The 115,343-nt window shown below is 31.0% G+C and carries 120 protein-coding genes, 1 other RNA gene and 1 pseudogene (2 of these 122 cut by a window edge); 73 read left to right on the top strand and 49 right to left on the bottom strand.

The annotated features are described in order from the left end of the window. On the top strand, positions 1 to 520 hold the 3' portion of the coding sequence (locus DIS18_RS14175; RefSeq protein WP_109353740.1) for a class I SAM-dependent methyltransferase. Its footprint begins 179 nt before the window's first position; only the last 520 of its 699 coding nucleotides appear in the window; the start codon falls outside the window, past its left edge; its stop codon occupies positions 518 to 520. On the opposite strand, the gene DIS18_RS14170 is transcribed toward DIS18_RS14175, so the two are convergent. The 3 genes from DIS18_RS14170 to DIS18_RS14160 all read right to left on the bottom strand — a co-directional run bounded on the left by DIS18_RS14170 (position 496) and on the right by DIS18_RS14160 (position 6,033). After that, complete coding sequence (locus DIS18_RS14170) at positions 496 to 1,143, bottom strand: hypothetical protein (RefSeq protein WP_146191838.1); 648 nt, start codon at positions 1,141 to 1,143, stop codon at positions 496 to 498. The two genes, DIS18_RS14175 and DIS18_RS14170, sit on opposite strands and share 25 nt — an antisense overlap. Positions 1,144 to 1,156: 13 nt before the next feature. Further along, a complete protein-coding gene (locus DIS18_RS14165) occupies positions 1,157 to 2,884 on the bottom strand; it encodes a porin family protein (protein WP_109353738.1) in 1,728 nt (575 codons plus the stop codon). A gap of 128 nt (positions 2,885 to 3,012) precedes the next feature. Next, positions 3,013 to 6,033: a tetratricopeptide repeat protein gene (locus DIS18_RS14160; protein WP_109353737.1), complete on the bottom strand. Its 3,021-nt coding sequence runs from the start codon at positions 6,031 to 6,033 to the stop codon at positions 3,013 to 3,015. 197 nt (positions 6,034 to 6,230) lie between these two features. Between DIS18_RS14160 and DIS18_RS14155 the strand changes: the two genes are divergently transcribed. Genes DIS18_RS14155 through DIS18_RS14145 form a run of 3 tightly spaced genes read left to right on the top strand, consistent with a single transcriptional unit; the run spans position 6,231 to position 8,558 of the window. Then, a complete protein-coding gene (locus DIS18_RS14155) occupies positions 6,231 to 6,914 on the top strand; it encodes a cell division ATP-binding protein FtsE (RefSeq protein WP_109353736.1) in 684 nt (227 codons plus the stop codon). Then, complete coding sequence (locus tag DIS18_RS14150) at positions 6,889 to 7,656, top strand: class I SAM-dependent methyltransferase (RefSeq protein ID WP_245925720.1); 768 nt, start codon at positions 6,889 to 6,891, stop codon at positions 7,654 to 7,656. Before DIS18_RS14155 ends, DIS18_RS14150 begins: the two co-directional genes overlap by 26 nt. Before the next feature lie 8 nt (positions 7,657 to 7,664). Then, positions 7,665 to 8,558 (top strand): hypothetical protein, encoded by an 894-nt coding sequence (locus DIS18_RS14145; RefSeq protein ID WP_109353734.1) that lies wholly within the window; start codon positions 7,665 to 7,667, stop codon positions 8,556 to 8,558. On the opposite strand, the gene DIS18_RS14140 is transcribed toward DIS18_RS14145, so the two are convergent. Next, positions 8,555 to 9,379 carry a 2OG-Fe(II) oxygenase gene (locus tag DIS18_RS14140; protein ID WP_109353733.1) on the bottom strand — a complete coding sequence of 275 codons (825 nt, stop codon included), beginning with the start codon at positions 9,377 to 9,379 and terminating at the stop codon, positions 8,555 to 8,557. The two genes, DIS18_RS14145 and DIS18_RS14140, sit on opposite strands and share 4 nt — an antisense overlap. A gap of 107 nt (positions 9,380 to 9,486) precedes the next feature. Here DIS18_RS14140 and DIS18_RS14135 point away from each other — a divergent pair, with 107 nt between their 5' ends. Then, positions 9,487 to 10,377, top strand: coding sequence for a glycosyltransferase family 2 protein (locus DIS18_RS14135; RefSeq protein ID WP_109353732.1), 891 nt, complete (start codon positions 9,487 to 9,489; stop codon positions 10,375 to 10,377). Then, positions 10,377 to 11,312 (top strand): glycosyltransferase family 2 protein, encoded by a 936-nt coding sequence (locus tag DIS18_RS14130; RefSeq protein WP_109353731.1) that lies wholly within the window; start codon positions 10,377 to 10,379, stop codon positions 11,310 to 11,312. The genes DIS18_RS14135 and DIS18_RS14130 overlap by 1 nt, the downstream gene beginning before the upstream one ends. Before the next feature lie 16 nt (positions 11,313 to 11,328). Here DIS18_RS14130 and DIS18_RS14125 read toward each other — a convergent pair whose 3' ends face one another. The 8 genes from DIS18_RS14125 to typA all read right to left on the bottom strand — a co-directional run bounded on the left by DIS18_RS14125 (position 11,329) and on the right by typA (position 21,175). Then, on the bottom strand, positions 11,329 to 12,447 hold the full coding sequence (locus DIS18_RS14125; RefSeq protein WP_245925718.1) for a glycosyltransferase family 2 protein: 1,119 nt from the start codon (positions 12,445 to 12,447) through the stop codon (positions 11,329 to 11,331). Continuing rightward, positions 12,437 to 13,723: a hypothetical protein gene (locus DIS18_RS14120; RefSeq protein ID WP_109353730.1), complete on the bottom strand. Its 1,287-nt coding sequence runs from the start codon at positions 13,721 to 13,723 to the stop codon at positions 12,437 to 12,439. Before DIS18_RS14120 ends, DIS18_RS14125 begins: the two co-directional genes overlap by 11 nt. 96 nt (positions 13,724 to 13,819) lie before the next feature. After that, positions 13,820 to 15,226, bottom strand: coding sequence for a phosphoethanolamine transferase (locus DIS18_RS14115; RefSeq protein ID WP_181364059.1), 1,407 nt, complete (start codon positions 15,224 to 15,226; stop codon positions 13,820 to 13,822). 188 nt (positions 15,227 to 15,414) lie between these two features. Continuing rightward, complete coding sequence (locus tag DIS18_RS14110) at positions 15,415 to 16,251, bottom strand: glycosyltransferase family 2 protein (protein WP_109353728.1); 837 nt, start codon at positions 16,249 to 16,251, stop codon at positions 15,415 to 15,417. A 10-nt stretch (positions 16,252 to 16,261) separates the two neighbouring features. Beyond that, a complete protein-coding gene (locus tag DIS18_RS14105) occupies positions 16,262 to 17,554 on the bottom strand; it encodes an O-antigen translocase (protein ID WP_109353727.1) in 1,293 nt (430 codons plus the stop codon). A 99-nt stretch (positions 17,555 to 17,653) separates the two neighbouring features. Further along, positions 17,654 to 18,955: an O-antigen translocase gene (locus tag DIS18_RS14100; RefSeq protein ID WP_109353726.1), complete on the bottom strand. Its 1,302-nt coding sequence runs from the start codon at positions 18,953 to 18,955 to the stop codon at positions 17,654 to 17,656. A gap of 185 nt (positions 18,956 to 19,140) precedes the next feature. Beyond that, positions 19,141 to 19,374 (bottom strand): uroporphyrinogen decarboxylase, encoded by a 234-nt coding sequence (locus DIS18_RS14095; RefSeq protein WP_109353725.1) that lies wholly within the window; start codon positions 19,372 to 19,374, stop codon positions 19,141 to 19,143. Position 19,375: 1 nt separating this feature from the next. After that, entirely contained in the window at positions 19,376 to 21,175 is a 1,800-nt protein-coding gene (gene typA, locus DIS18_RS14090) for a translational GTPase TypA (protein ID WP_109353724.1), read from the bottom strand. Between the two features lie 390 nt (positions 21,176 to 21,565). On the opposite strand from typA, the gene kdsA reads away from it, so the two are divergent. The 3 genes from kdsA to DIS18_RS14075 all read left to right on the top strand — a co-directional run bounded on the left by kdsA (position 21,566) and on the right by DIS18_RS14075 (position 23,687). Continuing rightward, entirely contained in the window at positions 21,566 to 22,384 is an 819-nt protein-coding gene (gene kdsA, locus DIS18_RS14085; RefSeq protein WP_109353723.1) for a 3-deoxy-8-phosphooctulonate synthase, read from the top strand. Positions 22,385 to 22,413: 29 nt separating this feature from the next. After that, complete coding sequence (locus DIS18_RS14080; RefSeq protein ID WP_109353722.1) at positions 22,414 to 23,313, top strand: sugar phosphate isomerase/epimerase family protein; 900 nt, start codon at positions 22,414 to 22,416, stop codon at positions 23,311 to 23,313. Positions 23,314 to 23,453: 140 nt separating this feature from the next. Then, a complete protein-coding gene (locus DIS18_RS14075) occupies positions 23,454 to 23,687 on the top strand; it encodes a CDGSH iron-sulfur domain-containing protein (RefSeq protein WP_109353773.1) in 234 nt (77 codons plus the stop codon). 8 nt (positions 23,688 to 23,695) lie between these two features. Here the strand turns inward: DIS18_RS14075 and DIS18_RS14070 are convergent, their stop codons facing one another. After that, positions 23,696 to 24,064 carry a DUF1801 domain-containing protein gene (locus tag DIS18_RS14070; RefSeq protein WP_109353721.1) on the bottom strand — a complete coding sequence of 123 codons (369 nt, stop codon included), beginning with the start codon at positions 24,062 to 24,064 and terminating at the stop codon, positions 23,696 to 23,698. Positions 24,065 to 24,154: 90 nt separating this feature from the next. Here DIS18_RS14070 and DIS18_RS14065 point away from each other — a divergent pair, with 90 nt between their 5' ends. The 9 genes from DIS18_RS14065 to DIS18_RS14025 all read left to right on the top strand — a co-directional run bounded on the left by DIS18_RS14065 (position 24,155) and on the right by DIS18_RS14025 (position 29,893). Continuing rightward, a complete protein-coding gene (locus DIS18_RS14065) occupies positions 24,155 to 24,763 on the top strand; it encodes a hypothetical protein (RefSeq protein WP_109353720.1) in 609 nt (202 codons plus the stop codon). A 116-nt stretch (positions 24,764 to 24,879) separates the two neighbouring features. Then, complete coding sequence (locus DIS18_RS14060; protein ID WP_109353719.1) at positions 24,880 to 25,173, top strand: winged helix-turn-helix domain-containing protein; 294 nt, start codon at positions 24,880 to 24,882, stop codon at positions 25,171 to 25,173. Between the two features lie 84 nt (positions 25,174 to 25,257). Continuing rightward, positions 25,258 to 25,755: a Coq4 family protein gene (locus DIS18_RS14055; protein WP_109353718.1), complete on the top strand. Its 498-nt coding sequence runs from the start codon at positions 25,258 to 25,260 to the stop codon at positions 25,753 to 25,755. An 11-nt stretch (positions 25,756 to 25,766) separates the two neighbouring features. Beyond that, complete coding sequence (locus DIS18_RS14050; protein WP_109353717.1) at positions 25,767 to 27,146, top strand: DUF4153 domain-containing protein; 1,380 nt, start codon at positions 25,767 to 25,769, stop codon at positions 27,144 to 27,146. 6 nt (positions 27,147 to 27,152) lie between these two features. Then, positions 27,153 to 27,536 (top strand): hypothetical protein, encoded by a 384-nt coding sequence (locus tag DIS18_RS14045; RefSeq protein ID WP_109353716.1) that lies wholly within the window; start codon positions 27,153 to 27,155, stop codon positions 27,534 to 27,536. After that, entirely contained in the window at positions 27,533 to 28,162 is a 630-nt protein-coding gene (locus DIS18_RS14040; protein WP_109353715.1) for a SanA/YdcF family protein, read from the top strand. Before DIS18_RS14045 ends, DIS18_RS14040 begins: the two co-directional genes overlap by 4 nt. 2 nt (positions 28,163 to 28,164) lie before the next feature. Next, a complete protein-coding gene (locus DIS18_RS14035; RefSeq protein WP_109353714.1) occupies positions 28,165 to 28,869 on the top strand; it encodes a hypothetical protein in 705 nt (234 codons plus the stop codon). Continuing rightward, entirely contained in the window at positions 28,869 to 29,252 is a 384-nt protein-coding gene (locus DIS18_RS14030; protein WP_181364058.1) for a ribosomal maturation YjgA family protein, read from the top strand. Before DIS18_RS14035 ends, DIS18_RS14030 begins: the two co-directional genes overlap by 1 nt. Beyond that, complete coding sequence (locus tag DIS18_RS14025) at positions 29,240 to 29,893, top strand: DUF1361 domain-containing protein (RefSeq protein WP_109353712.1); 654 nt, start codon at positions 29,240 to 29,242, stop codon at positions 29,891 to 29,893. The genes DIS18_RS14030 and DIS18_RS14025 overlap by 13 nt, the downstream gene beginning before the upstream one ends. A 9-nt stretch (positions 29,894 to 29,902) precedes the next feature. Here DIS18_RS14025 and DIS18_RS14020 read toward each other — a convergent pair whose 3' ends face one another. Next, the gene (locus DIS18_RS14020) at positions 29,903 to 32,332 is read right to left on the bottom strand and encodes a T9SS type B sorting domain-containing protein (protein WP_109353711.1); all 2,430 of its coding nucleotides are present in this window, start codon (positions 32,330 to 32,332) and stop codon (positions 29,903 to 29,905) included. A gap of 265 nt (positions 32,333 to 32,597) precedes the next feature. Continuing rightward, a complete protein-coding gene (locus tag DIS18_RS14015) occupies positions 32,598 to 33,803 on the bottom strand; it encodes an NAD(P)-dependent oxidoreductase (RefSeq protein ID WP_109353710.1) in 1,206 nt (401 codons plus the stop codon). A 210-nt stretch (positions 33,804 to 34,013) separates the two neighbouring features. Here DIS18_RS14015 and ssrA point away from each other — a divergent pair. Both ssrA and DIS18_RS14005 read left to right on the top strand, forming a co-directional pair. Further along, positions 34,014 to 34,408, top strand: a transfer-messenger RNA (tmRNA) gene (gene ssrA / locus DIS18_RS14010). A 115-nt stretch (positions 34,409 to 34,523) separates the two neighbouring features. Then, positions 34,524 to 37,766, top strand: a complete 3,243-nt coding sequence (locus tag DIS18_RS14005; RefSeq protein ID WP_109353709.1) for a VPS10 domain-containing protein — start codon at positions 34,524 to 34,526, stop codon at positions 37,764 to 37,766. Positions 37,767 to 37,810: 44 nt separating this feature from the next. Here DIS18_RS14005 and DIS18_RS14000 read toward each other — a convergent pair whose 3' ends face one another. The 8 genes from DIS18_RS14000 to DIS18_RS13970 all read right to left on the bottom strand — a co-directional run bounded on the left by DIS18_RS14000 (position 37,811) and on the right by DIS18_RS13970 (position 42,221). Further along, a complete protein-coding gene (locus DIS18_RS14000; RefSeq protein ID WP_109353708.1) occupies positions 37,811 to 38,410 on the bottom strand; it encodes a nucleotidyltransferase family protein in 600 nt (199 codons plus the stop codon). Then, positions 38,410 to 39,441 (bottom strand): XdhC family protein, encoded by a 1,032-nt coding sequence (locus tag DIS18_RS13995; protein WP_109353707.1) that lies wholly within the window; start codon positions 39,439 to 39,441, stop codon positions 38,410 to 38,412. The genes DIS18_RS14000 and DIS18_RS13995 overlap by 1 nt, the downstream gene beginning before the upstream one ends. Positions 39,442 to 39,466: 25 nt before the next feature. Next, positions 39,467 to 39,592 (bottom strand): hypothetical protein, encoded by a 126-nt coding sequence (locus DIS18_RS15110; RefSeq protein ID WP_281261090.1) that lies wholly within the window; start codon positions 39,590 to 39,592, stop codon positions 39,467 to 39,469. 139 nt (positions 39,593 to 39,731) lie between these two features. Next, positions 39,732 to 40,001, bottom strand: coding sequence for a hypothetical protein (locus DIS18_RS13990; protein WP_146191837.1), 270 nt, complete (start codon positions 39,999 to 40,001; stop codon positions 39,732 to 39,734). Positions 40,002 to 40,201: 200 nt separating this feature from the next. Next, positions 40,202 to 40,597, bottom strand: a complete 396-nt coding sequence (locus DIS18_RS13985; RefSeq protein WP_109353705.1) for a rhodanese-like domain-containing protein — start codon at positions 40,595 to 40,597, stop codon at positions 40,202 to 40,204. Next, positions 40,598 to 40,915 carry a rhodanese-like domain-containing protein gene (locus DIS18_RS13980; protein WP_109353704.1) on the bottom strand — a complete coding sequence of 106 codons (318 nt, stop codon included), beginning with the start codon at positions 40,913 to 40,915 and terminating at the stop codon, positions 40,598 to 40,600. A 109-nt stretch (positions 40,916 to 41,024) separates the two neighbouring features. Next, a complete protein-coding gene (locus DIS18_RS13975) occupies positions 41,025 to 41,666 on the bottom strand; it encodes a thioredoxin family protein (RefSeq protein ID WP_109353703.1) in 642 nt (213 codons plus the stop codon). Positions 41,667 to 41,672: 6 nt separating this feature from the next. After that, positions 41,673 to 42,221, bottom strand: a complete 549-nt coding sequence (locus DIS18_RS13970; protein ID WP_109353772.1) for a TlpA disulfide reductase family protein — start codon at positions 42,219 to 42,221, stop codon at positions 41,673 to 41,675. Positions 42,222 to 42,484: 263 nt separating this feature from the next. On the opposite strand from DIS18_RS13970, the gene DIS18_RS13965 reads away from it, so the two are divergent. From DIS18_RS13965 to DIS18_RS13930, 9 genes and pseudogenes are all read left to right on the top strand, one after another. Further along, positions 42,485 to 43,891: an anthranilate synthase component I family protein gene (locus tag DIS18_RS13965; protein ID WP_109353702.1), complete on the top strand. Its 1,407-nt coding sequence runs from the start codon at positions 42,485 to 42,487 to the stop codon at positions 43,889 to 43,891. Position 43,892: 1 nt separating this feature from the next. Next, positions 43,893 to 44,459 carry an anthranilate synthase component II gene (locus DIS18_RS13960; RefSeq protein ID WP_109353701.1) on the top strand — a complete coding sequence of 189 codons (567 nt, stop codon included), beginning with the start codon at positions 43,893 to 43,895 and terminating at the stop codon, positions 44,457 to 44,459. A 12-nt stretch (positions 44,460 to 44,471) separates the two neighbouring features. Continuing rightward, complete coding sequence (gene trpD / locus DIS18_RS13955) at positions 44,472 to 45,464, top strand: anthranilate phosphoribosyltransferase (RefSeq protein ID WP_109353700.1); 993 nt, start codon at positions 44,472 to 44,474, stop codon at positions 45,462 to 45,464. Further along, positions 45,464 to 46,249 (top strand): indole-3-glycerol phosphate synthase TrpC, encoded by a 786-nt coding sequence (trpC, locus tag DIS18_RS13950; protein ID WP_109353699.1) that lies wholly within the window; start codon positions 45,464 to 45,466, stop codon positions 46,247 to 46,249. The genes trpD and trpC overlap by 1 nt, the downstream gene beginning before the upstream one ends. Next, a pseudogene (locus DIS18_RS15140) lies at positions 46,246 to 46,869 on the top strand (phosphoribosylanthranilate isomerase); the annotation flags it as partial. The gene trpC and the pseudogene DIS18_RS15140, both read left to right, overlap by 4 nt. Positions 46,870 to 46,920: 51 nt before the next feature. Next, complete coding sequence (trpB, locus tag DIS18_RS15135) at positions 46,921 to 48,102, top strand: tryptophan synthase subunit beta (protein ID WP_342752177.1); 1,182 nt, start codon at positions 46,921 to 46,923, stop codon at positions 48,100 to 48,102. A 121-nt stretch (positions 48,103 to 48,223) separates the two neighbouring features. Beyond that, positions 48,224 to 48,988, top strand: a complete 765-nt coding sequence (trpA, locus tag DIS18_RS13940; protein WP_109353697.1) for a tryptophan synthase subunit alpha — start codon at positions 48,224 to 48,226, stop codon at positions 48,986 to 48,988. After that, positions 48,988 to 49,437, top strand: a complete 450-nt coding sequence (locus DIS18_RS13935; protein ID WP_109353696.1) for a tRNA (cytidine(34)-2'-O)-methyltransferase — start codon at positions 48,988 to 48,990, stop codon at positions 49,435 to 49,437. Before trpA ends, DIS18_RS13935 begins: the two co-directional genes overlap by 1 nt. A 39-nt stretch (positions 49,438 to 49,476) precedes the next feature. Continuing rightward, positions 49,477 to 50,427, top strand: a complete 951-nt coding sequence (locus DIS18_RS13930) for a sugar phosphate isomerase/epimerase family protein (RefSeq protein ID WP_109353695.1) — start codon at positions 49,477 to 49,479, stop codon at positions 50,425 to 50,427. A gap of 3 nt (positions 50,428 to 50,430) precedes the next feature. On the opposite strand, the gene DIS18_RS13925 is transcribed toward DIS18_RS13930, so the two are convergent. From DIS18_RS13925 to DIS18_RS13905, 5 genes are all read right to left on the bottom strand, one after another. After that, the gene (locus DIS18_RS13925; protein ID WP_109353694.1) at positions 50,431 to 50,655 is read right to left on the bottom strand and encodes a VF530 family protein; all 225 of its coding nucleotides are present in this window, start codon (positions 50,653 to 50,655) and stop codon (positions 50,431 to 50,433) included. After that, positions 50,655 to 50,870, bottom strand: a complete 216-nt coding sequence (locus DIS18_RS13920) for a DUF6500 family protein (protein WP_109353693.1) — start codon at positions 50,868 to 50,870, stop codon at positions 50,655 to 50,657. Before DIS18_RS13920 ends, DIS18_RS13925 begins: the two co-directional genes overlap by 1 nt. Before the next feature lie 5 nt (positions 50,871 to 50,875). Continuing rightward, positions 50,876 to 52,162: a DEAD/DEAH box helicase gene (locus DIS18_RS13915; protein WP_109353692.1), complete on the bottom strand. Its 1,287-nt coding sequence runs from the start codon at positions 52,160 to 52,162 to the stop codon at positions 50,876 to 50,878. A gap of 200 nt (positions 52,163 to 52,362) precedes the next feature. After that, positions 52,363 to 52,785: a hypothetical protein gene (locus DIS18_RS13910; protein ID WP_146191836.1), complete on the bottom strand. Its 423-nt coding sequence runs from the start codon at positions 52,783 to 52,785 to the stop codon at positions 52,363 to 52,365. A gap of 102 nt (positions 52,786 to 52,887) precedes the next feature. Then, complete coding sequence (locus DIS18_RS13905) at positions 52,888 to 53,568, bottom strand: uracil-DNA glycosylase family protein (RefSeq protein ID WP_109353771.1); 681 nt, start codon at positions 53,566 to 53,568, stop codon at positions 52,888 to 52,890. Between the two features lie 82 nt (positions 53,569 to 53,650). Here DIS18_RS13905 and DIS18_RS13900 point away from each other — a divergent pair, with 82 nt between their 5' ends. Beyond that, a complete protein-coding gene (locus tag DIS18_RS13900) occupies positions 53,651 to 53,785 on the top strand; it encodes a 30S ribosomal protein THX (protein ID WP_109353690.1) in 135 nt (44 codons plus the stop codon). A 53-nt stretch (positions 53,786 to 53,838) separates the two neighbouring features. Here the strand turns inward: DIS18_RS13900 and DIS18_RS13895 are convergent, their stop codons facing one another. The 4 genes from DIS18_RS13895 to DIS18_RS13880 all read right to left on the bottom strand — a co-directional run bounded on the left by DIS18_RS13895 (position 53,839) and on the right by DIS18_RS13880 (position 57,470). After that, positions 53,839 to 54,564 (bottom strand): hypothetical protein, encoded by a 726-nt coding sequence (locus DIS18_RS13895; protein ID WP_109353689.1) that lies wholly within the window; start codon positions 54,562 to 54,564, stop codon positions 53,839 to 53,841. Positions 54,565 to 54,614: 50 nt separating this feature from the next. After that, entirely contained in the window at positions 54,615 to 55,373 is a 759-nt protein-coding gene (yaaA, locus tag DIS18_RS13890; protein WP_109353688.1) for a peroxide stress protein YaaA, read from the bottom strand. Between the two features lie 501 nt (positions 55,374 to 55,874). Continuing rightward, positions 55,875 to 56,909: an RluA family pseudouridine synthase gene (locus DIS18_RS13885; protein WP_109353687.1), complete on the bottom strand. Its 1,035-nt coding sequence runs from the start codon at positions 56,907 to 56,909 to the stop codon at positions 55,875 to 55,877. Positions 56,910 to 56,912: 3 nt separating this feature from the next. Next, on the bottom strand, positions 56,913 to 57,470 hold the full coding sequence (locus DIS18_RS13880; protein WP_109353686.1) for a PASTA domain-containing protein: 558 nt from the start codon (positions 57,468 to 57,470) through the stop codon (positions 56,913 to 56,915). A 139-nt stretch (positions 57,471 to 57,609) separates the two neighbouring features. Here DIS18_RS13880 and DIS18_RS13875 point away from each other — a divergent pair, with 139 nt between their 5' ends. The 7 genes from DIS18_RS13875 (at position 57,610) to DIS18_RS13845 (ending at position 63,853) form a co-directional block, all read left to right on the top strand. Then, positions 57,610 to 58,584: a D-alanine--D-alanine ligase gene (locus DIS18_RS13875; RefSeq protein ID WP_109353685.1), complete on the top strand. Its 975-nt coding sequence runs from the start codon at positions 57,610 to 57,612 to the stop codon at positions 58,582 to 58,584. 53 nt (positions 58,585 to 58,637) lie between these two features. Then, positions 58,638 to 59,243: a zinc ribbon domain-containing protein gene (locus DIS18_RS13870; RefSeq protein WP_109353684.1), complete on the top strand. Its 606-nt coding sequence runs from the start codon at positions 58,638 to 58,640 to the stop codon at positions 59,241 to 59,243. A 42-nt stretch (positions 59,244 to 59,285) separates the two neighbouring features. Further along, positions 59,286 to 59,744: a pantetheine-phosphate adenylyltransferase gene (coaD, locus tag DIS18_RS13865; protein ID WP_109353683.1), complete on the top strand. Its 459-nt coding sequence runs from the start codon at positions 59,286 to 59,288 to the stop codon at positions 59,742 to 59,744. A 134-nt stretch (positions 59,745 to 59,878) separates the two neighbouring features. After that, complete coding sequence (locus DIS18_RS13860; protein ID WP_245925715.1) at positions 59,879 to 61,291, top strand: phospholipase D family protein; 1,413 nt, start codon at positions 59,879 to 59,881, stop codon at positions 61,289 to 61,291. 24 nt (positions 61,292 to 61,315) lie between these two features. Continuing rightward, positions 61,316 to 61,678 carry a VOC family protein gene (locus DIS18_RS13855; protein WP_109353681.1) on the top strand — a complete coding sequence of 121 codons (363 nt, stop codon included), beginning with the start codon at positions 61,316 to 61,318 and terminating at the stop codon, positions 61,676 to 61,678. A 77-nt stretch (positions 61,679 to 61,755) separates the two neighbouring features. After that, positions 61,756 to 62,202, top strand: a complete 447-nt coding sequence (locus DIS18_RS13850; RefSeq protein ID WP_109353680.1) for a HEAT repeat domain-containing protein — start codon at positions 61,756 to 61,758, stop codon at positions 62,200 to 62,202. 259 nt (positions 62,203 to 62,461) lie between these two features. Continuing rightward, positions 62,462 to 63,853, top strand: a complete 1,392-nt coding sequence (locus DIS18_RS13845) for a hypothetical protein (RefSeq protein ID WP_146191835.1) — start codon at positions 62,462 to 62,464, stop codon at positions 63,851 to 63,853. Between the two features lie 421 nt (positions 63,854 to 64,274). Here DIS18_RS13845 and DIS18_RS13840 read toward each other — a convergent pair whose 3' ends face one another. Together DIS18_RS13840 and DIS18_RS13835 are read right to left on the bottom strand one after the other, a co-directional pair. After that, the gene (locus DIS18_RS13840) at positions 64,275 to 65,888 is read right to left on the bottom strand and encodes a SulP family inorganic anion transporter (RefSeq protein ID WP_109353678.1); all 1,614 of its coding nucleotides are present in this window, start codon (positions 65,886 to 65,888) and stop codon (positions 64,275 to 64,277) included. Between the two features lie 96 nt (positions 65,889 to 65,984). Then, positions 65,985 to 66,362, bottom strand: a complete 378-nt coding sequence (locus tag DIS18_RS13835; protein WP_219930765.1) for a hypothetical protein — start codon at positions 66,360 to 66,362, stop codon at positions 65,985 to 65,987. 162 nt (positions 66,363 to 66,524) lie between these two features. Here DIS18_RS13835 and DIS18_RS13830 point away from each other — a divergent pair, with 162 nt between their 5' ends. After that, entirely contained in the window at positions 66,525 to 68,261 is a 1,737-nt protein-coding gene (locus DIS18_RS13830; RefSeq protein WP_109353677.1) for a M14 family metallopeptidase, read from the top strand. A gap of 1 nt (position 68,262) precedes the next feature. Here the strand turns inward: DIS18_RS13830 and DIS18_RS13825 are convergent, their stop codons facing one another. Further along, a complete protein-coding gene (locus DIS18_RS13825) occupies positions 68,263 to 68,844 on the bottom strand; it encodes an NUDIX hydrolase (protein ID WP_109353676.1) in 582 nt (193 codons plus the stop codon). 134 nt (positions 68,845 to 68,978) lie between these two features. On the opposite strand from DIS18_RS13825, the gene pyrE reads away from it, so the two are divergent. Both pyrE and DIS18_RS13815 read left to right on the top strand, forming a co-directional pair. Continuing rightward, entirely contained in the window at positions 68,979 to 69,623 is a 645-nt protein-coding gene (gene pyrE, locus DIS18_RS13820) for an orotate phosphoribosyltransferase (RefSeq protein WP_109353769.1), read from the top strand. 27 nt (positions 69,624 to 69,650) lie between these two features. After that, positions 69,651 to 70,046 carry an SRPBCC family protein gene (locus DIS18_RS13815; RefSeq protein WP_109353675.1) on the top strand — a complete coding sequence of 132 codons (396 nt, stop codon included), beginning with the start codon at positions 69,651 to 69,653 and terminating at the stop codon, positions 70,044 to 70,046. Here DIS18_RS13815 and DIS18_RS13810 read toward each other — a convergent pair. Further along, positions 70,043 to 70,771 carry a biotin--[acetyl-CoA-carboxylase] ligase gene (locus DIS18_RS13810; RefSeq protein WP_109353674.1) on the bottom strand — a complete coding sequence of 243 codons (729 nt, stop codon included), beginning with the start codon at positions 70,769 to 70,771 and terminating at the stop codon, positions 70,043 to 70,045. The two genes, DIS18_RS13815 and DIS18_RS13810, sit on opposite strands and share 4 nt — an antisense overlap. A gap of 92 nt (positions 70,772 to 70,863) precedes the next feature. Between DIS18_RS13810 and rsfS the strand changes: the two genes are divergently transcribed. The 6 genes from rsfS to DIS18_RS13780 all read left to right on the top strand — a co-directional run bounded on the left by rsfS (position 70,864) and on the right by DIS18_RS13780 (position 75,668). Next, complete coding sequence (gene rsfS / locus DIS18_RS13805; RefSeq protein WP_109353673.1) at positions 70,864 to 71,235, top strand: ribosome silencing factor; 372 nt, start codon at positions 70,864 to 70,866, stop codon at positions 71,233 to 71,235. 9 nt (positions 71,236 to 71,244) lie between these two features. After that, the gene (ftsH, locus tag DIS18_RS13800) at positions 71,245 to 73,209 is read left to right on the top strand and encodes an ATP-dependent zinc metalloprotease FtsH (protein WP_109353672.1); all 1,965 of its coding nucleotides are present in this window, start codon (positions 71,245 to 71,247) and stop codon (positions 73,207 to 73,209) included. Positions 73,210 to 73,330: 121 nt separating this feature from the next. Then, complete coding sequence (locus DIS18_RS13795) at positions 73,331 to 73,939, top strand: LUD domain-containing protein (protein ID WP_109353671.1); 609 nt, start codon at positions 73,331 to 73,333, stop codon at positions 73,937 to 73,939. 1 nt (position 73,940) lies between these two features. Next, positions 73,941 to 74,762 (top strand): phosphatidate cytidylyltransferase, encoded by an 822-nt coding sequence (locus DIS18_RS13790; protein ID WP_109353670.1) that lies wholly within the window; start codon positions 73,941 to 73,943, stop codon positions 74,760 to 74,762. Beyond that, positions 74,752 to 75,402: a phosphatidylserine decarboxylase family protein gene (locus tag DIS18_RS13785; protein ID WP_109353669.1), complete on the top strand. Its 651-nt coding sequence runs from the start codon at positions 74,752 to 74,754 to the stop codon at positions 75,400 to 75,402. Before DIS18_RS13790 ends, DIS18_RS13785 begins: the two co-directional genes overlap by 11 nt. Then, positions 75,402 to 75,668 (top strand): acyl-CoA-binding protein, encoded by a 267-nt coding sequence (locus DIS18_RS13780; RefSeq protein ID WP_109353668.1) that lies wholly within the window; start codon positions 75,402 to 75,404, stop codon positions 75,666 to 75,668. Before DIS18_RS13785 ends, DIS18_RS13780 begins: the two co-directional genes overlap by 1 nt. 78 nt (positions 75,669 to 75,746) lie before the next feature. Here DIS18_RS13780 and DIS18_RS13775 read toward each other — a convergent pair whose 3' ends face one another. Next, entirely contained in the window at positions 75,747 to 78,380 is a 2,634-nt protein-coding gene (locus DIS18_RS13775; protein ID WP_109353667.1) for a valine--tRNA ligase, read from the bottom strand. 297 nt (positions 78,381 to 78,677) lie between these two features. Between DIS18_RS13775 and DIS18_RS13770 the strand changes: the two genes are divergently transcribed. Then, entirely contained in the window at positions 78,678 to 79,094 is a 417-nt protein-coding gene (locus tag DIS18_RS13770; protein WP_109353666.1) for a DUF1573 domain-containing protein, read from the top strand. A 57-nt stretch (positions 79,095 to 79,151) separates the two neighbouring features. Here DIS18_RS13770 and DIS18_RS13765 read toward each other — a convergent pair whose 3' ends face one another. Further along, positions 79,152 to 80,474: a PDZ domain-containing protein gene (locus tag DIS18_RS13765; RefSeq protein WP_109353665.1), complete on the bottom strand. Its 1,323-nt coding sequence runs from the start codon at positions 80,472 to 80,474 to the stop codon at positions 79,152 to 79,154. A gap of 123 nt (positions 80,475 to 80,597) precedes the next feature. Here DIS18_RS13765 and DIS18_RS13760 point away from each other — a divergent pair, with 123 nt between their 5' ends. The 4 genes from DIS18_RS13760 to DIS18_RS13745 all read left to right on the top strand — a co-directional run bounded on the left by DIS18_RS13760 (position 80,598) and on the right by DIS18_RS13745 (position 84,199). Then, positions 80,598 to 81,788: a pyridoxal phosphate-dependent aminotransferase gene (locus DIS18_RS13760; RefSeq protein ID WP_109353664.1), complete on the top strand. Its 1,191-nt coding sequence runs from the start codon at positions 80,598 to 80,600 to the stop codon at positions 81,786 to 81,788. Next, positions 81,788 to 82,801 carry a UDP-N-acetylmuramate dehydrogenase gene (murB, locus tag DIS18_RS13755; protein WP_109353663.1) on the top strand — a complete coding sequence of 338 codons (1,014 nt, stop codon included), beginning with the start codon at positions 81,788 to 81,790 and terminating at the stop codon, positions 82,799 to 82,801. Before DIS18_RS13760 ends, murB begins: the two co-directional genes overlap by 1 nt. A 67-nt stretch (positions 82,802 to 82,868) precedes the next feature. Then, positions 82,869 to 83,402 carry an RNA polymerase sigma factor gene (locus DIS18_RS13750; RefSeq protein ID WP_109353662.1) on the top strand — a complete coding sequence of 178 codons (534 nt, stop codon included), beginning with the start codon at positions 82,869 to 82,871 and terminating at the stop codon, positions 83,400 to 83,402. 8 nt (positions 83,403 to 83,410) lie between these two features. Then, positions 83,411 to 84,199: an anti-sigma factor gene (locus DIS18_RS13745; RefSeq protein WP_109353661.1), complete on the top strand. Its 789-nt coding sequence runs from the start codon at positions 83,411 to 83,413 to the stop codon at positions 84,197 to 84,199. A gap of 78 nt (positions 84,200 to 84,277) precedes the next feature. Here the strand turns inward: DIS18_RS13745 and aqpZ are convergent, their stop codons facing one another. Beyond that, positions 84,278 to 84,964: an aquaporin Z gene (gene aqpZ, locus DIS18_RS13740; protein WP_109353660.1), complete on the bottom strand. Its 687-nt coding sequence runs from the start codon at positions 84,962 to 84,964 to the stop codon at positions 84,278 to 84,280. 154 nt (positions 84,965 to 85,118) lie between these two features. Between aqpZ and DIS18_RS13735 the strand changes: the two genes are divergently transcribed. The 7 genes from DIS18_RS13735 to DIS18_RS13705 all read left to right on the top strand — a co-directional run bounded on the left by DIS18_RS13735 (position 85,119) and on the right by DIS18_RS13705 (position 92,591). Then, positions 85,119 to 85,322 (top strand): membrane or secreted protein, encoded by a 204-nt coding sequence (locus DIS18_RS13735; RefSeq protein ID WP_109353659.1) that lies wholly within the window; start codon positions 85,119 to 85,121, stop codon positions 85,320 to 85,322. 6 nt (positions 85,323 to 85,328) lie between these two features. Next, positions 85,329 to 86,441, top strand: a complete 1,113-nt coding sequence (locus tag DIS18_RS13730) for a glycosyltransferase (protein ID WP_109353658.1) — start codon at positions 85,329 to 85,331, stop codon at positions 86,439 to 86,441. Next, positions 86,432 to 86,977 (top strand): RNA polymerase sigma factor, encoded by a 546-nt coding sequence (locus tag DIS18_RS13725; protein WP_109353657.1) that lies wholly within the window; start codon positions 86,432 to 86,434, stop codon positions 86,975 to 86,977. Before DIS18_RS13730 ends, DIS18_RS13725 begins: the two co-directional genes overlap by 10 nt. Beyond that, positions 86,978 to 88,228, top strand: a complete 1,251-nt coding sequence (locus DIS18_RS13720) for an NRAMP family divalent metal transporter (protein ID WP_109353656.1) — start codon at positions 86,978 to 86,980, stop codon at positions 88,226 to 88,228. It begins immediately after the preceding gene. Between the two features lie 199 nt (positions 88,229 to 88,427). Continuing rightward, a complete protein-coding gene (lipA, locus tag DIS18_RS13715; RefSeq protein WP_109353655.1) occupies positions 88,428 to 89,306 on the top strand; it encodes a lipoyl synthase in 879 nt (292 codons plus the stop codon). A 2-nt stretch (positions 89,307 to 89,308) separates the two neighbouring features. Further along, complete coding sequence (gene gap, locus DIS18_RS13710) at positions 89,309 to 90,325, top strand: type I glyceraldehyde-3-phosphate dehydrogenase (protein WP_109353654.1); 1,017 nt, start codon at positions 89,309 to 89,311, stop codon at positions 90,323 to 90,325. A 28-nt stretch (positions 90,326 to 90,353) separates the two neighbouring features. After that, entirely contained in the window at positions 90,354 to 92,591 is a 2,238-nt protein-coding gene (locus DIS18_RS13705) for an ATP-binding response regulator (RefSeq protein WP_109353653.1), read from the top strand. On the opposite strand, the gene lpxK is transcribed toward DIS18_RS13705, so the two are convergent. Continuing rightward, positions 92,581 to 93,579, bottom strand: coding sequence for a tetraacyldisaccharide 4'-kinase (lpxK, locus tag DIS18_RS13700; protein WP_109353652.1), 999 nt, complete (start codon positions 93,577 to 93,579; stop codon positions 92,581 to 92,583). The two genes, DIS18_RS13705 and lpxK, sit on opposite strands and share 11 nt — an antisense overlap. 47 nt (positions 93,580 to 93,626) lie before the next feature. Between lpxK and DIS18_RS13695 the strand changes: the two genes are divergently transcribed. The 3 genes from DIS18_RS13695 to msrA all read left to right on the top strand — a co-directional run bounded on the left by DIS18_RS13695 (position 93,627) and on the right by msrA (position 96,294). Then, the gene (locus DIS18_RS13695; RefSeq protein ID WP_109353651.1) at positions 93,627 to 94,721 is read left to right on the top strand and encodes a Nif3-like dinuclear metal center hexameric protein; all 1,095 of its coding nucleotides are present in this window, start codon (positions 93,627 to 93,629) and stop codon (positions 94,719 to 94,721) included. A gap of 3 nt (positions 94,722 to 94,724) precedes the next feature. Next, complete coding sequence (locus DIS18_RS13690; RefSeq protein WP_109353650.1) at positions 94,725 to 95,504, top strand: zinc ribbon domain-containing protein; 780 nt, start codon at positions 94,725 to 94,727, stop codon at positions 95,502 to 95,504. A gap of 127 nt (positions 95,505 to 95,631) precedes the next feature. Beyond that, positions 95,632 to 96,294: a peptide-methionine (S)-S-oxide reductase MsrA gene (gene msrA, locus DIS18_RS13685; protein ID WP_109353649.1), complete on the top strand. Its 663-nt coding sequence runs from the start codon at positions 95,632 to 95,634 to the stop codon at positions 96,292 to 96,294. A 51-nt stretch (positions 96,295 to 96,345) separates the two neighbouring features. On the opposite strand, the gene DIS18_RS13680 is transcribed toward msrA, so the two are convergent. Beyond that, positions 96,346 to 97,146 (bottom strand): class I SAM-dependent methyltransferase, encoded by an 801-nt coding sequence (locus DIS18_RS13680; RefSeq protein WP_109353648.1) that lies wholly within the window; start codon positions 97,144 to 97,146, stop codon positions 96,346 to 96,348. A 33-nt stretch (positions 97,147 to 97,179) separates the two neighbouring features. On the opposite strand from DIS18_RS13680, the gene DIS18_RS13675 reads away from it, so the two are divergent. After that, positions 97,180 to 97,827, top strand: a complete 648-nt coding sequence (locus DIS18_RS13675) for a hypothetical protein (protein ID WP_109353647.1) — start codon at positions 97,180 to 97,182, stop codon at positions 97,825 to 97,827. Positions 97,828 to 97,976: 149 nt separating this feature from the next. On the opposite strand, the gene DIS18_RS13670 is transcribed toward DIS18_RS13675, so the two are convergent. After that, positions 97,977 to 98,396 carry a (4Fe-4S)-binding protein gene (locus tag DIS18_RS13670; protein WP_109353646.1) on the bottom strand — a complete coding sequence of 140 codons (420 nt, stop codon included), beginning with the start codon at positions 98,394 to 98,396 and terminating at the stop codon, positions 97,977 to 97,979. A gap of 117 nt (positions 98,397 to 98,513) precedes the next feature. Between DIS18_RS13670 and kynU the strand changes: the two genes are divergently transcribed. From kynU to DIS18_RS13615, 11 genes are all read left to right on the top strand, one after another. Beyond that, on the top strand, positions 98,514 to 99,785 hold the full coding sequence (kynU, locus tag DIS18_RS13665) for a kynureninase (protein WP_109353768.1): 1,272 nt from the start codon (positions 98,514 to 98,516) through the stop codon (positions 99,783 to 99,785). Further along, positions 99,778 to 101,178, top strand: a complete 1,401-nt coding sequence (locus tag DIS18_RS13660; RefSeq protein ID WP_109353645.1) for an FAD-dependent oxidoreductase — start codon at positions 99,778 to 99,780, stop codon at positions 101,176 to 101,178. Before kynU ends, DIS18_RS13660 begins: the two co-directional genes overlap by 8 nt. Positions 101,179 to 101,180: 2 nt before the next feature. Further along, entirely contained in the window at positions 101,181 to 101,582 is a 402-nt protein-coding gene (locus DIS18_RS13655) for a RidA family protein (RefSeq protein WP_181364057.1), read from the top strand. Positions 101,583 to 101,625: 43 nt separating this feature from the next. Further along, on the top strand, positions 101,626 to 101,946 hold the full coding sequence (locus DIS18_RS13650) for a GIY-YIG nuclease family protein (protein WP_109353643.1): 321 nt from the start codon (positions 101,626 to 101,628) through the stop codon (positions 101,944 to 101,946). Positions 101,947 to 102,011: 65 nt separating this feature from the next. Then, positions 102,012 to 103,451, top strand: coding sequence for an aldehyde dehydrogenase (locus DIS18_RS13645; RefSeq protein ID WP_109353642.1), 1,440 nt, complete (start codon positions 102,012 to 102,014; stop codon positions 103,449 to 103,451). Positions 103,452 to 103,455: 4 nt separating this feature from the next. After that, positions 103,456 to 103,896, top strand: coding sequence for a GNAT family N-acetyltransferase (locus DIS18_RS13640; protein ID WP_109353641.1), 441 nt, complete (start codon positions 103,456 to 103,458; stop codon positions 103,894 to 103,896). A 1-nt stretch (position 103,897) separates the two neighbouring features. Further along, positions 103,898 to 104,680: an SDR family oxidoreductase gene (locus DIS18_RS13635; protein ID WP_109353640.1), complete on the top strand. Its 783-nt coding sequence runs from the start codon at positions 103,898 to 103,900 to the stop codon at positions 104,678 to 104,680. A 161-nt stretch (positions 104,681 to 104,841) separates the two neighbouring features. Beyond that, complete coding sequence (locus DIS18_RS13630; protein WP_109353639.1) at positions 104,842 to 105,375, top strand: 3-hydroxyanthranilate 3,4-dioxygenase; 534 nt, start codon at positions 104,842 to 104,844, stop codon at positions 105,373 to 105,375. Positions 105,376 to 105,453: 78 nt separating this feature from the next. Then, complete coding sequence (locus tag DIS18_RS13625; protein WP_109353638.1) at positions 105,454 to 106,542, top strand: amidohydrolase family protein; 1,089 nt, start codon at positions 105,454 to 105,456, stop codon at positions 106,540 to 106,542. Positions 106,543 to 106,590: 48 nt separating this feature from the next. After that, positions 106,591 to 106,788 carry a hypothetical protein gene (locus tag DIS18_RS13620; protein WP_109353637.1) on the top strand — a complete coding sequence of 66 codons (198 nt, stop codon included), beginning with the start codon at positions 106,591 to 106,593 and terminating at the stop codon, positions 106,786 to 106,788. Positions 106,789 to 106,802: 14 nt separating this feature from the next. Beyond that, positions 106,803 to 107,447, top strand: coding sequence for an O-methyltransferase (locus DIS18_RS13615; RefSeq protein WP_109353636.1), 645 nt, complete (start codon positions 106,803 to 106,805; stop codon positions 107,445 to 107,447). Here DIS18_RS13615 and DIS18_RS13610 read toward each other — a convergent pair. The 7 genes from DIS18_RS13610 to DIS18_RS13580 form a co-directional block, all read right to left on the bottom strand. Then, entirely contained in the window at positions 107,444 to 107,731 is a 288-nt protein-coding gene (locus DIS18_RS13610; RefSeq protein ID WP_109353635.1) for a Sec-independent protein translocase subunit TatA/TatB, read from the bottom strand. The two genes, DIS18_RS13615 and DIS18_RS13610, sit on opposite strands and share 4 nt — an antisense overlap. Before the next feature lie 101 nt (positions 107,732 to 107,832). Next, on the bottom strand, positions 107,833 to 110,127 hold the full coding sequence (locus DIS18_RS13605) for a M1 family metallopeptidase (RefSeq protein ID WP_109353634.1): 2,295 nt from the start codon (positions 110,125 to 110,127) through the stop codon (positions 107,833 to 107,835). Between the two features lie 34 nt (positions 110,128 to 110,161). Beyond that, positions 110,162 to 112,420 carry a M1 family metallopeptidase gene (locus DIS18_RS13600; RefSeq protein ID WP_109353633.1) on the bottom strand — a complete coding sequence of 753 codons (2,259 nt, stop codon included), beginning with the start codon at positions 112,418 to 112,420 and terminating at the stop codon, positions 110,162 to 110,164. A 110-nt stretch (positions 112,421 to 112,530) separates the two neighbouring features. Further along, positions 112,531 to 113,034, bottom strand: coding sequence for a DUF6702 family protein (locus DIS18_RS13595; RefSeq protein ID WP_109353632.1), 504 nt, complete (start codon positions 113,032 to 113,034; stop codon positions 112,531 to 112,533). Between the two features lie 60 nt (positions 113,035 to 113,094). Further along, positions 113,095 to 113,895, bottom strand: coding sequence for a carboxypeptidase-like regulatory domain-containing protein (locus tag DIS18_RS13590; RefSeq protein ID WP_109353631.1), 801 nt, complete (start codon positions 113,893 to 113,895; stop codon positions 113,095 to 113,097). Further along, complete coding sequence (locus DIS18_RS13585; RefSeq protein WP_181364056.1) at positions 113,882 to 114,691, bottom strand: carboxypeptidase-like regulatory domain-containing protein; 810 nt, start codon at positions 114,689 to 114,691, stop codon at positions 113,882 to 113,884. The genes DIS18_RS13590 and DIS18_RS13585 overlap by 14 nt, the downstream gene beginning before the upstream one ends. Positions 114,692 to 114,785: 94 nt before the next feature. Beyond that, positions 114,786 to 115,343, bottom strand: partial view of a carboxypeptidase-like regulatory domain-containing protein gene (locus DIS18_RS13580; RefSeq protein ID WP_109353629.1) — the 3' portion only. The gene runs 243 nt beyond the window's last position; only the last 558 of its 801 coding nucleotides appear in the window; its start codon lies beyond the right edge, outside the window — the gene reads right to left on this strand; the stop codon is at positions 114,786 to 114,788.

The following is a 115,343-nucleotide window of genomic DNA, read 5'->3' as shown; positions in this document are numbered from 1 at the left end:
ATTAGATGTTGGTTGCGGTTCTGGAAGTCATAGTTTGTATCTGCAGAAAAAAGGTTTTGATGTTAAAGCTATTGACATCTCTAAAGGTGCTGTTAAAGTTGCGAAACTTAGAGATCTTAATAATGTTGAAGTAAAATCGCTTTTGGATGAAACGGATACTTATGATACTGTTTTACTTTTAATGAATGGCACTGGTATTTTTCAAGAAATCACTCAAGTTTCAAAATATTTATCGCATTTAAAAAGTCTTTTGAAATCCGGTGGGCAGATATTAATAGATTCATCTGATATTAAATATATGTATGAAGATGAAGATGGTGGCTATTGGATGGATATGAATGCTGGCTATTATGGAGAACTTGATTACTTTATATCTTATAAAGGTAAAAAAGAAGCACCTATGAAATGGTTGTATTTAGATTTTGAGACTTTAAAACTAGCTTGTGAATCTGTTGGGTTACAATGTAAGTTGGTTTTAGAAGGTGAGCATTTTGATTATTTGGCGCAGTTATCATTATAATAATTAACTATAAGTTCTAAATCGTCCTTTTTAAGTTCTTCACTCTCAATTTTAGATATTAAACTTGGGCAATCATAAAAGTATTCAATTGTTCTTTTCTTAAAAGATTTAAGTTTATATGCATAATTAATTGGAATAGCACTTTCATTTTCTCGGATTAATAATATTTCCTCAGTATAATTACGTGCAACTCCAGCACCAGATATCTTTTTCTTAGCCAATTTAATTTTTCCATCAATAATTAGTTCAGCAAACCCCGTTTTAGTTTTATTTAAACTTTTATATATAGGAATAAAAATCGCCTTTCTTTTTATCCTTTTTTCTTTCTTTTTGTAATCTAAATCAAAAATAACTTTCTTTACTTCTTCTGTATCAAACTTAGTACTTCTTCTTTCATTACCTTCCAAAAATCGTAAGTATTCTTTATTTCCAACTCTTATTGAAAATGAAGTTAATCTCTTTTCATCAGGATGTTCTGTTCTATTCATCGACATTGATAGTCTTGCTCTTCCAATTAAAACTTCTCCTGTTTGCAAAAATACTTCAGCTGGTTTCCAATCATTATATTGAGCATTTATCACAATCGAAAATAAAAAAAAGATAATAGTTATAATTTGTTTCATTAAAATATTGATATTAAAAATCAAACTTATAAGTAGCTCCAGCTAAAAACTGAATACTTTGCACCGGGAAATTTTGCCATTTTTGGTAAGCATCATTGGCTATATTGTTGGCTTTTGCAAATACTGAAAGCTGGTTGTTTACATGATACCCTAAATGCGCATTAGCATCAAAATAACTATCTAAAACAACAGTAAAAGGTGATGCAGCCGTTATACCATCATTTAAGAAAAATTGATCTTTACGTTCTCCAATAAAATATAAATTTGCGCCTGCAAACCAATGTTCGTCTATCTGATAATCTAAAAACAATGAGCCTTTTACATCTGGTAAATTCCAAGCTTCGTTTTGATTATCCGTATTATAAGTAAAATACTCTGCCTTTATACCTAATTTAAAGTTTCTATTAACATCTACATTAATTTCTCCAGCAACTCCAAAAGTATCAACATCATCGTAAACCATTCCAAAAGAGTTTCCATAAGTATAATTCTCATTTGTTAGTGTTATTTCATTATTTCTAAATAATGCTTTGTTTCTATCTGCTATATAACGACCGCTAATATTATAACTCATATTACTCGATAGCTTCCCTTTTAATCCAACGTATGCGTTATAAATTTGGTCCGTTGGTGCAATAATTAAAGTTGGTGATACAAACGGGTTTTCTGAAGCAAAACCATGATAAGAATTCTGAATCAAATCTCCTTTAATGCCTCCATAAGCAATTAAAACATCGTTAACTAATCGATATGTTGCACTAATATTTGGGTACACATACAAGTTGTTTTCTCCAGACTCTTTATCATTTGAATAAAACAAAGAAACTCCTAAGTCCACTGTTAAATCGTCTTGCTTTAATTGATATGTAGGTGATAAACCTATTTGGAAATTCCCATAGTTTAATTCATCTGTTGTTGCATAATTCCTATCAAAAGTACCTCCTAAATAATCTATTTTAAAGTCTGTTGAGATTTCAACATCGTTAATAGGAATATCTACTTTTGCTTTTGCAATAAATCTATTTTCTCCAGAACCTTGATTATCCCCAAAGCGTCTAAAAAAGAAACTTCCAGAGTTAATATACGTGTCTTCAAAAGCAATATCTCCTCCAAAATGAGCATCAAAAAAAGCATGATCTACTTCAATATCATTAGATTGCGCCTGAGTAATTTGTGATTGAGGTACACCATACCAATTGAACATTTGATGTTGAAAACCTGCCTCAACATTCCATGCTAAATCTCTTAACCTACTAGAATAATTCAAGTTGATTTTTGAGTTAGAAAAATTATCATTAAATGATACACCTTCTATTCCGCCAGCTGAAGAGTGATGACTAATGTAACCGCCAACACTTTCATTTCTACTTATAGCATGGTTTAAATATACTTCGCCCAAAATAGTAGTGTAGGTTCCAACACCTAAAGTGGCATAATTATCAAATAATTTTACAGGCGCTCGTTTTTCAACAACAGCTGCTTTTCCTTTTGCCGGTGTGAAAGTAGATGCCACTGGGAAAGAAAATATATTATACTTAATTTCTTTTTTAGTTTCGGTAGTTTCATCGTCTAAAGATGGCACTTCTTTCACTTTAAAAGCATCTGATATTGTTGGTGTGTATGGCTTAACAACATCTATTACACCTGTATTTATAGTATCATTTCCTGTTCTTTGAGCAAAACTTAGTGTTATGCTTAATAATAGAACTCCTGTTAATATAAATTTGATTTGCTTAAGCATGTTTTTCGATTTTTGATTTACGATTGACGATTTTGATTTTGAGATGCTTCATGAAGCTTCGCTTCGGTACTTACAATAAAAATATATTTTTATTTTAGTAATGCTCAGCATGACATAATAACTTTAAATTAATCTTCTTGTACTATTGATGAGTTGGTTTTAGCCTCTTCCCTTTTAATTTTACGGAGCTCTGTTTTTGCTTCTGAAACGACATCATCAAATTCAGGGAAATTCTGAATAACACTTTCTAAAATATATGTTGCTTGAAAGGCATCATTTAAAGCGTAATAGTTTTTTGCCATTAACACTAACCCCTTAGCACTGTAATATTTATATCCTGAAAAATCTTTAGCTAATCTTTGGACTGATTTATTTGATGCTTCATGCTTCCCTTCTTTATTTTTAAAATAAGCATTAAAGTATAAGGCCTCTGCAGCTGTTTCCCCAGTCGCAACGCGCTCAACATTTGCATAAGCAGATTTAGCTTTAGTTTCATCTCCTGTTTTCATTGCAGAACGTGCAATAATAATATGTGCGTCACTCTTTATTTTATTATCAATTTTAGAGCTACCTAAAACCTTTTCAGCATAAGCTACAGCATTGTCGAAATTTTCTAATTGATAATTTGCCTTCATTAAATTAGATTGGGCAAAAACAATATTTTGAGGATAATTGGCTTCTTCCTCTAAACGTTTTAAAATAGGTATTGCTTTATTCCAACTTTTACTTTCCAAATAAAACTGAGATAAACGTGATAAAGCTTCCTCTGTAAATTCACTTTGACTTGCCTCCACAACATATTTATAATGTGGTGCTGCATTTTCCAACAAATCTTTCTTATAATACATTTGCGCTAAATAAAAATGCGATTGTAAGGCATGAATACCATTTGGAAATTGATTTAAATAGCCATTAAATAATCTAATCGCTTTATCAGTATTGTTTTCTAAATATTGTTTTTCTGCTGATTCATATGTGGTGTTATCTAAATCTACATCAGTTACTTCAACATAATCCAATTGTTTTACCCAATTAGCATACTCATCTACTCTACCTAAATCAATATAAATTAAACGTGCTGTAGAAACAGCTTGAACTGCTTCTGGTGTTCCAGGATAATCTCCAGCTACTTTTTTAAACTTGGTTAATGCACGTTCGTTTTCGCTTCCATTGTAATACACTAAACCTTGACGCAATAATGCTCTAGGCACAAACGAGCTCATTCTATACTCAGTACTCAACTGATTGTAAGCTTTCATTGCTCTATCAGTTTCATTAGCTTTTACTAACGAATTCCCTAGTTCGTATAACGCATCATCTCTTAATTTAGATTTCGCATATTGGCTAATAAATTGTTCTAGTTCTTTTATTTTCTTTGAAGAATTTCCTGCATAACCTACACTAATTGCCTTTTGAAACGCTGGGTAATCTGATTCTATTTCATTTAACTTAATAGCTTTATCGTAAGCAGAAATTGCACTTTGATATTGACTTGACACAAAATGACCATCTCCTAAACGCAAATAAGCATCATTTAATCTTACCTTATCAACTCTCTTATTGGAAATAAATTGATTGAAGTACTCAGTAGCCTTTCCATAGTTTTTAAGTTTGAAATAGGTGTAAGCCAAATTGTAATCTATATTTTCAATTTCTGATGTTGATGATGCTCCCGCTTGTTGCTGAAACTGCTTAAAGCCTATTAAAGCATCATCATAATTTGTTAAGTTATAATCTGCTTCAGCCTTCCAAAATGTTGCTCTTGCTGTATAATTTGATTCTAAAGATTCTTTTAATGAGGCATCAAAAAGATCTTCTGCTTCTTGATAATTACTTTCATTGTACAATTCTAAACCTCTGTAAAATGCTACTTTCTGATATGCTGCTTTATTTTCAAAACTCTTTTTACTTTCTAAGAGTTTTAAAGCTTCTTTATAGTTTTTAGAGGTTATGTAAGAGTCTATTAAAAGTGTTTCTATCTCTTCTTTATAAGGTGTTTCAGGATACTTTTCTAAATAACCAGCTAAAACTTGTGGTGCAGATTGATATGGATTACCAATTTCATAACTAATTTTTGCATAATTTAACCATGAGTCTTCTTGAATCTTCAAATCGAAATCCATTTGCGATGCATTTCTAAACGCATTTAAAGCTTCCTGTTTCTTCCCTAAATTGATATAACTTTCTCCTAAATGATAGTATGCATTTTGAGCTATAGAATTGTTACCGCCTACTATTTTATTAAATTCCGAAATAGCATTTTCATAATCTTTTTGCTTATGATATGCATATCCTAATTGATAAAAATCTGTATTATTCCATTTTTTCCTTTTGCCCTTGTATGCTTTTAAATACGGAATAGCTTCAGCATATTTTTCCAAATTGAAATAACTTTCACCTATAATTTTTGAAAGCTCTGAAACTTCTGCTTCATCGCTTGAGTCTAATCTTTCTTTAGCAAGTTCAATAGCTTTTTCAAACTTTCCTAATTTGAAGTTTAAATCGGCTTGATAATAAGATAACTTTTCTTTGTAACGTTCTTGGTCGCTAACTTGTTCAAAATATTCATTTGCGCTATCATAATCATCACCTTCATAAGCCATAAAACCTATGTAATATTTAGCTTGAGAGCCAAATTCAGAAGAATTCTCAACTCGACTTAAATATTTTTTAGCTGTTTTATAGTTCTTGGTTGTAAAAGCCGTATAACCATAGTTGAAATTATATTTTTCTCGTTCCTTTCTTGCCAATGCATTTTCATCAACCTTCTTATACCATTTACTCGCGTATGCATATTTAGAGTTTTCAAAATAGTAATCGGCAACATCTACAAAAGCAGTATTCCTTTTAGTACTAGTTGGATATTCTTTTACAAAATCTTCAACCAATTGGTCAGCATTTTGCTGGTTTAATCGTACAGCACAATTGGCTATATAATATGCACAATTAGACTGTAGAATTTCTTCTTCAGCAGTCTTTTTTACATTACTAAACATAGATTGTGCAGCTCTATATTGTTGATTATTATAAAGCGATAATGCCTTTTGATAATCGACTAAACCACTTGTATATGTTGCAGATTGCTGCGCTAGGATTTGAAAACTAAAACTTATAGCAACTATTAATGAAAGGATACTTCTCTTAGTCATTTAGGATTAATTTTTAAATTTAAAATCAAAGATAATTTAATATGAATCTTATAACGTAATAATCGTGCCATAATTATAAACTGAGTTATTAAATGTTAAATTTGTGTTGAAAATAAAGTAAAGTTTTAATCGTTAATTTTTAAGATTTAACTTTTTAGTAATACATTTACAACACGTTATAAAACTCCATTCATTTAATGTCTAATCCAATTTTACAATTAAAAGACGCCTCAATTTTTCAAGGTGATAGTTTAGTGCTTTCCAACGTTAATGTAGAAATTAACGAAGGAGACTTTGTATACTTAATTGGTAAAACAGGTACAGGAAAAAGTAGTTTTATGAAAACGCTATATGGTGATTTACCTTTAAATGAAGGTGAGGGTCATATTGTTGATTTTGATTTGAAAAATTTGAAAGAAAAAGATATTCCTTTTTTAAGACGAAAACTAGGGGTCGTTTTTCAAGATTTTAAATTACTAACTGATAGAACCATTAATGATAATTTACTTTTTGTTTTAAAAGCCACTGGATGGAAAGAAAAAGACAAAATGAACACACGTGTTGAAGAAGTTCTAACCAAAGTAGATATGAAAACGAAAGGTTTTAAATTTCCACATGAACTTTCAGGAGGAGAACAACAACGTGTTGCCATTGCAAGAGCTTTATTAAATGATCCTGAACTGATTCTTGCTGATGAGCCTACAGGGAATCTAGATCCTCAAACTAGTGTTGAAGTTATGGAAGTTTTACAAGACATTAATAAAAACGGAAACACTATTTTAATGGCTACACATGATTATGCATTGCTCCTTAAATACCCAAGTAAAACTTTAAAATGTGATGAGAATCAGGTTTATGAAGTTGTACAGCGTAAAGGATAGATTTATGTACAACTTTATAAAAAAGACTCTTAAATCTCTTATTCCTAGACAGTTTCTTTTCAAAAACGAATTGTTTTTTAGGTATTTTTATGCAGTATTCTATATTGGAAACACCCATCAATGTAATATTTGCGATAAAAAATTAAGAGTATTTATTAAAATAGAAAACGAAGACTTATTATGCCCTTTTTGTGGAAGTTTATCAAGAAACCGTAGACTTTGGGGAATACTTAAAGAAGATAACACTCTAAAAGGAAATGTACTTCATTTTTCTCCTTCTAGAAATCTTTATAGAAAATTAAAAAAGAATAAACATATTAATTACTCTAGCTCTGATTTTGAAAATGAATTTCTAGCAGATTATAAATTTGACATTACAGATATTAATCAAAAAGATGAAACTTTTGATACTATTATCTGTTATCATATCTTAGAGCATATTACAGATGATCAAAAAGCTATGTCTGAACTCTATCGTATTTTAAAACCAAATGGTACAATTTACATTCAAACCCCATTTAAAAAAGGTGATATTTATGAAGATGATTCAATAACTTCACCGGAAAAGCGTTTAGAACATTTTGGACAAGAAGATCATGTGAGGGTATATTCTGTAGATGGATTGAAAGTTAGGTTGAAAAAAAATGGATTTAAAGTTTCGGTTAAAAGATTTAATAACTCATTAAATTCTATTTATAACGGATTTAAACCTTCAGAAATAGTTTTAATAGTTAATAAATAATATAATTAATGACTTACTTTTTAAAGAGACTTTCTGAAAAGAGAATATGGAATAAAATATTTGTACAAAGGTTATCTGAACCTTTACATCTAAATTTTATTTCAATATTTATATTCCTTTTTGGCTCTTTTAGGAAAAAAGTAGCTTATGATTTAGTTTTGAGGCCTCAGCATGCATATAGTATTTTAGAAGCTGCAGATCAAGCAAAAGAGAGAGGTTTAAAAACAATATCTGTTCTAGAATTTGGTGTAGCTAATGGCGCAGGATTAATGAATATTATTAAAATTGCAAAAAAAGTTACAAAAGTAACCGGTATTAATATAGAAATTTTTGGTTTTGATACAGGAAAAGGCATGCCAGCTCCGTTAGATTTCAGAGATCATCCTGAATATTACACCACTGGTGACTTCCCTATGAATAGGGATTTATTAGAACAAAATACAAAAAACAATGCCACTTTAATTTATGGTACAGTTAAAGACACCATAAATGATTTTAAAAAGACAATTTCTCCTGAGGCTCCAATTGGATTTATATCTGTCGATGTTGACTATTATAGCTCTACTAAAGAAGTTTTTGAATTACTAGATAGTAAACCAGAGCATTTTTTACCATTAACTTATATTTATTTTGATGATATAACTTTACCTCATCATAATGATAAATGTGGCGAGCTATTGGCTATAAAAGAGTTTAACAATACGCATCAATATAGAAATATTAGTTATCATCCTTTTTTTGCAAATCGTAGAATTTTTAAAAATGCAGATTGGGTAAAACAAATCTATTATTTTCACGTATTAGATCATAAATATAGATTTGAATTAGAAAGAAACAGGGAAACAAATGTCTTAGACAACCCTTACTTAAATTTTGAGGGAAACAAAAAACAATTCAACTAACTATCATTTTTTTTATATCTGTGGGGATTTTTTCTAATACCTTTCTTAAAAACTCTTCTCAAAATCATTCTTAAATTAGCATCAAAATCTAATATTATATTTTTAATAGTATCATTAGGTCTTCCTCTGAATTTAGTAACATGAAATTTATCCGTTTCTCTTAAGGCATTTTTACTAAAGTAATAATTAGAAATACAGCATCTATTTTTATTAACATTTACCTTATTAACAGAATGCCAAGAATAGGCATGAGTAGCCATAACAACCAATCTATTAAATTTACTTTCAATAACTATAGGCTCTTTTTTAGGTCCATTAGGCCATAATTCTAAATGCCCTCCATTATCAATTTCCCAATCTGGAGTTACATAATAGAGTAAATTTAAAACTCGCCAACGTTCTCGATTGGCATCATGAGAATTATCTAAATGTGGGTTTAAAAAATTATTTTCAGCCATCAATGACAATCCTCCTGCATACAAAGACTTATCTGGCTCCAACAAATTAATATCACAAATTTCTCCAATTAAACTAACCACTTTCTCATCTTGAAAAGCATACAAAACCTTCTCTAAAATAGAATTATGCTTATCCATTTGAGCGGAGACAAATTTGTACTCTCTTATACTTTTCAAACGACGCATTTCTGAGGGGCTAGGAAAATTATCAAAACATGTATTTGCTATTTCTTCAGGTAGCAAGTCATCTAAAAAAAAATAACCTATATTGCTTTTTGAAGAATTATAAGATTCAGATAGCTTTTCGAAATTACTCTTAATTTTATTATATATTAATTCAGAGATTTCACTAGATTTAACCATAATAATAGAATGGGTATTATTTCTTAATGCAATTTAGATTTTTTTTATGAAAAAATATTCAATCACTTAAAAAATGTATTTTAAAATTTGATAGCTAATAAATATTAATGATATCAGTATTAATTCCAACTTATAACTATAACATATACCCATTAGTATGTAATCTTTCTAAACAATTAGAAAAAACAAGTATCGTATTTGAAATTATTTGTTCAGATGATGGTTCTAATTCTACAATAAACACAGAAAACATCAAAATTAATACACTAAAAAATTCAAAATTTCATTCTCAAAAAGAAAATGTTGGCTTGAGTAATAACCGAAATATATTAGCAGAATTAGCTCAATATAAATACTTATTATTTATTGATGGAGATTCATTATTACCAGACGATAAATTCATTAATAAATATATAGACTCTGCAAAACTAGATATAGATGTTATTTATGGAGGAAGAATACACCCAAAAAACGTAGAACCCAGTAGAAGGTTACGATGGAAATATGGCGTTTTCCGAGAAGACTCTGATGTTACTAAACGCAATAAAAATATTTATAAAAGTGTGTTATTTAATAATACATTAATTAAAAAAAACGTTTTTAATAAAATAGGTTTTGAGAAACAAATAACCCAATATGGTCATGAGGATACCGTATTTGCATATAAGTTAAGTGAATTAAATGCATCTATAAAACATATACCAAACCCTGTAATACATGGAGATGTAGATTACAATGACGTGTTTTTTTATAAAATGCATAAATCGATAAAAAATCTAGATAGCATATATAAAACGAAACTAATAGACCCCAATTTTATAACTTTTTTAAAAGTTTTTACATCTCTAAAAAAAATGAAGTTAAATTACTTATTCGCTTTAACTCATAAGTTGTTTTATAAGCTATTTGTAGCTAATTTAACTTCAAAAAAGCCATCTTTACACATATTTGATTTATTTAGATTAAGCTACTTTTGTCATATTAATTTAAAAAAATAATGGCTTTTTTTTCAGTTGTAATACCGCTTTATAATAAAGAGCTTTTTATTGAGCAAACTATTTCTAGTTTGTTAAAACAATCTTTTACAGATTTTGATGTAATTATTGTAAATGATGGTTCAACAGATTCTAGTTTAGAAAAATTAAAGCCTTTAGTTGACAAACGATTCAAAATTATTAATCAAAAAAATAAGGGCGCATCATATACAAGAAATTTAGGTATTAATGAATCTACAGGAAACTATATAGCTTTATTGGATGCTGATGATTATTGGTATCCTAATCATTTATCAGAACTCAAAAAACTAATTGAGATATTCCCAAATGCTGGGATGTTTTGTAATAATTATCAGGTTTATTATTCTGATAATGTTGTTCGTTCTGCTAAATTGAATTTTGATTACGGTAACGATTGTTTAATTGTCAATGATTTTTTTAAAGCAAGTATAACCAATTCTGTAGCTTGGACATCAGCAGTAGCCTTCAAAAAAAATGTGTTTAGTTTGGTAGGCGGATTTAATACTAAATTGAAAACAGCACAAGATTTAGATTTATGGATAAAAATGGCTTTAAAATATGATATAGCATTTAATCCAACTATCACCATGTCTTATAAATTTCATGTTGAGAACAGCTTATCTAAAAGTAATTATAATGAAATTAGATATGAGTTTATTAATAATTTTTCTAATGAAGAGAAAAAACATCCTTCATTAAAACTATATCTAGATGTTAATAGGTTTGCAGTTGCTCTAAGATGCAAACTGAATGATGAGAAAAAATTATTTAAGAAACTAAAGTCAGAAATTGATTTGAATAATTTAAATTTTAAACAAAAGCTACTTCTTAATTCTCCTAAGATAATTGTAAAAATATTAAAATATATACATAGAATTTTGGTTAAAAATGGTCTCTATTTTTCAGCAAATATTTAAACACTATTAACACTAATTATTTCTCCTCCTTTAACCCTAAAATACTAAAGAAGAAACTAAAGAGTATAATTTGTATACCTAATACCGCAATTACTATAGATGGAATAATTATTTTAAGCATATTCTCCATACTTTCAATGCCTTTTTCAAATCCTAAATAATATAAAAAACCTCCAAACAGAGTAAAAAGAAAACCTAATATCAAACCTCTTTCTAAAGTGAAATAAACAAACAATTTATTATAACTTTTTCTTCTAGGAATGAGTCCATGGTTTGTTGCATAAATTTTAGTTAACGCATAAAAAACAACAAATTGAAAACTAATTAAAAATAAACCTGAGAATAACGGAATCCATTTTAAATTTGTTGAATCAGAACCAAACAAAATATAGAGTGCACCAATCATTCCAATAAGCATACAAATAAAACCCGGAATTAAGAATAACCATTTAGGGCTATATAATAACAAAAACCTTAAATGCCTCCAGCCATCAGGAAAAGTTCTTAAGTGCGCTTTTCTATTTCTGCCAGATGGAAAAACAGTGGTTGGTACTTCAGTTATTTTTAAGTTAAATAATGATGCCTTTACAATTATTTCTGAAGCAAACTCCATACCTGGAGTAGATAAGTCCATTTTATTATATGCTTCTCTTGTAAACCCCCTTAAACCACAATGGAAATCGCCTAAATTAGTTCTGAAAAATAAATTACCAATAAACGTTAGAATAGGGTTTCCAACATAACGATGTAAAAAAGGCATTGAATCTTTTTTGTTTTCGCCTTTAAAACGGTTTCCCATAACTAAATCAAAACCACTTCTTAAATTTTCTATAAAAAGTTTAAGATTTAATATATCATGACTATCATCAGTATCCGCAGTAATAATATATTTTCCTTTTGAAGCTTCAATAGCACCTCTGGAAGCATTACCATAGCCTTTCTTTTTTACATTAACCACAATGGCTCCAAGTTTTCTTGCAATCACTTGAGAACCATCAGTACTTCCATTGTCTCCTATTACAACTTCACCTTCAATATTATTTTCAAGCATAAAAGTTTGAGCCTTTTCTATGCAAGCTGCAATAGTTTCTGCTTCATTTAAGCATGGCATTACTATAGATAATTCAAGACTCACGTTGCTGCTGGTATTTAAATATTTTGTTTAATAATATGATGAATGTTGCAAAAACAACCCAATCAAAATAAAATATATAACGTTTTATAGAATGAATAACTAAGGCTATAAGCGTATTATTTGCAAACATAAATAAGATGGTTAATACTAAAAACTTATATATATTTTTATTCGATTTAATTAAATTAATTAATCCATATAATAGTAAAACCAAATAGAAAAGTATTTGCTTTGAAGAGCCAAATGAATTCTTCAAGTTCTTAATAAAAAGCTTAATCCAAACCTTAAAATTTTGTTTTATTAATGGAAATACCATTCTTGAGCAAAGCGCATTTAATGCTATATTTTGCTCAATAAAATTAAGGCCTTTAGCTTCATAAGAATTTAATCCTAGATCATAAATTCTTCTATTACATATTTCAGGAAAGTTATGTTGAAAAAACAAATAATCGTCTTTATCTAAGCTTAAATTTTGGTTTCGGGTTAACTCAGCGTCTTTTAAACTTTTATAAATCATATTAAAATAAACGCTTTCATCTTCTTCTGTAAAAAGACTAACGTCTGTTTCATTAGCAATGTAAAATGGAGAAGCTATAATATGAACATAATTCATAGCATTATTAACAAAATGCCCAAAGATTACTTTATTATAAACTCTTTCACTTATTGTAGTTATAATAGGAATAATAGCCAAAAGAATTATAAAATAGTAATGCTTTTTAAAAGATTTGGTTTTATAAATAACATAACCTACTATCAATATTAAAACTGGAATTAATGCTAGAAACTGACCTCTTGTTAGTATTAATATAGACAGCAAAACACAAATTTTATATAGGTATCTGAGGTTCTCTTCAACAAACAACTTTAAACTGAATGCAAATATTAATAGAAAAATAGGATACGTTAAAGCTTCGCTTAAAATAGCACTTCCTAAATTATGTAAATAAATACATGGTGCTAAACATATTAACTGAATTATTATAACACCAAAAGCGTGAATATTAAAAACCTTTTTTAAGATTTTTACAAAAAAATCGATGCCAAATACTATAATTAAGTACTGAATTATAACTAGTGGTATTTCAAAGTAATCACCGAAAACACTGGTTATAACTTTTAAAAAAAAACAATAAAACGGACTATGATTAAAGGCCATGTCCAAAAACGTGTAACTATCTGGAAAATAAATAGCACCTCTATTTAAAACTAAAACACCTACTATAATATAAATAGCTAAGTGAATTAGGTTTTGACTGGTTATGGTGTTTTTCAAAAATTTTAATATTTGTTTGAGATTTTACTCTAAACCGTTATTATTACAAACATAATAGAATAACATGAAATACTAGCTTATAAATTACAGATTACGTTATTTGAAAAAAGTATCGTAATTAATTGTATCCTTTATAATTCTTTTTCTTTCATTAAATCCTTTATTAAAAATGCTCCTTGTAGTATCTACTTCTTTTGCAGAAATACTAAGTAAATCTGCTAAAGAATGGAACATATCATCTATCATATATTTTCTGTTCGATTTATATAGCAAATGGCTTTCTTTTTGCATTTTTTGTGATTGCCACAAGAAAAAAGGTACTTCAAACATTTGCTGAGAATAAATATCTTCATTATGGCCAGCCATATCTAAAGTTGAATACATTTCTTCTCCATGGTCTGAAAAATATAAAGCAAAGGTTTTAGCATTTAAACCATCTAACTTTTCAATGACTTCAGAAATAATAAAATCATTATAGAGAATTGCATTATCATAATGATTTATTTTCTCGAAACTATCATTAGATCTAAATTTAGTTTTGGGTTCATCATTAAATTTATTAAAAGACTCGGGGTACCTGTTTTCATAATGATGATGCGTTCCCATCATATGAATAAAAATAACTTTTTTATCTATTTCATTATTGATGATATCATCATAAGCTTCTAATAGTTTTCCATCTAGTACAGTACTATTGCCTGCAACCGTAGTGGTTAAAAATTGATGATTTTTGGATGATAAACTAATTTTCGTAATCATACTCTCAAAAGGGCCTATGGGTCTTTGATTAGATATCCAATACGTCTCAAAACCAGCAGCATTTATTAACTGAATTATTGATCCTTTTGATATTAAACCTGGGTTCTCATAATTGCCCAAAGTCAATATCTTAGTTAAAGCTCCAACAGAATAAGCATGTGGGCTTATAACATCATTATATATCAATAATTCATTTTTAATTGTATTAAGGTTTGGTGTTGTATTTCTATAATAATTATAAATACCTAAATGTGAACGAGAAGTAGATTCTCCAATAATTATAACATAAACTTCTTTTTCTTTTGAGTTAGATTCTCTCAAAACATTTGTAAAATCTCCTAATTTATTATTTTTATAATCTCCTAAATTTTCAGATTCTTTATAATATTCGATACCAGATTTTAAAATTAAATATGGAAGGTTAAAGCGAATAAGAGTTGACTGTCTTATAAATATAATGATTCCTAAAAACAAAAAAACCATTTTTAGTTTATTTGATTTTGAAAAAATTGGTATGGATTCATAATCCTTTTTGCTTTTAATCAGTACTAAAATTACAATTGCTATTAAAATAATACTAAAAATTATAACTGGAGTATCTACATAAAAACTTAAAAACTCTTTACTTTCATCTGCGTTGGAATCTAAAGCAACAAAAATTGCAGACGGACTAAAAAACGTCTCAAATAAATAATAATATATAGTTTCTAAGAAAAGGCAAACTGAGTAAAAGATGTATGACAACAAAAAGTAATAACGCTTATATTTAAAATTATCAAAAAAATAAAGTGGGCAAACAAGCGCAACAGCAAAAAAGATATTCTCTAATAAATTGAATAATACAAATAGAGTAAGGGTATTGAAAAAGATTTCAAACAAAAAAGCAAATACTATTAAAGGAACGTATTTTAAAAAAAACTTTATAAAAATTTTCATATTGTTTTGATAAGTTTTCTACATTCATTTATTGCATTAACACCTATTCGAAACTTAGCGATAACATCTTTATAACCTATTAATTTATGCTTTAATAAATAAAGTATATACTTAACTAAAAGTAAATAACTAAAATTTTTGAAATCAAAGTAATTAAGTGCAGAAATGGTTTTTATATAATTATTGCTACTAACATCACTTGTTGATCTTTCTAAAGAGTGCTTAACAATGGTTTTGTTTTCAAAATAAACATTTAAGTTTTGCTTTAAAACATCTTTTAAAAATAAATATTCTTCCCCAGAAGTAAAATAACCACCTAACCCAAATAGAGTATTAAATGCAATACCATGGTCTACTATATGCGCTCTTTTAAATGTCATTTCTATTGAAGATGCTGGTTTGACATTATTTCTTGTAATTAATTGCTTAGATTTTTTAGGATATAGTTTATAGTTTTCTCCTGTAAATGTACCAATCTTAAATAATATTACTGATGCATTACTTATTCGCTGATATGCTTCTTTAACAATATCTTGAAAACCCTCTACATATTCAACATCATCATCAGCTATAAAACATATATCTCCTGTGGCATTTTCAAGAGCTAAATTTCTACTTTTTGAAAGTCCCATCTCATATGAATTAATAACTTTAATATTATCAAACTTAGAAATACATTCATTCCCTTTCTTAGTTTGATTTATAATTAAAAGGTTTAAATTTTCTAATTTATTATTGGGAAACATTTTCTCAACAAAGGACAAAGATGTCCTATCCATAGTTGAAATTAACACTTCAAAAGTTATGGAATTATTTGATAAAGTTTTACTCATTTCTTTAACATTAAATCACTCTTTTTTTTCCAATAAAATTATGCCTCAAAATAAAAAGCACAACTATAAAAAATATAATATATCTTATAAAATGGGCTAACACTACGCCGTCTGTTCCGTAAATATCTATAAAGTAAACTGAAAACCCATAAAACAATAAAACAGATAACACTTCAGTGAAAATAAAATATCCAATTTGTTTTTTTGCTATAAATTGATAAGATAAAACGATAGCTATAAACTTAATTAAATCCCCTAGCAACTGCCATTTAAACAAACTTGCCATACCTAAAAACTCATCAGTATAAAGCGCTGTAATAATAAATTCTCTAAAAACAAAAACCATAAACATCCCTACCACTAGTAATGGCAGAAGCATTTTATATATCTTAACAACTTCTTTTCTGAAATCAGTGCTATTCGATATTTTCGCATAAACAGGTAATATGTAGAGTGGAAAAATAGCCGCAGTAAATTGCATATAAACTTTAGAGATTGAGTTCATTGCTGTCCAATTTCCTGCTTCTGCAATACTAACTCTGTTTTCAATTAAGTGCCTTAATGCAATATCTGTTATATTGATACTAAAAACAACTATTAAAGCCATTAAACTATATGACATTAATTGATTTTTAAAATTCAAATTAAATCTAACGCTTTTTAAATCTATTAATGTTTTATATGTTTTGACACCAAACAAAGTATATACTAAAAACTGTAATAAAGGAACTATACTTATGGCAATTAAACTTCCTTTTATCCCATATTGATAAGTAAGAAACACAATTAAAACGGTACTAGTTATAACAATAACCACCCCGATTTTTGAAAACAATTTGTACGCAGACAATCCATTTAATAAAGAATATAAAACAGCATTCACTCCCATAAAAGGAATTAAAAAAGCTAAAATCTTAAAGATATAACTGTAACTGCTGCCATTTCCGAAAACAATATCACTTAGTGTGTTAGACCAGAAAAACAAAATAACAAAAGAAAGTAATGCAGCTAAAACAGAAAAAACGAAAACTGTTGAAAACAAATTACTTAACTGTTTTTTATCATCTTTATATTCTGAAATATATTTAACTAGCCCATTTGATGTACCCAAAATAGAAAACTGCTCAAAAAAGCCAATGACATTTTTCAAATTTCCAACCAAGGCTATGCCTTCAGCTCCAATTAAAACAGCCAATACTTTTTGAGACAATAATGAAGATAACATCCTTACTAAAACCAACCCCGTGTTAGCAGATGTTACTTTTAATAATAAATTATTTTTTATAAAACTTGGAATTTTCAATAATATAGTTGGATAAATTTATAAACTACCTTGACTATGCCACAAGGTATTAAAATTCCAAAAAGAGAGTACTAAATTATACAAAAAAAGAAGACAAGTCTAACTATTTTCGTTTTCAACACCAAAAAGAGAGCTACCAAAAATTAGTAAAATAATACCATAGTACATAACATAACTCACAAAATGAGCTATAACAGCACCTTCAACATCATTCAACATATCTATAAAATACACACTAGTTGTATATAAAATAATAATTAAAAACGCCTCTGTTAAGATGTAATGCCAAAACATTTTTTTAGCCAAAAACTGATAAGCAATTATAATTGATAAAATTTTTATAAAATCTCCTAATAATTGAAATAAAAATAAATCTTCAACAGGTTCAAACTCTTCAGAAAAAATACCAATTACAATATAGTGCTTTAATAAATAAATAAGTAGTAAACCAACTAACAGAATAGGAATTATTGTTTTGTAAAAACTAACAACTTCTTTCTTAAAAGCCTTTGTGGTGTTTATTTCTGCAAATCGCGGTAAAAGATATAGGGCTATTAAAGAACTTACAAACATGAGATAATAGTTTGATATTCTTGTCATAGCTTCCCAAAAACCAGCATCTTTATAGCCAATATTTTCAATGATGTATGATCTAATAGCTATTGCAACAAAAGGTAGTAAAACAGCAGAAAAAAGAGCCATTAAAGAATATGGACTTAGCTTTTTAAACATACTTAGGCTAACCTGACTAACTTTTATCTGAGTGATTAAGCTTTTTCTATTTATTATACCAACTAATGTTATCAAGAATATTAATGACTCAGCAATAACTACGGATATTAAAGCACCATCTATCTTGTTCTGATATATTAAAAGCAATGCAATTGAAACACTTAAAATTTGTCCAATTATATTAATAATTATAAGGATTTTATACTTTGAAAACCCATTCATTATCGAGAATGTAAACATATTTAAAGCATAAAAAGGCAGTACTATGGCAAAAATTCGAATAACATAAGCATAATCATTATATGTTGGAAATATAATATCATTTATCCATTCTGCTCTGAAGTAACAAAAAAATGAAACAACTATTGTAGAAATAAAACCTACATAATAAACTGTAGAAAGTGTTTTACTTAATTTTACGGTATTATCTTTAAATTCCGAAACATATTTAACAACACCTTTATAAAAACCTAAAGTTGCAACTGTTTGAAAAGAACCAACAAAGTTTCGTAAATTACCTATTAAAGCTAAACCTTCTGCTCCAATTAAAACAGCAATAGCTTTTGATGTTAATATTCCAGCTATTATTCTGGTTAATACTGAAGCGGTTTGTAAAGAGGTAATTTTAACTAAAACCTTACTGTTTATATAGTCTATTAATTTTTTCAATTAATATATAATTTCCGTGCTATTAATTCTTCAAAGACGTTGCAATGTAGCTTTATAAACGCTTAAAAGAATATATTATTCTGTTACACTTTTCTGAAGCATTCAAATATACAAAATGATTTAAGCTTTACTTGTTTATCATTATAAAATCATAAGAAATTATAACGAAAAATATAAGAAAAAAATTAATTTCCTTTCTTAAAAATATAATATAAATTAATACCAAATATAGCTATATTAGTTACAACTATTGGTTTTGAAGTTGGTTCTAGCACTAGTCCATAAAACACAAATAGTAAACACCCAAAAGCATTTACTATTCTTAATTTATAAACAGATTTCATCAAGAATGACACTAGAACGGTAGCCATTGCAGCATATCCTATCCATTCAATCCATGAAATCCCTAAAAACTCCAAATTATAAAGATTTGTTTCGTTTACGGTCTACTTCCGTTAACCAAATTTTACGCAAACGTAAGTGGTTTGGAGTTACCTCAACATACTCATCTTTCTGAATATACTCTAGAGCTTCTTCTAATGAGAATTTAATTGCAGGTACAATTTTGGCTTTATCATCAGCTCCTGAAGAACGCACGTTACTTAACTTTTTAGTTTTTGTTACGTTAACCGTCATATCATCACCACGTGAGTTTTCTCCAATAACTTGACCTTCGTAAATATCTTCACCAGGATCAACAAAAAATTTACCTCTATCTTGTAATTTATCAATAGAGTAAGGTATAGCCTGACCTTTTTCCATAGATACTAAACTTCCATTCTGACGCTCAGGAATACCACCTTTTAATGGTTGATATTCTTTAAAACGGTGTGCCATAATAGCTTCACCAGCAGTAGCCGTTAATAATTGGTTACGTAAACCTATAATACCCCTTGATGGAATAATAAATTCGCAAACCATACGCTCGCCCTTAGCTTCCATACTAAGCATTTCTCCTTTACGCATGGTTACCATTTCAATAGCTTTACCAGAAACAGTTTCAGGTAAATCAATTGTCATTTCCTCAACTGGCTCACATTTCACACCATCAATAGTTTTAATAATTACTTGTGGCTGTCCTATTTGAAGTTCATAACCTTCACGACGCATCGTTTCAATTAAAACAGATAAATGCAATACACCACGACCAAAAACCATAAACTTATCAGCACTATCCGTTTCTTCAACTTTTAGTGCTAAATTCTTTTCTAACTCTTTAGTTAATCTATCTTTAATATGACGAGATGTTACATATTTACCATCCTTACCAAAGAAAGGAGAATCATTAATGGTAAATAACATACTCATTGTTGGCTCATCAATCGCAATTGTTTTTAAACCTTCAGGATTTTCCCAATCAGCAACAGTATCACCAATTTCAAAACCTTCAAGACCAACAATAGCACAAATATCACCAGCTTGAACAGTATCTACCTTTTTACGTCCTAAACCTTCAAACGTGTGTAGCTCTTTAATTTTAGATTTCACAACACTTTTATCTCTTTTAACTAGAGAAATATTTTGACCAGCTTTCAACTCTCCACGAGTTAGACGTCCAATAGCAATTCTACCTGTAAAAGAAGAAAAATCTAAAGATGTAATTAACATTTGTGTTGTACCTTCTTCAATCTTTGGTTCAGGAATATGCTCTATAACCATATCTAAAAGCGGCTCAATATTTTCAGTTTCATTCTGCCAATCATCACTCATCCAGTTATTCTTTGCAGAACCATAAACTGTAGGAAAATCTAATTGCCATTCTTCAGCACCAAGCTCAAACATTAAATCAAAAACCTTTTCATGCACCTCATCTGGTGTACAGTTTTCTTTATCCACTTTATTTACAACCACACAAGGTTTCAAACCTAAATCAATCGCTTTTTGTAAAACAAAACGGGTTTGTGGCATTGGGCCTTCAAAAGCATCAACCAATAATAAAACACCATCAGCCATATTAAGTACACGCTCTACCTCTCCACCAAAATCGGCGTGACCAGGGGTGTCAATAATATTAATCTTAGTATCCTTATAAATTACAGAAACATTTTTAGAAGTAATTGTAATACCTCTTTCACGCTCTAAATCATTATTATCTAGAATTAAATCTCCAGTATTTTCGTTCTCACGAAATAATTGACAGTGATACATAATTTTATCAACCAAAGTAGTTTTACCATGATCTACGTGTGCAATAATTGCGATGTTTTTAATATTAGCCATAATAGTGCCTTATTTTAAGCGTGCAAATGTACGGGTTATTTTATAATTTAGTTAAAAATATGTTAGAATTAAAAGTTTATATAATTTTTTTAAGTTGTCTACGTTTTTATACAACTAACAACCATCTCTATCTATAAATTTTATTAAATCCCTAATTATGAAATTCCCTAAGATTAATCACTACTTCTATCTTATTTTAATGGCCCTTTTTTGGTTTGGCATCTTAGAAGTTTTGACTCGTATTTTCTCTTTTTCTAATGAAACCAAACAACTCATTATTTTTGTTGGACTTTTAATTTCAATTAATTTTTCATTAATGTTTTCAATTATTAGAAATTATAGAAAGGAACGCATTTAATATGTAACTTTGTTGCTTAAATTTTAAAGCACATGAACCTTACCGAAGTTTCAAAACTTAAACACACTAATTCCAACAACTTTTTTCTATTATGCGGCCCCTGTGCTATTGAAGGCGAAGACATGGCATTACGCATTGCCGAAAAAGTCATTTCTATAACCGATAAATTAAAAATACCATATGTCTTTAAAGGCAGTTTCAAAAAAGCAAACCGTAGCAGAATTGATAGTTTTACAGGAATAGGTGACGAAAAAGCTTTAAAAATTCTCAGAAAAGTTTCCGAAACTTTCAATGTACCCACCGTAACAGATATTCATGAAGTTTCAGATGCCATAAAAGCAGCCGAATATGTTGATGTGTTGCAAATCCCAGCATTTTTAGTACGCCAAACCGATTTAGTAGTTTCAGCAGCTGAAACAGGCAAAGTCGTCAACTTAAAAAAAGGACAATTCATGAGTCCTGAAGCTATGAAACATGCCGTACAAAAAGTAAAAGATGCCGGCAATAATAAAGCGTGGATTACAGACAGAGGTACCATGTTCGGTTATCAAGACATGATAGTAGACTTTAGAGGCATCCCCACCATGCGAAAAATGGCGCCAACCGTTTTAGATGTTACGCATTCCCTACAACAACCTAATCAATCAGTAGGTGTAACAGGCGGACGTCCAGATATGATAGAAACCATAGCCCGTGCAGGAGTAGTAAATCATGTAGATGGTTTATTTATAGAAACCCACTTCGATCCTGCAAATGCAAAAAGTGATGGCGCTAATATGCTACATTTAGATAATTTGGAAAGTTTACTAAGCAATTTAGTAGCCATCAGAAAAACAATTTCTAGTTTATAATCAGCAATATTGCAAAATTAGTCCAACCTATGAAAAAAACAAGAAGAGACTTTTTACAAAATATGGCATTAGCACCTCTTATTTTAGGTACGGGTAAACTCATGGCATTTCCTAACAAATTAGAAACCCAAAAAAACAGTAGAGTTCAATATAGTGTTAATGCCTACTCTTTCAACACTATGCTTAGAAGCGGAGAAATGACATTTTTTGACATGATGGAATTTGCTGCCTATATTGGTCTAGATGCTGTAGATTTAACAGGATATTACTTTTCATCATATCCCCAAAAACCATCAAACGAAACTCTTTTTACCCTAAAAAGAAAAGCTTTAGAATTAGGATTAGATATTGCTTGGACGGGTGTTCGAAATGATTTTGTAACTCCAAATATTGAAAATCGAAATTCTGACAAGGCACTTATCAAAGATTGGTTAGAGGTGTCTTCAAAACTTGGAGCTAGTATTATGAGAGTTTTTACTGGAAGAAACAAAAGCGAAGAATTTAGCAAAGAGGAAATTAAGGAATGGCTCGTTAGCGAATACAAAGCATGTGCTCAATATGGTGCAGAAAATGGTGTGATTGTAGGATTACAAAATCATGATGAATTTTTATTTACTAGTGATGAAGTGATTGATATTATCAAACGGGTAAATTCTGATTGGTTTGGGCTTATTTTAGACTGTGGTAGCTTACCTTCTGACGACCCTTATGCAGAAATTGAAAAACTAGCACCTTATGCCAATTACTATTTTGTTAAAGAGCATGTTAAAACTAAAGATAGCACAAAAATAAATGCAGATATTAAAAGAATAGCAACCATAATTAAAGACCAAAACTATAAAGGATACGTCTCTTTTGAAAGTCTTAAAGAGGGTGACACCAAAGCTATTCTAAAAGATATGCTACAAACATTTCAATCGGTTTTTTAATTAAGGAGTCTACGAGTCCATAACATTAAGAACTTTATTATTCTTTAACTCAAAACAATTTAGAACCGTTATTAACTAATTTGGTTTATATTAGAAAAACAATAAATAATAGTATTTTAGTTTCAATTAAAATAAATACTATGGAAAAAAAACGAGGTGGCGATGCTCCAGTACAATGCGAATTAGAAGCTAACAAAAATTACGCATGGTGCACATGCGGGCACAGTGACGATCAACCATTTTGTAATGGATCTCACAGAGCTGCAAAAGCAACACCATCAATGGTATTTACTGTTGAAGAAGATAAAACAGCTTATCTATGCACTTGTAAACAAACTAAAAACCCACCATATTGTGATGGGTCTCACAACTAAAATTTAGTTTACCTGTTATAAAACGATTTTCCTTTTTGCTTTTTTGCTTCTTCAAGAATTGCAATAAATATGGCATCATTAATAGCTTCTAAAGACTTATAGCGTAATGATTTAACCACCTTACGGTTTTCGCTAACCAAATACGCATCAAACTTATCCAGATAAGCAGAATGCCAAAAGCCAACATCTACAAACTGCTTTTTATGGCTTGCGTTTAAGTAACACATTGGCGTCTCTCCGATGTAGTAACAAGGAATACGCCATTTATATTTTAGTTCAACCTCTGGAATAGTATGCTCTATAATCACCTGAAGATGCATTAAAATAGAGCGATAAGGTTCTGGTTGATTTAGTATATATTCCTCTGCTGGATTCATTATAATTTTTTGCTAAATATAAAATTAACAAAAATTTATAAACCATAATTCAATTAATTTTATTTACTTTGCAATTCAAAGTACTTTAAAATGGAATCAAAAGATTATCTAAAAGACATTAGTGAAATAAAAAACATGATGAATAAATCATCGCGTTTTATTTCGCTTAGTGGTTTATCTGGAATTTTGGCAGGTATTTATGCACTAATTGGGGCAGCAATAGCATATTGGTTGGTAAAAACATACAGTAATGGTGTTCTAATTCTTGATGGCTGGGTTTTCGAATCTTGCTTATTTACATTATTTGCAGTAGCAATACTAAGTATTGGCACTGGCATTATATTAACCACAAGAAAAGCAAAGAAAGATGGCTCTAAAATTTGGGATACACCTTCCAAACGTTTAGTTTTCAATTTCTTAATTCCATTAATTGTTGGTGGCCTCTATATTTTAATCATATTAATTCAAGGTAAATATGGGCAATCGGGTGGTTTAATGCTCATTTTTTACGGATTAGCTTTAGTAAATGCCTCAAAATATAGTATTGGAGATATTCAGTATTTAGGGTATGTTCAAATAATTCTTGGATTAATTGGAGCTTGGGAACCTGGTTACGGATTTTGGCTATGGGTGTTGGGTTTCGGAATTATGCATATTGTTTATGGCACTTGGATGCATTTTAAGTATGATAAATCATAATGAGTAAAAGAAAAAAACTAGTTATAATATTATTAATTATCATAGTTTTGATTCTAATATGGATAGAATTAGGTGTTGGTATTTTTGGAACACCTTGGGCAGGAAGTTAAGTTATAATGAGCATCATAACCAACATAAATAAAGCATTCGATCATCGTATTAGATTAGGCATCATGTCCATTCTAATGGTAAACGAATATGCCGATTTTAATATGCTAAAAGACCTTTTAGGCGCTACAGATGGTAATTTAGCAAGCCATACTAAAGCCCTAGAAAAAGCAGAATACATAAAAGTAGAAAAGCAATTTATAGGACGAAAACCAAATACTCGCTACTCTACCACAAAACTAGGAAGAGAATCATTTAAAAAACATATTGACGCCCTTGAAAAATTAATAAACAAACAATAACCCCTTGCCTTTGCAAGAACACAAAATAGAAAACAAATTTTTTTATCAATTCACTTTGTAATTCAAAGTACTTTAATATAAGTAATGAAACATAGAAAAAAACTAATAGCATGGTTGTTTGAAAAATCTCAAAAGATTTATGGTGATTTATTTATAAATCGTAAATCTTGGGGTATTAAAAAAGATGAACTTTTAAATTATCCTGAAGATTCATTTGGTAAACACTTAGGCATCTTTCTAAATGAAAACAATTTTGAATTAATCCCAAAAGGAGAACGTCATGACGCATACCATACATTAACAGGTTATAAAACAAAAGTGGAAGACGAAATAGCTTTACAATACTTATGTGTTGGTAATGGAAAAAGAAGTTTATATGCAATTGGAGCTGCTGTTTTTGGTGGTATAATGCTTCCTGAATATTTCAATTACTATTATAAATCATTTTGCTTAGGCAAAACGGCAAACGCATTCTATCATTTTAATTATAAGAACCTTCTATTGGTTTCTATAAATGACTTAAGGTCAACCATTTTCTCAAAACATCAAATTAAATCAATGTATCAATATAAAACTATTTAAAATTAGTCAAAATGAAAAACATTCCATTAGTTATCGGCGCCTTATTATTTAGCACCTTATTTCATAAACAAGGTGTAGGATTGAATCTTTCTATTTTCAGTATTTTAACTCTAACAGTACTAATTCTCTACAATAAAAGTGCTTTTAAACAAAAAAGTACCATTGCTTATGCTTTACTTTATCTTATCACTGCTGCCTCAATATTTATTTACAATAACACTTTATCAATAGTTGCCAATACCATAGCTTTTATAACACTAGTTGGTCATGTATCGGAACAAAACTCATCTATATATGTAAACTGGTTAAATGGATTATACACATCAATAGCAGGGTTTTTCCATAGAAATTTTGGTGTGAATGAAAGTGAACAAAAAGTTGAATCAAAAAAAGAAATTGATTATTTACATCTCGCAAAAATAATTGGTATTCCCTTAATTATTCTTACCATTTTTATAAGTCTTTATAAAAATGGTAATCCAATGTTTAATGGTTTAATAAATGACATTGATTTTTCATTTATCAATTTTCAGTGGATTTTGGTGGCTTTATGCGGTTACTATTTACTAAATAATATTTCAAACCCAGTAATTGTTGATCCTGCAACAACAAATGATGTTAAAACTGGTAATATACTTCCTTATCAAGAAAGCAAAGAAACGGATAATCTTAAAAAAGAACATCAATTTGGTTTTATTTTAATTACAGCTTTAAATGCATTAATAATTATTTTTCTTATAACTGATATTACTTATCTATTATCTTCAAACGATTTAAGAGCATCAGTGTTTTCTAATCAAGTTCATAGTGGTATAAATGCTTTAATTGCTTCAATAATAATTGCCATCATTATTATTCTATACTTCTTTAGAGGAGATCTTAATTTTTACAAAAAAAATAAAAACCTAAAACTTGTTGCTTACACTTGGATTATACTTAATACCATTCTTGTAATAAATATAATTATTAAAGATACCCAATATATATTTTACTTCGGTTTAACATATAAGCGCATCGGTGTTTTAGTTTATTTACTATTAACAGTTATTGGTTTGGTAACCACTTTTATAAAAGTAAAAGACCTAAAAAACTTTTGGTATTTATTTAGAATTAATACTGTAACTGCTTTTACTATTTTGATAGTATCTTCTACAATAAACTGGGATAGTTATATCACTATTTATAATTTGAATTATGCAAAATCGATGGATTTTAATTACTTGATAGAACTTTCAAACAACAATGCTTTTATTCTCAAAAATTATTTAGATGAAAACAATTTAGATGATAAAAAGGCTTTGAACATCAACCGAAAATTTAAAAACTACATGCGCGAACTCAAGAATAAATCTTGGCAAGAATCGCAATTTGACAATTTTAAACTTAAATAAAATATTGTGAATACACCTTTAACTATACTAAAAGCTACAGGGCTATCATTCATCATTTTTTGGGCTATAATTTTTTCTAAAGAAAAGTTTACATTGGATATGTTTCCTTATGTTTTTCTTTCTCTTATACCAATTGGTTTGTGCTGCTTAGTAGTTATATGCTTAACTATATGTCCGTTTTTTTGGGCTAATAATAAGTCAAAAAATATAGATACTGTTTTAAAAACCTATTTCCCTTTTTATGCGATAATACTTTTTGCTCTGTGTGGATATGGGTTTATTACATCTAACCTTGATACTTTTTCCGTAGCTTTTATAAGCTCCGCATTTTTCACTTTATTAAAATCTTGGACTTGGTTAGCAAAATCTCATAAAAACAAAAACGAATGAAATATTTTAAAAGACTAATTAATCTATCTATCATAGTAATTATCCTTGTATTATTGATCGATTTCGCAATAACACATAAAACGAAACATTTTGTTTTTGACAATATAGAAACACTAAATAAAAATAAAGTAGGCCTTGTTCTGGGCGCTAGTAAATATACTTCGAATGGAAACACCAATTTATACTACAAATACCGTTTAGAAGCGGCCGTTAAATTATATAAAACAGGTAAGATTGAATTTATTTTAGTGAGTGGAGATAACGGTAGAAAAGGCTATGACGAACCAACTAATTTTAAAAACGATCTTATAAAACGGGGTATTCCTGAAGATAAAATCTATCTAGATTATGCCGGATTTAGGACTCTAGATTCAGTTGTAAGAGCAAAAGAAATTTTTGGACTATCTCAATTCACTTTAATTTCTCAAAAGTTTCATAACGAACGTGCTTTATACCTAGCACAACATTATAATATAAATGCAATTGCTTTTAATGCAAAAGACATTAAAGGGAAATATGGGTTTAAAACCAAGCTCCGAGAATATCTAGCAAGAACAAAAGCCGCAATTGATATTCTGTTTAATGTAAAACCTAAATATTTAGGTAAGAAAATTGAAATAGTTTAAAAATGAAAAATATAAAGCATCTGTTAGCACTCTTTTTCATAGTTCTGTATCCGCAAAGTTTTTTCTCACAAGACTCAACTAAAATCGAAAAAAAATATTATCAAAATGTTATATATAGGAAGGTTCCTAATAAAAAAGTATTTAAGGTTATTACATCTAATGACAAGAAACTTCAACAGGAAAGTTTAGAAAGAATTAATGCTAGTAAAAGTAAATTACCTGATTCAATATTAAAAAAATACAATATATCTGAGATAAATAATAAATATAAACGACATGAGTATTTAAATAATAGGAGTCGTATATATTTCAATCCAAACAGAAAAAAAGGGATAAGTTTACCTTGTAAATGTTTTATAAAAAATGACACTTTAACAATTGGTAGCGCAATTAGATTTTTTGGTGGTTATGGTCTTGTCAGTCAATTATACAAGGACAAATTCAAAAACTATTTTATCGAATATTCTGATGATGATAATTTAAAGTTGAAGAAAGAAGATTCGATCTTTAAAAGGTCAATTCATATTGACGGTGCTTATCAAAAATTGATTCTCGAAAACAAACCCCAAATAGGTGAAACTTTAACAGGTTATTTCAGCATACTAACTAATCCATATTATCGCTATAACAAAAAAAATAAAGCCTTTGGTGAGGTTTATTTCAAATGCCTTGTACTAAAAGAGCCAAGTCTTATAAAGAACAAATAATGACATTCAACTTAAACAAAACATATTTAATTTTAACAGTTTTGCTTCTAATAATAGAAGCACTAATAGCCATATTCCTAAAAACGGGTTTTATCCGCCATACATTTGGAGATTTTCTGTGTGTCATTCTATTGTATTGTTTCTTTAAAAGTTTCATTAAAGGTCACCATTTTACAATTGCCATATCAGTTTTAGCAATTGCCTTTACCATAGAGTTTTTACAGCTCACAAACTATCTGGAATTCTTCAATTTACAAAACAATCATTTAGCAAAAGTAATTTTAGGAAGCACGTTCGAGTTTTCAGATTTAGTTGCCTACACACTTGGTATTATTACCACAATAGCTATTGACTTTAAAATTTACAAACTATGGATTTCATAAAAAAGCTCTTTTTGTCCCGATTCAAAACATTCACTTTAGTTAGTGTTTCCATACTATTTAGCATCATTTTATTAATGATTAGAATGAAGTTAACACACAACTTCTTCTACTTATTTCTAGTCTGGAATTTGTTTTTAGCAGTCATTCCCTTTGCCATAAGCACATATTTAGTAAGTCTCCCCAAGCTTAATAAATTGTGGTTAGTACTTTGTTTTGGGGTTTGGCTGCTTTTTTTACCTAATGCACCATACATTATTACAGATTTATTGCATTTAAAAATAAGTCCAACACATTTGTTGTGGCTAGACATTCTAGTTGTTATGTCTTTTGCTCTAAATGGATTATTACTGTTTTATTTATCAATTATAGACATGAAAAGTATTTTACAAACTTTTCTAAGTAAAAAGAAAGTAAATTACCTGATAACCACAATACTCTTTTTAACAGGGTTTGGTGTGTATCTGGGTAGGTTTTTGCGTTACAACTCTTGGGGAATTTTAAGTAATCCAAAATATTTGTTTGTAGATATTATAAACATTGTTATAAAACCGTTTGCAAATCAAGAAGCTTGGTTATTTACAATACTGTTTGGATTATTTTTAATGTTGGGGAATTGGATATTTACAACTTTAAGAAATTAAATAATCCTATTACCTTTTCAATGCGAAATGTGCTTTGAATTGCCTAGATTGATTATCCAATGGATCAATAAAATTTACAACAAACCAATAATCATCATTTGGTAATAATCGGCCATTAAAAATACCATCCCAACCAGAGCCTTTTGGATCTAGTTGTTTTAAAAGTTTACCGTATCGGTTATAAATAAAAATCTGAGCAGTAGCTAAGTAATTAATAGGGGTTCTGGGTGCTATTATATTCCAAGTATCGTAAGCACCATCATTATTAGGAGTAAAAAAAGGTGGGTAATCCATCACAATAACCTCTATTTCTTCTTCACCACAACCAATAACGTCTCTCACTTTTATAGTATTTACACCAATTAAAATACCTTGATTAAAAGTAAAAGTATAATTACTTCCTGGAGAACCATCTCCTAATTCCCAAGGGCCATTGTTTATACTAAATTCGTACTCCGAAATTGAGTTGGTACTTATATTGTTGTTTGCTTCAACTTCAATAATGTGTCTTTTTGCAAAAGCTGATGTAACAATATTTGCTGAAATAATAGGTGGAGAACTTTCATATACAGTTGTAACGTTATTAATAGCTGTACACCCTGTAGTATTATCTGTAACTTCTACTCTATAAATACCTGCTTGAGTTGGAGTAATAGCAGATTGATTATTAAATAGTGGTAATACATTTTCATTTAAAAACCATTCAAAACTATAATTACTTGAATCTAAAAAAGTATCAATTATGGGTGTTGGCAAGACTTCTGTACCATTTACATTTACACATATTATATACTGCTCATCTAAACTCAAAATAGGAAGTGGATTAACAATAATAGCTGATGTAGAACTTAACACAGTACTACACCCACCTCTAGAATCATTTACAGAATCTAAGTTAATAGTTTGGTTTATTGTTGGACTCGACACAGTTATTATTGCTTCTCCAGTTGAGTCTAATACAATAGGATTAGAAGATGTACTTACCACACCACTATAATGCACTTCGCTGTTTGGTGTTCCAGTAATTGTAAAAACCGCATCTTCACCAAAACAAATTGGAGAAATACTAGATACAGTTGCTGATGGTGGATTAATTATTTCTAATGGGGCACTATTACTTTGTGTGCAATCTATTAAAGATTGAATTTGAATTCTATACCCATTTCCTACAACAATATTATTTGGAACAGTACAAGAAATTACGCCATCAGAATTTGATAATACTGACCCTATTAACGTTTGATTTTCAAAACTTCCTGAAGCATCACTCAAGTAAGCTTCAAAAAGTGTATTAGAAGCAAAAGTTCCTGAAAGTGTATAGTGTAAATCAAATGTTCTGTCTGTACATCTTACAGGTGGCAAAGAAGCTTCTAATATTGTAACACTTTTTAATAAGTTATCATAAATAGACACATATACCTGCCCACCTTCTTCATAGACCACAACAACATCATTATAAAATGGGTTTATTGTTATATTATGACTATCTCCAGTGGCTATAACTATAGGCGAATCAAAATTTTGTCCTTGATCATTACTAACTTGCATAACTAATTCACCAATAGTATTTTGATAACCATCAATTAAAGTACCTCTACTATCTGCAAAAAGAGTACGTCCCTGAAAATTAGCATTTTCACCTAAATTTACAACTGCACTAGTTCCGTCAGACACATCAATTTTATATCCAACAATTGAATTTGTTCCGCCGCCTCCAGCAAATATAAATGTGCCACAAGGACCATCACTTAAAGCATAACTTGAGAAAAAAACAGTACCCTGTGGAGACAACGTTATAGATGAAAAACTTTGTCCTTCATCAGTACTTTCAGAAAGATATAATCTAGGGTTATCTGAAGGCACATACAATATACCATTTTGGTCTGTTCTCACATCTGCAAAAACACGTCTTGTAAGTGTAACTCTGTTAAATATACCTAGACCGTTATTTACATTTGAATATATTTCCCGACCAAACTTGTCTGTAGCATAAACATTATTACCAAAAACAGATAAATGAACAGAGAAAGAACCAGGACCAATAATTACTGGAGAACTAAATGTATTACCTTGATCAATACTTCTTGAAAAGAGTATATTTCCAGACTCTACCCACGATACAAAAACAATACCTGCATCATTTACAACAATTTCAGGTTCAGCATCAAATACACTAACAGTTACGGGGGCTAAAAAACTTTGTCCTCTATTTATACTTCTACTTACTTTAATTCCATTTGAACCTGTATAAACTACATAAATGATTCCATCATTACTAACATATACATTTCTGCTAGTATTAGCATTACCAATATTATTAACAGCTCCAACTTCACTTACCATTACACCAGAATAAAGCGGGGTTTGACTATTTGCAACATCAAACAATGTCAAAAAAAGCACTAATATGATTATATGTCCTTTAGTGAAGGATAGCATCAACTAAATTTATAATATTATACACCAAAGTTTTGTATAGTAAAACCTTATGGGCCTAAAGTAAGTAGAATTGACTTTCACACCAAAAAAACTAAGTTTAAAAAGCACATATATTCGATAAAATTTGTTCTTTTTAATAAGTGAAGGTTAATAGTATAAAAATAGAATCATGACTAACATTTCCAAGTAAAGCAAATGAATATTATTTTTATATTTTTTTTAAAATAGTAACAATAATCATTGATTGTTTTAATAAACAAAAACATTATTCTTTCCCATCAACATAATCCTGTAAATAACTAAAACGCTCTGTTAATTTTCCTTTTTTGGTGATTTGAGCTCCGTTTAAAATACCATCTTTATCATTATTAAAAAAAGCGGGGATAACGTGTTTTAAAAACATATCTCCAAAACCTTCACTAGCATCTTGTGGAAGCTCACATGGGAGATTATCTACAGCCATAACAGTTATTGCTTTATCATCTTTAAAATCTATTTCTGTTTCAGTTTGTGGGTTATATCCATAAATAGGATCAGCAATGGTTGAAGCTCTTAATGTTGTTGCTACTGGCCCATCTACATCGCAACTTACATCTGCCACTACTTTAATGTTAAAATTTCGTGATTTTACATCAGCTCTAGTGTATAGAAATGGTGCACCATCACCATAAAAATGTCCTGCAATATAATAATCTGTGACTTTAGCGAAACGCATAAAGTCTGATTCGTAATTTTCTGGGTTTTTATACAAATCCGTATTGTTTAATACACGTCCGTCTTTTCGTTTATTATAATCTAATACATCAATTTTACAATACACAGGTTCATTATATTCTTCATTAAGATAGTCATCTACTGATACAGATTTAATGTGCATAGCATCCAACATTTCTTGAGAGCCCTTTGCTACTTTACCACTGCCAGTAAGTAATATTTTTATATTTGGTATTTTAATAGCATTGAGTTCTTTTATTAAAGCGGCTTGGTTTGGCAAAGGACCTGCTTTTGGTAAATTCCAAGAATTATATTTTAATCCCCAAGCTCTAAAACCATTATATGCGCCAACTATACCAGCATAACGACCGAAACCTATTAATCGGAATCCTTTGGGCCCTACAATAGTTTCGTGATCATAGAGTTCAATGTTTTTTTCTAAAATGGCTTTTAGTAACTTTCTGTTATAAGGCTGCTTTTTTATGGTGTGTGAAAAGAAGAAGTATTTTTTGTTTGGTATGAGTGATTCTATTGGCACTTCTTTGACACCTATCATGACATCACAATCTGAGACATCTTGTGCTACTTCAAAACCTGCATTTTTATATTCAGTATCTGGAAATACTCTGATATCTGACGATTCTACTTTAAAGACAGCTTCAGGAAATTGTTTTTTAGCTTCGGCTAATTTTAATGGTGAAAATACCACACGACGGTCTGGTGGATTTTTACGTTCTTTAATTATGGCAAACTTCATGTGATTTATTTTAAACTGACACAAAAATTATTTGGTACAAATTTTGAACTAATGTAACGGGATTTGAAAGCTTATACAAACTTTTTTGATAACTTTGCTGCCCGCGTTAAGGATTGAAGTGACATCCTTTTTTGCCATTAAAAGCAAAAAAGATATAGCGGAAAGCCTGACCCGATAGGGTAACGCCCAAAATACTATTTCATTAATATTGGGGTCGACTGGTTTTGACAGCGAGATTAATTGAACGGTAAGCACGTCGTGTAATGGCATTGAAACACGTTAAAGGCTAGACCAAATTTTAAACGGCGAGAATAACTACGCTTTAGCTGCATAATTCGAATTATAGTAGAATTAGCCTAGGTACACAAGGTGTACAAGCTTTATGTCTCCGGAAAGCCTTGATTGACGGCGTTCCATTTTGAGGCATCGTAAATGTCAATATAGATTGGGTAACGCTTTGATGCCCTTTTGAAACTAAAGAAGCTAAGTTGTAAGTAGGTTGTCTGTAACCAGCTTATAATCGAAAACCCAAGAATAGAATAAACGTGTAGAAAGCTCTTTGGTTACTTGTTTGGACGAGAGTTCGATTCTCTCCGACTCCACCAAAAACCCATTAACTCATTATTTGAGTTAATGGGTTTTCTTATTTTAGAAATGCTAATTTTTATTAAAAACTCTAATATCTTTAAATGTAATAGCTAAATTTGATAAAAAACTGTTATGACTAATTCAAAAATCACCTTAATTATATTCTTTCTTTTTGCACTTTTTTTTGGTGTTAATGCTCAGGAAAAGTTATCCAAAGAAAAAGACTCTACCTTATCTGGATTAAAATTTAGAAGTATTGGTCCTGCATTTATGTCTGGACGAATTGCTGATATTGCCATAGACCCAAATAATCAAAACACTTGGTATGTTGCTGTTGGCTCTGGCGGTGTTTGGAAAACAGTAAACTCAGGCACTACATGGACACCATTAACAGACAAACAACCATTTTATTCAACAGGATGCTTGACGTTAGATCCAAATAACTCAAATACAGTTTGGGTAGGAACTGGTGAAAATGTTGGAGGAAGACATGTAGGTATTGGGCATGGTATCTATGCTAGTTATGATGGAGGTAAAACATGGAAAAACAAAGGATTGAAGAATTCTGAACATATTTCTAAAATTATTGTAAATCCAAAAAACTCCAACGAGATTTGGGTTGCTGTACAGGGGCCTTTATGGAGTTCTGGCGGAGAACGTGGGCTTTATAAAACTCTAGATGGTGGCAACACTTGGAAACTTGTTTTAAGCGATAATGAATGGACAGGTGTTACCGATATTATTATAGATCCTAGAGATGAAAAAACACTTTATGCTGCAACATGGCAACGACATAGAAATGTAGCAGCTTATATGGGTGGAGGCCCAGGAACTGCCATTTATAAAAGTACGGATAGCGGTGAAACTTGGCAAAAATTAAAAACTGGACTTCCGAAAAGTGATATGGGTAAAATTGGTTTAGCAATTTCTCCTATAAATCCAGATGTTATATATGCAGCTATAGAACTAGAAAGACGTACCGGAGGTATTTACAGGTCAAGTAATAAAGGTGCTAGTTGGACAAAAATGTCTAATACGGTTTCAGGAGGGACGGGTCCGCATTATTATCAAGAGCTTATTGCTTCTCCTCATGTTTTTGATAAACTTTATTTAATGAATAATAGTACACTATATTCTGAGGATGGAGGTAAAACCTTTAAAACCATGAAAAAGAAAAACAAACATGGTGATGACCATAGCTTAACCTTTAAACCTAATGACCCAAACTATTTATTAATCGGTACTGATGGTGGTGTTTATGAGTCTTTTGATAACTCGGAAAATTGGAAATTTATAAATAATTTACCAATAACACAGTTTTATAAGTTAGCTGTTGATGATGCTGAACCTTTTTATAACATCTATGGAGGAACACAAGATAACAACTCGCAGGGTGGTCCATCAAGAACTTTTAGAACCAATGGTATTGTAAACTCTGATTGGTTTGTACTTTTAGGTGGTGATGGGCATCAACCAGCTACAGAGCCTGGGAACCCAAACATTGTTTATGCACAATCTCAACAAGGTAACATAAATAGGGTTGACAGAACAACTGGTGAAGCCGTTTCTATTAGACCCCAAGAAGGTATTGATGAACCCTATGAACGTAACAATTGGGACTCTCCTATTCTAGTTAGTAATCATAACCCGAAACGTATTTATTTCGGGACGCAACGCGTTTGGAAATCTGATGATAGAGGAGATAGCTGGACAACCATTTCTGAAGATTTAACAAAGAATGAAGAGCGTTTAACTTTACCTATAATGGGAAAACAACAAAGTTGGGATGCTGTTTGGGATGTGTATGCGATGTCTACCTACAATACAATTACGTCTCTTTCAGAATCACCTCTTGATGAAAATGTGTTGTATGCTGGTACCGATGATGGTATTATTCAATACACAAAAAACGGAGGAACTTCTTGGACGAAAAAGTTAGTTAGCGAATTACCTAATGTTCCATCTTCAGCTTTTGTTAATGATATAAAAGCAGACTTACATGATGCAAATACAGTATATGTTGCTTTAGATAATCATAAATTTGGAGATTACAAGCCTTATTTATCAAAAAGTACTAATGGTGGAAAAACTTGGAAATCTATAACCAATGGCATTCCAAAAAACACACTTATTTGGCGTATTGTACAAGATCATATAGATCCTAATTTAATGTTTTTAGCCACTGAATATGGAATTTACATTACTCTTAATCAAGGAGATAAATGGATTAAATTTTCTGAAGGATTACCAACTATTTCGTTTAGAGATTTAGCTATTCAAAAACGTGAAAACGATTTGGTAGTAGCTTCTTTTGGTCGAGGGTTTTATATTTTAGATGATTATAGTCCGTTAAGAAATGTAACACCTAATACACTTGCTAATCCAACTTTATTTAAACCAAAAAAAGCACTACAATATAAACCGATAAGCGGAGGAACTTCAAGTCAAGGAGCATCTTATTTTACAGCCAAAAATCCTGACTATGGTGCTATTTTTACTTATTACATTCCTGAAAACTTTGAAAGTTTAAAAGCGAAACGTAAAAAAACTGAAAAACAATTGAAGAAGGAAGATAAAAATATAGTTTTTCCAGGTTGGAATACCCTAGACAAAGAAAAGAATGAGGAAGGCGCTTCAATAATTTTAGTAATTAAGGATAGTGATGGTAATTTCATGACAAGAATAAATGCGCCTTACAAAAAAGGCTTCAACCGTATTGCTTGGAATTTAAAAATCCCCAATAGAACCTCTCTAAAATTGGAACAAATTAATACTAATCCTTCTAATTACTATTACAACTTATACGCAGAAGAAGGTATGTACGAAGTCTCTATGTTCTCAAAAATAAATGGAATTGTTAAGTCTTTATACGAACCTCAAACTTTTGAAGTAGAAAGAATCAGGGAAAATGTATTGGTTAATCCTGTAATTGATGATGTTGAAAGTTATATAGAGCGCTTTAAAGCGTTTAAAACAAAATTTGAAGCAACCATAAGCGATTATAATAATGCTAACAAAAAACTTGAAGCTTATAGTAAAGCAGCTGTTTATGCTAAGGCTAATCCAGGATCTATAGAAAACGAAATAAATAGATTAAAAAAAGAAATGCTCTACCTAAAACAACAACTATATGGTAATGCTTCAAAAAAAGAAATTAGAGAAAAAGAATTAAAGTCTATCTCTTCTAGATTGTCTGTTGCTATCCGCGGATTCAGTACCACATATGGACCTACCAAAACACAGATGCAAAGTCTAGATAAAGCAAAGATGCTTTTTAATAGAATTCAACCACGTCTTTCTAAATTCATCAATGAAGATGTTCCCGAAATTGAAGATAAATTATTAAAGGCAGGAGTACCACCTATTTTAGATTAACCTATTTATTAAAATATGAAAATTGAAAGACCTTATAATGTATATTATAGGGTCTTTTTTATTAGATTTTGGTAATCTTCTGGAGAATCAATATCATTCAAAGTTTTAGTTGATGTTGGAGTATAACTAACAACATCTACTTCATTAGTATTGAGAAGTATTTTTGCACCTTTATCTCCCTTTAAACTTAATAGTTTTTTAAAATACTTTTGAGGAAATATGGCTGGAACTCCATTCATATTTCCGTATGCTGAAGCTATGATTTTTTGTTGATTGTTTTGATGTTTAGAGATGAGTTTATTTATATAATTTGAATCTACATTTGGTTGATCTGCTAACATAACTATAAGCGCATCTGGTTTTATTTTTGAATCTTCTATATGATTTATAGCAGACACAATACTAGAACTTAAACCTTCTTTCCAGTTTAAATTTTCAATAATACTCACATCTTTACCTGAAACTTCTTTCTTAATCATCTTGTAATTTGCACCTAATACAACATATACCTTTTTTGCTTTTGACGCTAAAGCGCTATTTATAGTTGTTCGTAAAAGCGTAGAATTGTTAAAGTAAAGTAACTGCTTAATACTACCCATTCTTGAGGCTTGTCCTGCTGCTAATATGACAACAGAAATATTCATTAAGATTGTGTATGTATTTTACCTGAAATGGTTTTAAGGTTTATGGGTTTTTTATTTCTTATAGTTGTTAAAATTTCAGATAATATTGACAAAGCTATTTCTTCTGGAGTTATCGCTCCAATATTTAATCCTGCAGGACTATAAATAATATCTAAAAAGCTTTCATCTAATTCTGGATTATAATCAAATAAATCGTTTTGAAGCTGTTCCCTACGTTTTGCTGAACCCAAAACACCAATGTATTGCAGTTTTGTATGTTCTAATTTTAGTAAATATCTTAAATCTTGTGCATAATTATGTGTCATTAAAACCACTGCACTTTGTGAGTCTATACTATCAGAATTAAAACCTTCGGGGGTATTTGATGATACTGATTTTGCTCCTGGGAAATCCAATAATTGTTTTGGGTCTTTTATAGAAGTAATCACATCTATTTCCCACCCTAAAAGTGCTGCTGATTTACATAACTTAACTGCATCATGCTCGCCTCCAACAATAAGAAGTTTAAAACAAGGTGGAAGCTCTTGTTTGAAAACTTTAATATCCTTATTTAAAGTGGCCGCTTTTTTTGAGACATTTGAAAAAGTAAAAGACTCACTTTCGTTAAATGATACTTGTGAATAAAAATCACCTTCACATTCGTCTTCTTTTTTGTAATACGATTGAACCGATATGTTGGTTCTTAATTCTATAGCATTAAAAAATGATACTTTAAATGCTTCTGAAACTTCAAATGGTTCTAATAGAATATAGAGCACACCTTCGCAACCTAATCGATAACGCCCATCATAAGTCATTATTTTAGGTTTACCTGTTTTAAAAACAGATTGTGCTCTTCTGAGGGCTTCTTTTTCAACACAACCTCCACTAACAGCACCAGTCATTTTACCTTCACTAGAGAGTAACATACGTACTCCTGGGTGTCTATAAGAAGATCCATCCAAATCAACAACAGTAGCTAAAACGTTTTTAACTCCTAATGCTTGATTATGAATCGCTTCTTTTACTATTTCCTTGAATTCGTGAATCATACTTATCCAAGGTAATAAAAAATAATTAGTTTACTTTAAAATGATCTTCAAAAGCACCCATATTTTTCTCGTCCCAAACTTTACCTAATTTTAGAGGATCGAACCAAAAAAGGATTTCTATGTGTTTTACTCCAAGTCTCAGTTTTTTCAACCATAGATTTTAATTGATCTTATACAAACTTCAATTTTACGTATTTTGAATAAAAATCAAAACATTTACCAAAATAGGATTTAAACAAAAAAAGCTCTTGCGAATTTTCACAAGAGCTTTTTTTGAAACTAAGTTAAGTTTAACTAACCTTTTGTTTTTCTTTCATCTTTTTTAACAACATTAATTCATGCTGTATTTCTTCTTTTCTTTGATTGAACTTTCTAACTCTTTCATCAATTAATTCTTGATTTTTAATTCGAGCTTGACGTCTTAACTCAGCCTTTTCTAATTCTTTTTGCTGAAGGCGTTTTTGATTCATTTTCTCTCTTGCTACTGAAAAATAAGAGAAGCCATACATACTCAAAAAAAGAAGGGCTATAATTCCTAATATGATGTAACCATTTTCCATTACACTAATTGTTTTGATGCTATTAATTGGTAAATTCTTAAAAAGAAACCATTAATTTAAATATTTTTTAAAGAAATGACAAACTTTTAAACAAAAATAAAGAAAACTTACTTCTGGCTAAAAATAAAAAAGGTGAAGTACTTAAAAAGTAGTTGAAACATCAAAATACCGATGAACTACAATATTCTTTAACTATAAAATTACTTAGTTACAATTTTAAAGCCTTCTTTTTTCCAATTTAAAAAACCTCCTTTTAATTGGTAAATAGTATCAAAACCAATTTTTTTAAACTTAGTCACGCTTTTATTACTTCTTTTTCCTGAACGGCAAAAAACATAAACTGCCTTTTCACGATTTAATAATAGAAGGCTATCTGCAAAATTTTTGGAATAATAATTAATATTTATTGCTCCTTGAATATATTCTTTAGAATGTTCTTTCGGTGTCCTAACATCAACAAGTTGAATATTTTGTTTATTAATGTGATTGCTAAATACTTTTGGTTCAAGTATAATTGAATCTTTATTATCCCAATCACAATTAACTAGAATAAAGCTAAGAAACAGAAAGCCAATAATCTTCTTTATACTAACCACCTATTCAATATCAACAACATCTCCAGTCCACTCTAACATACCGCCTTCAAGATTATAGGCGTTTTCAAAACCTAACTGTTCCATAATCTGACACGCTTGCCCGCTTCTGTTTCCTGAACGACAATATACGTAATAGCTCTTGCTTTTATCCAAATCTTCAATTTCACTTATAAATTCTTGACCTTTATATATGTCAATATGAATGGCATTTGGGATAATCCCATCGGCTACTTCTGCTTCTGTTCTAACATCTAATACTATTGCATTTTCATCATTAGCAAGTTGTTCAGTCCATTCTTCTTGTGTTAAATCTTCCATGTATGTTATTAATATAAATGTTGTACAAAATTAATACAACTAATATTTATAGACGAAAAAAAACCGAAGTTATTACACCTCGGTTTTAAATTACTTTAATAATTTAGCTTTAATCAAAACTGCTTGATGATTTGGCTACTTTTATAGAGCATCCAATAGCCTTTGTTTCTTTTTGATCAACTTCTTTACCATTCAATAATGCATCTACGGCATTTTCTACATATTTTACTTTCACTGCAGATGCATCCCTATGATTATCATCAATAGCTCCTATATACTTTACAACATTTCCTTTTTTAGTTTTCTCAAGCACATAAATATGAGGTGTTTTAGTTGCTCCAAATTTTGGATACACCTTTTGACCTTCATCCATTAAGTAAGGAAACGTAAAACCCTTTTGTGTTGCTCGCTTTTTCATTTCTGGCAAAGCATCTCCTGGTTTAACGGACACATCATTTGGCATAATAGCAATTACCGGATATCCTTTTGATGCATATTTTTCGTTTAAAGCTTGAACTCTATCTTCATACATAACTGCAAACGGACATGTATTACAAGTAAAAGTAATTATAAAGCCTTTAGCATCATTATAATCTGCTAAAGACACCATATTTCCATCTATATTTTTTAATGAGAAATCTTCAGCAATATCTCCTACCTTATAACCTTTATGACTAACTTCATTTAAAGTGAAAGCACTAACTAATAGTAAAATAAGTGCTACTGGAACTAATTTGAATAATTTTTTCATGGTATTTTAATTTAAAAATTGTTTTAATTCTTTTTCTAATTCTTCATAAGTAAATGATTGCTCATAAAATTTACTATTATCATTCTTATAGATTATAGTTGCAGGTATTGAACCAGACCAATCTTTATCAACTTTAGGAATCCATGTATTCATATCTACATCATCAAGAGCTACAACTTTAGAAATCAGTTTCTTTTCCTTTATAAAGGGCTTTAATTTTTTATCATATAAATGTGGAAAATCCAAACTTACTAATATCACTTCTACGCTTTCATTTTTGTATGCAGCGTTTAACTTTTCAAAATAAGGTAACTCTTTAACACATGGTGCACACCATGTGGCCCAAAAATTAATAACATAAACTTTATTATCTTTTTTTTCTAAAAAAGCTGAAAAACCATCATAATCATAAACTTCAAGTTCAAAATCCGTGGTAGCAATTTCTTTTTTTACTAGCTCATCGTTATCTACTTTAAGTACCTCAGCAGTTTTCTTTTTTCCCTCACAACTACTTGCCATTAAAAAAATAGCAATAATTAATACGTTTAGTTTCATAACCATAAAATTAATTAATAGTTCTTTGCATTTATCATAGTTTAACAAACTTTTATATAAAAAGTGTTTTAAAGTTTTGTGTATAACTATTTTCATCTCTATATTTGAACCTAGAATAATTATAAAATGAAATCAATTTTAAATAATACTTGGTGGTGGTGCTTTCGAAACTAATCTTCGTGAAGTAAAATCCTAGTATATTTAAAACTTAAAATATTCAAAAGGCTTGTCATTCACGACAAGCCTTTTTTTATATCAAACAAATGAAAAAATTCAGTCTTTATACACACCACAAACGTATCCTTACAGATACAATTACACCAGTAACGGTATATTATAAGATTCGTGACAAATACCCAAATAGTATTTTACTAGAAAGTGGTGATTATCATAGAAGTCACAAGAATTTTTCATACATCTGTTTCAATCCTATTGCAACAATAAAGGTTGAAAATGAAGTGGTTTCTGAAACATTTCCTGATGGAAGTTCTACATCTATTGAAATAACAGAAGATTTAAATGTAGTTGATGAGATTTATAATTTCACCAAAAAGTTTGATACCAAATCTGAAGAAAATTTTAAGTTCATCAACAACGGTATTTTTGGTTATACAGCTTATGATGCGGTTCGTTATTTTGAAGATATTCAAATTAGCAAAAAAGATGATTCGGTTGTTATTCCAGATATGTATTATGCTGTTTACCAAAATATCATTGCCATAAATCATTTTAAAAATGAAGCCTATATTTTTGCACATTGTTATGAAGGTGTTGAAAACAACATTGATGAAATTGATAAACTAATCAACGTTCAAAATTTCGCATCTTACAATTTCAATTCAAAAGGCGACATTATGTCGAATTTGACGGATGATGAATTTAGAGCAAACGTAGATGTTGCAAAAAAACATTGTCAACGTGGAGATGTATTCCAATTGGTGTTATCAAGACGTTTTTCTCAAGAATATACTGGTGATGATTTTAATATTTATCGTGCTTTAAGAAGCATTAACCCTTCTCCTTACCTATTCTATTTTGATTATGGCGATTTTAAAATCTTTGGAAGTTCGCCAGAAGCTCAACTTATTGTTGATGATGGATTAGCCGAAATTCACCCTATTGCTGGAACCTTCAAACGAACTGGAGATGAGCAACAAGATGAAATTCTAGCAGAAAAGCTTAAGAAAGACGACAAAGAAAATGCAGAACATGTGATGTTAGTAGATTTAGCTAGAAACGATTTAAGTCGCCACGGTAGTCAAGTAAAAGTTGAAACTTATCGTGAAGTTCAATTCTTTTCGCATGTTATTCATTTGGTAAGTAAAGTTACAGGGCAAAAACATGATACTACCTCAACCATGCAAGTTGTTGCAGATACATTTCCAGCAGGAACTTTAAGTGGCGCACCAAAGCACAGAGCTATGCAACTCATAGAAGACTATGAAAAAACAAGTAGAGCCTTTTATGGTGGTGCAATTGGTTTTATGGACTTTGACGGAAATTTTAATCACGCTATAATGATACGTACTTTTTTAAGTAAAGATTACAAATTGTTCTGGCAAGCTGGTGCTGGTTTAGTATCTAAATCAAATAAAGAAGACGAGTTACAGGAAGTATATAACAAGTTAGGAGCTTTAACAAAAGCTATTCAATTAGCAGAAGATATTTAAGATGAAAAAAGTATTAGTTATAGACAATTACGACAGTTTCACATATAATCTTGTTCATTATTTAGAAGATTTAAATTGTGATGTAACCGTTGTAAGAAACGATAAGTTAGCCTTAGAAGATGTTGAACCTTTTGATAAAATAGTTTTATCGCCAGGTCCTGGAATTCCAGATGAAGCTGGATTGCTTAAACCTATTATTAAGAAATATGCAACCACTAAAAGTATTTTTGGAGTTTGCCTCGGACAACAAGCTATCGGTGAAGTATTTGGAGGTTCATTAGTTAATTTAGAAGATGTATATCACGGGGTTGCAACCAATGTAACTATTAGTGTTGATGATGAATATATTTTTAATGATTTAGATAAGAATATTGAAGTGGGACGTTACCATTCTTGGGTTGTAAATTCAGAATTACCAGAACCTTTAGAAGCCACTTCTTTTGATGCAAACGGACAAGTCATGTCACTTAGACACAAAGTATATGATGTTAGAGGTGTGCAATATCACCCAGAATCTGTTTTAACACCAGATGGAAAAAAGATTTTAGAAAACTGGGTTAATAATTAGTCAATAGTAAAAATGAAAGACATTCTTAACAGATTAATAAACCACGAAACCATCTCAACAGAGGAGGCTAAACAAGTTATTGTCAACATATCAAACGATATGTATAACCCAAGTCAAATAACATGTTTCCTTTCCGTTTTTATGATGCGTAGTATAACCATTGAGGAATTACAGGGCTTTAGAAACGCACTTTTAGAACTTTGTGTTGCAGTAGATTTAAAAGATTTTAATACTATTGATATAGTTGGTACTGGTGGCGATGGTAAAAATACGTTCAACATTTCTACATTATCCTCTTTTATAACAGCGGGGGCTGGAGTTCATGTTTCAAAACATGGTAATTATGGTGTATCATCAACATCAGGATCATCAAATGTTATGGAAAACCTTGGTGTAAAATTTTCCAATGATGAAGATTTTTTAAAACGCTGTTTAGAGCAAGCTGGAATTTGCATATTACATGCACCGTTGTTTCATCCAGCCATGAAAAATGTGGCTCCTATAAGACGAGAATTAGGCGTTAAAACCTTTTTCAATATATTAGGTCCATTAGTAAACCCTTCATTTCCAAAAAATCATGTGCTAGGTGTTTTTAATTTAGAAGTTTTAAGACTTTATAGTTTTTTACATCAAAACTCAGGGCATAATTATAATATCGTCTACGCTTTAGATGGCTATGATGAAATTTCTTTAACCGGAAAAGCTAAAATTGTTTCTAATCACTCTGAAAAATTGTTTGCTCCTGAAGATTTAGGACTAAAAACAATAACTCAAGATGCTATTTTTGGAGGAAATACCGTTGAAGATGCAGCTAGTATATTCATTGATATAATTAATGGAAAAGGAACAGAAGCACAAAATAACGTGGTTTGTGCCAATGCAGGATTAGCCATTGCAACTAGCAAGCAAATTTCGCATCAAGAAGGTTTTGAATTAGCAAAAGAATCATTGTTTTCAGGTAAAGCAAAAACGAGTTTAAATAAATTGATTGAGTTGAGTAAATAATGAACATTCTAGATAAAATAACATTAGATAAACGTAAAGAAGTAGCTTTAAGAAAAGGCTTAATTCCAGTTTCTCAACTGGAACAATCTATTCTATTTGAAAGACAAACCGTTTCACTATCTAATAACTTACGAAACAGTAAATCCGGTATTATAGCAGAACATAAAAGACGATCTCCGTCAAAGTCAGTTATCAACAACACACTAAACGTCCAAGATGTATCAAAAGGCTATGAAGACGCTGGTGTTTGTGGTATGTCTGTTTTAACAGATGGGAAATATTTTGGTGGCTCGTTAGATGATTTACTAACTGCAAGGGCAAGTTGTAACCTGCCTTTATTACGTAAAGAGTTCATCATAGACGAATACCAATTATTAGAAGCCAAAGCTTACGGAGCTGATGTCATTCTTTTAATCGCAGCAATACTATCTAGAGATGAAATCAAACAATTTTCAGAGTTTGCTAAAAGTTTGAATTTGGACGTCCTTTTAGAAGTTCATAACGAAGAAGAATTACACAAATCGGTCATGCCTAGTTTAGATATGTTAGGAGTAAATAATAGAAACTTAAAAACCTTTGAGGTTAGTTTAAACACCAGTAAAAGTTTAAGTAGCATCATTCCAGATGATTTTGTAAAAGTATCAGAAAGTGGTATTAGTAATATTGAAGCTATCAAAGCATTACAGCCTTACGGTTATCAAGGGTTTTTAATTGGTGAAAACTTTATGAAAACAGATAATCCTGGTGCAAGTGCAACGCAATTCATTAAAATTTTAGAAGGATGAGATTAAAGGTTTGTGGCATGAAATATCAAGATAATATTGAACAAGTTGCTGCATTGCAACCTGATTATCTTGGGTTTATATTTTATGAAAAATCCGCAAGAAACTTTGATACTGAATCGATTCCAGAGTTACCAAAATCAATTAAAAAAACAGGTGTTTTTGTTGATGCAGATATAGATATTGTTATCAAGTTAGTTAATAAACACAATTTGCAAGCTGTTCAATTACACGGAAAGGAATCTCCTGAATATTGTGACGATTTAAAAAATCGTCATGCTGAACTTGTTTCAGCATCTCATAATTTAGAGATCATCAAAGTTTTTTCTATAAAAGATGAATTCGATTTTAGTATTCTAAAACCCTATGAAAATACATGTAATTACTTTCTTTTCGATACTAAAGGCAAACACCCTGGTGGCAACGGTTATACTTTCAATTGGAATGTATTAAATAATTATCCTTCAACTAAACCTTTCTTTTTAAGTGGTGGATTAGGATTAAACGAAGTTGAAAAAATTAATCAATTTGTAAACAGTAAGGCGTCAAAATATTGCTACGCTTTAGATGTTAATAGCAAATTTGAAATTGAACCTGGATTAAAAGATATTGAAGATTTAAAAACATTCAAAAAGAACCTAAGTTCAATTCTAGACAATAATAAAGAAATAGTTATGAATTACAATGTAGATGAAAAAGGCTATTATGGCGAATTTGGTGGTGCATTCATCCCAGAAATGCTTTACCCAAATGTAGAAGAGTTACGCCAAAACTATTTAAAAGTAATGGCAGAACCTGAGTTTAAAAAAGAATTCGACCAACTTTTAAAGGATTATGTAGGTCGTCCTTCTCCACTCTATTTTGCAAAACGCCTTTCGGAAAAATACAATACAAAAATTTACTTAAAACGTGAGGATTTAAACCATACAGGCGCACATAAAATCAACAATACTATTGGACAGATTTTAATGGCGAAGCGTTTAGGTAAAACTAGAATTATAGCCGAAACTGGTGCGGGACAACATGGTGTTGCTACTGCTACAGTTTGTGCTTTAATGGGATTAGAGTGTATTGTGTATATGGGCGAAATTGATATTGCACGACAAGCACCAAACGTAGCTAGAATGAAAATGTTGGGCGCTACAGTAGTACCTGCATTGTCTGGAAGTCGTACGCTCAAAGACGCAACTAATGAAGCGATTCGTGATTGGATTAACAACCCTGTAAATACACATTATATTATAGGTTCTGCAATTGGTCCTCACCCATATCCAGATATGGTAACGCGTTTTCAAGCTGTAATATCAGAAGAAATTAAATGGCAATTAAAAGAGCAAGAAGGTCGTAAAAACCCTGATTATGTTGTAGCTTGTATTGGTGGCGGGAGCAACGCAGCCGGAACTTATTACCACTATTTACACGAGCCAGATGTTGGCATTATTGCCGTTGAAGCTGCAGGTTTAGGTATTGATTCTGGAGAAAGCGCAGCAACTTCTGTACTTGGAAAAGAAGGCATTATTCACGGTTGTAAAACCTTATTAATGCAAACCAAAGACGGACAAATTACAGAGCCCTACTCCATTTCAGCAGGGTTAGATTACCCAGGTGTTGGCCCTATGCATGCCCATTTATCAAAAACTGGTCGTGCAGAATTCATGTCTATTACAGATAGTGATGCTATGGAAGCTGGCTTAGAATTATCAAAGTTAGAAGGTATTATTCCAGCCATTGAAACCTCGCACGCGCTTGCAATTTTTGGGCAACGAGAGTTTAAAGAAGATGATGTTGTAGTTGTAAGTTTATCAGGTAGAGGTGATAAAGATTTAGAAAATTATATAGATTATTTTAAAATATAAGATTTGGGCGTTACCACAAGGGTCGGGCTTTCACGAGTCTCCCGATAAAAATCGGGATCCAACAATCGCTCAATCCCTAACGCGGGTTTAGAACATTGATTAAAAATTCATAGAAAAGAAAATGAACAGAATAAATCAAAAATTACAAGAAAACAAAAAGTTACTGTCTATATATTTTACAGCAGGTTACCCAAATATTAATGATACCGTTTCCATCATTCAAAATCTAGAAAAAAACGGCGTTGATATGATTGAAATAGGCTTGCCTTTTAGCGACCCATTAGCTGATGGTCCAACTATTCAAGATAGTTCTACAAAAGCGCTTAAAAACGGAATGACTACAGAAGTACTTTTTGACCAACTAAAAGACATCAGAAAAACAGTTAATATCCCTTTGATTATCATGGGTTATTTCAACCCAATGTTTCAATATGGTGTTGAAGCATTTTGTAAAAAATGTCAGGAATTAGGCATTGACGGTTTGATAATTCCGGATTTACCAGTGGATGTTTACCATCAGGAATACCAAGCTATTTTCGAGAAATACGGACTTATAAATGTATTTTTAATTACGCCACAAACCAGTGATGAACGCATCAGATATATAGACTCTATCTCAAACGGATTTATTTATATGGTAAGTAGCGCGAGTACAACCGGAGCGCAATCTGGTTTTGGAGAAGAACAAACTGCATATTTTGAGCGTATTGCTAAAATGAACCTAAAAAATCAACAAATTATCGGTTTTGGCATTAGTAATAATGAAACGTTTACACAAGCCACACAATATGCTAAAGGCGCTATTATTGGTAGTGCTTTTGTGAAGCATATGACAAAACATGGCGCTGATGGAACTGGTACATTTGTAAAAACCATACAAAACTAATGCCTTTAAATATTGTTTTAATAGAACCTGAAATACCTAATAACACTGGCAACATAGGAAGACTAGCTCTAGCTTCAGGTTCAAATTTGCATTTAGTAAAACCCTTTGGATTTACCATTGACGATACTAGATTAAAACGTGCTGGCTTAGATTATTGGCAACATTTATCAGTTACCTATTATGAGAATATTGAAGAATTTTTCAAAATAAATAAAGGTAAAACTATGGCTTTTCTTTCTAGTCATGGTTCAAAAAATCATTGGAACATTCCTTTTGAAGATAATATGTTTTTAGTTTTTGGAAAAGAATCTGTGGGTTTGCCCAAACCACTTCTTAAAAAATACGAAAATCAACTTTTTAAAATCCCCTTATATAGTAAGCATGTTCGAAGTTTGAATTTAGCAAATGCAGTTAGTATAGTAATTTATGAAGGGTTAAAACATATTTAATTTTCTTAAATTAGAAAATCTTTAAAATAAACAAAACACATGACATCAATTTCTAGACGAGAGTTTACTAAAAAATCTGGAATTGCATTGAGCATGATTCCTTTTGCTGCATTGCCAATTAATTTGTTAGAATTTGAAGCCCCATTAGACAAACTTAATATTAATATTTTTTCTAAACATCTTCAGTTTTTAGACTTCAAAGAATTAGGAGAGCGTACTCTAGAAATGGGATTTACTGGTGTCGATTTAACTGTAAGACCTAAGGGGCATGTGCAGCCAGAAGAGGTTTTTGATATATTACCTAAAGCTGTTGAAGCTATTAAGCAAAGTGGTGCACAGTGTATAATGATGTCTACAGCAGTTAATAATGCTAACAACCAAACAGACATTAATGTTCTTAAAACAGCTGCAGAATGTGACATAAAATATTATAGGACCAATTGGTTTAAATATTCAAAAGATAAATCAATGGAAGCTAGTTTAAAGGACTATAAAACTATCGTTAAAGACTTAAGTGTTTATAATGCTAAACACGGATTAGTAGGCTGTTATCAAAATCATGCTGGCACATCAGTTGGAGCATCTTTATGGGAAATAAAACAAATACTAGAATTTGTTAACTTAGATACTTTTGGAGTACAGTATGATATACGACACGCTCTAGTAGAAGGTGGTTTATCTTGGACCAATAGCTTAAAATTAGTTAAAGACAACATCAAAACTATTGTTTTAAAAGACTTTAAATGGGGACAAATAAATGGTATTTGGAAACCTATTAATGTACCTATTGGTAAAGGTATGGTTGATTTTGATAGATATTTTAAATTATTAAAAAAGTATAAAATAAATGTTCCTGTGTCTTTACATTGTGAATATGATTTAGGTGGTGCTGAACACGGTAGTAAAACACCAAGTATAAGTAAAAAAGAAATTTACAACGCTATTTCAAAAGATTTAAAAACAGTTCAACAACTTTGGCAACAAGCATAATTATTAATTTTTGTTTTTTAAATAGTTCAAATACATATTTTCAACCTTAGTTCTAGCCCAAGGTGTACGTCTTAAAAATTTCAAACTTGATTTTACTGAAGGGTTATCTGTAAAGCATTTTATTTTTATGGTATAGCCCATATATTCCCAACCATAATGCGCTACTAAATCATTAATAATTTGTTCTAGCTTTACACCGTGAAGTGGATTATTTGGTTGAGATTCCATTATAAATTTTCTACTAAATTTTTAATTTTCACAGCCTTCTCAAAATGATTCAACTTATGAGTTTTAATCCACCAAGTTGCAGCTTCCATTAATAATTCTGGATTATCATTTTTATTCTTAAAAAACGCATAAAAAGAAACACCAACATTTTCACCTTTTGCTGCTATTTTCTTATTACAAACTTCTATGATTTTATCTTTTAGAACCTGTTGCATAAATTTTAATTACGTCTGTCGTTTCGTCTTCTAGAATTGTTTTTGTTACTCCTACTTCGGCTGTTTCTATTTCCTCCTGAATTATTCGAATTAGAATTTCTAGATTTATTACGCGGTTGTCTATTTTGCCCTGGTTTAATAGGCTCAGTAGATGCATTTGGATCTGGTTCAAAACCTTCAACAATTTCTACTTCAATTTTTTCTCCTATTAATTTTTCAATATTTCTTAAAAAAGATGTTTCATCTGCACTTACTAAAGATATAGCTTGACCGTTAGCTCCTGCTCTACCTGTTCTACCAATTCTATGCACGTAATCTTCAGAGATATTTGGTAATTCAAAATTAATAACATGCGGTAATAACGGAATATCTAATCCTCGCGCAGCTATATCGGTAGCTACTAAAACACGAACGCGACCACTTTTAAAACCAGATAATGCTTTAGTTCTAGCACCTTGACTTTTATTACCGTGAATTGCCGCTGCTGTAATTCCAGACTTTACCATTTTTTCACAAAGTCTGTTGGCGCCATGTTTTGTTCTTGTGAACACTAAAACTTGTTTCCAGTTACCTTCAGAAATTAATTTTATAATTAAACCCGTTTTTTTGCCTTTTGCAACACGATATACTTTTTGAGTAATCGCTTCAACCGTTGTGTTTTCTGGAGTTGCTTCAACCTGTACTGGATGATTTAAAATACCATGTGCAAGCTTCTTGATATCTTTTGAAAACGTTGCAGAAAACATCAAATTCTGACGTTTATCTGGCATCGAATTAATAACCTTTTGAATATCTCTTAAAAAGCCCATATCAAGCATTCTATCGGCTTCATCTAAAACAAATATTTCGATACGTTTTAGTGATAATAAACCTTGACTTTGTAAATCCAATAAACGCCCAGGTGTAGCAACTAAAATATCAACACCTTGACGGATAGTTGCAGCCTGTGGTTTTTGATTAACTCCTCCAAAAATCACCGCACTTCGTAAGTTTAAAAACTCGCTATACTCTCTAACGTTTGCATAAACTTGGGCTGCTAATTCTCTAGTTGGTGTTAAAATCAACGCACGAATGGGTCTGAATTTTTGCTTTGGGTTTTCAGAAAGTATATGTAAAAGCGGTAATGTAAAACCTGCTGTTTTCCCTGTTCCTGTTTGTGCTGATGCTAATACATCTTTACCTTCTAAAACTGGAGGAATGGCTTTTTGTTGAATAGGACTTGGGGTTTTGTATCCTTTTTTGCTAACTGCTTTTAGCAAGGCTTCGGATAAGCCTAAAGATTGAAATGACATATATTGTGTTTATGAAGCAAACACTATTAAGTTAGGTCACTCCTGTAATTTGGTGCAAATGTACATCTAATTTATCATTCTGCTTTGTCTATGTTAGACTATGCAAGAAAAAATATCAACTTTAATTTAATATAGATTACTAAAACAGTTTTTTAACATCAATTGGTTGTTGCATATCCAATTAGAAAATTTTAATTATACTAAAATGAAACCACAAGGGAAACACCTGTAAAATTAACTTCATTTTTAAATCCTAAAGCACCATTTTGCAATTGAATATTTGCCTTTTTTTTATGCTTACCTGCAGAAATAAACAGAGGGATACTAGCTAAAGCTGTAGCTCCACCCAAATAAGACAACCAAAGCCCTTTATTATTATTTGTTGTATCACCATCTATAATTCCTCCACTTGTATTAATTCCAAAACCTCCAATAATCATAGCTATTCCCCCTCCAAAAGTTATCCAACCTGCAGTTTTATTTGCCTTCTTTTTACTTATATGAAAATCATATAATTCTTGAGGAGATTGATTTTTTTCTTCTACTAACACTTGACTAAAAGTAGTATTAATAAAACTTAAATTAAGTATTAAAATTATTAATACTGTTTTTGATACTTTCATAACAAACACCTATTTAAATTAAATTTAGTAAGTGAAATTTACAAAAAAATATTAATAAAAATCTAATAATCAGAAGTTTAAAAAAAACATGCGAAAATTATTTCAAAAAAACTCTCTATACTGCATCACACGAAAATCAAACGTATTAAATTCTGGATTTTTAGCTTTTAACTGCTTATAAAGTGGCATTCTGCTTATTGAAATATTGGCTGCTCCTGAACCTGAGGTTAAGGAAACGGTTTTTATTGTTCTAATTGAGGTTTCGACTGCACTCAACCTGACAGGTAATTCAAATTTATGAATTCGAGGTACTTCATTTGAAACGATTTCCAACTTCAAATTATAATCTTTTAGATGCTTTCTGAAGAAATATTCGGGACCGTTTTTACTATTTCCGCCAGTGAATAATAAAGTATCAATATTTGGATATTGCTTTAAATAGCCAATAATATCTCGAAGCTTTATGTTTTTCATTCCTAAATCTGAAGCATCAATTTTATCGCGTTCTGCGCTTTCAACAATATCGCAAACGCCTATTTTACTTTTAATAAGAAATGCTTTTCGTTCTTCAATCGCTTCATTCGAATTGTCGTATCGTAAATTCAAATTATGAATTTTATCTATAAATAACCAAAGGGAATTGTAATAGCTTCCATAGCAAAAATTAACGTCCTTTTCTAACAATTCTCCTGTTGAAAATCGTGGTGGTGGCAATGTACCAACTATTAATTTTGTGGTATCTTTTTGGATGAATGGTATGTATGGATGCTTGTGTTTGAACATTTCTTTCATTTCATAGAAGACAGGAATCTTATTTGCTAAAAACTATAATTTTTATTATTTTATATCTACAAAAAATAAAGATATGGGAAAAGGCGATAAAAAAACAAAACGAGGAAAAATAAATAGAGGAACCTTTGGAGCAAGACGTCCAAGAATTAAAAAGAAACCTTCTATTGAGCAAAAGATAAGTGTAGGTAATAAAGCGAAACCTAAATAACATTTTAGATAAACTTAAAAAAAGGTTTCTACTGCGCTCAACCTAATATATAATTATTCTAATTCTTTTAGAAGCTTATCAACTTCAAGGATTGTTGTCCTATATAGTCGTTTATTGGGTTTTGTCATATGACTAGACTCTGTTTGCACATCTTTTAAAATCTCCTTAGCCTCTTCATTTTTATTGATACTTAGCAGAAATTTGGCTAATATCAGTCTTTCTTCATAAAAAGAATAACGAATATCAATTTGTCTTAAATTGGATTCTGCTGCTTCTATTTTGCCTTCTCTTTCCAAGGCTAATCCGTATAAAAACTGCGTTCTAGATTTTTTAAATTCAGGATGGTCTTTTATCTTTCCAACATAGTGAATAACCTTCTTGCAATCTTCAATATTGAAATAGGCTTCAATAAGTTGCTTGATAGCATAAAAGTTATTCTGAGAGTTATCTTTTAAAGCTTCTAGATAATGCGTAATAGCATTATTATAATCTTTTATTTCCAAATATGCATCAGCAAGGTTTAAACGATTTTGATAAGATTCTGAAAACTCTAAACGCTTTTCTAAATCTTTAACTTTCTTACTAGGGTTAATAACATGCGCAATCTCGTTGGTTATTTTCTCTGCATCACGTTTGTTATAAACTTGCGTAATTAAGTATATAACAGAACCAACCACAGGTAAAAACATAATTAATAAAGCCCAATAATATGGGTTTCTGTTTTGGTACATGTGATAAATACAGTAACCTTGAAGGGCAATTATTAAGTAGAAATACATCTAAAATAAACTATTAAAAGTGAATTCCTGCATGCACAGGAATAACAAATCTATCGAATAAAAACTAAATCGTTTTCTTTAGATAAGTCTTCGCTAAAACCATAATCCATATAATTGAAACCTTTTAAATCCTCTAAGGTTTGTGCGTTAGTATCAACAATATATCTTGCCATAGCACCACGTGCTTCCTTAGCGAAAAACGAAATCACTTTATACTTTCCGTTTTTAAAATCTTTAAAATTTGCGGTTACTACTGGCACTTTTAAAGCTTTGGTATCAACAGCTTTAAAATACTCGTTACTCGCTAGGTTTAAGAATAACTCGTTATCTTCAAGTTCTTCGTTTAGGGCTTTTGTGATATCTTTTTTCCAGAATTCGTAAAGGTTCTTTTTGGTACCAACTTTTAATTTGGTTCCCATTTCCAAACGATAAGGTTGTATTAAATCGGTTGGTTTTAAAACACCGTATAAACCTGAAAGAATTCGCACAGTATTTTGAAGGGTTTCAACTTTCTCTTGTGGAATAGTATAGGCATCTAAACCTCTATACACATCACCATTAAAAGCATAAACCGCAGGTCTTGCATTTTCTGGAGTAAAAGGTATTTCCCAATCTTGATTTCGCTGATGGTTTAATTGCCCCAAAGCATCAGAAATACTCATAAGTTTTGATAAACCTTTTGCTGATTTTGTTTTAAGCAGTTTATTTAAACGCTCTGATTGTTTTAAAAAATCAGGATTTGTATATTGAGTTGTTGGTAATGGGCTTTCAAAGTTAAGTGACTTTGCTGGTGATAATACTAGTTTCATGAATCAAGCTATTTTTTCAACTCAAATTTACGATTACTAATTTACTTTAAAAATTTAAGCTTAGAATTATTTGTGATGGAGTTATAAATGGAATTGATGTGCTTGACTTTGTAAAAATTTTCCACTACATTCGTTTAACGTCGGATATAAGTCATTAAAACGACGCATATCCGTAAAAACATTAAACGAACCTCCCAAAAAATAAAACAACTTTTCAATTAAAAACATCAGCTAGTTGATAATTGCGTTAAGGATTGAAGCGGCATCCTTTATGCGAGATAGCTTTAGTGCCAATGCCTTATGCAAAGAGAGCATATTTTGTGAAGATCCTGAAACAAGTTCGGGACAGCTACGCAGAAAGATATAGCGAAACATTTATGTTCACGAATTCAATAATTTAAAATAGAATTGCATGAATAAAAGCCTGACCCCTTTTCGGGGTAACGCCCAAATGATTAAGATTTCTACTCTGATTAAAAAGATTCCTGCCTTCGCAGGAATTTACATCTCCTGATGCTTAGCATACCCACGCCACTTCTCAATACATTGCTGCATATCGTCTGGAATTTCGGTATTAAACTGCATAAATTTACCTGTTCTGGGATGCTCAAAACCCAGTGTTTTAGCATGTAAAGCTTGCCTTGGCAGTACTTTAAAGCAGTTATCTACAAACTGTTTGTATTTGGTAAATGTGGTGCCTTTTAATACTTTTTCGCCACCGTAACGGGCGTCGTTAAACAAAGTATGCCCAATGTGTTTCATGTGCACACGAATTTGGTGTGTACGCCCCGTTTCTAGCTTGCAAGACACCAAAGTTACATAACCTAAGCGCTCTAAAACTTTGTAATGTGTTACTGCTGGTTTGCCTTTTTCGGCTTCATCATCAAGAAAAACAGTGTTCTGTAAACGGTTTTTAGGATGCCTGCCAATGTTACCTTCTATAGTGCCGTTTTCTCCCTCAATATTTCCCCAAACAAGTGCTACGTATTCGCGCTCGCTAGTTTTATTAGCAAATTGAGCAGAAAGATGTGCCATGGCTTCTTCGGTTTTGGCAACTACTAAAAGTCCGCTAGTATCTTTATCAATTCGATGTACCAATCCTGGACGTTCGCTAGAGTTATTTGGCAAATTATCAAACCTATGAATTAGGGCATTTATGAGTGTGCCAGAGTAATTTCCGTGCCCAGGATGTACCACTATGCCGGCTTCTTTATTAACCACCAAAAGGTCATCGTCTTCATAAACCACATCAATTGGAATATCCTCACCTACCAATAAATTTTCAAATGGTGGATGCGAAAATAGCACTCTAATTTTATCAAAAGGTTTTACTTTGTAATTGGATTTTACAGCCACATCATTAACAAAAATACTCCCTTCTTTTGCAGCGGCTTGTATTTTATTTCGGGTAGCGTTTTCAACAAAATTCATTAAATATTTGTCTATACGCAAAGGCGTTTGTCCTTTATCTACTGTAAATGCATGGTGTTCGTAAAGATCGTTTTCGTCTGGTAATTGCGGTGTGTGGCTATCCATAATTTATGGGCGGTTACCGTTACCAAGTACTAAATCTATAACCGAAGTTTTGGCTAATTTGTCGCCCGCTTTTAGGGTTTTACCTTTGTGTGTAAGCTTTAAAACCATATCCTTACCTATATTATCAACATAAGTAATTTTACCAACCTTAAAACCTAAAGCCTCTAAAGTAGGTTTTACTTGCCTAAACGTTTTATCTATTAACCCCATAGGGATGTTCATTTTTCTGTAACCCGATGGGTTAAGCGTAATATATATTTTTCTATCTTCCTTAACTTTAGTCCCCGCCAAAGGCTCCTGCTCTATTACCGAAAATTTAGGGTAATTAGGATTATAATTAGCCGAATCCTGAATTTTCATTACCAAATTATTATCCTCTAACTCATCCTCAGCAACACTAATAGATTTACCTTTTAAATCTGGTACGGTTTCAAATTCACCGTGATTAGTTGTGTTATTTAACCAAAATAATGCAAAAAAGCACAATACTACAAGAGCAACAATAGCTAATGCAAGTTGCTTTAAAAACGTTTTACTTGTTATAAATTTTATGATGCTCATCTATAGAATTTTCGATTAGGCAAATATATAAAAACAGAACTGTTTTTTCTTTTGCAATATATATGATATTTTAGCTTAACTAATAATAGTTACGTTTTATTGTTAGTTTTAGACTGATACTAAATTATTTCTTCATTTAATGAAAAAAAACATTGCTATCATTATGGGTGGGTATTCAAGCGAATACAAAATCTCATTAACCAGCGGAAATGTCGTTTACGAAACACTAGACACTTCTAAATATACGCCATACCGTATTCATATTTTTAAAGATAAATGGGTTTATGTTGACGATAATGATGATGAATTTCCAATTGACAAAAACGATTTCTCAATAAATATAAACTCTTACAAAGTAACTTTTGATTGTGTATTTAATGCCATACATGGCTCCCCAGGAGAAGATGGTTTTATGCAAGGGTATTTTAAATTACTCAATATTCCGCATACTAGTTGCGATATGTATCAAGCATCCGTTACTTTTAATAAACGCGATTGCCTAAGTGTTTTAAAACCTTATGGAATAAAAACTGCCGAGTCTTATTATTTAAATCTTGGTGATACTATTGATGAAACTGCTATTGTAAATGCTGTTGGCTTACCTTGTTTTGTAAAAGCCAATAAAGCAGGAAGTAGCTTTGGTATTAGTAAAGTACATAAACAAGAAGACTTACAACATGCTATTGATGTTGCTTTTAAAGAAGATGATGAAATTATTATTGAATCTTTTTTAGATGGAATTGAAGTCTCTGTTGGAGTCATCACATACAAAGGCGAAACTAAAGTTTTACCAATTACAGAAATTGTTTCTGAAAATGATTTCTTTGATTATGAAGCAAAATACTTAGGAAAATCTCAAGAAATAACACCTGCTAGATTAACCAAAGAACAAGAAGACAAAGTAAATAAAGAAGCCAAAAAAGTTTATGAGATTTTAAAAATGAAAGGTTTTAGTAGAAGCGAATTTATTTTTAAAGATGGTGAGCCACATTTATTAGAAATGAATACTATTCCTGGGTTAACCAGAGAAAGTATTTTGCCACAACAAGCTGCCGCCGCAAATATTCCGTTAGCTGATTTATTTGATAATGCTATTGAAGAGGCACTAACCTAGTAGCAGTTTTCAGCATACAATAAAAAAAACGAATTTAATACAAACCAAAACTTATGATATTTTACGGAACAAATTCCTCTAGATTAAAAGATGGTCAACTACCAAATGTAACTTGCCCAAATTGCGAAACCCAAACTTCTATGACTTATAGTGTTTTTGGCAAATACGCTTATCTCTATTGGATTCCTGTTTTCCCCATGGGAAAAGTAAATGTTTTGGAATGTAACCATTGTAAACGCACCTATAAACTAACAGAACTTCCAGAACAAATTCAACGTAAATTTGAAACCGAAAAGCATACAGGTATTCCGTTATTGCATTTTAGTGGTTTGGCTATAATTGTATTAGCTATAGCTTATTTTACTTACTCGAATTCTAAGCATAAAGAAGATGAAGCTGAATTTATTAAAACTCCTGCTATTGGAGATGTTTATTCAATTAAATCTGAATCCCCAGGGCATTTTACAACAATGAAAGTAACTGAAGTTAAGGGCGATAGTATTTATGTTGTCTTTAATGATTATGAAATTGATAAACGAAGTGCAATTTATAAAATTGATAAAGCTTCAAACTATGGTGATTATATAGACGGGTATACTAAAGAAGAAATAGTATCTTTATATGAAAATAAAACGATTTATAATATAGATAGGAATTAGAAGAATTCCCAATTTCGTAGTAAATAACAAAAAAGTAATTTAATGAAAAGAGCATTATTTCCAGGGTCTTTTGATCCGTTGACTTTAGGACACTACGATATTATAAAACGTGGTGTACCAGTATTTGATGAAATTATCGTTGCCATTGGGGTAAATGCTGATAAAAAATATATGTTTTCTCTTGAAGAACGTATAAAATTTATTGAAGATGCTTTTGCACACGAGCCTAAAGTAAAAGTAGTTTCATACACAGGTTTAACAGTTGATTTTTGTAAAGAATTAGGTATCGAATTTATTTTACGAGGACTTAGAAATCCTGCCGATTTTGAATTTGAAAAGGCTATTGCCCACACCAACAGAGACCTTGCTCCTATTGAAACCGTTTTTCTTTTAACCTCGGCTAGCACCTCTTACATCGCCTCTTCTATTGTGCGTGATGTGATTAGAAATAATGGAGATTACACCAAGCTGGTTCCTGATAATGTTCGGGTTAAGAAATAAACTCTAAAATGAATTCTATTCTGAAATTCAAAAACTGTTTTCTTTTACTTTTTATCCTGTTAATATCTTGTACTGACAAGAAAGTTGTAAAAATAGAAACTGATTTTTGTTCAAAAATTCAAAGAAATGATAGTATGACAATTTCTAAAGAACTTGAAGACATCAAGCCCTTAATGCAAGACAAAACAGGTGTTTATGTTCTTGAAGACGGAAGTGGCTCTATGGTTGCAAGAGCTTGGTTAACTGAATACGCTGAAAAAACTATAGATATTCAATACTTTATATTCTCAACAGATAATGTTGGTCTTATTGCTTGCGATTATTTGGTAAGAGCAGCAGATAGAGGTATTAAAGTTCGTGTGCTTGTTGACGATATTATGGTAAATGCAAAAGCTTCTGATATATTAATCTTCAATTCTCATAAAAACATTTCGGTTAAAATATATAACCCTGGAGTTAATTTAGGAAAAAATATCTTCCAGAAAATTGGCAAATTTGCAACAAACTTTGTGTCTGCTAACCAACGCATGCATAACAAAACCTTTATTGTTGATGACCAAGTTGTTATTACCGGCGGAAGAAATATAGCAAATGAGTATTTTGATTACGATCATGAATATAACTTTAGAGATAGGGACATTCTTTTACTAGGTAAAGAATCTAAATCTGTAAAAGAATCTTTTGAAACCTTCTGGAATAGCGAATTAAGTGAAGATGTTACAAATGTGATTAAAGATGAACCTGAAAACTTAAATGACGAAAATAGATTTGACAAACTCCATGAGTATGCTTGTAACCCTGAAAATTTTTGGCCTCAAGTAAGAAAACGTATTGAAAATTTACCAGAAACATTTGATGCTATAAAAAACTCTGGTGATTTAATTTGGCTTGACGATGTTTATTTTATTTCTGATTTACCTGGAAAAAATGATAAACCACACAGTTTATTTGGTGGTGGGATTTCTACTTCTGCTTTGGTTGATTTAGTTAATAATGCCAAATCGTCTATTGACATACAAACACCTTATTTAATTACTTCAAAAACAAGTCAAGATTTATTTGAAGATGCTATAAAGCGTGGTGTAAAAATCAGAATACTTACTAATAGTCTAGCTTCTACAGATAATGTTGAGGCTTTTAGTAGTTACCAATCGGACAGGGAAACGCTATTAAAAACTGGCGTTAGAGTTTTTGAATTTAAGCCTGATGCCGAAGAACGAAAAAAGATAATGACTGGAGAACTGCAAGAAGAATTGGAGTATACACCTATTTTTGGACTTCATGCAAAATCTATGGTTATTGACGGAAAAACAACAGTTATTGGCACTTTTAATCTAGACCCAAGAAGTGCAAACTTAAACACGGAATGTATTGTTGTAGTTGATTCCGAAAAAATTTCTGAAGGTGTTTTAAAAGGCATGGAAATAGAGTTTCAACCTGAAAACTCTTGGGAAACGACATTAGATTTTAATCCTGATTCTGAAGTTAGTAATTATAAACGTTTAAAAACTTGGACTCGAAAAGTGCTTCCTAAAGCAATTTTGTAAATTGCTTATATTAAAAAAAGAATTTTGAAAACTGAATTTCTAAAAATATCGCCAGTGTTACCAAGTCAAGATATTAATCGAGATGTAATTTGGTATGAAAAGTATGCTGGTTTTAAACTTCTGCATAAAGACAATATGTATGCTGTAATGCGGCGAGAAAACCTTTCTATTCATTTACAATGGCATGCAGATACTGAAGATGATCCTTTACTTGGTGGTTCTGTTATTAAAATATTTGTAAAAAACATCCGCCCTGTTTTTGATGAATTTGTTGAAAACGGTACCGTATCCCCTAATAAACTAAGATTAAACACTCCTTGGAATACCAATGAATTTGGTTTTTTTGATTTAAATAAAAATGCTATTTTTTTTGTTGAGGATATTTAAAAATAGGCTTCTATACGTTGTAGTGTAACAAAATTTATTTTTTAAATACTAATAAATAAAGGTTACAATTAACTGCCATGTTCCACAAACTAATATATCTGCTTTTTAAACTGAAACTTATTCAGCCTTCTGCAAACTCCATAAACTATTGGATGGATTGTGAGGATACTAATAAGCTTGAGTATGCTTTGGCACATGGTAATTATAAAACCAGAAAACTGGCTGCTGAGGCTTTAGAGCAAATTGCTAAACCGTGTTCTATTCCTGCATTACTAAAATGCATTAATGATAAAGTACAAAATGTATCTATTGCTTGCTTAAATGCTTTGGAGCGTATTTCTCCTAATGATGAGCTTATTAAAACCGTTGTAAATAAACGTTTTAAATGGGTTAATGATATCCGTGAGAAGCGAGCTAAATTTGAAGCTAATAAAGACGTAAAACATACTATTTACCGTTGGAGACGAACGAGTAAAGAATCGTTTGATAGAGTTAAAGAACAATTGAAAAAGCCTATACGGTGAAAAGTTAGTCGCAGTGTTCAGTCTCAGTATTCAGTTTGATTAGGTTAAATTGAATGTTTTGAATTATACTTGAATCTTTATAATTTCATCTTATATTTTTCGGTATTACTAAGCCATAAACTTGTAATACCGATTTTAGTTTTTAACTTGACTTTGTAAAAAAAATCTGCTACCTTCGTTTAACGTTGGATATAAGTCATTAAAACGACGCAAAGCAGTGAAAACATTAGCTATAATTATAAAATAAAGTCAATTAAATATGAAAGGAAATAAATATCTGAATTTGTTCTATTTGTCATTATCAATCATCATATTTTGGGGATGTAATTCTGATGACACGATGGAAGAACCTCTAAAGGATGATAATCTATCAACAATTATGACTTTATCTATATCATCTTTAAACTATGGCTTTTTCAATAATAGTTTGTCTTTATTTATTAAGAATGATGGCGAAACAAATTTTAATTGGAATTGGAACAATAATTCTAATTCTTTTCTTCATCTAAATCCAAGTTCGGGTAATTTAAATGCCGGAGATTCCATTGCAGTTAATATGTCTCTGGATAGAGAAGACCTTCTTCCACAGAACTATAGTTTAGATACCTTTATCACTAACGACGCTGGTCAATCAGAAAACCTAAGTATTCAATTTGACCATTTTATCGAAAGTAAATGGTTGATAGAGGGTACTGTTATAGATGCAGAATATGATAGAAATAACAATGTAATTGTCGTTGTTTCGGAAAACCCTAATGAATTAAGAATATTTAACCCTGCTAATAATTCAATTGCATCTGTACCTTTAAATCTCCCCCCTTCATCCGTTTCTATTGGATTGGATGGAGAAAATGCAGTAGTTGGGCATAATGGTTGGTTTTCATACATAAATTTATCTACCATGCAATTAGTAAATAACTTTGCAGTTACAGCAAATGTTTATGATATTATACTTGCTCCAAATGACTGGGTATATGTTTTTCCAAAAGAAGATCAATGGGAAAGAATAAGATGCATTAACTTATTAAACGGAGTAGAAACACAGCATATCGGAAATTCTATAAGAGAGCAAACAAAGGTAAAACTACACCCATCAGGTAACTATATATACGGTGCGAATAACGGATTATCGCCTTCAGATTTCGAAAAGTACGAAATCAGTAATGGAACAGCTCAATATCTTTATGACTCTCCTTACCATGGCGACTTTCCATTTAACGGTAATATCTGGATTTCTGAAGATGGTAATAGATTGTTTGCAAAGAGCAGACGCGTCTTTAATTCATCATCTAGTCAATCTAATGATATAACATATAATGGTGAATTGGTGGGAGATGGAAATGTAATTACCTTGGATTATAGTAGTAGTTCTAAAAGAGTATATGCCATATTTACTAATGGTAATATTTGGGATGAAAAACCCAGTAGTGAAATTAGAAAATATGAAACTGATTTTTTAGCTTTTAAAGGCACAATTGAACTCCCTGGTTTTCTAATTCCTGATGGAAATGGAGGAGGTGAAATCAATAAATCTCTTGGATACTTTGGTTTCTTTAATTCAGATGGAACAAAATATTATGTCTTGGTTAAGGTTGATGAAGGTTCTGGAGCTCAAAATGAATGGGCAATTGTCACCATTGATGTTGAATAAAAACTATAGCTAACACAACCTATAAACAATACAGGCTTAGTGCTTAGTCGCAGGGTTTGAGTATTTTTATAAAGTCAGCAAAATCTTTTGTATGTTGCTTTAAATAGTAAAAGAAAAAACAAAACAAAAAGATTTTGCTATTTGCGTAGCGGTAAGCAAACGCTAGTTTGCTCCCGAGCTGTTCATAGCTAAACCGTTAAACGAACTTATCCAAAAACAGAATAACTTTCAATTAAAAACTGAAATTAGCAAATACTTGCGTTAGGGATTGCAGTGGAAATCCTTTTTAAAACTTGATAAACTTTTTATTGGGTTGAAAATAGAATTTGACAGATTGCCACGTCGACCACTCCTCGCAATGACTTTTTAAAAAGATTGCAACGAAAAGCCCGACCCTTGTGGTAACGCCCAAAAAATTATTTTAAAACTTATATTCTGAAAGCCCTTTGGTAAATGCCTCTGGGTTTTCGGCTAAGTGATAACGCGGATCGTCAATATCTTCTACAATAACCTCTCTGAATTTTGGACTGGATTTATAAAGTAATACTTTACAGTCTTCGCTTAAATGCTTAAGCTTAATTTGTTTTCCTGCAGCTTCGTATTTTTCTACGAGATTGAAAATAGCTTCTATTGCAGAATGATCGCTTATACGCGACTCAACAAAGTCTATTTCTACTTTATCTGGATCGTTTTTCACATCAAACTTTTCATTAAAAGCGATGATAGAACCGAAAAATAAAGGCCCCCAGATTTCGTAAATTTTAGTGCCGTCTTCCTTAATGCGTTTACGTGCACGGATACGTTTTGCGTTTTCCCAAGAAAACACCAAAGCACTGATAATAACGCCAGCAATTACGGCAATGGCTAAATCGAAAATTACTGTTAAGGATGATACGGCTACTAAAACAATAACATCGCTTAACGGGATTTTATTAAGAATTCTGAAACTACTCCAAGCGAATGTACCAATTACAACCATAAACATAACACCTACTAAGGCTGCGATTGGAACTTGCTCTATTAATCCTGATGCAAAAAGGATGAATATGAGTAATAGTACTGCGGCTACAATTCCTGAAAGACGTGTTCTACCCCCTGATTTTATATTGATTAAGGATTGCCCAATCATGGCACAACCACCCATACCTCCAAAGAAACCTGTTACGATGTTTGCACCGCCTTGTGCCATACACTCGCGGTTAGCATTTCCTCTGGTTTCAGTTAATTCGTCTACTAAATTAAGCGTCATTAACGATTCTATTAAGCCAATTGCTGCAAGTATTAAAGCATATGGAAAAATGAATTTTAACGTTTGAAAATTGAATGGTACTTTAGAAAAAATATCGGTTTGGAATGCTGGTAAACCACCTTCTAAACCTGTTCCGCCTCCATCACGAATAAAACTTCCTACGGTGGCTACATCTAAATTTCCGAAGATTACAATTCCTGAGACTACTAAAATAGCTATAAGTGCTTCTGGTAATTTTTTGGTTAATTTAGGTAAACCAAACATAATTGCCATAGTAAGACCAACTAAGCCTAACATCGTCCAAAGTTGAGTTCCTGAGAACCAGTCTCCATTAACATCTTTAAACATTCCTAATTGTGATAAGAATATCACAATTGCTAGTCCGTTTACAAACCCCATCATTACGGGATGTGGAATTAACCGAACAAACTTACCAAGCTTAAAAACACCTGCCAACATTTGGATAATACCCATTAAAATAACAGTAGCGAAAAGGTAATATAAACCTAGTTGCTCGCTTGGTTCTCCCATGGCGTTCCCTTCGGCTACTAAACTTACCATAACAACAGCTAAAGCACCAGTTGCACCACTAATCATTCCTGGGCGACCCCCAAAAATTGAAGTTATTAAACCAATCATGAATGCTGCATACAACCCAACTAATGGATCTACACCTGCTACAAACGCAAATGCAACAGCTTCTGGAACTAATGCTAAAGCAACAGTTATTCCACTTAAAATATCGTTTTTGGCATTGGCTGCACGCTTTCTAATAAATTCAGTCATGGTTTATTTTTTCAAGCTGCAAATTTAAGCTTAATAAGTTGGCTAGCAAGCCTAAGCCTTATAATTTATATTTGAGAAAGCTAAAACGTTTGAAAATTATTGAGTAGAAAGTTCTTTATACAACCAACTTAAAGCATTTTCTCTTTCTTGAAATAATTTAATGTTTCTGTAAATATTACCATTTACATTAATTAAGGTTTTGGTAGACATAACTGCTCCACTTGTTTGGGTAACTACAGCCATAGATTTTATTGCATCTAAATGCACAATACTTTTTTGAGCCTCAAAAGTATAAGAGTATGAATTTTTCTTGTTTATTAACAAACCCATTGGAGCCTCCAAATTATTAAGCAAAAAATCATGGTATTCATCAACTGAAATTTCATCCATAACAACACCTTCGTCAACAATAACTTCGGCTAAATTATTCTGCAAAATATTAATAGTACCAAATGACAGTTTATAACTACTCATAGTATTGTTTTTTATGAGAGACAAAAAACAACACATTCAAACTAAATAATCTTGTGTAATAGCACTTACAACACCTAATTTAGTGTTTTTTCTTTTACTGAGTGGCTAGTTGAGACTTTATTTATAAAGAAATTGTAGTTTTATAAAAATATCTAACCATTTATGAGAAAAGTATTATTTATCATTTTTTTAATTGTATCCTGTAACCATTCAATAGATAAAACAGTTTATAATTTTGAAACTCATTTTGAAAAATCTAACGGGTTAGAAACAGCCACATATAAACAAACCATAAAATTTTATTCTGATTTAGCTAAAGCATATTCTAAAATATCTATAGATTCAATTGGTGAGACAGATTCAGGAAAACCGCTTCATATTGTTACATTAAATAATGATGAGATATTTGATTTTTCCAAAATAAAAACTGATAACAAAAGAGTTTTACTTATTAATAATGGTATTCACCCTGGAGAACCTGATGGTATTGATGCCACCATGATGCTTTTTAGAGATATTGTGCAAGGTAAAATTGAAGCGCCAAAAAACACCGTTTTAGTAACCATTCCTATTTATAATGTTGGTGGTAGTTTAAATAGAAACTCATCAACCAGAACCAATCAAAATGGACCAATTGAGTATGGATTTAGAGGTAATGCAAGAAATTACGATTTAAATAGAGATTTTATTAAATGTGACACTAAAAATGCTAGAACATTTGCAAAAATATTTCACAAAATAAAACCAGATGTTTTTATAGATAACCACGTAAGTAATGGTGCTAATTATCAATATACCCTCACACATTTATTCACACAACATAATAAACTTGGTGGAGATTTAGGTCATTATATACATACCGAAATGATGCCTAAATTGGAAAAAAAGTTAGATAATAAAAGTTGGGATATTACCCCATATGTGAATGTTTTTAATAGTGTTCCTGAAAAAGGATTTTCACAATTTATGGATTACCCAAGGTATTCAACTGGTTACACCACATTGTTTAATTGTTTGGGAATTATGGTTGAAACCCACATGCTAAAACCATATAAACAACGTGTTGAAGGCACTTATGAACTTATGAAAAGTATGATTGAAATCACAGAAGATGATGGTGAAAAGATTTCAAAAATTAGAAAAGAAACATTGGATGAACTTTATAATAGCAAAAGGTATCAATTAGATTGGGAAATAGACACTTCTGCATCAACAATATTAAATTTTAAAGGCTATGAAGCTGATAAAATAAAAAGTGAAATAACTGGATTGGAAAGATTAAAATACGATACAACAAAACCTTTTGTGAAGAAAGTAAAGTACCTGAATTACTTTAAACCAAGTTTGAGCGTTGAAATTCCATCTGCTTATATTATTCCTAAAGGTTGGCACAATGTAATTGATTTATTAAAATTGAATCAAGTTGAAATGACAACTCTAAAAAATGATACTGTTATACATGTTGAGCGTTATAAAATTCAATCATTTGAAACCAGGAAAAATGCTTACGAAGGTCATTACCCTCATTATAATGTTAAGTTGAAAACGGATGTGCTTGATATGTCTTTCAGCAAAGGTGATTTTCTAATTTACTCAAAACAGAATGCAATTAGATATTTATTAGAAACTCTGGAACCAAACGCACCAGATTCTTTTTTCAATTGGAATTTTTTCGACACTACTTTACAGCAAAAAGAAGGTTTTTCACCTTATGTTTGGGAAGACAAAGCTTTAGAATTATTAAATAATAATCCAAAACTAAAAGAGGAGTTTGAACATAGGAAACAAGATCTAACAGAATTTAATAATAGTTGGTATGCACAATTAGATTGGATATTTAAGCAAAGTGAACATTACGAGAAAGCACATTTACAATATCCTATTTACAGAATAAAATAGTTTAAACCAACAACTTGATATTTGCATAGGAATTATCAAGCGCTTTCTCAGATTCCTTTTTGTTTAACCAAGCTACTTTTGTAATGCCTTCGTTTTCTTGAGGGTCTAACTTTCCATCATAATTGGTTTTCATTTCAAACCAATAGGTGATTTTTATTTTATAACGCCCATTACGTTTAAATATATGGTATGTTGTATTTAATGGTTTAGTAATTTGTAAACCTTTAACTCCTGTTTCTTCTTCAACCTCACGTATTGAAGTTTCTTCTATGGTTTCTTTTCTTTCAGCTTTTCCTTTTGGTAAATCCCATTTATCATTTCTATAAATAAAAAGAATTTCGCCTTTATCATTATAAACTTTTCCACCACCTGCAATAACATTGGGAAGTTTTTTTAAAAACTTTTTTAAAATTTTATCTGGATTTTTGTGTATTAAACGAACTTCAGCTAAAGATGTTCTATTAAGCTTTCTAATAACCTTTGCCATATTTACTGTTTTAAGTAAATAATTTTTAAAGTTGGTTTCTTTCTCAACTTTGTTGGTTAAAATTATTGGTTTATCACCAACAAAAACTTTATACATAGTTTGTTACTATTAACAATTTGAACATGGTAAAAATATCATTTTTACTCGCATTATAAACATTGTTGAAAAAATAATTTTTATTGAGAGTTTAACTATCAAATAAATTTAAATTAATGTGTAATTTTGCTGACATGATTTTTGACAAAGACACCGCTAAAAAAACCGCTGAAGTTTTATTGCAAGTAAATGCTATAAAACTGAGTCCGAAAGACCCTTTTACTTGGGCTTCAGGATGGAAATCGCCAATTTATTGTGATAACAGAATAATTTTATCATTTCCTCCAATCCGAAACTACATTCGTGAAACTATGGGTAAACATATTGAAAAAGAATATGGTAAGCCAGATGTTATTGCTGGGGTTGCAACTGGAGCTATTGGAATAGGTATATTGGTAGCCGAATATTTAGGTCTGCCTTTTATTTATGTTAGACCTGATGCAAAGGGACATGGGCGTAAAAATCAAATTGAAGGATTTGTTGAAAGGGGACAGAATGTTGTTGTTGTTGAAGACTTAATAAGCACTGGAAAAAGTAGTTTAAATGCTGTAAAAGCATTAAAAGAGGCTGGAATAAATGTAAAAGGTATGGTTGCTATTTTTACCTATGGCTTTGATGTAGCTAATAAAAATTTTGAAAAAGAAAACATCAATCTAAATACATTAAGTAATTATGAAAATTTGCTTGAAGAAGCTTTAGAAACTAATTATATTTCAGAAAAAGAACTATACACATTATCAGAGTGGAATACCAATCCTAGTGAATGGAACGCTAATTGATATACACTTTATAAAAAATTTAAATTTATGAATTTAGAATCTCCAAAAATTAGCGTTAGCAAATCTCCAGAAGAAGTCTTTAACTTTCTATCAGATATAAAAAACTTTGAATCATTAATGCCTGAAAACATTAGCAAATTTGAAGTCTTAGATGAAGATAAATTTCTTTTTGCCCTAAAAGGTATGCCAGAGATTATATTAAAAAAGAAAGAAGTTATACACCCAAATAAAATTGTTTTAGGTGCTGCAGGCGGTAAAATTGATTTTTCTCTGATTGCTAATATTTCTGAAGTAAACCCAACTTCTAGTGAAGTAAAACTTGATTTTACAGGAGACTTCAACCCAATGATGGCTATGATGATAAAAAGTCCAATAAGTAAATTTATTGAAACTCTTGCAACTAGTATTCCAAAGTCAATCTAATATAAAAGTGTAATTTCTTTTAAATCGTATTCTTTCAGAATATCATCTTCTAACAACACTTGAAGTTTACCAGAATTAGACACGCTTTTTATAAAACCAGAAAACATAATTCCTTCAGCGTTCTTAAATGTTGAAGGTTTATTTTTTCTAAAGAGATATGATTCATATTCATTTTTCAAAACATCATATTTTTCATCTTTCAATAGTAAAAAATAGCCTTTCAAATTATTAATAATTGTAATTACTAATTCATCTATATCAAAATGTTTTCCTGAAATTAGTTTTAAGGAAGATGCTTTGGGCAAATTTTTAAAAACAACTTGATTTACATTTAGACCAATACCAATTATTGAAGCATTAATAGCTTGTTTTATGACATTTTCAATTAAAACACCACATATTTTTTTGTCTGCTGACAAAATGTCGTTAGGCCATTTCACACTTAATTTAGGAATTGAAAGTGTTTTTAAGGTTTTTATTATTGCTAAACTTGTTACTATACTCACATAAAAAGCCTCTTCTAATTTATAATCGTGTAATTCTTTAAACATACTAAACGTGAGGTTTTTAGATGCTTCAGAATCCCAAACAGCCCCCATTTGCCCTCTGCCTTTGGTTTGATTTTCGGCTAAAACTGCAGTATAATCATCAATAGATTCAGTATTGTATAATGTTTTTAAATAACTATTTGTTGAATCAATGGCATTAAGTTTGACTATACGCATACATAGGTTATTAAAATACTCTAAATCTTATGATTATTTTGAAGTATAAAGAACTAAAAAAATAATAACTTTGCACAAATTAAATATATTTAATGGCGAAACAAAAAATAAGCGCAGATCAATTAATATCAGTTATAATCAGTGGGATTGAAGATGTTAAAGGTAAAGAAATAAATATTCTAGATTTAAGAGAAATTGAAAACACGGTTTGCGATTACTTTATTATTTGCGAAGGAACTTCAAATACGCAAGTAAACGCTATAGTTAATTCCATTCAAAAGAAAGTAAGTAAAACACTTAAAGATAATCCTTGGCATACTGAAGGTGCAGATAATGCAGAGTGGGTATTAATTGATTACGTAAATGTTGTAGTGCATGTGTTTCAAAAGCATATTAGAGAGTATTATGATATTGAAAGTCTTTGGGGAGATGCTAAAACAACAGTTATAGAAACGAGTTACTAAAAAAATCAAATGGCAAACGATAAGAAAAAAATAAAAGACAAGAAGCCTAAATTTAATCCATATTGGATTTATGGTATTCTAATAGCCCTTTTTCTAGGGTATCAATTATTCAATGGTGGAAGCTATCAAGATGCGAATAAAACAACACCATCTGACTTTTTTAAGTATCTAGAAGCAGGAGATATTGAACGTGTTGACATTGTAAAAAATACACGGGTTGCAAAAGTGTATCTTACACAAGATGCTGAAGCTAAAGAGGTTCATAAAGGATCAAAACCTCAAACATTTATTCCTTCAGCTACACCATTACCAAATTATAGATTTGAATTTGGTGATCTTCAAAATTTTGAAAATCAATTAAAAGAGAATACTAGTGATTTGACAGTTAAACCAATTGTTACTTTTGATACAGAAACAAATGATTGGGGAAATTTACTGATGGGTATTCTACCTTTTATTTTATTAATAGGTGTTTGGATTTTTATTATGCGCCGTATGTCTGGTGGAGCTGGTGGAGGTGCTGGTGGACAAATTTTTAATATTGGAAAATCTAAAGCTAAATTATTCGATCAAAACACAGAGGTAAAAACAAGCTTTAAAGATGTTGCTGGATTAGAAGGTGCAAAAGAAGAAGTTCAAGAAATTGTAGACTTCCTTAAGTTTCCAGAAAAATATACCACTCTAGGTGGAAAAATACCAAAAGGAGCCTTACTTGTAGGACCTCCTGGAACAGGTAAAACATTATTAGCAAAAGCAGTTGCTGGAGAAGCAAAAGTACCATTCTTCTCATTATCAGGATCTGATTTTGTAGAGATGTTTGTTGGAGTTGGAGCATCTCGTGTTAGAGATTTATTCAAACAAGCTAAGGAAAAATCACCATCAATTATTTTTATTGATGAAATTGATGCCATTGGTCGTGCCAGAGGAAAAAATGCTATGTCAGGAAGTAATGATGAGCGAGAAAACACGCTTAATCAATTACTAACTGAAATGGATGGTTTTGGCACAAACACAAACGTAATTGTTATTGCCGCTACAAATAGAGCCGATATTTTAGATAAAGCCCTTATGCGTGCTGGACGTTTTGATAGACAAATTTTTGTTGATTTACCAGACGTTCGTGAACGTGAAGAAATTTTTGAAGTACATTTAAGACCACTTAAAAAAGCTAAAGATTTAGACCTAGACTTCCTTTCAAAACAAACACCTGGATTTTCAGGTGCAGATATAGCTAATGTTTGTAATGAGGCTGCTCTAATAGCTGCTAGAAATGGCAAAAAAGCTGTTGATAAACAAGATTTTCTTGATGCTGTTGATAGAATTATTGGCGGTCTTGAAAAGAAAAACAAGATTATTACTCCAAGTGAAAAACGTGCTGTTGCTTTTCATGAAGCAGGTCATGCCGTTACAAGTTGGATGCTTGAGCATGCTGCGCCATTAGTAAAAGTTACTATAGTACCTCGTGGTCGTTCTTTAGGAGCAGCTTGGTATTTACCAGAAGAACGTTTAATTGTTCGTCCGGAACAAATGTTAGACGAAATGTGTGCTGCTCTTGGAGGTCGTGCTGCTGAAAAAGTCATTTTTGATAAAATCTCAACTGGAGCTTTAAGTGATTTAGAAAAAGTTACTAAACAAGCTCGTGCCATGGTTACTGTTTATGGCTTAAGCGATAAAATTGGAAACTTAACATACTATGATTCTTCAGGCCAAAGTGAGTATGGTTTTACCAAACCTTACAGTGAAGAGACTGCAGAACTTATTGATAAAGAAATATCTAGCATCATTGAAGAGCAATATCAACGTGCTATAAAATTACTTGAAGCTAATAAAGATAAGTTAACTCAACTTGCGGAAGTATTGTTAGAGAAAGAGGTGATTTTTAAGGATAATCTTGAAAAAATATTTGGTAAACGACCTTTTGAAAAAGAGCAATCTATCAATACAAAAACAGACATAAAAGACGAAGAAGAATAGTCGTCAAATAACATGTTTTGTTAAGCATATGGTAAAAATCTTAAATTAATCGCAAGGTTAATTTAAGATTTTTTATATTTGATGAACATTGAATGAGATTCGATTAATAGCAATACAATAAATGAGTCTTTTTAGAAAAATTTTTGGTTCGAAATCTGATCGTACAGGTGAAGAATTAAAATCTGTTGACCGTGGCAAATATATGCCTGAAATTAAACTACCTATAGACGAAAGATTTACTATAAATTTTAAAGCTAATGGTGGAAAGTTTTTGTATTGCGAAAATTTAAATGAAATTTATAAAAATTTAGGCCATATCTTGGATGAAAATGAATGGGAAGAAAAGCAGGCCTTAATACTTGATTCTGATTTAGAAAGTAAATTTAATAATTCAAATTTACTTCCTACTAGAAAAATAAGTGAAGCCACATACTTTTTAACCACTTGTGAAAATCTAATTGCTAATGATGGTTCTTTACTAATTTCGTCTAAACAAATTTTCGAGAAAAAACTTCCAGAACTTCCTTTCAACTTCATCGTTTTTGCCACTACAAGTCAGATTGTTGATAATATCGGGGAAGGATTAAGAGGAATAAAATCAAAAAACAGACAAAGAATCCCAACAAATATTACAACCATAAAACACTTTAAATCTGGCGATGAGAAAGACTTTTTAAGTTATGGTAGTAGTGCAAAAAACCTATATCTTTTATTGTTAGAAGACTTATAGAATGAAAGAAACGCTAGTCCGATCACTTTCTGGTTTAATCTATGTTACATTATTACTTATTTGCATTTGCTTTGAACAAGCTTTATTAGCACTTTTCTTTGTATTTGGGCTAATTTGCATTGGAGAATTCAAAAAATTAATTCAACTAAAAAGTAATATTCCATATTTAATTTTCATTTTACTTTATGCTATTTTCGGTTATTGGCAAACGGTTTTAAACACTAATATTGGATTAAACGAAGCCACTCAAATCTTAATGGTGCTATCCATTTTTGTAGAGTTATTTTTAATAAAAGATTTGTTTTCCAGTAAAACCATCCCTTTGTTTGCAACAAAACGATTTTTGTTAACTACATTTTATTTGTCCAGCGCTTTTGTCTTTTTAATTTTAATTGCTAATTATTATCAAGATTATAATCCAAATATATTACTAGGCGCATTTATTCTAGTTTGGGTAAACGATTCTTTTGCCTATTTAGTTGGAAAAAACTTTGGCAAACAAAAACTGTTTGAAATTATTTCGCCTAAAAAAACAGTAGAAGGTTTTCTAGGTGGTTTATTCTTCTCATGCATAGCAAGTTATTTTATAGCTACCTTTACTGATACTCTAAATTTTACAAGCTGGTTAATTTTAAGTATCATAATTAGTGTTTTTGGCACATTAGGAGACCTTATTGAGTCAAAATTTAAAAGACAGGCAAAAGTTAAAGATAGTGGTGTAATTATGCCTGGTCATGGAGGTCTATTAGATAGACTAGATAGTATTATTTTTGCAGCACCATTTATATATTTATTTTTAAGAATTTTAAATTATGTTTCATAAAGAAGGCCATAAAATCATAATTATAACACTTGTTATTGTTGTTGGATGTTTTTTGTTAGTTGATAGTTTTATTGATGTAACTTGGATAAGAACCATAGTCATGATAGTTCTATTAGCTTTCTTGATTTTGATATTACAATTTTTCAGAAACCCTAAGCGAAATACTAACTTAAATGACAACCAAGTTATATCTCCTGTAGATGGCAAAGTTGTAGTTATTGAAGAAGTTTTTGAAAAAGAATATTTTAATGAAAAACGCTTACAAGTTAGTGTGTTTATGTCGCCTCTTAATGTTCATGTAACACGTTATCCAATTGGTGGCAATGTTGTTTTTAGTAAATATCATCCTGGAAAGTATTTAGTAGCATGGCATCCTAAAGCCAGTGAAGAAAATGAGCGTACAACCGTTGTTGTTGAAAATGAAACTTATGGTAAAGTATTGCATAGGCAAATTGCTGGAGCATTAGCAAAACGTATTGTAAACTATGCTAAAGTTGAAGATAAAGCTATACAAGGTGGAGAATCTGGTTTTATAAAATTTGGGTCTAGAGTAGATTTATTTTTACCCTTAGACACTAAAATAAAAGTAGTTTTAAATCAAAAAGTTAAAGGTGGCGAAAGTATTATTGCTGAAAATTAATGAGTGATAAGCAATTAGATATAGAATTTCAACAAGCTGTCGATCGTGTAAATGCATACACAGATCCATTTCCTGCTGATACTCTTTTAAAACTTTATGCTTACTATAAGAAAGCGACTAATAATTACAATAAACCAAGAGGAAAAAAAGCTATAATTAATGCTTTTAAAACCAATGCTTTATTTCAAGTTAAAAATATTACTGAAGATGAAGCTAAACAAGAATATATTGATTTGGTTAATAATTATTTCTTATACAGGGAGTAACTATTAAATACTAAACTAAAAGTTTATAAATAAAAAAGTTTCAAATAATTTGAAGCTTTTTTTTATGATTTATACTTTTTAATTCAAACTAGCTAAACTAGCCTTCAAAGTTTCAATTTTAGCCAAAGCATCTGCTTCTTTTTTCTTTTCGCTAGCCACAACTTGTTCTGGAGCTCCTGCAACAAAACGCTCGTTAGAAAGTTTCTTTTGTACAGATTTTAAAAAGCCTTCAGTATAATTTAATTCCTCCGTAAGCTTTTTAATTTCAGCTTCAACATCAATAGCTCCAACCATAGGAATAAAATATTCGTTTGATTTTACTCTGAATGTTAATGCGCCTTCAATAGCTTCAGAAGTATTCTCAATACTTTCAAGGTTACCTAATTTAGAAATAACACCGTTAAAAGTAGTATTCGCTTTTTCATTATTAATCACTGAAAAACCAATAGCATCTTTAAAAGCAATGTTTTTTTGCTTTCGGATGTTTCTGATTCCCGAAATAACTTCTGATGCAAAATCAAACTCTGCTATTAAATCTTCATTTATAGTTTTAGTTTCTGGCCATTTAGCAACAATTAAAGCTTCATCTGGAGTTCTTTCAGAAATAAACTGCCAAATTTCTTCTGATAAAAATGGCATAAAAGGGTGTAAAACTTTAAGATTATTCTCTAAAGCTTCAATAACCGCTTTATAGGTTTTTACATCAATAGGCTTTTGATAAGCAGGCTTAATAATTTCTAATAACCATGATGAAAAATCGTCCATGATTAATTTGTAAATAGCCATCAACGCATCACTTAACCTATATTTACCAAAATGATCTTCAATTTCAACTAAAGCTTTTTGGAATTTAGATTCGTACCACTCTAAACCTATCTTTGCTGTTTCAGGTTGTGGAATAGTTTCGTCTATTTCCCATCCTTGAATTAACCTAAACGCATTCCATATTTTGTTTCCAAAACCTTTTCCTTGTTGACAAAGGGCTTCATCAAACATTAAATCGTTTCCAGCAGCAGAACTCAGCAATAAACCAACACGCACACCATCTGCACCGTATTCTTCAATAAGCTTTAAAGCATCAGGAGAATTACCTAATGATTTACTCATTTTTCGGCGTTGCTTATCACGAACTAAGCCTGTTAAATATACATTTTCAAAAGGTTTTTCGTCTTTATACTCATACCCTGCAATAATCATTCGTGCCACCCAAAAGAAAAGAATATCTGGACCAGTAACCAAATCATTGGTTGGGTAATAGTATTTTATCTCCTCATTTTCAGGATTACGAATCCCATCAAATACACTCATTGGCCACAACCATGATGAAAACCAAGTATCTAGAGCGTCTTTATCTTGTTTTAAATCAGAGGTTTCTAGTTTTGAATTTGAAGTTGCTTCTCTTGCTTTTAAAAGCGCTTCTTCTATATTTTCAGCAACTACAAAATCCTCTTTCCCATCGCCATAGTAATATGCAGGGATTTGTTGTCCCCACATTAATTGACGAGAGATATTCCAATCACGAATATTTTCCATCCAATGACGATAGGTATTCTCAAATTTCTTTGGAAACAGCTTAATATCATCATCTTCTAAAACAGACTTAATGGCAGGTTTTACTAAATCCTCCATTTTAAGAAACCATTGATCACTTAATCGAGGCTCTATAACAGCCTTAGTTCTTTCAGAAGCACCTACTTTATTGGTGTGAATTTCAGTTTTAACCAAAACACCATTTGCTTCTAATTCCTTTGAAATTTCCTTTCTTACAACAAACCGATCTTTTCCTTCATAATGCAAGCCAAAACTATTTAAAGATGCGTCTTCATTAAAGATATCAATAACTTCTAGTTTATGTTTATCACCAAGGTTCTTATCATTTTCATCGTGTGCAGGCGTTACTTTTAAACATCCTGTTCCAAATTCTACATCAACGTATTCATCTTCAATAATAGGAATTACACGATTACAAATAGGTACAATAGCTTTCTTTCCACGTAAATGAGAAAAACGCTCATCATTGGGATTTATGCAAATTGCGGTATCTCCAAAAATTGTTTCAGGACGTGTGGTAGCAATAGTTAAAGTATCATCGCTTCCTTCTATTTTATATTCTAAATAATATAAATTTCCTTGGCGTTCTTCATGAATAACTTCTTCATCAGAAAGTGTTGTTTTTGCCTCTGGATCCCAGTTTACCATCCTGTAACCTCTATAAATCAAGCCTTTTTCATATAAATCAACAAAAACCTTGATTACAGCTTCACTCATATCATCGTCCATTGTGAATTTGGTTCTATCCCAATCACATGAACAACCCAATTTTTTCAATTGTTCTAAAATAACACCTCCGTATTCTTCAGTCCAATCCCAAGCATGTTTTAAAAACTCATCACGTGACAAATCATTTTTATCTATTCCTTGCTCCTTTAATTTTGCAACCACCTTAGCTTCAGTTGCAATAGAAGCATGATCTGTTCCCGGTACCCAACAGGCATTTTTACCTAATAAACGTGCACGACGAATTAAAACATCTTGTATGGTATTGTTAAGCATATGCCCCATGTGTAATACTCCAGTTACGTTTGGAGGTGGTATAACTATGGTGTAAGGCTCTCTTTCATCTGGTGTTGAATGAAAATAATTATGTTTCATCCAGTAGTCGTACCACTTACTTTCTACCTGACTTGCATCATATTTTGAAGGTATTTGCATGCTTTGGAATAGTTTTTGAATAATGATTTGCAAAAGTACTTATATTTCTTTTTTCTACAAAAGCTATAAAGGTTTATAAAACACATAGAAATAAGCATTTTTGAAGAAAGTTAAAGAAAACCATACGTACTTTTAACCGAGTTGAATATGTTAATATCCCTGCATTACGTCTATTATTTTTGTAGGTTGTGGAAAAAGTAACTATGTTTGACTTGAAAAAGAATGAATTTAGTAACAATCCTTGATTAAAGAAATTAGGATTAAATAAAGAGAATTAAGAACAATAAAAATAAAATCATGAAACAATTAATTACAATTTTATTTGTTGGTTTAATCAGTTTTTCTGTCAATGCTCAAGCGAAAATTGAATTTAAAGCTGAAACTATTGATTATGGAACTATAGAAAAAGGCGCTAACGGTGTTAGAGTTTTTGAGTTTACAAATACTGGTGATGAGCCTTTAATTATCTCTAAAGTATCTTCAAGTTGTGGATGTACAATTCCAAAAAAACCGAAAGACCCTATTATGCCCGGTGAAACTGGAGAAATAGAGGTGAAATATGACACTAAAAGAGTAAATCCTATTAGAAAAACAATTACAGTTATGTCTAATGCAGAAACTCCAACTGTAGCTTTAAAAATTAAAGGTTTAGTAATAGACCCTAGTAAAGTAAGTGTGTTAGACAAAAAAGAGAAAAGTGTAATGCAACAATAGTTTTACTACAATACTTATAAAAATATAAGGCTTGAACTAATTGTTCAGGCCTTTTTTTTAAAAGGGATTTTTTAAAAGAAAACTGTAACTTAAAACCATACCTGCTCTATCAATACTCAGTTTTATCTTTTTCCCATCATGAGCATAAAACATTTGGGTTATTTGCTGTAAATTATATTGATGTGTTTGTTTACCATTAATACTCAAAATAACATCACCGATTTTTAAACCAGCTTCTTCTGCTGGGGAATCTTTTCTCAATTCAACTATAGCATAAGCAGGCTTTAATGATATTTTGTACTGAGGATCTAAAATTATACTATTATTACTTGTTTGAGAATTACTTTTTGTTTTCAAAGTATTCTTTATTTGCCTAACTACCCTTATTCCATCATGCGCAAGCTCTATCCCGCTTTTATTATAACTAAACTGTTCTTTAAAATAACTGTTCTTACTTAGAGTCATTACTGCTTTCTTATAATCAAAAATAATATTAAACCGTTTTAAAATATTACCTGCAATACTTCCGTTTCTATTTTTAATTTGAGCTGCAAATAATACATTTTCAGCATTTGGATATGCTACATTGGCATTCTCAAGCACAAAACTTTTAAGAAAAAAATTTTGAACTTTTGATCTTTTCCCATAAACACTGCCATTCAGCCCATGACCAAGAAAATCATTAAAAAACTTTTTACCAGATTTTATATCCAAAGAGTCATTTTCAAATAACCATAAAGCATCACTGCCACCAGAATCAATCAATAATTTAACAGGAATTGTTTTGTTCTCAATTTCAACCATTACATTTACATATGGTTTTCCATTATAGAATTCTAAATTAAACCTTTCACACTTCTTACATGGTTTATATTTAAACCTTTTGGGCTCAGTAAGTCTTAAGTATCCCGTTGAATAATTTATTTCAACTATAAAATCTTTAAATATATCTAAGCCTATAATTCCGTGAATAGGAATACCTAATCTAGGAGTGAAATTCAAATTATTATTAAATACTGCATACAAATCTTGATTCAATTTTATAGCATCACCTATTTTAAAAATATTGTTGGCTGACTTAAGAGCCTCAACAGATTCCCCTCCTCCAAGTCCTCTTAATTGTATAGTTTCTGTATCCTTTATCTGCAATGTATCAGATACATTTAAAAAATTAAAAATAATAGGTTTACTAACTCCAGTATCAAGTAAGAAGGATAAGGTAACTCCGTTAATATCTACAGGAATAACAATTAAATTGTTTATTAATTTGAATCTTATCTTGTCAGATTGTTTTTTATTTTGAATAACAAATTTATCTTGACAAAACCCAAAATGACTCAAACAGATAAAAAGAAATATGAAAGAAAACCGTTTATTCATTTAAACTAACCCCTTAATTGAATAATCAATTTACAATTCTTTGTTTTATATAATTCATTTAGCTCAATATTTTAAAAAAACTTTAAGATAATTTTCTCAACTTTGTAGCTTAAACAGTTATTAATGCCGTCAATTTCTAAAAAAGGGTATAATATGCCTGCTTCCCCTATAAGGAAACTTGTTCCGTATGCAGAACAAGCTATTGAAAATGGGAAAAGTATCTATTATCTTAATATTGGACAACCTGATATAAAGACTCCTAAAGTTGCTTTAGAAGCTGTTAAACAAAATGATGTAGAAATTTTATCTTACTCTAGATCTGAAGGCTCAGATACATACAGAAAAAAATTAGCTAAGTATTACAACAATCACAATATAAAAGTTTCGCACAAAGACATAATTGTAACTACTGGTGCAAGTGAAGCTCTACTTTTTCTATTTAGCAGCATTATGGATCCTGATGACGAAGTGATAATTTCTGAGCCATTTTATGCTAACTATATAGCTTTTTCTACTGCTTCTGGCGTAAAAGTAGTGCCAGCTGTTTGTGACATAGATGATAATTTTGCGTTACCTTCTATTGAATCTTTTGAGAAATTAATCACTCCAAAAACTAAGGCTATTCTAATTTGTAACCCGGGTAATCCAACAGGCTATTTATATTCAAAAGAAGAAATTGATAAGCTTGCTTCTATCGCCATTAAACATGATTTGTTTTTAGTAGCAGATGAAGTTTATCGAGAATTTGTTTATGATGGTCATAAACATTACTCAATTATGCAAGTTGATGGTATTGATCAGCATGCAGTAATTATTGATTCTGTTTCAAAGCGTTATAGCATGTGTGGAGCTCGTGTGGGCTGTTTAGTTTCAAAAAACAAAACCGTTATGCAAACGGTACTTAAATTTGCTCAAGCAAGATTAAGCCCTCCAACTTATGCCCAAATAGCAAGTGAGGCTGCTTTAGATACACCCCAAAGTTATTTTGATGATGTAATTGAAGAATATGTAGATAGAAGAAATACCTTAATAGCTGAATTAAAGAAAATTGATGGAATTAAAGTCGCTAAGCCAAAAGGGGCTTTTTATTGTATTGTTGAATTACCAGTAAAAAATTCTGATAATTTTGCGCAATGGCTTTTAGAACACTTTGATGTTGATAATGAAACTATTATGGTTGCTCCAGCTGGTGGATTTTATTCAACTCCTGGTATAGGTTTAAACCAAATAAGAATAGCTTACGTACTTAATAAAGAAAGCTTGGTAAAAGCTGTACATATTTTAAAAGAAGCTTTAAAAGTTTATAAAGATTAGTGCAAATTCAAGAAAACATATCCTTAAAACCTTACAATACATTTGGTATTGATGCTAAGGCAAAACATTTTGTTTCAATTAGCAATATTAGTGATTTAAAGGCAGTTTTATCATTAGAATCATACCCAAACAAACTTATTTTAGGTGGAGGCAGCAATATGCTACTCACCAAAGATTTTGATGGACTTGTTATTCATATAGACCTAAAAGGAATAGAGATAATTTCTGAAGAAGATAACACTGTTATTGTTAAAGCTAATGCTGGTGAAAACTGGCACGATTTTGTGCTTTGGTGTATTGCTAACAATTTTGGTGGAATTGAAAATTTATCTTTAATCCCTGGAAATGTTGGTACTGCTCCTATTCAAAATATTGGTGCTTATGGCATTGAATTAAAAGATGTATTTGAATCTTGTGAAGCTTTATCTATTGATACAAAACAATTCCAATCATTTTCTAAATCGGATTGTAATTTTGGTTATAGAAATTCCATTTTCAAACAGGATGCAAAAGGAAAATTTATTATTACAAGTGTTTGTTTTAAACTTTCAAAAGGCAAACATAAACTAAGCATTAATTATGGCGCTATCACTTCTCATTTAGAAGTTATGGAAGTTACCAACCCAACCATACAAGATATTTCTAAAGCGGTTATAAGCATCAGAGAAAGCAAATTACCTAATCCAAAAAAGATTGGTAATAGTGGTAGTTTTTTTAAAAATCCTGTAATTCCAAAAACACATTTTAATTCACTTAAAGAAAATTTTGAAGATATTCCAAGTTACCCAGTTTCTGAAGATACTGTAAAAGTCCCAGCAGGTTGGTTAATTGAAAAAGCAGGTTTTAAAGGCAAACGTTTTGGTAATTATGGTGTGCATAGAAACCAAGCTTTGGTACTTGTAAATTATGGAGGTGCTAAAGGAGAAGACATTCTTAATCTTTCTAAATTAATTCAGAAAACGGTAAATCGTCTTTTTGGAATTTCAATTGAAGCTGAAGTAAATATCCTATAATCTAAATTAAATATCTAACTTTGGTAAAACAATTACAACCAAAAAACAATTAAAAAACTAACCTAATTTGATTTCACCAATAGAAAAGCAAATAGTTAATTTATTACAAAATAGCGATAAAAAAGCTATAAGTCTTCTTTATGAAAACTATGCTGACTCATTATTTGGTGTTATTAAAAAAGTAATTATTGATGATGATACTGCTCATGATGTACTTCAAGAAACTTTTGTAAAGATTTGGAGGTATGCAAAAAAATACGACTCTAGTAAAGCAAAATTATTCACTTGGTTATATAGAATAGCATACAATACAGCTATTGATAAAGTACGTTCTCAAAAAAATAAAATTAAGAATGAAGTCCAAATGGAAACTTCATCCGTATATAAAGTAACATCCAACGAACTAAATCAGGATGTTTTAGATATAAAAAAACATCTAAGTAGTTTAGATGAAAAGTATCAAATAGTAATTAATGCACTCTTTTTTGAGGGCATGACGCAGCAAGAAGCTAGCGATGAATTAGATATTCCGTTAGGAACAATAAAATCAAGATTAAAAATAGGATTACGTGAATTGAAAAAAATTTACGACCCTCAATAAAAAAAGTCATGAATGAAAAAATAACTACTTTTTTAAATTCTGGCCTCTTAGATAAATATCTATTAGGTAACACTTCTACTGAAGAAACAGTAATGGTGGAATCTTATATAGCAAGACACCCAGAAATCGAAAACACCTACAACACCATGCAACACAACCTTGAAGTGGTTGCTAAAGCTAATGCTGTAGAAGCGCCTAAAAGCATCTTAAATAATATTTTAGATGAACTTGATGATGCACCAGTTGTTAAATTAAAAGCTCCGAATAAATACAAGAAATGGTATAAGTTTAGTATTGCAGCTAGTATTGCGGCATTAATATTTGCTGGGACTTCTGCATATTTTTATGATCAAAATCAAAAATTGCAGAGTGATACTGTAGTAATTGATGAAGAGATTGAAGATTTGCGAAGTGATATTGCTCAAAATAACATAATGCTTGATAAAGTTATGAGGCAACTTTTAAAGCTTAATAATCCTGAAACTGAGAAATACATCATTAAAGGTAATGAACGTGCAAAAGACTTAAAAACAGTTGCATATATTAACCCAAAAGAAAAAACATCTATGATTGATGTAGTTTCTTTACCAGAATTACCAGAAGAACAATGCTACCAAATTTGGGCAGAGTTACAAGGTAAGATGGTTAACCTAGGTATTTTAGATAAAGCCGACAGACAACTTAGAAACATCCCTTATATGGAAGATGCTCTTGCTTTAAGCATTACTATTGAGCCTAAAGGCGGTAATGCTATTGCATCTATACAAAACTCAGTAGCACAAATTAGTTTACAATAATTTACAATTTACTTTGAACATAAAAGCCTCATTTTACTTAGTAAAATGAGGCTTTTAAATTTTGAAAAGTAGCTATAATTACTCTTTATCAAATAGCGCTTTATGAATAAATCCAGCAACTATAGCACCAGCAATAGGTGCTACCCAAAAAAGCCATAGTTGTCCTGTAAATTCTCCTCCAGCAAATAATGCTTGACTAGTTGAACGCGCAGGATTAACTGATGTATTAGTTATTGGAATACTTATTAAGTGTATTAAAGTTAACCCCAAACCAATAGCAATAGGAGCAAATCCTTTTGGTGCTCTAGAATTAGTACTTCCTAATATAATTAACAAGAAAAACATAGTTAATAAGAACTCTGCAATTAATGCTGCCGTCATAGAATATCCATCTGGTGATAAATCTCCGTATCCATTGGCAGCAAAACCTCCAATAGTAACAAAATCAGCTTTATTTGTTAGAATTAAATATAAAGCCCCAGCAGCAGCAACTGCACCAACTAATTGAGCAATGATATAACCTAGTAAATCTTTGGCTTCAAACTTTCCTCCTGCCCATAAACCTAATGAAACAGCTGGATTAAAATGTCCTCCAGAAATATGTCCAACAGCATAAGCCATAGTTAAAACGGTAAGACCAAAGGCTAATGATACGCCTACAAATCCAATTCCTAAATCTGGGTAACCGGCAGCAAAAACAGCACTACCACAACCTCCGAAAACAAGCCAAAAGGTTCCAAAAAACTCTGCGAATAATTTTTTCATAATAAAATAAATTTTTAATCGGTTAGTATTTAAATGTACAAATAATTAATAATTAGACACTAAACCCTAAAATAGTCACATAAGTTTCTGTGAGGTTTCCTCTTAAATTTATGAACTAAAGTCATATCTTTGCATAAATATTTACAATCTTTCGATGAAACTTTTTTTAATAACTATTGTACTTTTAGGATTAGGAATAGCGGGTATTGCTATTAAAATTTGGGCTAAAAAAGACGGTAAGTTTGCAGGAACTTGCGCTAGCCAAAACCCTATGCTTAATAAAGAAGGGGAATCTTGTGGTTTTTGCGGAAAAACACCTGATCAATTTGCAGATTGTAACGAAACTCAACATTCTTAAGACTTCATGGGGTTTCTTGATTTTGTTTTCTACGGATTTATTGCTGTAGTAATTATTCAAGTCATTTTTTATGTTTTCATCTTTGGAAGGTTTGCTTTTTTAAAACAAAAAAAAGCTACTCCAAAAAATATAGCCATTTCTGTTATTGTTTGTGCCAAAAATGAAGCTAAAAACCTAAAGACATTTCTTCCATATGTAATTGAACAAGATTATCCAAATTTTGAAATTGTTCTGATTAATGATGCTTCAAATGATGACACTTTGGATGTTATAAATGATTTTTCAAAACTACATGACAATATAAAAGTTGTAAACGTTAAAGGTATTGAAGCCTTTTGGGGAAATAAAAAATATGCTTTAACCCTAGGCATAAAAGCTGCAAAACACGATTTTTTATTATTTACCGATGCTGATTGCAAACCACTTTCAAAACATTGGATAAAAACAATGAGCAGTCATTTTAGCAATAAAAAAACTATTGTTTTAGGCTATGGTGCGTATTCAAAAATTAAAAAATCATTTTTAAACAAACTAATTCGTTTTGAAACTCTAATAACTGCAGTTAACTATTTTTCTTTTGCTAAATTAGGATTACCATACATGGGTGTTGGGAGAAATTTAGCTTATACAAGAAAAGAGTTTTTTGATGCCAACGGTTTTATAAATCATATAAAAGTACGTTCTGGGGATGATGATTTATTTATAAATCAAATAGCAACTAAAAAAAATACAGCTGTTTGTTATTCAAAAAACAGTTTTACAGAATCTACTCCTAAAACCACTTTTGAAGAATGGTTTAAGCAAAAAAGACGTCATGTTTCAACAGCAAAACATTATAAAATGAAACATAAAGTGCTACTTGCACTGTTATATGCTTCAAATTTATTGTTCTGGTTATTTGCTCTAATACTTTTTATTCCAATATTTAAATGGGAAATCGTATTAGTTTTTTTCCTTATTAGAATTGTATTACAGTATACAATACTAGGAATATCATCAAAAAAATTAAATGAATTTGACTTATTAATCTTCCTTCCTTTTTTAGAAATTTTTCTAATTATTTCGCAATTGACTATCTTTATAAACAATCTCATTTCAAAACCCAACCATTGGAAATAGAGGAAGCTATTAAGCGTGCTAAAAAAAACAACCAAAAAGCATTTAATTATTTATTAGATACTTTTTGGGATAATGTGTATGGTTTTCAATTAAAACGTACTCATAATGAGAATGACGCTGAAGATATTACCATTCAAACTTTTTCTAAAGCATTTGATAAAATTGATACTTTTGATGAAAGCTTAAACTTTAAAACGTGGCTAATCACTATTTCAAAAAATATTCATATTGATTTATTAAGAAAAGAAAAAAACTCTATTAATCAAGTTATATCAAAAGATGAACGAGAGGTTTTTGAAGTTTTAGATGAATCACCCTCAGCTGAAGATAAATTAATTACAGAGCAACATTTAGCCAAACTACTGCGAGACATTAAAAAACTAAAACCTCATTACCAAGAGGTTATAAACTTACGTTACTTCCAAGAGTTGAGTTATAAGGAAATTTCTAAGGAACTTGATGAGCCTATGAACAACATTAAAGTAAAATTACTTAGAGCAAAAAAGTTATTGGCTGAAATTATTAAACAAAAATAAATGAGTTTTAAACTTAAAAACCTTGGTCCAGGCTTACTTTTTGCTGGAGCATCAATAGGTGTCTCACATTTAGTACAATCTACAAGAGCTGGTGCAGACTTTGGTTTGGGCTTAATTTGGGCTTTACTTTTAATTAATTTATTTAAATACCCCTTTTTTCAATACGGTCCTAGATATGCTTCTGCAACAGGAGAAAGCCTTCTTGAAGGCTATAAAAAACTTGGTAAAGGTGTTTTAATGACCTACTATATTATAACATTAGCAACTATGTTTACCATTCAAACGGCAGTTACTATTGTTACAGCTGGTTTAGCATCCACCTTATTTGGAGAGTTTTTAACTTTTGAAATTGGAAATAGAGTCATTAAAAGTATTGAAATTTGGACTATCATTATTACTTTTATTTGTTTATCCTTATTGTTAATTGGTAAGTTTAAATTATTAGATAAGCTGATGAAGGTTATCATTATAGTATTAACAGTTAGCACAATATTAGCTGTAAGTATGGCGCTATTAAACAATTCTGATCCTATTAGTTTTAAACAAATACTTCCAGAAAACAGTATTGAAATTGCATTTTTAATTGCCTTTATGGGATGGATGCCTTCACCCCTAGACCTTTCTGTAATTCATTCGCTTTGGGTTGTAGAAAAGAAAAAAGAGCTAAAAGTATTTAGTACAAAATCAGCCATATTTGATTTTAATGTAGGCTATATAAGTACTATTATATTAGGTATAGGCTTTTTACTTTTAGGAGCCTTAATAATGTTTAACAGTGGGGAATCTTTTAGCCATTCGGCTGGTAAATTTGCAAATCAGTTAATTAACATGTATAAAACAAGCTTAGGCAATTTTAATTTGGCATATATTATTATTGGCATTGCAGCATTTACAACCATGTTTAGTACTACATTAACAACACTTGATGCTAACCCTAGGGCCATGGCAAAAACTACAAAATTACTTTTTAATAAATCTTCAAAATTTGGTTACATTTTTTGGATTGCTTTATTAGCAATAGGTACCATATTTATTTTTATATTTTTAGCTTCAGAAATGGGACTTTTAATTAAAATAGCAACTATATTATCATTTTTAACCGCACCTTTTTATGCTATTATAAATTACATCCTTATTTCAAGTAAACACACGCCTAAAGCATGGCGTCCATCAAAACAATTACATATTTTAAGCTGGTTAGGTATAGCCTTTTTAATAGGGGTTAGTGTTTGGTTTCTTACAACGCTTTAAAATGTATTACTAGGTTTATTTCTTTTACATAAAGCTAAAACCGTGTTCTGTATTGCGTTAGGGATAGTAGAGAAAAGCCCACAGTAAGACCAATTTTTAGTGGGCTTGCGAGGACTTGTAACGAATAGCCCGACCCTTGCGGTAACGCCCAAATTTTTGAAGAATACTTTGTATCTTTGCAGTCTATATTTTTTAGGATATGAATAGCGAAACGGCTTCGAATATATTACCAGAACGTACACCAAAACCAAAATGGCTTAGAGTAAAGTTGCCAACAGGTAAAAAGTACACTGAACTGAGAGGTTTGGTGGATAAATACAAATTGAATACGATTTGTACTTCGGGAAGTTGCCCTAATATGGGTGAATGTTGGGGTGAAGGTACTGCTACCTTTATGATATTGGGAAATGTTTGTACACGCTCTTGCGGGTTCTGTGGTGTTAAAACTGGGCGACCTGAAACCGTGGATTGGGATGAGCCTGAAAAAGTGGCACGCTCGATAAAAATCATGCAAATTAAACACGCTGTTTTGACGAGTGTTGATAGGGATGATTTGAAAGATATGGGAAGTATTATGTGGGCGGAAACAGTTAAGGCTGTGAGACGTATGAACCCTGAAACAACCCTAGAAACACTGATTCCAGATTTTCAAGGGATTGAAAAACATATTGATAGAATTATTGATGTAGCACCAGAAGTGGTATCTCATAATATTGAAACGGTTCGCCGATTAACACGTGAGGTTAGAATACAAGCACAATATGATAGAAGTATGGGGGTTTTAAAATACTTGAAACAACAGGGACAACGCAGAACAAAATCTGGTATTATGCTTGGTTTAGGTGAAACACGAGAGGAAGTTATTGAAACGCTTCATGACTTAAAGGCTAATGATGTGGATGTTGTAACTATTGGGCAATACTTACAACCTAGTAAAAAACACTTACCTGTAAAACAGTTTATAAACCCCGACCAGTTTAAGGAATATGAAGACATTGGTTTAGAATTAGGTTTTAGACATGTTGAAAGTAGCGCACTTGTTAGATCATCTTATAAAGCACAAAAACACATCAATTAATTATGATTCATGTTGCTATCAATGGTTTTGGTAGAATTGGTAGACGCGTTTTTAGATTACTTCAAAACCATAAAAACATTCAAGTTGTTGCTATTAATGATTTAGCAGATGCTAAAACGCTGAGTCATTTACTCAAGTACGATAGTGTGCACGGTGTTTTTGATGGCGATATCTCTTGTAATAAAAATGATATTATTGTTAATGGCAGAAGTATTGTTCTTTTAAATAAAAAACATCCTAAGGACATTAATTGGAACCCTTTTAATGTTGATTTTGTTATTGAATCTACAGGAAAGTTTAAATTAACTTCAGAATTACAACACCATATACATAATGGTGCAAAAAAAGTAATTTTAAGTGTTCCCGCTTTAGAAGATGATATTAAAACTATTGTATTGGGTGTGAATGATGATAGTATTGATGGTTCTGAATCCATAATATCGAACGCATCGTGTACAACAAATAATGCAGCACCTATGATTGATATTATTAATAACCTTTGTGGTATTAATCAAGCCTATATAACTACGGTGCACTCCTACACTACCGACCAAAGTTTACACGATCAACCCCATCGTGATTTAAGACGCTCTAGAGCAGCGAGCCAGTCTATAGTTCCAACAACTACAGGTGCTGCAAAGGCACTTACTAAAATATTTCCAGACCTATCTGATGTTATTGGTGGTTGTGGCATTAGAGTTCCTGTTATTAATGGTTCTTTAACTGATATTACATTTAATGTAAAAAAAACAGTTTCTATTGAAGATATTAATAATGCTTTTAAGGAAGCTTCAGAAAAAAAATATAAAGGTATTTTAGAATATACTGAAGACCCTATCGTTTCAATTGACATTGTTGGAAATCGACATTCTTGCATTTTTGATTCGCAAATGACATCAGTTATTGGAAACATGGTAAAAATTATAGGTTGGTATGATAACGAAACAGGCTATTCACAGAGAATTATCGATTTATTATGTAATTTATCGGTAAAAAAGTGTATTTTGTCGATAAAATAATTATATTTGTCCGCAACATTAATTAAAAATGTCCCAAATTAAAAACTACATATTAGCTATTTTCATGCTATTCAGCATCATAACTTTTGCTCAAAAAGCTATTGATGAAGATCCTGAGTTAGTTCAGAATAATATCAATTACCGTATTGCACAATCGCAATTAGAGTTAGAAAATTATAACTATTATAAAGCTAAAAAAAATCTAGACGAAGCCCTAGAATTAGCTGAAAATGCTGGTAAAAAGAAAAGTCTTGGACTTATATATGCTATTAAAGGTAGGCTGGAGCTTATAATTGAAGAAGAAGATCAAGCTATAAAATCTTTAAACAAGGCTATAGAAATTCAGCGTATTATTAATGATAATGCTAATTTAGGAAACTCTTACAAGACTTTTGGAGATGTTTATTTAGCTAAGAAAGATTATTATTCTGCATTAGACTCTTACACAGCCGCTAAATCAAAATTTGAAGAAGAAGATTTAAATGAAGAATTAGCTGAAGCCTTATTGTGTGAAGGGAAAACATATAGCGAACTAAAAAACTATAAAAAAGCAAGAGATGTTGTAGAGCAATCTTTGGCTATTTCTAAAAAATATGATTATTTAAAAACACAAAGTGAGGCTTTAATAAATCATGCAAAAATCTATAATAAATTAGGTAATAATGAAAAAGCTTTAGAAGTTGCACTTAGAGGTTTAAACATTGCTAAATCCAACAATTATACAAACATAACTAATGAAGCTTATAAAGTAATTAGTGATTTATATAACAACCTAGAGAATTATAAAGTTTCAAGAACATATTTAAATTCGCATCTAAAATTATCAGATTCTATTAGAAGTTTAACTCGAATTAATTCTTCACGTAATGAGGAAACTCAATTTCGTTTAAATGAAGAAATAGAAAAAAATAAAGAAGTCGTTCAAAAATTAGAAAAGGCTGAAGATGACAAAAATTTAGGTACTTTAATTTCTATATTAAGTGTTGCTTTAATTACAATTTTATCACTTTTAACATTATCGCTTTACAAGAATAATAATATTAGGTTGAAGACTAATAATATGCTTCACAAAAAGAATGGAGAACTTATTATTGCTAAAGAAAAAGCTGAATTAGCATCGAAAACTAAAGCTAATTTCTTGTCTACCGTTACTCATGAGTTACGAACACCTCTATATGCCGTTACGGGATTAAGTAACATGCTCTTGGATGAAAACCCAAGACCAGAACAAGTTCAGCATCTAAAATCACTTAAGTTTTCAGGAGATTACCTTTTAACCTTTATTAATGATATACTTCAAATAAATAAAATTGAAGCTAATAAGGTTGATATTGAGCCGGAATCTTTCAACTTAAAAAAGAAAATAAATAACATTGTTTTAGCTCTAAATAATTCTGCTCTTGATAACAATGTGAAAATTCATTTTGAATTTGATAAAGATTTACCAGAAAACTTTATTGCTGACCAATTAAAGATTTCACAGATTCTAATTAATTTGGTTGGTAACTCGATTAAGTTTACTAAAGATGGAGATATCTGGATTCGTGTTTATAAAATTGAGGAAGAAGGTAAAATATATACTTTACGTTTTGAAGTAGAAGATAATGGTATTGGTATTAGTCAAGAGAAACAAGACCATATGTTTGAAAGCTTCTCTCAAGGTTCTATTCAAATTAATAGAAAATACGGTGGTACAGGTTTAGGCCTTTCAATTGTTAAAGGATTGATAGATATTTTAAAAGGAAAAATTTACGTAAAAAGTGAATTAGAAAAAGGAACTACATTCTATTTTGAAATACCTCTTGAACATACAACTATCAAAGAAGCAAAAGAAAATAAAGTAACTTATTTTGAGGGTAATAAAGAGGAAATTGACTTAAGCAACGTTAAAATATTGGTAGTTGAAGATAATAAAATCAACCAAATGATTACCAAAAAGATTTTAACCAAAATGGATCTTTATTGTGATATTGTTGATAATGGCGAAGCTGCTGTTGAAAGCATTAAAGCCAATGATTACAATATCATATTAATGGATATTCACATGCCAGGAATTAGTGGTATTGAAGCTACTAAGCGCGTAAGATCATTTGATAAAGAGCTTACTATATTTGCGCTTACAGCAGTTACTATTGAAGATAAAATGCATGAGTTTGAAGAAGCTGGATTTACAGATATTATTCCAAAACCTTTTAAACAAGAGGAGTTTGAGAAAAAACTTTACAATGCATTAGCTGCTAAAAAAGACGCATCTACTAGCGCTTAACAAAATCTCTTATCAGCTCATTTATTTTTGGAGCATCATCAATACTGATCGAAATTGGTACATAAAACAATTTATCTCTTAAAACATCATATTGTTTTAATCTCATAAAATCTTTTTCAGTTGTTACAATTAGCTCCTTTTTCTCTAAAGTAGATATATCTTCTTTTGTAAAATCGTGATGGTCTTTAAAATTTAAATGCTGAAAATTCAAATTTTTACTTTTCAAAAAGTCAACTAATGGTGAAGCATTTGCAATACCTGTTACTAAAGTAAAATTGTTTAAGTCATCAATACTTTTAGATTTTTCAGCAGAAAAAAGCATTTCAGAATAAGCTATAGCACTAAAAAAAACATGCTGATTAGCCTTAGGAGTAATACGTTTAATAATTTTAGCCTTTTTCTTTTCGCTTAGATTATTAGGGCATTTAGTTACCACAATAATATCAGCGCGTTTAGCACCAGCACGTGGCTCTCGTAAATCTCCGGTTGGCAAAACTATATCTTCAAAATACGGATTTTCGTAAGTGGTCAATAAAATATTAAACCCTGCTTGTACTTTTCTATGCTGAAAAGCATCGTCTAAAAGAATAACATCTGGATCTTGCTGTTTTAAATTTTCAATTCCGTTTCGTCTATCCGAATCAACAGCTACTGTAATTTCATCTTTAAATTTAGAGTAAAACTGAAAAGGCTCATCACCAATAGATTCAGCAGTAGCATTATTATCAGCCAATTGATAACCATCAGTTTTTCGCTTATAACCTCTACTTAAGGTAGCTACTTTATAATCCTCTTTTAAAACCTTAATTAAATATTCAATCATTGGAGTTTTTCCCGTACCACCAACACTTAAATTTCCAACGCAAACTACAGGTAAATTATATGAAGTCGATTTTTTAATACCAGAATCGTATAGCTTATTTCTAAACCAAGCTATCAAATAATAAATCGGAACTATTGGTAATAATATTTTTCTAATTAAGTTCATTTAAGCGAAAGTAATTATTTTATCTTTGAATTTAAACACAAATAAATATGATTGTACAAGACGTTATAAATCATTTAGAGGAGCTTGCTCCTTTGGCTTATGCTGAAGATTTTGATAATGTAGGCTTATTAGTTGGCAACAAAACGCAAGAAGTTTCAGGTATTTTAGTCACTCTAGATACGCTCGAAGCTGTTGTAAATGAAGCTATTGAGGCAAATTGCAACCTTATAGTAAGCTTCCACCCTATCATTTTTAAAGGGCTAAAAAAAATAACGGGGAAGAATTATGTAGAACGAGTGGTTATGAAAGCCATTAAACATGATATTGCTATTTTTAGTATTCATACCGCACTAGATAATGCGCTACAAGGTGTCAATGATATGATTTGTAATCAAATAGGATTAACGAATAAACATATTTTAATTCCGCAAAGCGAAACCATAAAAAAGCTAACAACGTACGCCCCAAAAGACGAAGCAGAACAACTAAGAACAGCTTTATTTAAAGCGGGTGCAGGAGCTATTGGCAACTATTCAGATTGTAGTTTTAATATAGAAGGTAACGGAACTTTTAAAGGTAACGATATTTCAAACCCAACAAGAGGACAAAAAGGACTTACACACACAGAAACCGAAACAAAAATAACAGTAACCTATGCTAAACATCTAGAATCGCAAATACTTCAAACACTTTTCAAAAGTCACTCTTACGAAGAAGTAGCTTATGAAACCTTAACCCTAGAAAACAAAAACCAAAATATTGGTATGGGGATGATAGGTGAATTTGCAGAACCTATGGACGAATCTGGTTTTCTAAATCACCTAAAAACAAAAATGAAAACAGGGTGCATCAGACATTCTTCATTATTAAACAAAAAAATAAAAAAAGTGGCAGTTTTGGGTGGCTCAGGAAGTTTTGCTATTAATGCTGCTAAAGCTAATGGTGCCGATGCTTTTGTAACTTCCGATTTAAAATATCACGACTTTTTTACATCAGAAGACAGCATCCTTTTAGCAGATATTGGGCATTATGAAAGCGAGCAATTCACAAAAAATCTTTTAGTAGCATATCTTACAAAAAAAATTACTAATTTTGCAATCATTTTATCAAAGACAAATACCAATCCTGTTAAGTATTTTTAAAGTATGGCAAAAAAGAAAGAAGTAACTGTTGAAGAGCGTTTAAGAGCTTTATACGATTTACAACTCATCGATTCTCGTATTGATGAAATCAGAAATGTTCGTGGAGAATTGCCTTTAGAGGTTCGTGATTTAGAAGATGAAGTTGCTGGATTAACTACCAGACTAGAAAAATTAGTTTCTAATTTAGAAGTTATTGATAACGATATTACTGGCAAAAAGAATTTGATTGAAGAATCAAAAGCTTTAATGAAAAAATATGCAGAACAACAAAAAAACGTTAGAAATAACAGAGAATTCAATTCTTTAACAAAAGAAGTTGAGTTTCAAGAACTAGAAATTGAATTAGCTGAAAAGCATATAAAAGAATTTAAAGTTCAAATAGAGCAGAAAAAAGAAGTGATTGCTGAAACAAAAGAGCGTTTAAAAGAACGTGAAAATCACTTAAAACATAAGAAAAGTGAGCTTGATGCTATTTTAGCTGAAACTGAAAAAGAAGAGCAAGCTCTACTAGGAAAATCTGAAGATTACAAAAAGCAAATCGAAGAGCGTTTGGTTAAGGCTTATACAAGAATTAGAACCAATGTTAAGAATGGCTTAGCAGTTGTGCCAATTGAAAGAGGTGCTGCTGGAGGGTCTTTCTTCACTATTCCACCACAAGTTCAGGTTGAAATTGCATCTCGCAAAAAAGTCATCACAGACGAGCATAGTGGACGAATTCTAGTTGACGCTGAGTTAGCAAATGAGCAAAAAACAAAAATGGAAAAAATGTTTGCTAAACTTTAATCCATTTTAATTAAATAGATATTTAAAGCCTCCAACTTATTGGAGGCTTTTTTTATTATAGAAATTTTCAAAGTAATTATTAAGGTTTCGTTATTTTAAACGTCTATTTAAAAAGAAAAATAAAATTATGAAACATATCATTCCAATATTAGCTTTAATGCTGTTCTTTAGTTGTCAAAACACCGCACAAACAAAACAAGAACAAAAAGCCGTAATTAATGCAGCACCAATTGAAGTTCCAATTAAAAACGGAAAAGCCAGAGCATACTTTGCAAGCGGTTGCTTTTGGTGTGTAGAAGCCATTTACGAGAGCGTTAAAGGTGTAGACGAATCTATTTCTGGATATTCTGGAGGATATACAAAAAACCCTACTTACGGATCCAGTAATACAGGTAGAACAGGGCATGCAGAAGCAGTAGAAATTATTTACGATCCAAAAATAGTTAGTTTTGAAACTTTAGTAGATGTTTATTTTGCATCACAAAACGTAACTCAAATGAACGGACAAGGCAATGATAGAGGTTCACAATATCGTTCTATTATTTTTTATCAAAACGACATACAAAAGCAAATCATTTTAAAAAAGAAAGCAGCATTAGCAAAATCATTAGGTGTTAAAATAGCCGCAGAAGTATACCCTTTTCAAAAATTTTGGATTGCTGAAGATTATCATCAAGATTATGAAAAATTGCACCCAAACCATCCGTATATTCAAAACGTATCCATTCCAAGGTTGAATCGCTTTAAAGCTAAGTTTCCAAAGGAGTTTTTAAAAGAAGAAGCACATTAATAACGAGCAAATCTATCAAATAAAAAAAGCAAATTTTTACTTAAAATTTAATTAAAACTTCGTAGCCTTCAAAGTAAAAATCAAAGGGTATAATTTATCCTCAGTTACAAACATCCCAGAATCTGTTTTCTCTAAATTTGGCAACACATCATAAGGGCTTTCATCAAATTCCTTTAAGTATTCAATATGCAATCCTGCTTCGGTTAAAGCATTTATCACTTCACTTAAACCGTGATTCCAACCATATTCTTTACTTATCATTTTAGAATTTTCATTGGCATAAGTGCCTTCATATTCTTCGTAAATCACTTCATCTTGCATATAACCATATTTCATAATAGGTCTTTCATCTAAATAATCAAACATCCAAACAATCGGATGAAACTCAGCCATGAAAAACGTGCCTCCTTTTTTTAAACGTTCAGCAATCACTTTTCCCCAAGGTTTCAAATCTGGTAACCAACCAATAACGCCATAACTTGTAAATACAATATCAAATTCATCTTTTACATGCTCAGAAGTATCTAAAACATTACAACACACAAATTCAGCGTCAAGTTTTAATTCATCATTTAAACTTTGTGCTAGTTTAATCCCTTCGTCACTCAAATCAACACCTGTGCACTTAGCTCCCATTCTACTCCAACTTAGCGTATCTTGCCCAAAATGACATTGTAAGTGCAACAATGATTTTCCTGAAACATCACCTAAAGCTTCCAACTCATAATGCATTAAAGATAATTTTCCTTTTTTAAAAGCCTCCAAATCATACATTTCGCTTTTAGCGTGCACTTTTACTTTATCGTTCCAAGTGGCTTTATTCGTTTTAAAGTAATCAGAGTTGTTAGTCATTTTCAAATGATATCTTTGTAAAAAACCTAAATTATGAAAAAATTACTAGTCATCATCAGTATACTAAGTATTTGCTTTTCTTGTAAGCAAAAAACAGAAACCATACAGCCAGAAAAAGCGATTTCTACAGCTGAAAAAATAGCTAACGCTCACGGTTTTGAGAATTGGGGAAATGTTTCTGAAATACAATTCACTTTCAATAAAAACAGACATTGGATATGGAAACCAAAAACTAACGATGTTTCATTAATCAGAAAAAAAGATACCTTAAACTATAACAGAAAACATATAGACAGTTTATCAAAAAAAGCAGACCGCGCTTTTATAAACGATAAGTTTTGGTTATTAATTCCATTCCAATTGGTTTGGGACTCTGGAATAACTATTTCAGAATCTACAAAAGAAATAGCTCCAATTAGTAAAAATGAAATGAATAAAATTACACTTTTATATGGTTCTGAAGGCGGATATACTCCAGGTGATGCTTACGATATTTATTTTGATGATTCTTATATAATTAAAGAATGGGGGTTTAGAAAAGGAAACAAACCTAAAGCAGGATTAACAAATACTTTTGAAAATTACCAAGATTTTAATGGCATTAAAATTGCATTAGACCATAAAAAGGCTGAGGGTGATTGGAATTTAACACTTTCAGATATAAAAATAAAAACGAATTAATTTTTTATGCATTATGTAATGAAGTCATCTAAATAACGACTAAACACGTATATAAATTATAGATTGTTTTTTCCGCATTATGCGCCTATATATATCTAAAGCGCCTCAATTAAAAGTTGAGGCGCTTTATCTTTTCTAACAATATATTTTTATCCTTTAAACGCCGCCTTTACATGCGCGCCATCGCAATAAGGCTTGTTTGCAGACTTTCCACATCTACAAAAGGCTGTAGTCTTATTCTTTGTTTCAGAAGAACCATCTTTAGCAACTACTTTTAAAGTGCCATAAACTAGTAGAGGGCCATTCTCTAAAACTTCAACCTTAGTTTCTAATGTTTCAGAAGTGTTATCGCCTTCATCATTCATATAATAACGCAAAGCACCAGACGGACATTGCTTCACTTGGTTTATAATAGCTTCGGTTTTTGCTTCGTCTAATTTAATCCAGGGTCTTAATCGTGGGCGAAATACTTTAGGCAAACCCTTAGCACAAATGGCAGAATGGATACACTTTTCAGCTTCCCAAACTACTGTAGTTTCTCCGTTTGAATATTCTTTTATTTTTCCCATTGCCTTAAGTTTTTACTAAATATACAAAAATTTAAGCGCATTCTAATCATCCATTTTAAGACTTCATTACTAACTTTATATTGCTTATTTTTGTTAGAAACCGAAAACAAAAACACATTGTCCGACTATAAATTAGGTCTTGATTACGCTCTACAACAAGACCAAAATGACGAACTAAAAGCGTATCGAAGTCATTTTCATATTCCAAAAGATAAACAAGGAAACCCTTGGATTTATATGACTGGAAACTCGTTAGGGCTTCAACCTAAACAAACCAAAGCTTACGTAAATCAAGAACTTGAAGATTGGGCTAATTTAGGAGTTGAAGGACATTTAGAAGCGAAAAATCCTTGGTTACCATATCATGAGTTTTTAACAGAAAGTATGGCCAAAGTAGTGGGTGCAAAACCTATAGAAGTGGTTGTAATGAATACACTAACAGCCAACTTACACTTTATGATGGTATCATTTTACAACCCCACTAAAACGCGGTATAAAATACTTATTGAAAGTGATGCATTTCCATCTGATAAATATGCTGTTGAATCGCAATTAAGACATCATGGTTTTGATGATAAAGAAGGATTGATACTTTGGAAACCCAGAAAAGGTGAAGAATTACTAAATTATGAAGATTTAGAATCTATTCTTGAAGCACAAGGTGACGAAATAGCACTCATCATGATTGGTGGCGTTAATTATTACACAGGGCAGTTTTTCGATTTAAAACGTATTTCTGATTTAGGACACAAACACGGTTGTAATGTTGGTTTTGATTGCGCGCATGGTGCAGGAAATGTGCAATTAAATCTGCACAACTCTGGAGCAGATTTTGCAGTTTGGTGTACTTACAAATATTTAAACTCTGGCCCAGGAAGTTTAGCAGGTTGTTTTGTACATGAACGTCATGCACATCGAAAAGATTTAAATCGTTTTACAGGTTGGTGGAGTCACAATAAACAAACCCGCTTTAACATGCGTGATGAGTTCGATCAACTTACAGGAGCCGAAGGCTGGCAATTAAGCAACCCACCAATTTTATCTATGGCAGCTATAAAAGCATCTTTAGATATGTTTAATGAGGTTGGTATGGCAAAATTAACTAACAAATCAAAAAAGCTTACAGGGTATTTTGAGTTTTTACTCAAAACATTAGGAGAAGATATTATTAAAATTATCACACCAAATAACCCTGAAGAACGTGGTTGTCAATTATCCATTCAAGTTAAAAATGCTGATAAAGCATTACATAATAAACTAACTGAAGCTAATATAATTAGTGATTGGAGAGAACCTGATGTTATTAGGTGTGCACCAGTACCGCTCTATAATTCTTTTGAGGATGTATTTAGATTAGTTGAGAAATTGAAAGCTATATTGAATGAGTAAACAACAAAATATACTAATTATAGGCGCAGGATTGTGCGGCTCTCTTCTAGCATTAAGATTAGGACAAAGGGGCTATAACGTTTCTGTTTACGAAATGCGCCCAGATTTACGAAAAGTAGACATTAGTGCTGGTCGATCTATAAATTTAGCATTTTCAAATCGTGGCAATAAAGCCATGAAACTTGTTGGTTTAGAAGATAAAGTAAAAGCACTTTGCATTCCTATGAACGGACGTATGATTCATGATGAACATGGCAACACATTCCAATCAAATTATAGTGGTCGTGAGCATGAATATATCAATTCTATTTCTCGTGGCGAATTGAATGCCTTACTACTCGATGAAGCTGAAAAACATAAAAATGTCAATATTCATTTTAATAAAAAATGTAAATCGGTTGATTTTGAAAAAACAACTGCACTTTTTAAAGATTATAATAGTAAAGATGAATTTGTTGAAGATGCGGATATTATTATAGCAACTGATGGTGCGGGTTCAGCAATGCGAAAAAGTTATTATTTAGGTAAAAAATTCTTATTCAGTTTTTCGCAAGCCTATTTAACACATGGTTATAAAGAATTAAGTATCCTACCAAAAGAAAATGGCGATTATAAAATCCATAAAAACGCTTTACATATATGGCCTCGTGGTAGCTTTATGCTCATTGCTTTACCAAATTTAGATGGTAGTTTTACGGTAACGCTTTTTTTAAGTTATGATGAAGGCGAATACAATTTCAATAATTTAACAACCGAAGATAAAGTATTGGAGTTTTTCCAAAACCAGTTTCCAGATGCTTTAGCTGTTATGCCAAATTTACTTGAAGACTTTTTTGAAAACCCAACGGCTCCTTTAGGAACCATAAAATGTTCTCCCTGGCATTATCAAGGTAATACGCTTTTAATGGGCGATGCAGCACATGCTATCGTGCCGTTTTACGGACAAGGAATGAATGCCTCTTTTGAAGATGTTGTTGAATTTGACAAAGTACTAGACCAAAATTTAGGCGATTGGGAAACCACATTTAAAGCTTATGAAAATACTCGTAAAAAAGATACTGATGCTATTGCAGATTTAGCTATTGATAACTTTCATGAAATGAAAGGGCATGTAAATCACGCTATCTTCCAAGAAAAGCGTAAATTAGAAATGGCTTTAGAAAAGGAGTTTCCAAATGCGTATTCTTCAAAATATTCATTAGTAACATTTAATGAAGCTATTGGTTATAAAGAAGCTATGTTAAAAGGTCGCGCACAAGATAAGGCGATTATAAATATGCTTTCAGATAAAGAAATTGATATAAAAGGAAATCTAAAAGACATTTTAGATAAAGTAAAAACAGAAACAGAAGCTATTCTTGAAGATGATAGAATAGCTGGGTTAAACCAATAATTATGAGCAACAAAGTAACCCCAAGAGGCGCATATCCGCACACAAAACGTGTTGGCGATTTTATATTTGTATCAGGAACCAGTTCACGACGCGCAGATAACACTATAGCTGGTGTTGATATTATTGACGAAATGGGAACCAAACATTTAAATATTGAAGTTCAAACTCGAGAAGTTTTAAAGAATATTGAAAAGAATTTAGCCAATGAAGGTGCCACTTTAAAAGATGTAGTTGATGTGACTTCTTTTTTAGTAAATATGAATGATTTTGCTGGTTACAACAAGGCTTACGCAGAGTTTTTTGATAAGGAAACAGGACCAACCCGAACCACAGTTGCAGTGCATCAATTACCGCATCCAGATTTGGTGGTTGAGATTAAGGTTATGGCTTATAAAAAAATTTAAATTTAACTACACTGTCTCCTCGAGCGCAGTCGAGAGGTTTATTATGAAAACGTATTTTGTATACATACTAAAATGTTCTGATGGTTTAACATACACTGGAGTAACAAATAATATTTCTAGAAGATTTGAAGAACATCAAAATGGATTAAATAAAAATTGTTTTACTTTTAAACGAAGACCTCTAGAATTGATTTTCCATCAAGAATTTAATGACGTAAATCAAGCTATATATTTTGAGAAGAAAATAAAAAAATGGAGTGGAAAGAAAAAGTTAGCTTTAGCAAATGAAAAATTTGATATGCTAAAAATTTTAGCTGAATGTAGAAACGCTACACACTCAAAATATAATCCAGAAACCAAATAGGTCTCGACTGCGCTCGACCAGACAAACATTTAGTAAACTAAGAAAAGTAAAGATTTAAATATAGTTTGAACATCCAAAACTTCATAAACGGCAAATTCAAAAATCCAATCTCAAATGAATGGATAGACAACTATTGTCCTGCTAATGGAGAAGTTTACGGGCAAATACCAAACTCTTCAAAAACAGATGTAGAAAAAGCCTTTAAAGCTGCAAAAGAAGCTTTTCCAACATGGTCTCAAACCACTTTTGAAGAACGAAACAGAATCCTTATTAAAATTTCAGAATTATTAGAGGTAAACTTGCTACGCTTTGCTGAAGCTGAAAGTATAGACAATGGCAAACCCATTAGTTTCGCAAAAGCTATAGATATCCCAAGAGCAGCTAGTAACTTTAGGTTTTTCGGAAATGCTATTACACAATTTTCTAGTGAGAGTCATGAGAGCGTTGGACAAAACGCTATAAATTACACACTACGACAACCCATTGGTGTTGTAGGTTGTATTTCCCCATGGAACCTTCCACTCTATTTATTTACATGGAAAATAGCGCCTGCCATAGCAGCAGGAAATTGTGTAGTTGCAAAACCAAGTGAAGTAACACCAATGACAGCTTATCTTTTAAGTGAATTACTAAATGAGGCTGGTCTCCCAAAAGGGGTTTTAAACATCGTTCATGGATTAGGGACCACAACAGGTCAGGCTATTATAGACCATCCTGAAATTAAAGCCATTTCTTTTACAGGTGGCACTTCAACAGGAGCTCATATAGCCAAAGTAGCTGCGCCTATGTTTAAAAAATTATCATTAGAACTTGGAGGTAAAAACCCAAACATCATTTTTGCAGATTGTGATTATGACGATATGTTGGTGACTACTGTAAAATCGTCGTTTTCTAATCAAGGGCAGATTTGTTTATGTGGCAGTCGTATTTTTGTAGAAGCCTCTATTTATGAAAAATTCAAGATTGATTTTATTGAAAAAGTAAAACAACTTAAAGTTGGACATCCATCAGAAAACATTACCAATATTGGTGCTTTAGTTTCAAAACCACATTTAAAGAAGGTTTTGGACTATATTGAAATTGGTGTAAACGAAGGTGGAAAAATACTTTGTGGAGGTAAACAAGTAACTGTTGATGGTTATGAAAATGGTTATTATTTAGAGCCCACTATTATAGAAGTAGAAACTGATGAATGCAGAATAAATCAAGAAGAAATATTTGGACCTGTTGTTACCATTATGCCTTTTGAAACTGAAAGTGAAGTTCTTCAAATGGCTAATAAAGTGAAATACGGTTTATCAGCTACATTATGGACTAATGATTTAAAACGTACGATGCGTTTGAGCAACCAATTACAAGCTGGAATTATTTGGGTTAATACTTGGATGCAAAGAGATTTACGAACCCCTTTTGGCGGTGTAAAAGCGTCAGGTGTTGGTCGTGAGGGTGGTTTTGAAGCATTACGCTTTTTTACTGAAGCTAAAAACGTGTGTATTAAATATTGATTTTATGGAAGCCCTAAAAAACGATATTTACTTTTCATCCGATTTTGATGATATGGATTTAGAGCTTATTTATAAGTTTATTAAAAACTCGTATTGGGGAGCATCTAGAACTTTTGAAGAACAAAAAATAGCATCGGAGAATACGATTAACTTTGGATTTTTTCAAAATGGAAATCAAATTGCTTACGCCAGAGTTATGACAGATAAAGTGTTTTTTGCTTACCTTCTTGATGTTTTTGTAGTTGAAACCCATCAAGGTAAAGGATTATCTAAACTATTAATTGATAAAATATTAAATTTCCCAGAATTAAAAAACATTGACAAATGGATGTTAGCCACAAAAGATGCACACAAACTCTATGAGAAGTTTGATTTTGTTGCCATTAAAAGCCCTGAAAAGTTAATGGAAAAACTAAGCCCCAGAGCTAAAAAAATATACGAATAACATGGATTTAAAATTAAATAATAAAAACGCATTAGTTTGCGGAAGCACACAAGGCATTGGAAAAGCAACAGCTATGGCATTGGCCGCAGAAGGTGTAAACGTTACATTAGTTGCTAGAAATAGAGAGAAACTAAAAGCGGTTTTAGCTGAATTACCAGACCATAGAAACCATAGTTATATTGTTGCAGATTTTTCTAACCCAAGAGAATTGCAAGAGCAAGTGATTAAATTTATTGAAAAGGAACATGGATTTCATATTGTTATAAACAATACTGGCGGACCAAGAAGTGGCGCTATTTTATCTGCTAGTTTGGAAGCTTTTGAAAATGCTTATACTATGCATTTAAAATGTAATCATCTTTTAGCTCAAGCCACAGTACCGTTTATGAAAGAAGAAGGTTTTGGTAGAATTATTAATGTAATTTCTACTTCGGTAAAAGAACCAATTCCTGGACTTGGAGTAAGTAACACAACTCGAGGTGCGGTTGGTAATTGGAGTAAAACCTTATCAATTGAAGTTGCTGAATTTGGTATAACAGTAAACAATGTACTTCCTGGTTTTACAGACACAGAACGCTTAACAGAAATTATTAAAATTAAGGCGAGTATTGAAGAACGATCTATTGAAGAGATGACCGAAATCATGAAAAATTATACGCCAGCAAAACGTTTTGCTAAACCTGAAGAAACTGCAAACGCTATTACCTTTTTAGCTAGTGAAGCTGCGAGTTATATAAATGGTATTAATGTTCCGGTTGATGGTGGACGCACCAAATCTTTATAATAATTTAACTACGATAACTTTAATAAAATTTAAGGTGTTTGTATATTAGTAAGGAATTTGCGTTAAGGATAGAAGCGGCATCCTTTTTTGCCCTTAAAAGCAAAAAAGATATAGCGTATAGCCTGACCCCTTTTTGGGGGTAACGCCCAAAACATAAAACAATGAGTAAATTATTCCCTCCGATAAATTTTAAAGCTTGGATAGAAGAAAATAGACATCTTTTAAAGCCTCCTGTGGGAAATAAAGTGGTTTGGAAAGATGGTGATTTTATAGTAATGGTTGTTGGCGGACCAAATAGTAGAAAGGATTATCATTACAACGAAACACCTGAGTTTTTCTATCAGGTTGAAGGCGATATTGTATTAAAAGTAATTGATAAAGGAACTCCAAAAGACATACATATAAGGGAAGGTGAAATATTTTTATTGCCACCAAAAGTGCCACATTCTCCACAACGAGGGGCTAATACTGTTGGGTTGGTTATTGAATATCCTAGAGAAAAAGGTGTTAAAGATGCGTTGCTTTGGTTTTGTGAAAATTGTGTAACAAAGCTTTATGAAGAAGATTTTACTCTAGATAATATTGAAACGGATATGCCTAAGATTTTTGACGAATACTACGGCGATAAAAACAAACGAAGATGCCCTAATTGTGGCGAAGTTATGCAGCCACCTAAAAAGGTTAAAATAGATTAATTAATGATGATATCCTGAAATAAATTTAGGATAACTAATAATACAACTTAAAGATTCCTGACCTCTCAGGACCTCAACATGAAACGCAAACTTAGAATTAACGGTCATTCACACTTACTTCCTTACCCAGAAGAAATTCCTGAATTCATGCGTGAAAAAGGTATTTTTTGGGTGGATAAAGACCGAAAATTCATGCTTCAAAAAGGCTGGAAACGCCCTGTTACTGATTCTAGTTTTTTCTTAGATGAAAAACTGGAATGGATGGAACGTAATAAACTTGATCATGCGGTTGTTTTGAATTTATCTCAACTTTACGGAAACGGATTGCGTGTTGAAGAAATGAAGAAAGCACTGCGTTTTCAAAATGATTTTAATGCCAAAGTACAACATGACAACCCTAGTAAATTTACATGCGGGTTTGTGGTGCATCCTGCTTTTATTAGAAGTGCTTGTTGGGAAATTGAGCGTTGTGTTGAAACTCATGGTATGCAATTACTTTGTTTACCAACGCATTATATGGATACTATTGGCACATGGCGTTGTATTTTTGATGAAGAAAACGAGCCTATTTTTGAATTGGCGGATAAGTATAATTTGGCAGTTGAAATTCATCCCTATGACGGAGAGAAGTTCATAAAATTAGAAAACACATCATGGCGTTTTCATTTAATATGGATGTTAGCGCAATGTGGTGATGCTTATCATTTTTTAACCTTAAATGGTTATCAAGATAAATATCCAAATATGCGAACCTGTTTTGCACATGGTGGTCAATTAGCACAAATTAACTTAGGAAGACGTATACAAGGTTTTGATGGTAGGCCTGATTTATTTGAAGGCAAACACCACCCTAGAAAAGCTGTAGGGCATAAAAACATCTTCTTTGACACCTTGGTGCATGATACTGGTGGGTTGGAATTATTAATTAGAAATCATGGTTCTAAACAAGTTATCATGGGGCTTGATGATCCTTATCCTTTAGGTGAAATGGAAAGTAAGCCACAGTCTTCTTACCCAGGAAAATTATTGGATTTGGCTATTGAACGTGATATTATAAATGAAAAAGAATATGATGATATTTGGGAAAACAATGTTATTCAATGGTTATGTGGTGATGATGATACTGCAAAACAAAAATTAGTAAATAGAATTACTAAAAACTCTTAGCCTACATTTTTATTGTTTATATTTAACCACTAATCAAACTATAAAATCATGAAAAAAATAGGTTCTTACATGGCAATATTTGGTGTTTTAGCTATTGTCTTAAATTTCTTCGATAGAGTACCATCATTACTTATGTGGATATATTCTTGGGGAGATACTACTGCTTGGATTATTAAAATTGGACTTGTTGTAGTTGGAGCTATTTTATTTTTTATGGGAAGTAAAGCTGAACCCGAAAGCGAATAATAACACCTTAGAATTTGCATTTTATACCTGAAGACTTAGATGATTATGTAGTTTCTCATTCAGAAAATGAGCCTGAGTTACTACAACAGCTAAATAGAGAAACGTATCAAAAAATTTTACAACCGAGGATGCTCAGTGGGCATTATCAAGGTAGGGTTTTAAGTATGATTTCTAAGCTTGTTAATCCAAAAAACATATTAGAAATTGGTACTTACACTGGCTACTCCGCTTTGTGTTTAGTTGAAGGTATGCAAAAAGATGGAGTTTTACACACTATTGATGTTAATGAGGAACTTTTAGATTTTCAGCGTAAATATTTTGATAAATCTGGTTATGGTAAACAAATTTATCAGCATTTAGGCAATGCTCTAGATATTATTCCAACTCTTGATACTACTTTTGATTTGGTGTTTATTGATGCCGATAAAGATAATTACTCGAATTACTTCAATGTGATTATTAACAAACTAAACTCTGGTGGTATTATTTTATCTGATAATGTTTTATGGAGTGGAAAAGTTTTAGATAAAACTTTTAAAAAAGAAGACATATCCACTCCTGCTTTAATTGAATACAATAAACTTTTAAAAGAAGATAACCGCGTTGAAACCGTAATTTTTCCCATAAGAGATGGGTTAACAATTAGTAGGAAAATTTAAAATTTACGCTTTACAGAACCAGTAAAATCTTCAATATCATCTTTTACTTTATCTAATTCTTTTTTAACATCTTTAGTGATACTGGTATCTATACCATTATTTTCAGCAGTTTTAGTGATTTCGTGCTTTATATCATTGGTAGCATCTTTAAGAGTGCGCATACCTTTCCCTAAACCACGAGCAATTTCTGGCAGTTTATCGGCTCCAAAAACCATAATAGCAATAAATAGAATGAATGCTATTTCTGCGCCACTTATAAATAAAAATGTTGCTTGCTGAATCACAGTACAAATATAGTGAGTTGTTTTTATTAAACCATTTAAAATTATTGTAATAAAAAAGCCGATTTATTCAATCGGCTTTTTTAAAATATTAAGATTTGATATTACCCTTTTACTTTTTCTTTAAACTTGTCGAAATTATTTCCTTCTGTTTTCTTAGGCCAAGAATTATTTGAAGTATCAACATCAGCAGTTTCTAAATCTGGATCAATAATAATATTTACAATTTCTTTTTCCGAAGCAATTGTTCTACTAATCTCTTTATCATTTAGTCGCCATATCTGAGCAGGGTATTTTTCTCTTTTCTTAGTTCCATCTGCATATGTATACTCAACAATAATTGGCATTACTAATCCTCCTGGTTTAGCAAAGGTTATACTATAAAAATATTTAGGATCTTTTATTTTCTTACGCTGTTCTGGCGTAAAATTATCCATTAAATATTCTTTTAAAGTTGGAGAACCATCAAGTGGAGATTTGTCTCGCATACTTTCTTCAAAATCTTCACTACCTTCTTCTACAATATAAACTAATTTATTAGGATCTAGATTAAATCTATTTGCTATCCTTTTTCCGTAAGCATTAGGTTTAGATGATAAATAGTATTTCTTAACATCTTTAACGGCTATATCTACCCAATCTGTAGTATAAAACCAACCTCTCCAATACCAATCTAAGTCAAAAGATGATGCATCTTCCATAGTTCTGAAAAAGTCTTCAGGTGTTGGGTGTTTAAACATCCATCTTTGAGCATATTCTCTAAAAGCATAATCGAATAAATCACGCCCCATAACAGTTTCTCTTAATATATTCAAGGCAGTTGCAGGTTTACCGTAAGCATTATTACCAAACTGATAAGTATTCAAGCCTTTTGTCATTATTGGAGCTATAAAATCTTGATTACCGCCCATATAAGGGACAATTTTCGCTGCTGGCCCACGTCTATGAGGAAACTCTGTATCTCCAGGTGCAAGTGCATCTGGATACCACTCACTAAAATCTTGTTGAGCTACATATTGAACAAATGTGTTAAGTCCTTCATCCATCCAAGTCCATTGACGCTCATCACTATTTACAATCATTGGGAAGAAATTATGCCCAACTTCATGAATTATTACACCCATCATACCATATCGTATACGATCACTGTAGTTCCCATCTTTATCAGGTCTCCCAAAATTATAACAAATCATAGGATATTCCATTCCCATAGGAGCATGAACTGATATGGCTTTATGATATGGATAATCAAAAGTCATTCTAGAATACGACCTTAGAGTACTAGCTACTGTTTTAGTAGACCAATCTCCCCAAAGTGGATTTCCTTCTTTAGAATATAACGAAACAGCCATAACATCTTTATTGCCTATTTTAACAGCCATCATATCCCAAATAAACTTTCTTGAAGTTGCAAATCCAAAATCACGAACATTTTTAGCAGAGAGTTTCCATGTCTTTTTCTTATTGCTTTTGGTTTTTTCTGTAGCTTCAGCTTCAGCTTGTGTTACAATTAAAACAGGCTCTTTATATGATTTTTTTGCTTTTTCGAAGCGTTTCATCATATCTTTAGTGAATACTTCTTTTCTATTAACTAACACTCCAGTCCCGTCTAATATATGATCAGCAGGTACTGTTATATTTACATCAAAATTCCCAAAGGGTAATGCAAATTCATCTCGACCCCAAAATTGAGAATTTTGCCATCCTTCAACATCATTATAAACAGCCATCCTAGGATAGAATTGAGCCATTACATAAATTCTGTTGTCGTTTTCTTCAAAATATTCATATCCAGAGCGTCCACCATCTTTTACATGATCATTAATGTTATACCACCATTTTATAGAAAATGAGAATTGCTCTCCACTTTTTAAAATTTTGGGCAATTCAACACGCATCATGGTTCTATAAATCATATGCTCTAAGGCATCGCCGTTAACATGAGTAACACTTTCAATATTAAATCCTCCATCGAAAGGCTCATCAAGATAAGCTTTAGTAAACCTAGAAGCTGTAGTTGCTTCTCTAAACCCACTACCTTGAATAAGTGGTGTTTTAGAGTCCTTTGCACGCATGTTTTGATCTAATTGAACCCAAAGATATTTTAAATCATCTGGTGAATTATTAGTATACGTTATAGTTTCAAAACCAGATAATCTAGCATTTACATCATCAATCTCTAAATCCATTTTATAATCTGCTTGCTGCTGATAGTATTCTGGTCCTGGAGCTCCTGAACCAGTTCTAAACATATTAGGCGTAGCAAATTCGTCATATAATTGTTTGAATTTGTTATTATTAACATGCCCTTGTTTGCCTTCTGCACTTTGAGTATTTTGAGCTATACCAGTGGCAGAAACAAAAAACACTATAATGATGTAATATGCAATTTTAGTCATTCTTAATTTAAGTTATTATGATTACTATATTAGATTAGCCCTTAACTTTTTGTTTAAACTCATCAAACTTATTAGCTTCAACTTTCTTAGGCCATGAGTTATTTGAAGTATCAACATCGGCAGTTTCCAAATCCGGATCAACCATTAATCCTGTAATAGCTTTATCTGTTCTAAACACCTTGCTCACTTCATTATCATTATATCTCCATATTTGAGCTGGGAATGTTTTTCTTTCTTTTGTACCATCTTCATAAGTAATCTCTAAGATAATTGGCATTACTAATCCTCCTGGTTTTTCAAAAGTTACTTCGTAAAAATAGTTTGGAGCTTCTTTTACCTGAGATTTCATGTCTTCAGGTAAGTTTTCAAGAAAATCATTCAAAAATTTAAAATCAGAAGCCTTTTTTGCATTTGTTGGCTCAACACCTTCTTCTACCTCTGCATAATATACTAACCTATCTTTATAATCATCAAGGTTCATATTATACCTTTTTGCAGTTTCTTTAGCTGCTTCTGTAGGTTGATCTGTTAAGTAATACTGCTTAACACCTTTTACACCTATATCTGTATAATCTGTAGTGTAAAACCATCCTCTCCAGAACCAATCTAAATCCATTGCTGATGCATCTTCCATAGTTCTAAAAAAGTCTGCAGGTGTTGGGTGTTTAAACATCCATCTTTGAGAATAGGTTCTAAACGCATAATCAAATAACTCTGGACCCATAATGGTTTGTCTTAATAAGTACAATGCTGCTGCTGGCTTTGTATATGCATTTGGTCCAAACTGATAGACATAATCACCTTGAGACATTATAGGTGATATGTTACTTTGATCACCTCCCATATATGGAACAATATCTTTTGGTAGATTTCCTGTAATGAAATTAGGATCATAATCTAACTCTGCTAATGTTTCAACAAATGAATTTAAACCTTCGTCCATCCAAGTCCATTGACGCTCATCACTATTTACAATCATTGGAAAAAAGTTATGACCTACTTCATGAGTAATAACTCCAATCATACCTCTTTTTAACCTCTCAGAGTATGTTCCATCTGGTTGCGGACGTCCATAGTTAAAACATATCATTGGATATTCCATTCCCATTTGTGCATGCACAGAGATAGCTTTGTTATAAGGGTAATCAAAAGTTAATTTAGAATACTCCTCTAATGTATTTGCTACAACTCTTGTAGAATGTTCTTCCCATAACGGATTTCCTTCTTTAGAGTATAAAGAAATTGCCATAACAGATCTTCCATTTATATCAACAGCCATAGCATCATAAATAAACTTTCTTGATGTAGCAAAAGCATAATCTCTTACGTTTTCAGCTTTAAAGTGCCAAGTTTTTTGTTTTGTACTTCTCTCTGTTTCTGCTTTTTCCGCTTCTTCCTGAGTTATAATAAATACTGGGTTATCAAAAGTTTTAGTGGCTTTGTTGTAACGTTTCATTTGTTCTTTTGAAAAACACTCTTTTCTGTTTTGCAAAACGCCTGTAGCTTCTAACATGTGGTCTGCAGGCACTGTAATTTTAACATCAAAATCTCCAAACTCTAAAGCAAATTCACTTCTTCCCCAAAATTGCATGTTTTGCCAACCTTCAACATTATCATACACACACATTCTTGGATAAAACTGTGCTATTACATAAGTATTATTTCCATCAGGAAAAGCTTCATAGCCTGATCTTCCTCCTTCAATAATATGGTTATTAACATTGTACCACCATTTTATTTGAAATTTAAAAACTTCTCCTGGAGCTAATGGCTTAGGCAAATTAATTCTCATCATAGTTCTGTTTACCATATATGATAAATCTGAACCATCTTCATTTTTAACATATTCTATATTAAAACCACCATCAAATCTCTTCTTCAAATTATTTTTAGCAAATGTTTGGGGACCATTAAATGCCGCATTAAAACTCTCTGAGTTAGCGTCTGGAGTTTTAGAATCTCTTGCTCGCATATTTTGATCTAACTGGACCCATAAATATTCTAAATGATCTCTCGAATTATTATGATATGTGATTTTCTCATCACCAAAAATTTGACTTTTATTTTCGTCTAATCGAAGATTCATTACATAATCAACCTTTTGTTGGGTATATGCATGTCCTGGAGCACCTGAAGCTGTTCTAGTTTCATTTGGTGTTGCTAGAACGTCTTTCATTTGTCTAAACTTGTTTTGGTCTGTATGTCCCTGTTGTTTTTCTTTAGTTTGCTCTTGAGCAAAAACTCCAGAAAAAAGGAATACTAATGATAAGAATAGATAAGTGTGTTTTTTCATAGTTTTAGTTATTTGATTTTAGAAAAAAAAGTGTTTTTAGTAATTTTCTTTAGAAGATTGTTATAAAATGTCATCGAAAATACTAAATTTCGCATTCAGTATGCTTTATTTTAATTAAATTTTAACAAAGCATTAGGATTATCATATGTTAGAATAAAACTTTTATTTTTTGAATTTATATTCATTTTTACAATATTCTGCTGATCGCTTTGTAAATCAAATAAAACACTGTTTGTTATAGAAAAAGATTCAATACTTTTCACATTTTCAACTTCTAGATAACATCTTATTATATCTCCATCATATTCTTTACCAATAAAATTGAAAGAAACGCTTTTGTCGTTAATGATTAACTCTATTCTCTTTTTAAGATATTTGTTGATATAAGAATCAAACCTCTCAGCCTCATCTTTTTCCGCAAGTACAATACTTTCATCATAATTTTCTTTTAACGCATTCTCAAAATCGTCAATAAAGAATCTAGAAGTAATTTGAACAGACTGTTTATCTTCAATGTAATTTATTTGGGTAACACTTATGTAATACTTATGCATTACAGTAAATGCAAATAATGGTAAAATAAGAAGTAATAAAAAAACTTTTGAAAGCTTCATAGTTTTAATTTAAAGATTACTAAAATACTTTTTTCATTTTCAAAAAGCATTCCAAAATGATTATTTTTTTGTTGAATTAAGGTTTTCAAGATATTGTTTGTACTTCATTCTTAAAAAAATTAAGATTTTAAAATCCGTTTGATTTTTACAATGCTTTATAAAGTTTTTGTCATCAGCACAGAAATAGAAAAAATCCATTTTTAAATGATCTTCCAAAGGGTTAGAAGCAAAAAAATCTTTTGCTAATTTTGATTTAACACTTTGCATTAATGCTTCTTTTTCTTCAATTTTAACCCTGTTTTTAAGCATTTTTGTTCTACCGCTAATACCGTTCAAAATAGGGTTTAATGGAATACCACCAGTTAAAGCTCCTAGAAGCATTTTAGGTCTAAACTCTCCTGCTTCACTTAAACGGCGTTCACTTTGTGTGGCGGGCTTACCTGTATATCCAGGAATTCCAACATCATAAAAATTAATTGGAGGAGTTCCTTCTACATTTTTGATATCAGATAACAAATCGCCTGATAAAACTTTACCAACAATAACTTCATCTAACTCATTAATTTGCGCTTCCAAAATTACAGATACAGCTTTAGCAGTAATAATTTCTTTAGAAATAAGAATTTCTTTTGTTTTATGTTGAACAGATGAGACCTTTAAGGTATCATTTAATTTTGCAGTAATCTTAAAATGTCCATTTATATCCGTTATGGTAAAAACTTGAGCTGTTTTATTTATTACATGAATGTTCTCAAGATTGTTTTTACTTAACACCTTTCCAAATATTTCAATGGATTGAGAAAAAACACAATGCCCCCCAATAAGCATAAAAAGTATCAAAACCCATTTATTTTTTTTCATCCTCAAGTTTTAAAAACTGATTACGTTGTTTTACTAAAAACTCAATAAGATGAATCTTATTTTCAGGCTCTAAAAGCTCTAGAGCAATGCCCTTATTTTCTATAAATGCAATAAAAGCCTGAAATTTACCCTCAGGAATATTGAATTGTTCTTGTATATCATTTGAAGAATAAACACTAAATAAATCTTTTGGCTTTTCATATTTATAACCTACAAAAACATCCTTTTTCACCTTAATTTTCTTTTTTGACTTAGTTAGCAACCCAACTATTTTAAGTACATCAGGTAAATATTGACGTGCATTAGGGTTTATTATGGATTTAAAATGATTTTGAACAACTGAATTATCATATGCTTTATCATCATTATATTCAAAATCAACATTCATATTACCCATATCAATTGTCATAGGTTTTACAGTTTTAACTTGAGAAATATCTGTTTCAATATTACCCGTTAAACCAGATGAAAGCGTAACAGCATCAAGTTTATTGACTTCTTCTATTAACTGAATCTTCAATTGTTTAGACTCAATAATATCGACATCAATTGTAATGTTAACTGTTTGAAATTGTAGTGCAGAAATCTCAACAACATCGTTTTGAGCAACTTTTAATTTAAACTCCCCTTCTATATTTGTAATTGTACCTTTATTAGACGATTTATTAAAAACCGTAACTGCTTCTACATCATTATTATTTGACAGTAAAATACCTTTAACCTCAACTCTATTAATAGTTTGGCTATGGATAGAAATAGATAAAAGGAAAAGTATTGATATAAATACGCGGCTCAAATTGATTAAATTAGAGCATAAAGAACGTATATCAATTCTTAAAGAAAATGTAAATAGCTTGTAATGTTTTGTTAAATACTAAATAGAAAAAACTTTACTTTTTTGTTTTTAAAAAAGCAACACTCTTAGCATTAAGAAGCTCTAGAAACTCCATTTCTTTACCATAGTTAAGTAAAGAAAAATCAAAATCATCACTTTCAACAAATCTTATAAACTCTTCTACACGGTGTTCAGGAATTTTAAAATTATCTATCAAAAACTCAGAACCAAAGTAATATTTAATAGACTCTATTGGTACATCAGGCACACCAGCCTTCTTTTTGTCTTTAACCTCAGACCTGAATAAAGGCAACAATAACTGGTCAACAACATTTACAATATTTAAACCGTTTACCATTGGCAAATGTTGTCTATCAACAGTAACGTTATTCACTTCAGACTTATAATCGGTTTCAAAATCATACTCCTTACTATTTTTAACACCAAAATACAAAGCGTCTAATTGAGGCTTAAATGGTTTAGTGGCTTCCAAATCAGTATCTAAATTTCCAGATAACCCTTTAGTAAAAACAATTACTTCATCCAATTTATTAATCTCTTCAATTAAAAAAAGTTTCATGTTTTTAGATTGAATAATAGCTTTATTTACTTT

It is taken from the genome of Algibacter marinivivus, assembly GCF_003143755.1.
GTDB lineage: Bacteria > Bacteroidota > Bacteroidia > Flavobacteriales > Flavobacteriaceae > Algibacter_B > Algibacter_B marinivivus.
Note: the sequence above shows the minus strand (reverse complement) of the source record. Positions and strands in the feature narration are given on the sequence as shown.

Excerpts from the sequence above, each read along its gene's own strand:
- DIS18_RS13765 (WP_109353665.1), bottom strand. The coding sequence starts at position 80,474 with ATGAATAAACGGTTTTCTTTCATATTTCTTTTTATCTGTTTGAGTCAT.
- DIS18_RS13790 (WP_109353670.1), top strand. The coding sequence starts at position 73,941 with ATGAAAGAAACGCTAGTCCGATCACTTTCTGGTTTAATCTATGTTACA.
- DIS18_RS13880 (WP_109353686.1), bottom strand. The coding sequence starts at position 57,470 with ATGAGCATCATAAAATTTATAACAAGTAAAACGTTTTTAAAGCAACTT.
- DIS18_RS14020 (WP_109353711.1), bottom strand. The coding sequence starts at position 32,332 with ATGCTATCCTTCACTAAAGGACATATAATCATATTAGTGCTTTTTTTG.
- lpxK (WP_109353652.1), bottom strand. The coding sequence starts at position 93,579 with ATGAACTTAATTAGAAAAATATTATTACCAATAGTTCCGATTTATTAT.
- DIS18_RS13695 (WP_109353651.1), top strand. The coding sequence starts at position 93,627 with ATGATTGTACAAGACGTTATAAATCATTTAGAGGAGCTTGCTCCTTTG.
- DIS18_RS14030 (WP_181364058.1), top strand. The coding sequence starts at position 28,869 with ATGACATTCAACTTAAACAAAACATATTTAATTTTAACAGTTTTGCTT.
- DIS18_RS13935 (WP_109353696.1), top strand. The coding sequence starts at position 48,988 with ATGCCTTTAAATATTGTTTTAATAGAACCTGAAATACCTAATAACACT.
- DIS18_RS13850 (WP_109353680.1), top strand. The coding sequence starts at position 61,756 with ATGTTCCACAAACTAATATATCTGCTTTTTAAACTGAAACTTATTCAG.
- DIS18_RS13795 (WP_109353671.1), top strand. The coding sequence starts at position 73,331 with ATGAGTCTTTTTAGAAAAATTTTTGGTTCGAAATCTGATCGTACAGGT.
- DIS18_RS14170 (WP_146191838.1), bottom strand. The coding sequence starts at position 1,143 with ATGAAACAAATTATAACTATTATCTTTTTTTTATTTTCGATTGTGATA.
- DIS18_RS14025 (WP_109353712.1), top strand. The coding sequence starts at position 29,240 with ATGGATTTCATAAAAAAGCTCTTTTTGTCCCGATTCAAAACATTCACT.
- DIS18_RS13815 (WP_109353675.1), top strand. The coding sequence starts at position 69,651 with ATGAATTTAGAATCTCCAAAAATTAGCGTTAGCAAATCTCCAGAAGAA.
- DIS18_RS13920 (WP_109353693.1), bottom strand. The coding sequence starts at position 50,870 with ATGCAACAGGTTCTAAAAGATAAAATCATAGAAGTTTGTAATAAGAAA.
- DIS18_RS14070 (WP_109353721.1), bottom strand. The coding sequence starts at position 24,064 with ATGAATCCAGCAGAGGAATATATACTAAATCAACCAGAACCTTATCGC.
- DIS18_RS13900 (WP_109353690.1), top strand. The coding sequence starts at position 53,651 with ATGGGAAAAGGCGATAAAAAAACAAAACGAGGAAAAATAAATAGAGGA.
- DIS18_RS13990 (WP_146191837.1), bottom strand. The coding sequence starts at position 40,001 with ATGGAAAATGGTTACATCATATTAGGAATTATAGCCCTTCTTTTTTTG.
- DIS18_RS14130 (WP_109353731.1), top strand. The coding sequence starts at position 10,377 with ATGGCTTTTTTTTCAGTTGTAATACCGCTTTATAATAAAGAGCTTTTT.
- DIS18_RS13885 (WP_109353687.1), bottom strand. The coding sequence starts at position 56,909 with ATGGATAGCCACACACCGCAATTACCAGACGAAAACGATCTTTACGAA.
- DIS18_RS14060 (WP_109353719.1), top strand. The coding sequence starts at position 24,880 with ATGAGCATCATAACCAACATAAATAAAGCATTCGATCATCGTATTAGA.
- DIS18_RS14040 (WP_109353715.1), top strand. The coding sequence starts at position 27,533 with ATGAAATATTTTAAAAGACTAATTAATCTATCTATCATAGTAATTATC.
- DIS18_RS13925 (WP_109353694.1), bottom strand. The coding sequence starts at position 50,655 with ATGGAATCTCAACCAAATAATCCACTTCACGGTGTAAAGCTAGAACAA.
- DIS18_RS14050 (WP_109353717.1), top strand. The coding sequence starts at position 25,767 with ATGAAAAACATTCCATTAGTTATCGGCGCCTTATTATTTAGCACCTTA.
- DIS18_RS13595 (WP_109353632.1), bottom strand. The coding sequence starts at position 113,034 with ATGAAGCTTTCAAAAGTTTTTTTATTACTTCTTATTTTACCATTATTT.
- DIS18_RS13650 (WP_109353643.1), top strand. The coding sequence starts at position 101,626 with ATGAAAACGTATTTTGTATACATACTAAAATGTTCTGATGGTTTAACA.
- DIS18_RS14000 (WP_109353708.1), bottom strand. The coding sequence starts at position 38,410 with ATGAATATTTCTGTTGTCATATTAGCAGCAGGACAAGCCTCAAGAATG.
- DIS18_RS13720 (WP_109353656.1), top strand. The coding sequence starts at position 86,978 with ATGAGTTTTAAACTTAAAAACCTTGGTCCAGGCTTACTTTTTGCTGGA.
- DIS18_RS13680 (WP_109353648.1), bottom strand. The coding sequence starts at position 97,146 with ATGACTAACAACTCTGATTACTTTAAAACGAATAAAGCCACTTGGAAC.
- aqpZ (WP_109353660.1), bottom strand. The coding sequence starts at position 84,964 with ATGAAAAAATTATTCGCAGAGTTTTTTGGAACCTTTTGGCTTGTTTTC.
- pyrE (WP_109353769.1), top strand. The coding sequence starts at position 68,979 with ATGATTTTTGACAAAGACACCGCTAAAAAAACCGCTGAAGTTTTATTG.
- DIS18_RS14140 (WP_109353733.1), bottom strand. The coding sequence starts at position 9,379 with ATGGTTAAATCTAGTGAAATCTCTGAATTAATATATAATAAAATTAAG.
- DIS18_RS13830 (WP_109353677.1), top strand. The coding sequence starts at position 66,525 with ATGAGAAAAGTATTATTTATCATTTTTTTAATTGTATCCTGTAACCAT.
- DIS18_RS14005 (WP_109353709.1), top strand. The coding sequence starts at position 34,524 with ATGACTAATTCAAAAATCACCTTAATTATATTCTTTCTTTTTGCACTT.
- DIS18_RS13810 (WP_109353674.1), bottom strand. The coding sequence starts at position 70,771 with ATGCGTATAGTCAAACTTAATGCCATTGATTCAACAAATAGTTATTTA.
- DIS18_RS13825 (WP_109353676.1), bottom strand. The coding sequence starts at position 68,844 with ATGTATAAAGTTTTTGTTGGTGATAAACCAATAATTTTAACCAACAAA.
- DIS18_RS13675 (WP_109353647.1), top strand. The coding sequence starts at position 97,180 with ATGAAAAAATTACTAGTCATCATCAGTATACTAAGTATTTGCTTTTCT.
- DIS18_RS13600 (WP_109353633.1), bottom strand. The coding sequence starts at position 112,420 with ATGAAAAAACACACTTATCTATTCTTATCATTAGTATTCCTTTTTTCT.
- DIS18_RS14035 (WP_109353714.1), top strand. The coding sequence starts at position 28,165 with ATGAAAAATATAAAGCATCTGTTAGCACTCTTTTTCATAGTTCTGTAT.
- DIS18_RS13635 (WP_109353640.1), top strand. The coding sequence starts at position 103,898 with ATGGATTTAAAATTAAATAATAAAAACGCATTAGTTTGCGGAAGCACA.
- DIS18_RS13980 (WP_109353704.1), bottom strand. The coding sequence starts at position 40,915 with ATGGAAGATTTAACACAAGAAGAATGGACTGAACAACTTGCTAATGAT.
- DIS18_RS14150 (WP_245925720.1), top strand. The coding sequence starts at position 6,889 with ATGAAGTTGTACAGCGTAAAGGATAGATTTATGTACAACTTTATAAAA.
- DIS18_RS13590 (WP_109353631.1), bottom strand. The coding sequence starts at position 113,895 with ATGAAAAAAAATAAATGGGTTTTGATACTTTTTATGCTTATTGGGGGG.
- DIS18_RS13640 (WP_109353641.1), top strand. The coding sequence starts at position 103,456 with ATGGAAGCCCTAAAAAACGATATTTACTTTTCATCCGATTTTGATGAT.
- DIS18_RS14160 (WP_109353737.1), bottom strand. The coding sequence starts at position 6,033 with ATGACTAAGAGAAGTATCCTTTCATTAATAGTTGCTATAAGTTTTAGT.
- DIS18_RS13705 (WP_109353653.1), top strand. The coding sequence starts at position 90,354 with ATGTCCCAAATTAAAAACTACATATTAGCTATTTTCATGCTATTCAGC.
- DIS18_RS14165 (WP_109353738.1), bottom strand. The coding sequence starts at position 2,884 with ATGCTTAAGCAAATCAAATTTATATTAACAGGAGTTCTATTATTAAGC.
- DIS18_RS13770 (WP_109353666.1), top strand. The coding sequence starts at position 78,678 with ATGAAACAATTAATTACAATTTTATTTGTTGGTTTAATCAGTTTTTCT.
- DIS18_RS13930 (WP_109353695.1), top strand. The coding sequence starts at position 49,477 with ATGACATCAATTTCTAGACGAGAGTTTACTAAAAAATCTGGAATTGCA.
- DIS18_RS13730 (WP_109353658.1), top strand. The coding sequence starts at position 85,329 with ATGGGGTTTCTTGATTTTGTTTTCTACGGATTTATTGCTGTAGTAATT.
- DIS18_RS14110 (WP_109353728.1), bottom strand. The coding sequence starts at position 16,251 with ATGAGTAAAACTTTATCAAATAATTCCATAACTTTTGAAGTGTTAATT.
- gap (WP_109353654.1), top strand. The coding sequence starts at position 89,309 with ATGATTCATGTTGCTATCAATGGTTTTGGTAGAATTGGTAGACGCGTT.
- rsfS (WP_109353673.1), top strand. The coding sequence starts at position 70,864 with ATGGCGAAACAAAAAATAAGCGCAGATCAATTAATATCAGTTATAATC.
- DIS18_RS13995 (WP_109353707.1), bottom strand. The coding sequence starts at position 39,441 with ATGATTCACGAATTCAAGGAAATAGTAAAAGAAGCGATTCATAATCAA.
- DIS18_RS13655 (WP_181364057.1), top strand. The coding sequence starts at position 101,181 with ATGAGCAACAAAGTAACCCCAAGAGGCGCATATCCGCACACAAAACGT.
- msrA (WP_109353649.1), top strand. The coding sequence starts at position 95,632 with ATGAAACATATCATTCCAATATTAGCTTTAATGCTGTTCTTTAGTTGT.
- DIS18_RS13845 (WP_146191835.1), top strand. The coding sequence starts at position 62,462 with ATGAAAGGAAATAAATATCTGAATTTGTTCTATTTGTCATTATCAATC.
- DIS18_RS14075 (WP_109353773.1), top strand. The coding sequence starts at position 23,454 with ATGGAAAAAAAACGAGGTGGCGATGCTCCAGTACAATGCGAATTAGAA.
- DIS18_RS13915 (WP_109353692.1), bottom strand. The coding sequence starts at position 52,162 with ATGTCATTTCAATCTTTAGGCTTATCCGAAGCCTTGCTAAAAGCAGTT.
- ftsH (WP_109353672.1), top strand. The coding sequence starts at position 71,245 with ATGGCAAACGATAAGAAAAAAATAAAAGACAAGAAGCCTAAATTTAAT.
- DIS18_RS13630 (WP_109353639.1), top strand. The coding sequence starts at position 104,842 with ATGAGTAAATTATTCCCTCCGATAAATTTTAAAGCTTGGATAGAAGAA.
- DIS18_RS13895 (WP_109353689.1), bottom strand. The coding sequence starts at position 54,564 with ATGTATTTCTACTTAATAATTGCCCTTCAAGGTTACTGTATTTATCAC.
- DIS18_RS13860 (WP_245925715.1), top strand. The coding sequence starts at position 59,879 with ATGACAATTTCTAAAGAACTTGAAGACATCAAGCCCTTAATGCAAGAC.
- trpA (WP_109353697.1), top strand. The coding sequence starts at position 48,224 with ATGAACAGAATAAATCAAAAATTACAAGAAAACAAAAAGTTACTGTCT.
- DIS18_RS13840 (WP_109353678.1), bottom strand. The coding sequence starts at position 65,888 with ATGACTGAATTTATTAGAAAGCGTGCAGCCAATGCCAAAAACGATATT.
- lipA (WP_109353655.1), top strand. The coding sequence starts at position 88,428 with ATGAATAGCGAAACGGCTTCGAATATATTACCAGAACGTACACCAAAA.
- trpD (WP_109353700.1), top strand. The coding sequence starts at position 44,472 with ATGAAAGACATTCTTAACAGATTAATAAACCACGAAACCATCTCAACA.
- DIS18_RS13835 (WP_219930765.1), bottom strand. The coding sequence starts at position 66,362 with ATGAGTAGTTATAAACTGTCATTTGGTACTATTAATATTTTGCAGAAT.
- trpB (WP_342752177.1), top strand. The coding sequence starts at position 46,921 with ATGAATTACAATGTAGATGAAAAAGGCTATTATGGCGAATTTGGTGGT.
- DIS18_RS13975 (WP_109353703.1), bottom strand. The coding sequence starts at position 41,666 with ATGAAAAAATTATTCAAATTAGTTCCAGTAGCACTTATTTTACTATTA.
- DIS18_RS13785 (WP_109353669.1), top strand. The coding sequence starts at position 74,752 with ATGTTTCATAAAGAAGGCCATAAAATCATAATTATAACACTTGTTATT.
- DIS18_RS13690 (WP_109353650.1), top strand. The coding sequence starts at position 94,725 with ATGGCAAAAAAGAAAGAAGTAACTGTTGAAGAGCGTTTAAGAGCTTTA.
- kdsA (WP_109353723.1), top strand. The coding sequence starts at position 21,566 with ATGAACCTTACCGAAGTTTCAAAACTTAAACACACTAATTCCAACAAC.
- DIS18_RS13775 (WP_109353667.1), bottom strand. The coding sequence starts at position 78,380 with ATGCAAATACCTTCAAAATATGATGCAAGTCAGGTAGAAAGTAAGTGG.
- DIS18_RS14080 (WP_109353722.1), top strand. The coding sequence starts at position 22,414 with ATGAAAAAAACAAGAAGAGACTTTTTACAAAATATGGCATTAGCACCT.
- DIS18_RS14145 (WP_109353734.1), top strand. The coding sequence starts at position 7,665 with ATGACTTACTTTTTAAAGAGACTTTCTGAAAAGAGAATATGGAATAAA.
- DIS18_RS14065 (WP_109353720.1), top strand. The coding sequence starts at position 24,155 with ATGGAATCAAAAGATTATCTAAAAGACATTAGTGAAATAAAAAACATG.
- DIS18_RS13970 (WP_109353772.1), bottom strand. The coding sequence starts at position 42,221 with ATGAAACTAAACGTATTAATTATTGCTATTTTTTTAATGGCAAGTAGT.
- DIS18_RS13660 (WP_109353645.1), top strand. The coding sequence starts at position 99,778 with ATGAGTAAACAACAAAATATACTAATTATAGGCGCAGGATTGTGCGGC.
- DIS18_RS14135 (WP_109353732.1), top strand. The coding sequence starts at position 9,487 with ATGATATCAGTATTAATTCCAACTTATAACTATAACATATACCCATTA.
- DIS18_RS14055 (WP_109353718.1), top strand. The coding sequence starts at position 25,258 with ATGAAACATAGAAAAAAACTAATAGCATGGTTGTTTGAAAAATCTCAA.
- DIS18_RS13625 (WP_109353638.1), top strand. The coding sequence starts at position 105,454 with ATGAAACGCAAACTTAGAATTAACGGTCATTCACACTTACTTCCTTAC.
- DIS18_RS13870 (WP_109353684.1), top strand. The coding sequence starts at position 58,638 with ATGATATTTTACGGAACAAATTCCTCTAGATTAAAAGATGGTCAACTA.
- DIS18_RS13875 (WP_109353685.1), top strand. The coding sequence starts at position 57,610 with ATGAAAAAAAACATTGCTATCATTATGGGTGGGTATTCAAGCGAATAC.
- coaD (WP_109353683.1), top strand. The coding sequence starts at position 59,286 with ATGAAAAGAGCATTATTTCCAGGGTCTTTTGATCCGTTGACTTTAGGA.
- DIS18_RS13960 (WP_109353701.1), top strand. The coding sequence starts at position 43,893 with ATGAAAAAAGTATTAGTTATAGACAATTACGACAGTTTCACATATAAT.
- DIS18_RS14015 (WP_109353710.1), bottom strand. The coding sequence starts at position 33,803 with ATGAAGTTTGCCATAATTAAAGAACGTAAAAATCCACCAGACCGTCGT.
- DIS18_RS14155 (WP_109353736.1), top strand. The coding sequence starts at position 6,231 with ATGTCTAATCCAATTTTACAATTAAAAGACGCCTCAATTTTTCAAGGT.
- DIS18_RS13965 (WP_109353702.1), top strand. The coding sequence starts at position 42,485 with ATGAAAAAATTCAGTCTTTATACACACCACAAACGTATCCTTACAGAT.
- DIS18_RS13735 (WP_109353659.1), top strand. The coding sequence starts at position 85,119 with ATGAAACTTTTTTTAATAACTATTGTACTTTTAGGATTAGGAATAGCG.
- DIS18_RS13780 (WP_109353668.1), top strand. The coding sequence starts at position 75,402 with ATGAGTGATAAGCAATTAGATATAGAATTTCAACAAGCTGTCGATCGT.
- DIS18_RS13905 (WP_109353771.1), bottom strand. The coding sequence starts at position 53,568 with ATGTTCAAACACAAGCATCCATACATACCATTCATCCAAAAAGATACC.
- DIS18_RS13620 (WP_109353637.1), top strand. The coding sequence starts at position 106,591 with ATGAAAAAAATAGGTTCTTACATGGCAATATTTGGTGTTTTAGCTATT.
- DIS18_RS13910 (WP_146191836.1), bottom strand. The coding sequence starts at position 52,785 with ATGAAAGTATCAAAAACAGTATTAATAATTTTAATACTTAATTTAAGT.
- DIS18_RS13605 (WP_109353634.1), bottom strand. The coding sequence starts at position 110,127 with ATGACTAAAATTGCATATTACATCATTATAGTGTTTTTTGTTTCTGCC.
- typA (WP_109353724.1), bottom strand. The coding sequence starts at position 21,175 with ATGGCTAATATTAAAAACATCGCAATTATTGCACACGTAGATCATGGT.
- DIS18_RS13760 (WP_109353664.1), top strand. The coding sequence starts at position 80,598 with ATGCCGTCAATTTCTAAAAAAGGGTATAATATGCCTGCTTCCCCTATA.
- DIS18_RS13670 (WP_109353646.1), bottom strand. The coding sequence starts at position 98,396 with ATGGGAAAAATAAAAGAATATTCAAACGGAGAAACTACAGTAGTTTGG.
- trpC (WP_109353699.1), top strand. The coding sequence starts at position 45,464 with ATGAACATTCTAGATAAAATAACATTAGATAAACGTAAAGAAGTAGCT.
- DIS18_RS13745 (WP_109353661.1), top strand. The coding sequence starts at position 83,411 with ATGAATGAAAAAATAACTACTTTTTTAAATTCTGGCCTCTTAGATAAA.
- yaaA (WP_109353688.1), bottom strand. The coding sequence starts at position 55,373 with ATGAAACTAGTATTATCACCAGCAAAGTCACTTAACTTTGAAAGCCCA.